The organism is Curtobacterium sp. NPDC089991 (assembly GCF_044748425.1).
GTDB lineage: Bacteria > Actinomycetota > Actinomycetes > Actinomycetales > Microbacteriaceae > Curtobacterium.
Genome location: NZ_JBIVGB010000001.1, coordinates 567631 through 678139 on the forward strand (window position 1 = coordinate 567631; position 110509 = coordinate 678139).

At 67.9% G+C, this 110509-nt stretch carries 117 protein-coding genes and 2 pseudogenes (1 of these 119 cut by a window edge); 77 read left to right on the forward strand and 42 right to left on the reverse strand.

What is annotated here, in order from left to right:
- The 16 genes from ACIPV1_RS02700 to ACIPV1_RS02775 all read left to right on the forward strand — a co-directional run.
- Positions 1-866, forward strand: the 3' portion of a protein-coding gene (locus tag ACIPV1_RS02700; protein WP_402725746.1) for an ATP-dependent Clp protease ATP-binding subunit. It extends 1744 nt beyond the left edge of the window; only the last 866 of its 2610 coding nucleotides appear in the window; the start codon falls outside the window, past its left edge; it ends in the stop codon at positions 864-866.
- Positions 867-1514: 648 nt separating this feature from the next.
- On the forward strand, positions 1515-1748 hold the full coding sequence (locus ACIPV1_RS02705; RefSeq protein ID WP_402725747.1) for a hypothetical protein: 234 nt from the start codon (positions 1515-1517) through the stop codon (positions 1746-1748).
- A gap of 160 nt (positions 1749-1908) precedes the next feature.
- The gene (locus tag ACIPV1_RS02710; RefSeq protein ID WP_402725748.1) at positions 1909-2451 is read left to right on the forward strand and encodes an adenine phosphoribosyltransferase; all 543 of its coding nucleotides are present in this window, start codon (positions 1909-1911) and stop codon (positions 2449-2451) included.
- Positions 2452-2506: 55 nt separating this feature from the next.
- Complete coding sequence (gene thrS, locus ACIPV1_RS02715; RefSeq protein ID WP_395873271.1) at positions 2507-4543, forward strand: threonine--tRNA ligase; 2037 nt, start codon at positions 2507-2509, stop codon at positions 4541-4543.
- Positions 4543-5112, forward strand: coding sequence for an HIT domain-containing protein (locus tag ACIPV1_RS02720; protein ID WP_123292808.1), 570 nt, complete (start codon positions 4543-4545; stop codon positions 5110-5112). Before thrS ends, ACIPV1_RS02720 begins: the two co-directional genes overlap by 1 nt.
- A gap of 13 nt (positions 5113-5125) precedes the next feature.
- A complete protein-coding gene (pdxS, locus tag ACIPV1_RS02725; protein WP_123292809.1) occupies positions 5126-6046 on the forward strand; it encodes a pyridoxal 5'-phosphate synthase lyase subunit PdxS in 921 nt (306 codons plus the stop codon).
- A complete protein-coding gene (gene pdxT, locus ACIPV1_RS02730; protein WP_402725749.1) occupies positions 6036-6647 on the forward strand; it encodes a pyridoxal 5'-phosphate synthase glutaminase subunit PdxT in 612 nt (203 codons plus the stop codon). The genes pdxS and pdxT overlap by 11 nt, the downstream gene beginning before the upstream one ends.
- A gap of 141 nt (positions 6648-6788) precedes the next feature.
- Positions 6789-7556, forward strand: a complete 768-nt coding sequence (locus ACIPV1_RS02735; protein WP_111084044.1) for a YebC/PmpR family DNA-binding transcriptional regulator — start codon at positions 6789-6791, stop codon at positions 7554-7556.
- A 2-nt stretch (positions 7557-7558) separates the two neighbouring features.
- Positions 7559-8203, forward strand: coding sequence for a crossover junction endodeoxyribonuclease RuvC (gene ruvC / locus ACIPV1_RS02740; RefSeq protein ID WP_111084043.1), 645 nt, complete (start codon positions 7559-7561; stop codon positions 8201-8203).
- Positions 8200-8820 (forward strand): Holliday junction branch migration protein RuvA, encoded by a 621-nt coding sequence (ruvA, locus tag ACIPV1_RS02745; RefSeq protein ID WP_402725750.1) that lies wholly within the window; start codon positions 8200-8202, stop codon positions 8818-8820. Before ruvC ends, ruvA begins: the two co-directional genes overlap by 4 nt.
- Positions 8817-9860 (forward strand): Holliday junction branch migration DNA helicase RuvB, encoded by a 1044-nt coding sequence (gene ruvB, locus ACIPV1_RS02750; RefSeq protein ID WP_111084041.1) that lies wholly within the window; start codon positions 8817-8819, stop codon positions 9858-9860. Before ruvA ends, ruvB begins: the two co-directional genes overlap by 4 nt.
- A gap of 91 nt (positions 9861-9951) precedes the next feature.
- Entirely contained in the window at positions 9952-10350 is a 399-nt protein-coding gene (gene yajC / locus ACIPV1_RS02755; protein WP_111084040.1) for a preprotein translocase subunit YajC, read from the forward strand.
- 92 nt (positions 10351-10442) lie between these two features.
- Complete coding sequence (secD, locus tag ACIPV1_RS02760; RefSeq protein ID WP_123292812.1) at positions 10443-12194, forward strand: protein translocase subunit SecD; 1752 nt, start codon at positions 10443-10445, stop codon at positions 12192-12194.
- Positions 12194-13201 (forward strand): protein translocase subunit SecF, encoded by a 1008-nt coding sequence (gene secF / locus ACIPV1_RS02765; RefSeq protein WP_402725751.1) that lies wholly within the window; start codon positions 12194-12196, stop codon positions 13199-13201. Before secD ends, secF begins: the two co-directional genes overlap by 1 nt.
- On the forward strand, positions 13201-13548 hold the full coding sequence (locus ACIPV1_RS02770; RefSeq protein ID WP_402725752.1) for a rhodanese-like domain-containing protein: 348 nt from the start codon (positions 13201-13203) through the stop codon (positions 13546-13548). Before secF ends, ACIPV1_RS02770 begins: the two co-directional genes overlap by 1 nt.
- 69 nt (positions 13549-13617) lie before the next feature.
- A complete protein-coding gene (locus ACIPV1_RS02775; protein ID WP_228505676.1) occupies positions 13618-15942 on the forward strand; it encodes a bifunctional (p)ppGpp synthetase/guanosine-3',5'-bis(diphosphate) 3'-pyrophosphohydrolase in 2325 nt (774 codons plus the stop codon).
- A gap of 369 nt (positions 15943-16311) precedes the next feature.
- On the opposite strand, the gene ACIPV1_RS02780 is transcribed toward ACIPV1_RS02775, so the two are convergent.
- The 3 genes from ACIPV1_RS02780 to deoC all read right to left on the reverse strand — a co-directional run bounded on the left by ACIPV1_RS02780 (position 16312) and on the right by deoC (position 18857).
- Complete coding sequence (locus ACIPV1_RS02780) at positions 16312-16902, reverse strand: type IV toxin-antitoxin system AbiEi family antitoxin (RefSeq protein WP_402725753.1); 591 nt, start codon at positions 16900-16902, stop codon at positions 16312-16314.
- Between the two features lie 132 nt (positions 16903-17034).
- Positions 17035-17988, reverse strand: a complete 954-nt coding sequence (locus tag ACIPV1_RS02785; RefSeq protein WP_402725754.1) for an ROK family protein — start codon at positions 17986-17988, stop codon at positions 17035-17037.
- A gap of 137 nt (positions 17989-18125) precedes the next feature.
- Complete coding sequence (deoC, locus tag ACIPV1_RS02790; RefSeq protein WP_131880096.1) at positions 18126-18857, reverse strand: deoxyribose-phosphate aldolase; 732 nt, start codon at positions 18855-18857, stop codon at positions 18126-18128.
- Positions 18858-18900: 43 nt separating this feature from the next.
- Here deoC and ACIPV1_RS02795 point away from each other — a divergent pair, with 43 nt between their 5' ends.
- The 4 genes from ACIPV1_RS02795 to ACIPV1_RS02810 all read left to right on the forward strand — a co-directional run bounded on the left by ACIPV1_RS02795 (position 18901) and on the right by ACIPV1_RS02810 (position 23099).
- On the forward strand, positions 18901-20433 hold the full coding sequence (locus tag ACIPV1_RS02795; protein WP_123294425.1) for an SDR family oxidoreductase: 1533 nt from the start codon (positions 18901-18903) through the stop codon (positions 20431-20433).
- Positions 20430-21014 carry a GDSL-type esterase/lipase family protein gene (locus tag ACIPV1_RS02800; RefSeq protein ID WP_132100356.1) on the forward strand — a complete coding sequence of 195 codons (585 nt, stop codon included), beginning with the start codon at positions 20430-20432 and terminating at the stop codon, positions 21012-21014. Before ACIPV1_RS02795 ends, ACIPV1_RS02800 begins: the two co-directional genes overlap by 4 nt.
- Positions 21014-21448 (forward strand): DUF6804 family protein, encoded by a 435-nt coding sequence (locus ACIPV1_RS02805; RefSeq protein WP_194647769.1) that lies wholly within the window; start codon positions 21014-21016, stop codon positions 21446-21448. The genes ACIPV1_RS02800 and ACIPV1_RS02805 overlap by 1 nt, the downstream gene beginning before the upstream one ends.
- Positions 21449-21545: 97 nt before the next feature.
- Positions 21546-23099: a stealth conserved region 3 domain-containing protein gene (locus tag ACIPV1_RS02810; RefSeq protein WP_131880098.1), complete on the forward strand. Its 1554-nt coding sequence runs from the start codon at positions 21546-21548 to the stop codon at positions 23097-23099.
- A 675-nt stretch (positions 23100-23774) separates the two neighbouring features.
- Here ACIPV1_RS02810 and ACIPV1_RS02815 read toward each other — a convergent pair.
- From ACIPV1_RS02815 to ACIPV1_RS02835, 5 genes are all read right to left on the reverse strand, one after another.
- Positions 23775-24734, reverse strand: a complete 960-nt coding sequence (locus ACIPV1_RS02815; RefSeq protein WP_123938020.1) for a phosphodiesterase — start codon at positions 24732-24734, stop codon at positions 23775-23777.
- 163 nt (positions 24735-24897) lie between these two features.
- The gene (locus tag ACIPV1_RS02820) at positions 24898-26586 is read right to left on the reverse strand and encodes a ubiquinol-cytochrome c reductase cytochrome b subunit (RefSeq protein ID WP_131880102.1); all 1689 of its coding nucleotides are present in this window, start codon (positions 26584-26586) and stop codon (positions 24898-24900) included.
- The gene (locus ACIPV1_RS02825; RefSeq protein WP_111084029.1) at positions 26586-27650 is read right to left on the reverse strand and encodes a ubiquinol-cytochrome c reductase iron-sulfur subunit; all 1065 of its coding nucleotides are present in this window, start codon (positions 27648-27650) and stop codon (positions 26586-26588) included. Before ACIPV1_RS02825 ends, ACIPV1_RS02820 begins: the two co-directional genes overlap by 1 nt.
- Before the next feature lie 33 nt (positions 27651-27683).
- Positions 27684-28493 (reverse strand): cytochrome c, encoded by an 810-nt coding sequence (locus ACIPV1_RS02830; RefSeq protein ID WP_123294420.1) that lies wholly within the window; start codon positions 28491-28493, stop codon positions 27684-27686.
- 21 nt (positions 28494-28514) lie between these two features.
- Complete coding sequence (locus ACIPV1_RS02835; RefSeq protein ID WP_111084027.1) at positions 28515-29153, reverse strand: heme-copper oxidase subunit III; 639 nt, start codon at positions 29151-29153, stop codon at positions 28515-28517.
- A 70-nt stretch (positions 29154-29223) separates the two neighbouring features.
- Between ACIPV1_RS02835 and trpD the strand changes: the two genes are divergently transcribed.
- Positions 29224-30288: an anthranilate phosphoribosyltransferase gene (gene trpD, locus ACIPV1_RS02840; RefSeq protein WP_402725755.1), complete on the forward strand. Its 1065-nt coding sequence runs from the start codon at positions 29224-29226 to the stop codon at positions 30286-30288.
- Positions 30289-30384: 96 nt separating this feature from the next.
- Here trpD and glpK read toward each other — a convergent pair whose 3' ends face one another.
- Both glpK and ACIPV1_RS02850 read right to left on the reverse strand, forming a co-directional pair.
- Positions 30385-31896 (reverse strand): glycerol kinase GlpK, encoded by a 1512-nt coding sequence (gene glpK / locus ACIPV1_RS02845; protein ID WP_111084025.1) that lies wholly within the window; start codon positions 31894-31896, stop codon positions 30385-30387.
- Between the two features lie 74 nt (positions 31897-31970).
- On the reverse strand, positions 31971-32696 hold the full coding sequence (locus ACIPV1_RS02850; RefSeq protein WP_111084024.1) for an MIP/aquaporin family protein: 726 nt from the start codon (positions 32694-32696) through the stop codon (positions 31971-31973).
- 318 nt (positions 32697-33014) lie between these two features.
- Between ACIPV1_RS02850 and dhaK the strand changes: the two genes are divergently transcribed.
- From dhaK to dhaM, 3 genes are all read left to right on the forward strand, one after another.
- Entirely contained in the window at positions 33015-34016 is a 1002-nt protein-coding gene (gene dhaK / locus ACIPV1_RS02855) for a dihydroxyacetone kinase subunit DhaK (RefSeq protein ID WP_123938018.1), read from the forward strand.
- Positions 34017-34090: 74 nt separating this feature from the next.
- Positions 34091-34732, forward strand: coding sequence for a dihydroxyacetone kinase subunit DhaL (dhaL, locus tag ACIPV1_RS02860; protein ID WP_123938017.1), 642 nt, complete (start codon positions 34091-34093; stop codon positions 34730-34732).
- Complete coding sequence (gene dhaM / locus ACIPV1_RS02865) at positions 34729-35451, forward strand: dihydroxyacetone kinase phosphoryl donor subunit DhaM (RefSeq protein ID WP_123938016.1); 723 nt, start codon at positions 34729-34731, stop codon at positions 35449-35451. The genes dhaL and dhaM overlap by 4 nt, the downstream gene beginning before the upstream one ends.
- A gap of 24 nt (positions 35452-35475) precedes the next feature.
- Here dhaM and ACIPV1_RS02870 read toward each other — a convergent pair whose 3' ends face one another.
- Positions 35476-36084, reverse strand: a complete 609-nt coding sequence (locus tag ACIPV1_RS02870; RefSeq protein WP_123938015.1) for a TetR/AcrR family transcriptional regulator C-terminal domain-containing protein — start codon at positions 36082-36084, stop codon at positions 35476-35478.
- Positions 36085-36139: 55 nt separating this feature from the next.
- Between ACIPV1_RS02870 and ACIPV1_RS02875 the strand changes: the two genes are divergently transcribed.
- Positions 36140-37360 (forward strand): beta-ketoacyl synthase, encoded by a 1221-nt coding sequence (locus ACIPV1_RS02875; RefSeq protein WP_123938014.1) that lies wholly within the window; start codon positions 36140-36142, stop codon positions 37358-37360.
- A gap of 31 nt (positions 37361-37391) precedes the next feature.
- Positions 37392-39293 carry an ABC transporter ATP-binding protein gene (locus ACIPV1_RS02880; RefSeq protein ID WP_123938013.1) on the forward strand — a complete coding sequence of 634 codons (1902 nt, stop codon included), beginning with the start codon at positions 37392-37394 and terminating at the stop codon, positions 39291-39293.
- On the opposite strand, the gene ACIPV1_RS02885 is transcribed toward ACIPV1_RS02880, so the two are convergent.
- Positions 39290-39748 carry a MerR family transcriptional regulator gene (locus ACIPV1_RS02885; RefSeq protein ID WP_166673173.1) on the reverse strand — a complete coding sequence of 153 codons (459 nt, stop codon included), beginning with the start codon at positions 39746-39748 and terminating at the stop codon, positions 39290-39292. The genes ACIPV1_RS02880 and ACIPV1_RS02885 overlap by 4 nt on opposite strands.
- A gap of 89 nt (positions 39749-39837) precedes the next feature.
- On the opposite strand from ACIPV1_RS02885, the gene ACIPV1_RS02890 reads away from it, so the two are divergent.
- On the forward strand, positions 39838-40821 hold the full coding sequence (locus tag ACIPV1_RS02890; RefSeq protein ID WP_123938011.1) for an aldo/keto reductase: 984 nt from the start codon (positions 39838-39840) through the stop codon (positions 40819-40821).
- Between the two features lie 65 nt (positions 40822-40886).
- Here ACIPV1_RS02890 and ACIPV1_RS02895 read toward each other — a convergent pair whose 3' ends face one another.
- From ACIPV1_RS02895 to ACIPV1_RS02905, 3 genes are all read right to left on the reverse strand, one after another.
- Entirely contained in the window at positions 40887-41930 is a 1044-nt protein-coding gene (locus tag ACIPV1_RS02895) for a DMT family transporter (RefSeq protein ID WP_123938010.1), read from the reverse strand.
- Positions 41911-42282 carry a metalloregulator ArsR/SmtB family transcription factor gene (locus tag ACIPV1_RS02900; protein ID WP_123938009.1) on the reverse strand — a complete coding sequence of 124 codons (372 nt, stop codon included), beginning with the start codon at positions 42280-42282 and terminating at the stop codon, positions 41911-41913. The genes ACIPV1_RS02895 and ACIPV1_RS02900 overlap by 20 nt, the downstream gene beginning before the upstream one ends.
- Positions 42283-42345: 63 nt before the next feature.
- The gene (locus tag ACIPV1_RS02905) at positions 42346-43182 is read right to left on the reverse strand and encodes a helix-turn-helix domain-containing protein (protein WP_123938008.1); all 837 of its coding nucleotides are present in this window, start codon (positions 43180-43182) and stop codon (positions 42346-42348) included.
- A gap of 102 nt (positions 43183-43284) precedes the next feature.
- Here ACIPV1_RS02905 and ACIPV1_RS02910 point away from each other — a divergent pair, with 102 nt between their 5' ends.
- Entirely contained in the window at positions 43285-43965 is a 681-nt protein-coding gene (locus ACIPV1_RS02910) for an SDR family NAD(P)-dependent oxidoreductase (RefSeq protein WP_123938007.1), read from the forward strand.
- Positions 43966-43981: 16 nt separating this feature from the next.
- Here ACIPV1_RS02910 and ACIPV1_RS02915 read toward each other — a convergent pair whose 3' ends face one another.
- Positions 43982-44431 carry a GNAT family N-acetyltransferase gene (locus ACIPV1_RS02915; protein WP_123938006.1) on the reverse strand — a complete coding sequence of 150 codons (450 nt, stop codon included), beginning with the start codon at positions 44429-44431 and terminating at the stop codon, positions 43982-43984.
- A 91-nt stretch (positions 44432-44522) separates the two neighbouring features.
- On the opposite strand from ACIPV1_RS02915, the gene ACIPV1_RS02920 reads away from it, so the two are divergent.
- Complete coding sequence (locus tag ACIPV1_RS02920; protein WP_123938005.1) at positions 44523-45554, forward strand: alcohol dehydrogenase catalytic domain-containing protein; 1032 nt, start codon at positions 44523-44525, stop codon at positions 45552-45554.
- Positions 45555-45603: 49 nt separating this feature from the next.
- On the opposite strand, the gene ACIPV1_RS02925 is transcribed toward ACIPV1_RS02920, so the two are convergent.
- Together ACIPV1_RS02925 and ACIPV1_RS02930 are read right to left on the reverse strand one after the other, a co-directional pair.
- On the reverse strand, positions 45604-46197 hold the full coding sequence (locus ACIPV1_RS02925) for a dihydrofolate reductase family protein (RefSeq protein ID WP_123938004.1): 594 nt from the start codon (positions 46195-46197) through the stop codon (positions 45604-45606).
- 238 nt (positions 46198-46435) lie between these two features.
- A pseudogene (locus tag ACIPV1_RS02930) lies at positions 46436-46825 on the reverse strand (DUF1016 N-terminal domain-containing protein); the annotation flags it as partial.
- A gap of 107 nt (positions 46826-46932) precedes the next feature.
- On the opposite strand from ACIPV1_RS02930, the gene ACIPV1_RS02935 reads away from it, so the two are divergent.
- Positions 46933-47277 (forward strand): Lsr2 family protein, encoded by a 345-nt coding sequence (locus ACIPV1_RS02935; protein ID WP_123938003.1) that lies wholly within the window; start codon positions 46933-46935, stop codon positions 47275-47277.
- A 192-nt stretch (positions 47278-47469) separates the two neighbouring features.
- Here ACIPV1_RS02935 and ACIPV1_RS02940 read toward each other — a convergent pair whose 3' ends face one another.
- The 6 genes from ACIPV1_RS02940 to ACIPV1_RS02965 form a co-directional block, all read right to left on the reverse strand.
- Positions 47470-48387: an S-4TM family putative pore-forming effector gene (locus ACIPV1_RS02940; RefSeq protein ID WP_228508134.1), complete on the reverse strand. Its 918-nt coding sequence runs from the start codon at positions 48385-48387 to the stop codon at positions 47470-47472.
- Complete coding sequence (locus ACIPV1_RS02945; RefSeq protein WP_123937999.1) at positions 48380-49204, reverse strand: SMODS domain-containing nucleotidyltransferase; 825 nt, start codon at positions 49202-49204, stop codon at positions 48380-48382. The genes ACIPV1_RS02940 and ACIPV1_RS02945 overlap by 8 nt, the downstream gene beginning before the upstream one ends.
- A 291-nt stretch (positions 49205-49495) precedes the next feature.
- A complete protein-coding gene (locus ACIPV1_RS02950; RefSeq protein ID WP_123937997.1) occupies positions 49496-50092 on the reverse strand; it encodes a recombinase family protein in 597 nt (198 codons plus the stop codon).
- Between the two features lie 179 nt (positions 50093-50271).
- Positions 50272-51468, reverse strand: a complete 1197-nt coding sequence (locus ACIPV1_RS02955) for a permease (protein ID WP_200849224.1) — start codon at positions 51466-51468, stop codon at positions 50272-50274.
- A gap of 52 nt (positions 51469-51520) precedes the next feature.
- The gene (locus ACIPV1_RS02960) at positions 51521-52120 is read right to left on the reverse strand and encodes a DUF305 domain-containing protein (protein WP_123293723.1); all 600 of its coding nucleotides are present in this window, start codon (positions 52118-52120) and stop codon (positions 51521-51523) included.
- Between the two features lie 108 nt (positions 52121-52228).
- Positions 52229-52672, reverse strand: coding sequence for a hypothetical protein (locus ACIPV1_RS02965; RefSeq protein WP_123340876.1), 444 nt, complete (start codon positions 52670-52672; stop codon positions 52229-52231).
- Between the two features lie 351 nt (positions 52673-53023).
- Here ACIPV1_RS02965 and ACIPV1_RS02970 point away from each other — a divergent pair, with 351 nt between their 5' ends.
- The 11 genes from ACIPV1_RS02970 to ACIPV1_RS03020 all read left to right on the forward strand — a co-directional run bounded on the left by ACIPV1_RS02970 (position 53024) and on the right by ACIPV1_RS03020 (position 61706).
- Positions 53024-53530, forward strand: coding sequence for a universal stress protein (locus ACIPV1_RS02970; RefSeq protein WP_123293725.1), 507 nt, complete (start codon positions 53024-53026; stop codon positions 53528-53530).
- Entirely contained in the window at positions 53527-54273 is a 747-nt protein-coding gene (locus ACIPV1_RS02975) for a 2,3-diphosphoglycerate-dependent phosphoglycerate mutase (protein ID WP_123293726.1), read from the forward strand. The genes ACIPV1_RS02970 and ACIPV1_RS02975 overlap by 4 nt, the downstream gene beginning before the upstream one ends.
- On the forward strand, positions 54270-54773 hold the full coding sequence (locus ACIPV1_RS02980; protein ID WP_235035968.1) for a CrcB family protein: 504 nt from the start codon (positions 54270-54272) through the stop codon (positions 54771-54773). The genes ACIPV1_RS02975 and ACIPV1_RS02980 overlap by 4 nt, the downstream gene beginning before the upstream one ends.
- Positions 54770-55147, forward strand: coding sequence for a CrcB family protein (locus tag ACIPV1_RS02985; protein WP_123937995.1), 378 nt, complete (start codon positions 54770-54772; stop codon positions 55145-55147). Before ACIPV1_RS02980 ends, ACIPV1_RS02985 begins: the two co-directional genes overlap by 4 nt.
- 32 nt (positions 55148-55179) lie before the next feature.
- Positions 55180-55791, forward strand: a complete 612-nt coding sequence (locus ACIPV1_RS02990; protein WP_402725756.1) for an inorganic diphosphatase — start codon at positions 55180-55182, stop codon at positions 55789-55791.
- Positions 55792-55927: 136 nt separating this feature from the next.
- Positions 55928-57271: a phosphopyruvate hydratase gene (eno, locus tag ACIPV1_RS02995; RefSeq protein ID WP_123340877.1), complete on the forward strand. Its 1344-nt coding sequence runs from the start codon at positions 55928-55930 to the stop codon at positions 57269-57271.
- Positions 57272-57277: 6 nt separating this feature from the next.
- Positions 57278-57556 carry a hypothetical protein gene (locus tag ACIPV1_RS03000; protein WP_131845087.1) on the forward strand — a complete coding sequence of 93 codons (279 nt, stop codon included), beginning with the start codon at positions 57278-57280 and terminating at the stop codon, positions 57554-57556.
- 166 nt (positions 57557-57722) lie between these two features.
- The gene (locus ACIPV1_RS03005; RefSeq protein WP_235035967.1) at positions 57723-58472 is read left to right on the forward strand and encodes an ABC transporter permease; all 750 of its coding nucleotides are present in this window, start codon (positions 57723-57725) and stop codon (positions 58470-58472) included.
- 635 nt (positions 58473-59107) lie between these two features.
- Positions 59108-60865, forward strand: a complete 1758-nt coding sequence (gene ctaD / locus ACIPV1_RS03010) for a cytochrome c oxidase subunit I (RefSeq protein ID WP_123293731.1) — start codon at positions 59108-59110, stop codon at positions 60863-60865.
- A 71-nt stretch (positions 60866-60936) separates the two neighbouring features.
- Positions 60937-61185 (forward strand): hypothetical protein, encoded by a 249-nt coding sequence (locus tag ACIPV1_RS03015; RefSeq protein ID WP_123293732.1) that lies wholly within the window; start codon positions 60937-60939, stop codon positions 61183-61185.
- Between the two features lie 38 nt (positions 61186-61223).
- On the forward strand, positions 61224-61706 hold the full coding sequence (locus ACIPV1_RS03020; RefSeq protein WP_123937991.1) for a hypothetical protein: 483 nt from the start codon (positions 61224-61226) through the stop codon (positions 61704-61706).
- 47 nt (positions 61707-61753) lie between these two features.
- Here ACIPV1_RS03020 and ACIPV1_RS03025 read toward each other — a convergent pair whose 3' ends face one another.
- Positions 61754-62674: a LysR family transcriptional regulator gene (locus ACIPV1_RS03025; protein WP_235035966.1), complete on the reverse strand. Its 921-nt coding sequence runs from the start codon at positions 62672-62674 to the stop codon at positions 61754-61756.
- Between the two features lie 152 nt (positions 62675-62826).
- Between ACIPV1_RS03025 and ACIPV1_RS03030 the strand changes: the two genes are divergently transcribed.
- The 5 genes from ACIPV1_RS03030 to ACIPV1_RS03050 are packed head-to-tail and all read left to right on the forward strand — an operon-like array spanning position 62827 to position 67979.
- The gene (locus tag ACIPV1_RS03030) at positions 62827-63891 is read left to right on the forward strand and encodes a TDT family transporter (protein ID WP_243649815.1); all 1065 of its coding nucleotides are present in this window, start codon (positions 62827-62829) and stop codon (positions 63889-63891) included.
- Between the two features lie 32 nt (positions 63892-63923).
- Positions 63924-64520, forward strand: a complete 597-nt coding sequence (locus ACIPV1_RS03035) for a uracil-DNA glycosylase family protein (protein ID WP_159573342.1) — start codon at positions 63924-63926, stop codon at positions 64518-64520.
- A complete protein-coding gene (locus tag ACIPV1_RS03040) occupies positions 64517-65608 on the forward strand; it encodes a thiamine pyrophosphate-dependent enzyme (RefSeq protein WP_221182551.1) in 1092 nt (363 codons plus the stop codon). The genes ACIPV1_RS03035 and ACIPV1_RS03040 overlap by 4 nt, the downstream gene beginning before the upstream one ends.
- Complete coding sequence (locus tag ACIPV1_RS03045) at positions 65605-66621, forward strand: alpha-ketoacid dehydrogenase subunit beta (protein WP_123293737.1); 1017 nt, start codon at positions 65605-65607, stop codon at positions 66619-66621. Before ACIPV1_RS03040 ends, ACIPV1_RS03045 begins: the two co-directional genes overlap by 4 nt.
- The gene (locus tag ACIPV1_RS03050; RefSeq protein ID WP_123293738.1) at positions 66618-67979 is read left to right on the forward strand and encodes a dihydrolipoamide acetyltransferase family protein; all 1362 of its coding nucleotides are present in this window, start codon (positions 66618-66620) and stop codon (positions 67977-67979) included. The genes ACIPV1_RS03045 and ACIPV1_RS03050 overlap by 4 nt, the downstream gene beginning before the upstream one ends.
- Positions 67980-68013: 34 nt before the next feature.
- Here ACIPV1_RS03050 and ACIPV1_RS03055 read toward each other — a convergent pair whose 3' ends face one another.
- From ACIPV1_RS03055 to ACIPV1_RS03075, 5 genes are all read right to left on the reverse strand, one after another.
- On the reverse strand, positions 68014-68709 hold the full coding sequence (locus ACIPV1_RS03055) for a potassium channel family protein (protein WP_123293739.1): 696 nt from the start codon (positions 68707-68709) through the stop codon (positions 68014-68016).
- 510 nt (positions 68710-69219) lie between these two features.
- Positions 69220-69387: a hypothetical protein gene (locus ACIPV1_RS03060; RefSeq protein ID WP_165901042.1), complete on the reverse strand. Its 168-nt coding sequence runs from the start codon at positions 69385-69387 to the stop codon at positions 69220-69222.
- Positions 69388-69871: 484 nt separating this feature from the next.
- A complete protein-coding gene (locus ACIPV1_RS03065) occupies positions 69872-70375 on the reverse strand; it encodes a DUF4396 domain-containing protein (RefSeq protein WP_185094187.1) in 504 nt (167 codons plus the stop codon).
- Positions 70376-70382: 7 nt separating this feature from the next.
- Positions 70383-72584: a cation-translocating P-type ATPase gene (locus ACIPV1_RS03070; RefSeq protein WP_123937985.1), complete on the reverse strand. Its 2202-nt coding sequence runs from the start codon at positions 72582-72584 to the stop codon at positions 70383-70385.
- Positions 72581-72838: a heavy-metal-associated domain-containing protein gene (locus ACIPV1_RS03075; RefSeq protein WP_243648838.1), complete on the reverse strand. Its 258-nt coding sequence runs from the start codon at positions 72836-72838 to the stop codon at positions 72581-72583. Before ACIPV1_RS03075 ends, ACIPV1_RS03070 begins: the two co-directional genes overlap by 4 nt.
- A 92-nt stretch (positions 72839-72930) precedes the next feature.
- On the opposite strand from ACIPV1_RS03075, the gene ACIPV1_RS03080 reads away from it, so the two are divergent.
- The 10 genes from ACIPV1_RS03080 (at position 72931) to ACIPV1_RS03125 (ending at position 79458) form a co-directional block, all read left to right on the forward strand.
- Complete coding sequence (locus tag ACIPV1_RS03080) at positions 72931-73608, forward strand: hypothetical protein (RefSeq protein ID WP_123937983.1); 678 nt, start codon at positions 72931-72933, stop codon at positions 73606-73608.
- Positions 73609-73646: 38 nt separating this feature from the next.
- Positions 73647-73961: a metal-sensitive transcriptional regulator gene (locus tag ACIPV1_RS03085; protein WP_079238218.1), complete on the forward strand. Its 315-nt coding sequence runs from the start codon at positions 73647-73649 to the stop codon at positions 73959-73961.
- Positions 73962-74056: 95 nt separating this feature from the next.
- A complete protein-coding gene (locus ACIPV1_RS03090; protein WP_096897504.1) occupies positions 74057-74500 on the forward strand; it encodes a hypothetical protein in 444 nt (147 codons plus the stop codon).
- A 103-nt stretch (positions 74501-74603) separates the two neighbouring features.
- On the forward strand, positions 74604-75209 hold the full coding sequence (locus ACIPV1_RS03095) for a DUF305 domain-containing protein (RefSeq protein WP_079238220.1): 606 nt from the start codon (positions 74604-74606) through the stop codon (positions 75207-75209).
- 107 nt (positions 75210-75316) lie between these two features.
- A complete protein-coding gene (locus ACIPV1_RS03100) occupies positions 75317-76285 on the forward strand; it encodes a peptidoglycan DD-metalloendopeptidase family protein (RefSeq protein WP_402725757.1) in 969 nt (322 codons plus the stop codon).
- Between the two features lie 198 nt (positions 76286-76483).
- Positions 76484-77098 (forward strand): cadmium resistance transporter, encoded by a 615-nt coding sequence (locus tag ACIPV1_RS03105; protein ID WP_079238222.1) that lies wholly within the window; start codon positions 76484-76486, stop codon positions 77096-77098.
- A 20-nt stretch (positions 77099-77118) separates the two neighbouring features.
- Positions 77119-77610, forward strand: coding sequence for a signal peptidase II (locus ACIPV1_RS03110; RefSeq protein ID WP_158521905.1), 492 nt, complete (start codon positions 77119-77121; stop codon positions 77608-77610).
- Positions 77607-78344: a cytochrome c biogenesis CcdA family protein gene (locus tag ACIPV1_RS03115; RefSeq protein ID WP_099051938.1), complete on the forward strand. Its 738-nt coding sequence runs from the start codon at positions 77607-77609 to the stop codon at positions 78342-78344. The genes ACIPV1_RS03110 and ACIPV1_RS03115 overlap by 4 nt, the downstream gene beginning before the upstream one ends.
- A gap of 131 nt (positions 78345-78475) precedes the next feature.
- Positions 78476-78823, forward strand: coding sequence for a helix-turn-helix transcriptional regulator (locus tag ACIPV1_RS03120; RefSeq protein ID WP_079238223.1), 348 nt, complete (start codon positions 78476-78478; stop codon positions 78821-78823).
- Positions 78820-79458, forward strand: a complete 639-nt coding sequence (locus tag ACIPV1_RS03125; protein WP_079238224.1) for a cation diffusion facilitator family transporter — start codon at positions 78820-78822, stop codon at positions 79456-79458. Before ACIPV1_RS03120 ends, ACIPV1_RS03125 begins: the two co-directional genes overlap by 4 nt.
- 534 nt (positions 79459-79992) lie before the next feature.
- Here the strand turns inward: ACIPV1_RS03125 and ACIPV1_RS03130 are convergent.
- Entirely contained in the window at positions 79993-82008 is a 2016-nt protein-coding gene (locus ACIPV1_RS03130) for a cation-translocating P-type ATPase (protein ID WP_123937977.1), read from the reverse strand.
- Positions 82005-82391: a helix-turn-helix transcriptional regulator gene (locus tag ACIPV1_RS03135; RefSeq protein ID WP_123937975.1), complete on the reverse strand. Its 387-nt coding sequence runs from the start codon at positions 82389-82391 to the stop codon at positions 82005-82007. The genes ACIPV1_RS03130 and ACIPV1_RS03135 overlap by 4 nt, the downstream gene beginning before the upstream one ends.
- Positions 82392-82719: 328 nt before the next feature.
- On the opposite strand from ACIPV1_RS03135, the pseudogene ACIPV1_RS03140 reads away from it, so the two are divergent.
- Positions 82720-84693: pseudogene (locus ACIPV1_RS03140) on the forward strand (acyltransferase family protein); the annotation flags it as partial.
- Between the two features lie 85 nt (positions 84694-84778).
- Here ACIPV1_RS03140 and ACIPV1_RS03145 read toward each other — a convergent pair.
- The 3 genes from ACIPV1_RS03145 to ACIPV1_RS03155 form a co-directional block, all read right to left on the reverse strand.
- Complete coding sequence (locus tag ACIPV1_RS03145) at positions 84779-86734, reverse strand: cytochrome c oxidase assembly protein (RefSeq protein WP_243648837.1); 1956 nt, start codon at positions 86732-86734, stop codon at positions 84779-84781.
- 174 nt (positions 86735-86908) lie between these two features.
- The gene (locus tag ACIPV1_RS03150; RefSeq protein ID WP_123937969.1) at positions 86909-87829 is read right to left on the reverse strand and encodes a cation diffusion facilitator family transporter; all 921 of its coding nucleotides are present in this window, start codon (positions 87827-87829) and stop codon (positions 86909-86911) included.
- Entirely contained in the window at positions 87826-88188 is a 363-nt protein-coding gene (locus ACIPV1_RS03155; protein ID WP_123937967.1) for a metalloregulator ArsR/SmtB family transcription factor, read from the reverse strand. The genes ACIPV1_RS03150 and ACIPV1_RS03155 overlap by 4 nt, the downstream gene beginning before the upstream one ends.
- A gap of 47 nt (positions 88189-88235) precedes the next feature.
- Between ACIPV1_RS03155 and ACIPV1_RS03160 the strand changes: the two genes are divergently transcribed.
- From ACIPV1_RS03160 to ACIPV1_RS03200, 9 genes are all read left to right on the forward strand, one after another.
- Positions 88236-89201, forward strand: a complete 966-nt coding sequence (locus ACIPV1_RS03160; RefSeq protein ID WP_123937965.1) for a cytochrome c oxidase assembly protein — start codon at positions 88236-88238, stop codon at positions 89199-89201.
- 112 nt (positions 89202-89313) lie between these two features.
- Complete coding sequence (locus ACIPV1_RS03165) at positions 89314-89721, forward strand: hypothetical protein (RefSeq protein WP_123937963.1); 408 nt, start codon at positions 89314-89316, stop codon at positions 89719-89721.
- Positions 89722-90267: 546 nt separating this feature from the next.
- Entirely contained in the window at positions 90268-90666 is a 399-nt protein-coding gene (locus tag ACIPV1_RS03170) for a M23 family metallopeptidase (protein WP_243648852.1), read from the forward strand.
- A gap of 13 nt (positions 90667-90679) precedes the next feature.
- Positions 90680-91273 carry a copper resistance CopC family protein gene (locus ACIPV1_RS03175; protein WP_165901039.1) on the forward strand — a complete coding sequence of 198 codons (594 nt, stop codon included), beginning with the start codon at positions 90680-90682 and terminating at the stop codon, positions 91271-91273.
- Entirely contained in the window at positions 91270-92496 is a 1227-nt protein-coding gene (locus ACIPV1_RS03180; RefSeq protein WP_243648836.1) for a M23 family metallopeptidase, read from the forward strand. Before ACIPV1_RS03175 ends, ACIPV1_RS03180 begins: the two co-directional genes overlap by 4 nt.
- A gap of 225 nt (positions 92497-92721) precedes the next feature.
- Positions 92722-93396 (forward strand): thioredoxin domain-containing protein, encoded by a 675-nt coding sequence (locus tag ACIPV1_RS03185; RefSeq protein ID WP_123937954.1) that lies wholly within the window; start codon positions 92722-92724, stop codon positions 93394-93396.
- Positions 93393-94007, forward strand: a complete 615-nt coding sequence (locus tag ACIPV1_RS03190; RefSeq protein ID WP_123937952.1) for a TlpA disulfide reductase family protein — start codon at positions 93393-93395, stop codon at positions 94005-94007. The genes ACIPV1_RS03185 and ACIPV1_RS03190 overlap by 4 nt, the downstream gene beginning before the upstream one ends.
- Positions 94004-94603 carry a signal peptidase II gene (locus ACIPV1_RS03195; protein ID WP_123937950.1) on the forward strand — a complete coding sequence of 200 codons (600 nt, stop codon included), beginning with the start codon at positions 94004-94006 and terminating at the stop codon, positions 94601-94603. Before ACIPV1_RS03190 ends, ACIPV1_RS03195 begins: the two co-directional genes overlap by 4 nt.
- On the forward strand, positions 94600-95334 hold the full coding sequence (locus ACIPV1_RS03200; protein ID WP_123937948.1) for a cytochrome c biogenesis CcdA family protein: 735 nt from the start codon (positions 94600-94602) through the stop codon (positions 95332-95334). The genes ACIPV1_RS03195 and ACIPV1_RS03200 overlap by 4 nt, the downstream gene beginning before the upstream one ends.
- 157 nt (positions 95335-95491) lie before the next feature.
- Here the strand turns inward: ACIPV1_RS03200 and ACIPV1_RS03205 are convergent, their stop codons facing one another.
- The gene (locus ACIPV1_RS03205; RefSeq protein WP_123938119.1) at positions 95492-96448 is read right to left on the reverse strand and encodes a bile acid:sodium symporter; all 957 of its coding nucleotides are present in this window, start codon (positions 96446-96448) and stop codon (positions 95492-95494) included.
- Between the two features lie 109 nt (positions 96449-96557).
- On the opposite strand from ACIPV1_RS03205, the gene ACIPV1_RS03210 reads away from it, so the two are divergent.
- Positions 96558-96986 carry a MerR family transcriptional regulator gene (locus tag ACIPV1_RS03210; RefSeq protein ID WP_123937946.1) on the forward strand — a complete coding sequence of 143 codons (429 nt, stop codon included), beginning with the start codon at positions 96558-96560 and terminating at the stop codon, positions 96984-96986.
- Positions 96987-97001: 15 nt separating this feature from the next.
- On the opposite strand, the gene ACIPV1_RS03215 is transcribed toward ACIPV1_RS03210, so the two are convergent.
- Positions 97002-97355 carry a metalloregulator ArsR/SmtB family transcription factor gene (locus ACIPV1_RS03215; RefSeq protein WP_123680830.1) on the reverse strand — a complete coding sequence of 118 codons (354 nt, stop codon included), beginning with the start codon at positions 97353-97355 and terminating at the stop codon, positions 97002-97004.
- 116 nt (positions 97356-97471) lie between these two features.
- On the opposite strand from ACIPV1_RS03215, the gene ACIPV1_RS03220 reads away from it, so the two are divergent.
- The 6 genes from ACIPV1_RS03220 (at position 97472) to ACIPV1_RS03245 (ending at position 103063) form a co-directional block, all read left to right on the forward strand.
- Positions 97472-98875, forward strand: coding sequence for an FAD-dependent oxidoreductase (locus ACIPV1_RS03220; RefSeq protein WP_123937944.1), 1404 nt, complete (start codon positions 97472-97474; stop codon positions 98873-98875).
- Complete coding sequence (locus ACIPV1_RS03225) at positions 98875-100278, forward strand: arsenic transporter (RefSeq protein ID WP_185094186.1); 1404 nt, start codon at positions 98875-98877, stop codon at positions 100276-100278. The genes ACIPV1_RS03220 and ACIPV1_RS03225 overlap by 1 nt, the downstream gene beginning before the upstream one ends.
- A 20-nt stretch (positions 100279-100298) precedes the next feature.
- Positions 100299-100715, forward strand: a complete 417-nt coding sequence (locus ACIPV1_RS03230) for an arsenate reductase ArsC (RefSeq protein ID WP_123937942.1) — start codon at positions 100299-100301, stop codon at positions 100713-100715.
- Between the two features lie 20 nt (positions 100716-100735).
- Entirely contained in the window at positions 100736-102133 is a 1398-nt protein-coding gene (locus ACIPV1_RS03235; RefSeq protein ID WP_402725758.1) for an FAD-dependent oxidoreductase, read from the forward strand.
- 15 nt (positions 102134-102148) lie between these two features.
- Positions 102149-102544, forward strand: coding sequence for a low molecular weight phosphatase family protein (locus ACIPV1_RS03240; RefSeq protein WP_123937938.1), 396 nt, complete (start codon positions 102149-102151; stop codon positions 102542-102544).
- Between the two features lie 63 nt (positions 102545-102607).
- Positions 102608-103063 carry a hypothetical protein gene (locus ACIPV1_RS03245; RefSeq protein WP_123937936.1) on the forward strand — a complete coding sequence of 152 codons (456 nt, stop codon included), beginning with the start codon at positions 102608-102610 and terminating at the stop codon, positions 103061-103063.
- Positions 103064-103189: 126 nt separating this feature from the next.
- Here the strand turns inward: ACIPV1_RS03245 and ACIPV1_RS03250 are convergent, their stop codons facing one another.
- The 3 genes from ACIPV1_RS03250 to ACIPV1_RS03260 all read right to left on the reverse strand — a co-directional run bounded on the left by ACIPV1_RS03250 (position 103190) and on the right by ACIPV1_RS03260 (position 105389).
- On the reverse strand, positions 103190-103933 hold the full coding sequence (locus ACIPV1_RS03250; protein WP_123937933.1) for a hypothetical protein: 744 nt from the start codon (positions 103931-103933) through the stop codon (positions 103190-103192).
- A 115-nt stretch (positions 103934-104048) separates the two neighbouring features.
- Complete coding sequence (locus tag ACIPV1_RS03255) at positions 104049-104636, reverse strand: hypothetical protein (protein ID WP_123937930.1); 588 nt, start codon at positions 104634-104636, stop codon at positions 104049-104051.
- Positions 104637-104690: 54 nt separating this feature from the next.
- Complete coding sequence (locus tag ACIPV1_RS03260) at positions 104691-105389, reverse strand: hypothetical protein (RefSeq protein ID WP_148086811.1); 699 nt, start codon at positions 105387-105389, stop codon at positions 104691-104693.
- Between the two features lie 66 nt (positions 105390-105455).
- Between ACIPV1_RS03260 and ACIPV1_RS03265 the strand changes: the two genes are divergently transcribed.
- Positions 105456-105860: a hypothetical protein gene (locus tag ACIPV1_RS03265; protein ID WP_123937924.1), complete on the forward strand. Its 405-nt coding sequence runs from the start codon at positions 105456-105458 to the stop codon at positions 105858-105860.
- Here the strand turns inward: ACIPV1_RS03265 and ACIPV1_RS03270 are convergent.
- Complete coding sequence (locus tag ACIPV1_RS03270; protein ID WP_216099621.1) at positions 105857-106135, reverse strand: helix-turn-helix domain-containing protein; 279 nt, start codon at positions 106133-106135, stop codon at positions 105857-105859. The genes ACIPV1_RS03265 and ACIPV1_RS03270 overlap by 4 nt on opposite strands.
- Positions 106136-106417: 282 nt before the next feature.
- Between ACIPV1_RS03270 and ACIPV1_RS03275 the strand changes: the two genes are divergently transcribed.
- From ACIPV1_RS03275 to ACIPV1_RS03285, 3 genes are read left to right on the forward strand one after another with little or no spacing between them, the layout of a single operon-like run.
- Positions 106418-107569, forward strand: coding sequence for a site-specific integrase (locus ACIPV1_RS03275; RefSeq protein ID WP_260154742.1), 1152 nt, complete (start codon positions 106418-106420; stop codon positions 107567-107569).
- Positions 107562-107909 carry a helix-turn-helix transcriptional regulator gene (locus ACIPV1_RS03280; protein WP_123937922.1) on the forward strand — a complete coding sequence of 116 codons (348 nt, stop codon included), beginning with the start codon at positions 107562-107564 and terminating at the stop codon, positions 107907-107909. Before ACIPV1_RS03275 ends, ACIPV1_RS03280 begins: the two co-directional genes overlap by 8 nt.
- Entirely contained in the window at positions 107902-109362 is a 1461-nt protein-coding gene (locus ACIPV1_RS03285; protein WP_402725759.1) for a Fis family transcriptional regulator, read from the forward strand. Before ACIPV1_RS03280 ends, ACIPV1_RS03285 begins: the two co-directional genes overlap by 8 nt.
- 8 nt (positions 109363-109370) lie before the next feature.
- On the opposite strand, the gene ACIPV1_RS03290 is transcribed toward ACIPV1_RS03285, so the two are convergent.
- Positions 109371-110474 (reverse strand): hypothetical protein, encoded by a 1104-nt coding sequence (locus ACIPV1_RS03290; protein ID WP_123937916.1) that lies wholly within the window; start codon positions 110472-110474, stop codon positions 109371-109373.
- Positions 110475-110509: the final 35 nt, after the last annotated feature.

Sequence of the window (110509 nt, forward strand, 5' to 3'; positions counted from 1 at the left end):
GCCGGACCGGCATGGGCGACCAGCGTCGACCCGTCGGGAGCTTCCTGTTCCTCGGTCCGACCGGCGTCGGCAAGACCGAACTGGCGAAGGCCCTGGCGTCGTCGCTGTTCGGTGACGAGTCCGCCATGCTCCGCTTCGACATGAGCGAGTTCGGCGAGCGGCACACCGTCTCGCGGCTGGTCGGGGCGCCTCCCGGGTACGTCGGCTACGACGAGGCCGGGCAGCTCACCGAACGCGTGCGTCGGAACCCGTACTCGGTGATCCTGCTCGACGAGGTCGAGAAGGCGCACCCCGACGTGTTCAACCTGCTGCTGCAGGTGCTGGACGACGGTCGACTGACCGACGGTCAGGGTCGCACGGTGGACTTCCGGAACACCGTCGTGATCATGACGTCGAACATCGGCTCGGAGTTCCTGGCCTCGCGGTCGGGTGCCCTCGGCTTCGCGCCCGTGGGTTCCACTGACGGGTACGGCGAGGACGACCTCCGCGCCCGGGTGATGGGCAAGCTCCGCGAGGCCATGCGGCCGGAGTTCATCAACCGCATCGACGAGATCGTGCTCTTCCGCAAGCTCGACCGGTCGCAGATCACGTCGATCGTGTCACTGCTGCTGCAGGACACGGCGCTCCGGCTCGTCGCGCAGGACATGGTGCTCTCCGTCTCCGACGCAGCGATCGACTGGCTCGCCGAGCACGGGTACGAGCCCGAGTACGGCGCCCGTCCGCTCCGCCGGCTCATCCAGCGCGAGGTCGACGACCGCATCGCGACGCTCGTGGTCGACGGTGGTGTGACCGCCGGGGACACCGTGCGGATCGACGTCGTCGACGACGTGCTGACGGCAGCGGTGGCGGAACCCGCGACGCTGTAGCAGCCGTTCGCCCACGAAGGCCCGGTACCGATTCGGTACCGGGCCTTCGTGGCGTCCGGGTGCGGTGCGGGGTGTTCGGGAATGCAATTCCGGAGAAATCGGAGAAAGGGGTTGCGCTGCGAATTGCGGGGCCGATAGTGTTCACTCGTCGCGAACCGCTGCAGTGCAGCCGGGGAACGACTCCGACAGCTCGAGACCGAAAGGGGGCCGACCATGATGATCACCGCAACCACTCCGTTCCGTGGAATCCGTGGACGCGTCGGCACCCCGTTCCGCGTCCGCTGACCCGGAGCGTTCCGCCTTCTGCCGACATTCGTGTCGTTCGATCCTCGTCTCGTGACGAGTCCGTCGCCTGACACCTCGCGCTGAGCCGTTCTGGCTCGCGTCGAACCGGCTCCGTCGATCGCCGATCGGTCCCGACCCGTGTGCTCCGCGCACGCAATCGGACTGCGTCGATCGTCGCCGGAGAATGTCGGCGGTCGGTGCGACGCTCTCGGTACCGGAAGTCATTCAGTACCGCGTCGTCGGACATTCCTCCGGTGACCGCGGAATGCATTCTCACGCATTCATTCCGTCCTGCCCGTGTGCCGGGCAGTCCACTCCTGCCCGTGTGCCGGGCAACTCCGTCATGCCCTGAAAGGGATCACCGTGTCATCGAAGACCGCCACCCGTCCTCCCGATACCCGCGCAGCGCGCCACCGGGTCTCCCTCACCGACCGCATCGCGCTGCGCATCGGCATGTCGCTCATCATCTGGAGCCGGCGGACCCGCCGGGTCCGTCCGGTGATCGACCACGCAACACGGCTGCAACTCGACCGCGAGCGGCAGCAGCGCGAGAACGACCTGTTCCTGCAGGCCGCACTCATGCGCGCCTGGCGCTGAGCCGGCCGCCCGGCCGCCCGCCGCCCGAACCGTGCGAGGTTCCGTACTCGGTGACCGCCCCTCCGGGAGCCACCGAGTACGGAACCTCGCACCACCCCGGACACCCCTCGCACCGTGCGGGGCGTCCGGACGCACCCCGGGCCTCCCGTACCGTTGGCGGGTGACCGAAACCGCAGCTGCACTCGTCGAACGCCTGACCGCCGTCGTCCCGGACTTCCCGAAGCCGGGGGTGCTGTTCCGTGACGTGACGCCGGTGTTCTCGGACGCCGTCGCGTTCGGCCGCGTGTGCGAGGCACTCGCCGCGCCGTTCGCCGTCGGTGCCGGGTTCGACGCCGTCGCCGGCATCGAGGCACGGGGCTTCGCCCTCGCCGGCGGGATCGCCGCGCAGCACCAGGTGGGTGTGCTCACCGTGCGCAAGGCCGGCAAGCTGCCGGGCGAGGTCCTCAGCGAGCAGTACGCACTCGAGTACGGCGAGGCCGAGCTCGAGCTGCGTCCGGGCCAGCTCCCCGGGGGCACCAGGGTCCTCGTCGTCGACGACGTCCTCGCCACCGGTGGGACCGGCGCCGCCACCATCACGCTGCTCGAACGCGCGGGCTACCAGGCGGTCGGGTTCGCCGCGCTGCTCGAGCTCGACGGGCTGAACGGACGCGAGCGACTCGAGCCGCGCCTGCCCGTCACGACGCTCGGCGCCGTGCCCGCCTGAGCCCCACGCGCGCACTAGTCTTGACGCACCATTTCGATCGAGGAGTCCCATCATCGTGACCGAGTCAGTCGCCGCAGCGCCGGAGAGCGCCGAGCCCGCAGCCGTGCCCCAGGCACCCGAGCCCCGCACCGCGACGACGACCACGACGGGCACCGAGCTCTTCGACGGTGAGCGCGGCGTCGTCGCGATCCGCGTCGACGGTGTCCTCAAGGACCTCGCTGCCGACGTCGCCGCCGGCGAGACCGCCGAGGCCGTCACCCTGCAGGAGCAGGACGGGCTCGACATCCTCCGCCACTCGGCCGCGCACGTGCTCGCGCAGGCCGTCCAGCAGATCAACCCCGAGGCCAAGCTCGGCATCGGGCCGCCCGTCACCGACGGCTTCTACTACGACTTCGACGTCGCCGAGCCCTTCACCCCCGAGGACCTCAAGGCCATCGAGAAGGGCATGGACCGCATCGTCAAGCAGGCCCAGCGCTTCCGCCGCGTGGTCGTCACCGACGAGCAGGCACGCGAGCTGATGGCGGGGGAGCCGTACAAGCAGGAGCTCATCGGGCTCAAGGGTGCGGCGACCGACGGCGACTCCGGCGAGAGCGTCGAGGTCGGCGCCGGCGAGCTCACCGTGTACGAGAACGTCGACCCGAAGTCGGGCGAGGTCGTCTGGCAGGACCTCTGCCGGGGCCCGCACGTGCCGCACACCCGCTGGATCGGCAACGCCGCGAAGCTCATGCGCGTCGCGGCCGCCTACTGGCGCGGCTCCGAGAAGAACCCGCAGCTGCAGCGCATCTACGGCACCGCCTGGCCCGACAAGGACCAGCTCAAGGCGTACCTGGTGCGCCTCGAAGAAGCCGCCAAGCGCGACCACCGCAAGCTCGGTGCCGAACTCGACTTGTTCTCGTTCCCCGACGAGATCGGTTCCGGCCTGGCGATCTTCCACCCGAAGGGCGGCATCATCCGCCGCGAGATGGAGGACTACTCGCGCCGTCGGCACGAGGAGAACGGTTACTCGTTCGTCTACACGCCGCACATCACCAAGGGCGACCTGTTCGAGACCTCCGGGCACCTCGGCTGGTACAAGGACGGCATGTTCCCGGCCATGCACATGGACGAGGCGAAGGACGAGGACGGCAACGTCACGCGTCAGGGAGCCGACTACTACCTCAAGCCGATGAACTGCCCGATGCACATCCTGGCGTACCGGTCGCAGCCGCGTTCCTACCGCGACCTGCCGCTCCGGATGTTCGAGTTCGGCACGGTCTACCGCAACGAGAAGTCCGGCGTCATCCACGGCCTCACCCGGGTCCGTGGCATGACGCAGGACGACGCGCACATCTTCACCACGCAGGAGAAGATGAAGGAGGAGCTGACCACGACGCTCGAGTTCGTGCTCTCGCTGCTGCGCGACTACGGCCTCGACGACTTCTACCTCGAGCTCTCCACGAAGGACCCGGAGAAGTACGTCGGCGACGACGAGGTCTGGGACGTCGCGACGAACACCCTGCGCGAGGTCGCCGAGGAGTCCGGTCTCGAGCTCGTGCCCGACCCCGCCGGGGCCGCCTTCTACGGCCCGAAGATCTCGGTACAGGCCCGCGACGCCATCGGCCGCACCTGGCAGATGTCGACCGTGCAGCTCGACTTCAACCTGCCCGAGCGCTTCGGCATCGACTACACCGCGGCCGACGGCTCCCGCCAGCGCCCGGTGATGATCCACCGCGCGCTGTTCGGCTCGATCGAGCGGTTCTTCGGCGTGCTGACCGAGCACTACGCCGGCGCGTTCCCGGCCTGGCTGTCGCCGGTGCAGGTCGTCGGCATCCCCGTCGCGGCTGAGTACGGCGACTACCTCGACGAGGTCATCGCGAAGCTCCGGTCGCACGGCGTCCGCGCCGAGGTCGACCACTCGGACGACCGCATGCAGAAGAAGATCCGCACGCACACCAAGGCGAAGGTGCCGTTCCAGCTCATCGCGGGCGGCGACGACCGCGACGCCGGTGCGGTCTCGTTCCGCTTCCGTGACGGGCGCCAGGACAACGCCGTACCCGTGGACGAAGCGGTCGACCGCATCCTGACGGCGATCCGCGAGCGCGCGCAGGTCTGATGACGGACGAGCAGGACCCGCTGGTCATCCGGGACGCCGCCACCGGTGCGGCCGTCCCGGATGCCTTCCAGCGCCTGTGGAACCCGCACCGGATGGCGTACATCGACGCCGGGCGCGAGGGCACGGGCCGCGGGCACGCGGACGACTGCCCGTTCTGCGAGGCACCGCGGAAGTCCGACGAGGACGCCCTCATCGTCGCCCGGGGCGAGCACGCCTACGTGCTGCTCAACCTGTTCCCGTACAACAACGGACACCTGCTGGTCTGCCCGTACCGCCACGTGCCGCTGTACGACGAGGCCACGCCGGACGAGCTGCGCGAGATGGGCGAGCTGACCCAGACCGCGATGCGGGTCCTGCGCACCGTTTCGCACTGCGACGGCTTCAACATCGGCATGAACCAGGGCGAGGTCGCGGGGGCCGGCATCGCCGCACACCTGCACCAGCACATCGTGCCGCGGTGGCAGTCCGACGCGAACTTCTTCCCGATCATCGCGCGGACGAAGTCGATGTCCCAGATGCTCGGGGACACCCGCCGACTGGTCGCCGAGGGCTGGCCGGCAGCGGACTAGACTGATCGGCATCATGAGCGACAGCACCAGCACCTCCGGCACCCCTGGCACCTCGATCACCGGCTCCGACCGCGTCAAGCGCGGCCTCGCCGAGATGCTCAAGGGCGGCGTCATCATGGACGTCGTCGACGCCGAGCAGGCCCGCATCGCGGAAGAAGCCGGCGCGACCGCGGTCATGGCCCTCGAGCGCGTCCCCGCCGACATCCGCGCACAGGGCGGCGTCGCCCGCATGTCCGACCCGTCGATGATCGAGGAGATCATCGCCGCCGTGTCGATCCCCGTCATGGCGAAGGCCCGCATCGGCCACTTCGTCGAGGCGCAGATCCTGCAGGAGCTCGGCGTCGACTACATCGACGAGTCCGAGGTGCTCTCGCCCGCCGACTACGTCAACCACATCGACAAGTGGAACTTCACCACGCCGTTCGTCTGCGGTGCCACTGAACTGGGCGAGGCGCTCCGTCGCATCACCGAGGGCGCTGCGATGATCCGTTCCAAGGGCGAGGCCGGCACGGGTGACGTGTCCGAGGCCACGAAGCACATCCGCACGATCAACAAGGAGATCGCGGCGCTGCGCCACCTCAAGGAAGACGAGCTCTACGTCGCCGCCAAGGAGCTGCAGGCGCCGTTCGAGATCGTGCGCGAGGTCGCCCGCACCGGCAAGCTCCCCGTCGTGCTCTTCACCGCCGGTGGCGTCGCCACCCCGGCCGACGCCGCGATGATGATGCAGCTCGGCGCGGACGGCGTGTTCGTCGGCTCCGGCATCTTCAAGTCCGGCGACCCGGCGAAGCGTGCCGCCGCGATCGTCAAGGCCGTCACCTTCCACGACGACCCCAAGGTCATCGCCGAGGTCTCGCGTGGTCTGGGCGAGGCGATGGTCGGCATCAACGTCGCCGACGTCCCCGCACCGCACCGCCTCGCCGAGCGTGGCTGGTAGCACGACGAGCAGTGCTCGGCCCCGCATCGGGGTCCTGGCACTGCAGGGTGACTTCCGCGAGCACATCGCCTCGTTGACGGAGCTCGGCGCCGACGTGGTGCCGCTCCGTCGCCCCGAGGAGGTCGCGGCGCTCGACGGCGTCGTGATCCCCGGCGGCGAGTCGAGCGTGATGGACAAGCTGTCCCGGGCGTTCGGCGTCGCCGAGCCCCTCGCTGCTGCCATCCGCGACGGCCTGCCGACGTACGGCACGTGTGCCGGCATGATCATGCTGTCGTCGCGGATTACCGACGGCATCCGCGGCCAGCAGACCCTCGACGTGCTCGACACCACGGTTCGTCGGAACGCGTTCGGCAGCCAGAACGACTCGTTCGAGGTCGACGTCCCGATGCCCGAGCTCGGCGACGCCCCCGTGCACGCGGTCTTCATCCGTGCCCCGGTGGTCGAGCAGCACGGCCCCGGCGTCCAGGTCCTCGGCGCACTGGCGGACGGGCAGGTCGTCGCGGTGCAGCAGGGCAACGTCCTCGCCAGTGCGTTCCACCCCGAGGTCGCCGGCGAGGACCGATTCCACCGCCGCTTCCTCGCCATGGTGCGCAGCGCCTGACGCGGCCCCCGGGCTCTGGGCACGACCGCCCGCGGGCCCTGGGCCCGGCCACCTGCGTGCCCGCACCGGCGGGGCGGGGCGGCGCCGGGCCTCCCGGCTGGGTAAACTGAGCCCGACTTTCCGCAAGACGCAAGGAGAACCGTGTCCGGGCATTCCAAGTGGGCGACGACCAAGCACAAGAAGGCCGTCATCGACGGCCGCCGTGCCAAGTCGTTCGCCAAGCTCATCAAGAACATCGAGGTCGCCGCGAAGATGGGCGGCGCCGATCTGTCGGGCAACCCGACGCTGGTCGACGCGATCCAGAAGGCCAAGAAGACCTCGGTCCCGAACGACAACATCGACCGCGCCGTCAAGCGCGGTGCCGGCCTGACCGGTGAGTCGATCGAGTACACGACGATCATGTACGAGGGCTACGCCCCGAACGGCGTCGCGATGCTGATCGAGTGCCTCACCGACAACAAGAACCGCGCAGCGGCCGAGGTCCGGACGGCGATGTCCCGCAACGGTGGCACGATGGCCGACCCGGGCAGCGTCGCCTACAACTTCTCGCGCAAGGGCGTCATCTCGGTCACGAAGACCGACGGCCTCGACGAGGACACCGTCATGACCGCCGTGCTCGACGCCGGTGTCGAGGACGTCATCGACCAGGGCGGCGGCTTCGAGATCATCACCGAGGCGAGCGACCTCGTCGCGGCCCGCACCGCGCTGCAGGACGCCGGTATCGACTACGACTCGGCCGACGCCGAGTTCGTCCCCGGCCTCAAGGTGCCGGTCGACGCCGAGACCGCCCGCAAGGTCTTCCGCCTGATCGACGCACTCGAGGACAGCGACGACGTGCAGAACGTCTACGCCAACTTCGACGTGCCGGCGGACGTCCAGGCCGAGCTCGACGAGGACGAGGGCGAGTAGCCGTGCTCCGTGTGCTCGGGGTGGACCCCGGGCTCACCCGGTGCGGCGTCGGCGTCGTCGAGGTCGCACCGAACCGGCGCGCACGGCTCGTCCACGTGACGGTCGTGCGCACCCCGGCGGACATGCCGCTCGAACAGCGGCTGCTCCGCATCGCCGACGGCATCGCCGCCGAGATCGACGAGCACCACCCGGACGCGGTCGCCGTCGAGCGGGTGTTCGCCCAGGCGAACGTCCGCACCGTGATGGGCACCGCCCAGGCGGCCGGGCTCGCGCTGCACGCCGCGGCGGCTCGCGGGCTGCCCGTCGGCCTGCACACGCCGTCCGAGGTCAAGGCGGCCGTGACCGGCTACGGCAACGCCGACAAGCGCCAGGTGCAGACGATGATCGCGCGCGTGCTCGGTCTGGCCGAGGCCCCGAAGCCGGCCGACGCCGCCGATGCGCTCGCGCTGGCCGTGTGCCATGCCTGGAGGCTCGGATCACCGGACGTCGCCGGCGAACGTGCCACGAACCTCACCCCGGCACAACGCGCGTGGCGCGACGCACAGGGCGGCACCGTCGACTCCCCGCTCGCCCGTGCGGCCGCTGCTGCGGCCCGACCGCGTGGCTCGTCGGCCGCGTCGGTGGGCGGCCGTAGGCTCGGGGCATGATCGCGAGTCTCCGGGGTACCTGCATCGACATCGCCGGTTCCGGCGTGGTGATCGAGGCCGGGGGAGTCGGGTACGCCGTCACCGTGACCCCGGCCCACGCACTGACGATGCGCCACGGGTCCGAGGTGTTCGTCCGCACCGCGATGATCGTGCGCGAAGACGAGCACCTGCTCTTCGGCTTCGAGTCGATCGACGCACTCCAGGTGTTCGACCTGCTGCGCAGCGTTACGGGCGTCGGGCCCAAGTCCGCGATGGGCGTCCTGGCCCACATGGACCCGTCGCAGGTCGCGAACGCCGTCGCGAAGGACGACGACGGCGCCTTCCGCAAGGTCTCCGGCATCGGCCCGAAGACCGCGAAGCTCATCATCCTCGCGCTCACCGGCAAGCTCGCCGCGTTCGAGCAGGCCGCCGTCGTCACCGCCGGCCGCGGCACTGCTGCCCACCCGGCCGCGACCGACGTCGTCTCCGCACTGATCGGCCTCGGCTGGCGCGAGGACGCAGCACAGACCGCCGTCGACGAGACCGTCGCGAACGAGCCAGGGGCCGCGGCCATGGGCACGCAGGCGCTGCTCCGCGCCGCGCTCGGTGCGCTCCGGCCCGCCGGTGCCGGTCGATGAGCGGCATCACGTCAGCCGGAGCCGAGTCGCAGGAAGAACTCGCGTTCGAAGGTGCACTCCGGCCGCGGTCGCTCGACGAGTTCGTCGGCCAGCGCAAGGTGCGCGGGCAGCTCGACCTGCTGCTCAAGGCGGCGGGCATGCAGGACCGCACCCCGGACCACATCCTGATGGCGGGTCCTCCCGGCCTCGGCAAGACCACGCTCGCGATGATCGTCGCGCACGAGACCGGGCGTCCGTTGCGGATGTCGAGCGGTCCGGCGATCCAGCACGCGGGCGACCTGGCTGCCGTCCTGTCGTCGCTCGTGCCGGGCGAGGTCCTGTTCATCGACGAGATCCACCGGATGGCGCGCTCGGCGGAAGAGATGCTCTACCTGGCGATGGAGGACTTCCGGATCGACGTCATGGTGGGCAAGGGCGCCGGCGCGACGAGCATCCCGCTCGACCTCGCCCCGTTCACCCTGGTCGGCGCGACCACCCGCGCCGGCCTGCTGCCGAACCCGCTCCGCGACCGCTTCGGCTTCACGGCGCACCTCGAGTTCTACGAGAAGGACGAACTCGAACAGGTCCTGATCCGCGCCGCGCACCTGCTCGAGCTCGACATCGACCGATCGGCGCTGCGGGAGATCGCCGGGCGTTCCCGGGGCACCCCGCGCATCGCGAACCGGCTGCTCCGCCGGGTCCGCGACTACGCCCTCGTGCACCGCACCACCGACGGCATGGCGGCCGTCCAGGGTGCACTCGACCTGTACGACGTCGACGAGCTCGGCCTCGACCGCCTCGACCGCGCCGTGGTCGAGATCATGCTGACCCGCTTCGACGGCGGACCGGTGGGGCTGAACACCCTCGCGGTCTCGGTCGGAGAAGAGTCCGAGACCATCGAGTCGGTCGTCGAACCGTTCCTCGTCCGGGTCGGTCTGGTCACGCGCACCCCGCGCGGCCGCATCGCGACCCCGGTCGCGTGGCGGCACCTCGGCCTCACCCCAGGGCAGGGCGTCGGGCCGCTCCCGGGCCTGTTCGACGACACCGACACCACCGACTAGCGGCCGATCGGTCGGGTGACATGCCACGCACAGTGGCGTGCCCTAGACTGCTACGGCCCGAAACCGAGCAACCAGAGAAGGCAACTGCATCATGGGTCAAGAAGTCATCCTCATCGTCATCGTCGTGGCGTTCGCGGCCTTCATGTTCTACAACAGCCGCAAGCGCAAGAAGCAGCAGGGCGAGCTCGCCACCAAGATGGTGCCGGGTGCTCGCGTGATGCTGTCCTTCGGCCTGTACGGCACGCTCCTCTCCGTCGACGACGAGAAGGTCACCGCCGACGTCGAGATCGCCCCCGGCACCGTCGTCACCGTGCACCGCCAGACCCTGTCGCGCGTCGTCGACGACAGTGCCTCCGACATCGAGACCACCGCGACGCCGGAGGACGAGGCCAAGCCCGTCGCCGAACTCAACGGGGAGCCGGTCTACGGCGAGCGGGTCGACAACGACCGCCTCGACGAGACCGACTCGAAGCGCAAGTCCGACGACTGACGCCCTCGGCCGCCGGGTCGTCTGACCCGGCGGCTTCCCTCTGCCGTCGTGCCTGAGCGCCGATGGTCCTGAACAGAAAGACGAGACGACCGGTGGCACGATCGACACCCGTCAAGAAGGCGCTGCGCTCGCTCACCTGGTTGGTGATCCTGATGGCGATCCTCGCCGGCCTGAACACCGCCGCGACGATCCTCGCCGGCAGCTCGAAGGACGACACGGACAAGTGGTACCAGGGCGCGAGCTGGGTACCGGAGCTCGCACTCGACCTGCAGGGCGGCACGCAGCTGACCCTCGCGGCGCAGAACACCGAGGGCGACTCGGTGACCTCGCAGCAGCTGCAGCAGGCGGTGGAGATCATCCGCCAGCGCATCAACGCCACCGGTGTCTCCGAGACCGAGATCAACACGCAGGGTGCGAACAACATCGTCGTGTCGATCCCCGGTCGGCCCGACAAGGCCACGATCGACCGCATCGAGGCAGCGGCGAAGCTGACGTTCCGCCCCGTGCTCTTCACCGAGGCCGCGACGAACTCCGCCGTCGGTGACGACGGGAAGTCCACCGCCTCGCCGACGCCGTACTCGCCGCCCGCATCGCTCGCAGCGACGCCGAGCGCGAAGCCGACGAACGCCAGCGACGTCAACTGGATCACCCCGGCGCTGCAGGACCTGTACACCAACTACAACTGCGCGGCTCCGGACGACGTCACCTCGGCGCCGGACGACGAGCCCCTCGTCACGTGTGACGCCGACGGTGCGTCGAAGTACATCCTCGGCCCGGTCGAGGTCTCCGGTGCGAACATCAGCAACGCCACCTCGGGTCTGGCCACCGACTCGCAGGGCACGTCGACGGGCCAGTGGGCCGTCAACCTGACCTTCGACGGCCAGGGCACGAAGGACTTCCGCACCGTCACGAACCGCCTCGTCTCGCTGCAGGCACCGCAGAACCAGTTCGCGATCGTGCTGGACGGCTCGGTCATCACGGCCCCGTCCACGAACTCCGCCATCACCAACGGCAAGGCGCAGATCACCGGCTCGTTCACGGCCGAGTCGTCGAAGACGCTCGCCGACCAGCTCAAGTACGGTGCACTGCCGATCAACTTCCAGGTGCAGTCGAACGAGAACATCTCGGCGACGCTCGGCACGGCGCAGCTCATCGGTGGTCTCGTCGCGGGCCTGATCGGCCTCGGCCTGGTGATCATCTACTCCGTCATCCAGTACCGGGCGCTCGCGTTCGTCACGGTGCTCTCGCTCGGAGTGGCAGCCGTCCTGACCTACCTGGTCATCGCGATCATGTCGTGGCGCGTCGACTACCGCCTGTCCTTGGCGGGTGTGGCGGGTCTGATCGTCGCGATCGGCATCACGGCGGACTCGTTCATCGTCTACTTCGAACGCATCCGTGACGAACTCCGCGACGGTCGCGCACTCGAGAGTGCGGTCGAGTCCGGCTGGAAGCGCGCACTCCGCACGATCCTGGCGTCCGACGCGGTGAACTTCCTCGCCGCCGTCACCCTGTACGTGCTCGCGGTCGCCGACGTGAAGGGCTTCGCGTTCACGCTGCTCCTCACGACGCTGATCGACATCGTGGTGGTCGCGCTCTTCACCCACCCGATGATGCAGCTCATCTCCCGCACCCGGTTCTTCGGCGAGGGGCACAAGTTCAGCGGGCTCGACCCAGCGGCGCTCGGTGCGGTCTACAAGGGGCGTGCGCAGTTCCGCGCCCCCGTGGTGGACGGCAAGCGCCAGCGCAGCGCCGGTGAGGCGCAGCGCCGACAGACGATCGCGGAGCGGAAGGCCCAGCAGGCCTCCGGCGACAACGGCTCGACGCCGGACGGGAAGGACGACTGATGGCCAGCTTCAGCCAGTTCGGCAGCGACCTCTACACGGGCAAGCGGTCGTACGACATCATCGGACGACGCAAGACCTGGTACCTCATCGCGCTCATCATGATCGTGATCTCGCTCGCCACCCCGTGGCTGCGCGGCGGGTACCAGCTCGGCATCGAGTTCACCGGTGGTTCCGAGTTCACCCTGTCGGACGTCAAGAACACCGACCAGAGCATCGCGACGGACACCGTCGAGCGTGTCGTCTCGGACGAGATCCCGCGCGTCTCCCAGCTCGGGACGCACGGCATCCGCGTGCAGACCGGCCAGCTCACCGACCGTCAGACGACCGAGGTGCAGGACGCCCTGGCCGAGGCGTACGACGTGCCGGAGAGCCAGGTCGCCGCGACGTTCATCGGTGCCACCTGGGGCGCCGACGTGCTCGCCCAGGCGATCCGCGGTCTGGTGATCTTCCTCGCCCTGGCCGCCGTCTTCATGACGCTGTACTTCCGCACCTGGAAGATGTCGCTCTCCGCGATGGCCGCGCTGGTCCACGACCTGTTGATCACGGCCGGTGTCTACGGCATCGTCGGGCTCGAGGTCACGCCCGCGGCGGTGATCGGCTTCCTGACGATCCTCGGGTACTCGCTCTACGACACCGTCGTGGTCTTCGACAAGGTGCGTGAGAACACCTCTCAGGAGTCGATCCGCACGTTCAAGCAGTCGGTGAACCTCGCGGTGAACCAGACGCTCGTCCGCTCGATCAACACCTCCGTCGTGGCGCTGCTGCCGGTCGCGGCGATCCTGTTCATCGGGTCGTACGTGCTCGGTGCGGGCACGCTCCGCGACATCTCGCTCGCACTGTTCATCGGCATCATCGTCGGCACCTACTCGACGATCTTCATCGCGTCGCCGATGTACGCCCAGCTGCGCGAGAACGAGCCGAAGATCAAGCAGGCCGACGCCAAGAAGATCCAGGCGGCCGAGAAGCGCCAGCGCGAGGTCGACGCCGACGCGAAGGCGACCGCCTGATGCCGATCGAGATCACCGAGGTCGACGTCGCCGAGGCGCGTCGCCGGCTCGAGTCGGGGTCGCGGTTGTTCGACGTCCGTGAGCAGGGGGAGTGGGACCAGGTCCACGCTCCCGAGGCCACGCTCGTCCCGATGTCCGAGCTGGTGAACCGCTGGCAGGAGATCGACGGCGGCGACGAACCGGCGATCATCGTCTGCCACTCGGGTGCTCGTTCGGCCCGGGTGGTGGCGGCACTCGAACAGTCCGGTGTCTCCGCGGTCAACCTGACCGGCGGCATGGTCGCCTGGGAGCAGTCCGGCGCACCGGTGGTCCGCGACGCCCAGGGCGAACCGGGTCACGAGCACTGACCGGACACGCGTAGTGTTGGCGGATCGAGCTCGGATCGAGCTCTCGGACCGAGTCCTGGGAGGCGCATCATGACGGACACCCGCGAAGAGCCGTCCGCGCCGAGCCGCCCCGGCTCCGCCCAGCGGCCGACCAGCCCCCTCGGACCGAACACGACGGGCAACCTCGGTTCCCTCCGGTCGCTGCTGCCGCGCCTGTTCTCCCGCGCCCAGCCGGCCGGTGCCGTGGACACCCTGATCCGCACGGTGCGCTCGCACCATCCCAAGGCCGACGTCACGCTCATCGAGCGCGCGTACTCCGTCGCCGAGCGCGCGCACGACGGTCAGAAGCGCAAGTCCGGCGAGCCGTACATCACACACCCCGTCGCGGTCGCCCAGATCCTGGCCGACCTGGGCATCGGGCCGATCACGATCGCCGCCGCGCTGCTCCACGACACGGTCGAGGACACCGACTACCAGCTCGACCAGCTGCAGGTCGACTTCGGCGACGAGATCGCCATGCTCGTCGACGGCGTCACGAAACTCGACAAGGTCAAGTACGGCGACAGCGCCCAGGCCGAGACGGTCCGCAAGATGGTCATCGCGATGTCGAAGGACATCCGCGTGCTGGTCATCAAGCTCGCCGACCGGCTGCACAACGCCCGCACCTGGGGCTTCGTCGAGTCCACCTCCGCCACCCGCAAGGCGAAGGAGACGCTCGAGATCTACGCGCCCCTCGCGCACCGGCTCGGCATCCAGATGATCAAGCTCGAGCTCGAGGACCTGTCCTTCGCGGTCCTGCACCCGAAGCTCTACGTCGAGATCGACAGCCTGGTCAAGGAACGGCAGCCGAAGCGCGAGCAGTTCGTCCAGAACGTCATCGGCACGCTCAAGAAGGACCTGAAGGCCGCGAAGGTCCGCGGCGAGGTCATGGGGCGGCCGAAGCAGTACTACTCGATCTACCAGAAGATGATCGTGCGGGGTCGCGAGTTCGACGAGATCTACGACCTCGTCGGCATCCGGGTGCTCGTGCCCACGGTGCGCGACTGCTACGCCATGCTCGGTTCGGTGCACGCGCGGTGGACGCCGCTGCCCGGCCGGTTCAAGGACTACATCGCGACGCCGAAGTTCAACCTGTACCAGTCGCTGCACACCAGCGTGCTCGGGCCGCAAGGGCGCCCGGTCGAGATCCAGATCCGCACGCACGAGATGCACCAGCGCGCCGAGTTCGGTGTCGCCGCGCACTGGAAGTACAAGCAGCGTGCCGCCGGCCGAGACGTCGGGACCTCGTCGACCACCGACGACCAGGACATGGCGTGGCTCGCGCACATCACCGACTGGCAGGCCGAGACGAGCGACCCGGGGGAGTTCCTCGACTCGCTCCGCTACGAGATCGGCGCGAAGGAGACCTACGTCTTCACGCCGCAGGGCAAGGTCATCGGCTTGCCCGCCGGCGCCACCCCGGTGGACTTCGCGTACGCCGTGCACACCGAGGTCGGGCACCGCACCATGGGCGCCAAGGTCAACGGTCGCCTCGTCCCGCTCGAGAGCTCGCTGTCGAGTGGCGACGTCGTCGAGATCTTCACGTCGAAGAACCCCGACTCCGGTCCGTCGCAGGACTGGCTGAAGTTCGTCAAGAGCCCCCGGGCGCGGAACAAGATCAAGCAGTGGTTCACCAAGGAGCGCCGCGAAGAGGCGATCGAGCAGGGCCGCGACGCCATCGCCCGCGCCGTGCGCAAGCAGAACCTGCCGCTCCAGCGGATCATGAGCCAGGACACCATCGCCGAGGTCGCCTCGTCGATGCGGTACGACGACGTCTCGGCCCTGTACGCCGCGGTCGGCGAGGGGCACGTCTCGACGCAGTCCGTCATCGAGAAGGTCCTGGGCAGCGTCCAGAGCGACACCGAGACCGACGAGCCGGAGCTCACGTTCCCGCGCCAGGTCACGAGCCGACAGCTGCGCACGAGCGACAGCGGCGTGCTGGTGCGCGGTGCGCCGGACATCCTGGTGAAGCTCGCGAAGTGCTGCACGCCGGTGCCGGGCGACCAGATCGTCGGGTTCATCACCCGCGGCCAGGGCGTCTCGGTGCACCAGTCGTCGTGCACGAACGTCAAGTCCCTGATGAACGAGCCCGACCGGATGATCGAGGTCGAGTGGGCCCCGTCGTCGAAGTCGGTGTTCCTCGTGCAGATCCAGATCGAGGCGCTCGATCGGTCGGGGCTGCTCAGCGACGTCACCCGGGTGCTCACCGACCACCACGTCAACATCCTGTCGGCGACGGTCTCGACCTCGTCCGACCGGTTGGCGCTCAGTCGGTTCGTGTTCGAGATGGGTGACACCATCCACCTCGACCGGGTGCTGAACGCGGTCCGACGCATCGACGCCGTCTACGACGTCTACCGCGTCAGCGCGGGCTGAGCACGGCCACCGCCGCGGCAGTGCCCCGCGCGGCACGACCATCCGTCGGTCGCGACACGTCGCGCGGGCCCCGTCGACCGGTCACAAACCGTCGGCTGCGGCCCCGCCGACCGACAGTTCGCGACCACTCGGCGGACGCGAGCGGGGTGTTGTGACCGCTCGCACGCTCCGGACGGGAGGCCCGTGGCGCCCCCGCCCCGCGCCTCCCGCCCGACGTCCGGCCGACGCCCGACCATCCGCCGGTCGTGACTCGTCGCGCGGGCCCCGTCGACCGGTCACAAACCGTCGGCTGCGGCCCCGCCGACCGACAGTTCGCGACCACTCGGCGGACGCGAGCGGGGTGTTGTGACCGCTCGCACCCGCGACGCACTACCGGACAACGCCCCCAGCGCCTCCAGCGCCCCCAGCGGCGTCCTGCAGCCCCCGCAACCGCCGCTCGGCCTGCCGCACCATCGGGATCGTCCCGAGGGCGGTCAGCCGCACCTGCAGTTCGGCCGCGGTGACCGCCCCGATCGCCAGCAGCCCGTGCACGGCCGTCGCCTCGGCCTCCCCGAACGCGCCGGCCGAGAGGCCCGGCATCCGGAGCAGGTCGACCGCGGTCCGCGCCGGCATCGTGACCCGCAGCCCTCCGAGGACGGCGCTGTCGTCAGCCTGGAACCGGACCTCCCGCAGGCGCACGTCCGGCCCGACGTGCACGCGGACCTGCGGCGGGATGCAGGCCTCGAGCGGTGCCGGCAGTCTGGACGCCGCACCCCAGATCCACGCGGCCGTCAGGGTGCAGGCGATCAGCCGCCCATCCCGCAGGACCCAGGCGGCAGCGGCGGCACGCAACGACGGCGTCTGGGGCTCGGCAGGGGAGGCCCAGCACGGTCCGACTGGGACGAGTTCGCCGGCGAGGACCGCCGCACGCAGCTCGGGCTCCGGCCAGTCGTCACTGGTCAGCAGTCGCGGGCGGGGCACCCGCACATCCTGCCCGACCTGCGCACGCGACCGACATGCCTGTGGACAAGCCGCGGACCGGCCTGGAGGCCCGTGGCGGGCCCGCACCGAGCCTCCAGGTCGGCGTCGGCGCGGTCCGCTCAGCGCAGGACGTCAGCGCAGGACGTCGGCGCGGTGCACGAGTGCCGCCGCGCCGATGAGCGGGCCGTCCTGCGACAGCGCCGTCGGCACGATGCGCACCTTCGTCACGAACCCGAACTCGACGCGCTCCGCCACCGCTTCGCGTGCGTACTCGAACAGGTCCGGCGTGACGTGGGAGAACCCGCCGCCGACCGCCACGACCTCGAGGTCGACGAGGCTCGTCGCCGCTGCGATCGCCTGCCCGAGCGCCCGGCCGCTGCGCTTGACCGCGGCGACCGCGATCTCGTCGCCGGCCGCGTACGCCGCGGACAGCTCTTCGCCGGTGGACCCGTCGAACCCCTGGCGCTGCGCCCAGGCGACGGTCTTCGGGCCGCTGGCGATCGCCTCGAGGCAGCCGGTGCCGCCGCAGGCGCACGGATCGTCGTAGCCGCCGCACTCCACGTGCCCGATGTGCCCCGCGTTGCCCGTCGGGCCGCTGACGGTGCGGCCGTGCAGGATGAGACCTCCGCCGACGCCCGTCGACACGATCATGCCCATGACGTGGTCGTACCCCTGGGCCGCACCGACCCAGTGCTCGGCCAGCGTGATCGCCAGGCCGTCCATGCGCAGCGTGACCGGCACGCCCTCGGGCACGAGCGCGGCGATGCGGTCGCGCAGCGGGTGGCCGCGCCACACCGGCATGTTGAGCGGGGAGACGAGGCCGTGCTCCTCGTCGACGGGGCCGGCCGAGCCGACTCCGACGCCGACCAGGGTCGCGCCGGTCGGGACCGTGGCCAGCGCGCTCGTCACGACCTCGTCGACGGCGGCCTGCAGCTCGTCGGACGTGCGCTGCGGCCCGGTGGGGCTGCGGAAGCGCGTGCCCGGCAGGACGACCCCCTGGTCGGTGACGAGGGCGGCCTCGACCTTGGTGCCGCCGAGGTCGACGGCGAGTGCGAGGGCGGGGGACTGGGGTGCGGTGCTGGACATGCGCGCTCCGATGCGGCGGTCTGGAGGCCCGGGGCGGCTCCCGGACGCGGCGTCGCGTCCGGTGGGCCCCGGCCTGGCAGGTGGTGGGTCGGTCGGGTCAGGTCGTCGTGCGGTGGATCAGGTCGTGTCGCGGTGGGTCAGTAGGAGCTGGTGTCGTCACCCTGCGACGACGCGGCACCGGTCTCGACGCGGTGCGCGACCTCGTCGAGGATGCGCGCCGACGCACTCGTGCCGATGCGGTTGGCCCCGGCGTCCACCATCTCGAGCAGGGTGTCGAGCCCGCGGACACCGCCCGAGGCCTTGACGCCCGTGTCGGCTCCGACCGTGCGGCGCATCAGCGCGATGTGCTCGGTCGTCGCCCCGCCGCCGGCGAACCCGGTGGAGGTCTTCACGAACGCGGCACCGGCGGACTGCGCGGCACGCGAGGCTGCGACGATCTCGTCGTCGGTCAGGAACGCGGTCTCGAGGATGACCTTGACGACGGTGGACCCGGCAGCGTCGACGACGGCGCGGACGTCCTGCTCGACGCGCTCCCAGTCGCCGGACTTCGCGGCGCCGATGTTCTGCACCATGTCGAGCTCGAAGGCACCGTCGGCGAGGGCCTGCAGCGACTCGGCGACCTTGGCCGCGGTGGACGTGGTGCCGTGCGGGAAGCCGATGACCGTCCCGACGCCGACGCCGGTGCCCCGGAGACGCTCGACGGCGTAGGCGACGTCGCTGGGCCGGACGCACACGCTGAAGACCCGGTACGCGGCGGCTTCGTCGAGCTGGGCGTCGACGTCCGAGCGGGTGAGCTCGGGCTTCAGGATCGCGTGGTCGATGAGGCCGCGGACGGCATCGGCGGTGACGGGGAAGGCTGCGTTGTCCACCCGGCAAGCCTACCCGTCAGGCGTGCCGCGTAGCGTTCCGGGCATGCAGGTCCTCGTCACCGGCGCCACCGGGTACATCGGCGGTCGTCTCGTCCCCCGTCTCCTCGAAGCCGGACACTCCGTGCGCGTGTTCGTGCGCAACCCTCGGAAGCTCCAGGACGTCCCGTGGAGCAGCGACGTCGACGTCGCCGAAGGAGACCTGCAGGACGCCGACGCGGTCCGCGCCGCGGTCGACGGCGTCGAGGCCGTGTACTACCTCGCCCACGCGATGGGTGCCGACGGCGACTTCGAGTCCGCGGAACGGCAGGCGGCCGAGACGATGGCGCACGAGGCGAAGCGTGCCGGCGTCAGCCGATTCGTCTACCTGGGCGGCCTGCACCCCGACGGCGACCTGTCGAAGCACCTGCGCAGCCGGAAAGAGGTGGGGGAGATCCTGCTCCACTCCGGCGTGCCGACGATCGCCTACCAGGCCGGCGTCGTCATCGGTTCCGGCAGCACCTCGTTCGAGATGATCCGGCACGTGACCGACGTCCTGCCGTGGATGCCCGCACCGCGGTGGGTGCGCAACCGCATCCAGCCGATCGCCGTGCGCGACGTCCTGTACTACCTGGTCGCGGCGCTCGACGTCCCCGCCGACGTCAACCGCACCTTCGACATCGGCGGGCCGGACGTCCTGCGCTACGGGCAGATGCTCAACGGCTACGCGGTCGAGGCGAAGCTGCGGCAGCGCCCGATCACGGTCCTGCCGGTGCTCACCCCGCGCCTCGCCGCACACTGGTTCAACGCCGTCACCCCGATCCCGCGAAAGCTCGCGACGCCGATCATCGAATCGCTGCAGTTCGAGTGCGTCCAGCGCGAGCACGACATCGACGACGTCGTCCCGCAGCCCGAGGGCGGGCTCACCTCGTACCGCCGCGCGGTCCGACTCGCACTGAACAAGATGCGCTCCGGCGAGGTGCAGACGAGCTGGCGGAGCGCCACCCTGTCGAGCGCCTCGGCCGACCCGATGCCGACCGACCCGGACTGGGCCGGCCACACCGTCTACGTCGACGACCGGAAGCGGCACTCGACCGCCTCGGCGGAGGACGTCTGGCGCGTCGTCGAGTCGATCGGCGGCGAGAACGGCTGGTACTCGTTCCCGCTGGCCTGGGTCGCCCGCGGCTGGATGGACAAGGTCGCCGGCGGCGTCGGGCTCAGCCGTGGTCGTCGTGACCAGGACCGACTCGAGCAGGGCGACGCCCTCGACTGGTGGCGCGTGGAACGCCTCGAGCGCGGTCACTACCTGCGGCTCCGCGCCGAGTTCAAGTCACCCGGGCGCGCCTGGCTCGAGATGACCGTGACCCCGAACCCCGAGGGCGGCAGCGACTACCACCAGCGGGCGATCTACTTCCCGCAGGGCCTGCCCGGACGGCTGTACTGGTACGGGATCCTGCCCTTCCACGGGATCATCTTCCCGGGCATGGTCGAGCGCATCACCGCGGCCGCCGAGCGCGAGTCGGACAACACCGAGTCGACGCAGCGCAACCGGACCCAGCACAATGGGAGTCCGGAACCGGCGAACGAGGAGGCAGCATGACCGAGGAACGCAGTCCCGTCCTGTTCCTGGGGGACAGCATCACGGCCCAGGGGTCGTGGGACAGCTGGCTCCCCGACGAGCAGACCCTGAACCAGGGCATCAGCGGCGACACGACGGACGGCGTGCTCGCACGGCTCGACGCGGTCGTCGCCGAACAGCCCGAGGTGATCGTGCTGCTGATCGGCACGAACGACTTCGGCAACCACCGGGCGAGCGCCGAACACGTCGTCCGCAACGTCGAGACGATCCTCGTCACCCTGCGGCGCGAGCTGCCCGGTGTCCGGCTGCTGCTCGTCTCCGTCCTGCCCCGTCAGGCCGAGTACACGGCGAAGATCGAGGAGGCGAACCGGCACCTGCGGCAGTTCGTCGCGACCTGCCACGCGCAGTACCTCGACGCCTGGCCCGCGCTGGCGGACGGCGAACACCTCGACGACCGCTTCACCGACGACGGCCTGCACCTCACCGACGAGGGCTACCGGGCCTACCTCGGCGAGCTGGTCCCCGCGCTCGAGCGTGTGCGGGGTCTCCCACCGATGTCCCGGTCCTTCACGGCCATCGACCTCGACGAGGCCCCCGCCTGATGGCTGCCCGCAAGGGACGACCCCCGGTGGGGTCGTCGCAGAACGGCGTGCCCGCCGCACCGGTCCGACCGGCCGCGGGGACGACGAACACCCGTGCCACCCCGGGGTTCACCCGACCGGCACTCGCACCGTCGCTCATCGCCGCGATCGTCCTGCTCGCGTGCGTGGCGATCATCGACTCGTCCGGCTTCGTCTTCGCCCGCTGGGGCATCACGGTGCTGTCCCTCATCGTGCTCGTCTTCGCGGTGCGCGGGAAGACGTGGTGGGCCGCCGTGCTGATGGCCGCCGTCGCCGTCTGCTGGAATCCCCTGGTCACGGTGCCGATCCCCGGCCAGGTGTGGGCCGCGTTGCAGATCCTGGCTGCCGCCCTGTTCATCGTGGTGGGCATCGCCGTCAAGGTGCCGCGCGAGGCGGACGCACCCCGGGCCTCCTGACCGGCTCCGCTGACCGCCTGCGGAACCGACCGGGCGGGCGGACGGTAGGATCGCAGGGTCGGGTACAGGACCCGGCAGCACGACCCGAAGGGCATGGATGAACGACGAGACCGAGCCGGTGACCGAGAGTCCTCTGCTGACCCCTCGACCGTCCTCCGGCGGTCTCGACCGGCCCGACGTCGTCGTCCGCAAGGGGCGCCTGACGCTGCTCAACGGCCACCTGACGCCGCAGCAGTCGATGATCGAGGACCTGTTGTTCCTCGACGACGCGCTGACCGAGGCCGACGTCGACCACCTGCTCATCCGCGGCAACGACGAGCGTCCGGTGATCGCGATCGACGAGCGCGATCGCCAGCGTGCGGAGAGCGCCGTCATGGCCGCCGCCGTCAACGAGCCGTTCTACGCGAAGCCGCCGGGCGAACCGGCCGTGCTCGTGCAGGACGACGGTCTCGGGCCGGTCGACGAGCCGGTGCTGCGCGTGTTCCGCCCGCGCCTGGAGCCCCTCGGTCGTCTGCGCTACGGCGCCGAGACGAGCGTGCAGCTCGAGTTCTGGCGACTCACCGACACCGAGGTGCTCGCGCCCGTCGAGAACGCCCTGATGCGCCGCAGCCTGCCGGTCGACGAGTTCGTGCTCGTCGACATCGAGCGCTACGGCCGTACCTGGCGCACCGTCGAGCACATGTTCGACGACCACGTCTCCGACATCCGGTTCCCGATCGACATCGTCTTCTCGTGGGTCGACGGCAACGCCATCGAGTACCAGCGCGCCCGCCAGGCAGCGCAGGCGACGGCCGTCCTGGGCGAGGGCGACGACGCCCCCGCACGGTTCCGCCAGATCGACGAGCTGAAGTACGCACTCCGCTCGGTGCACACGTTCGCACCGTGGATCCGCCAGATCTACATCGCCACCGATTCACCCGCTCCGCACTGGCTCGCTGACCACCCCAAGGTCCGCATCGTGCGCAGCGAGGAGTTCTTCGCCGACCCGTCCGTGCTGCCGACTCACAACTCGCAGGCCGTCGAGTCGCAGCTGCACCACATCCCGGGCATCAGCGAGCACTTCATCTACTCGAACGACGACATGTTCTTCGGCCGCACCGTCGACCCCTCGGTGTTCTTCAGCCCGGGGTCGGTGTCGAAGTTCATCCTCGCCACCACCCGCATCGGCCTCGGCGTGAACAACGCCGCGCGCAGCGGGTTCGAGAACTCCGCGCGGGTCAACCGTCGCCTGTTGCAGCAGCGGTTCGGTGCGGTCACCACCCGGCACCTCGAGCACGCGCCCACCCCGCTCCGGTCGTCGATCATGACGGAGATGGAGCACGAGTTCGCCGACGAGTTCCGTGCCACAGCGGCGTCGCGCTTCCGTGCTGCCGAGAACATCTCGGTGACCAACTCGCTCTACCACTACTACTCGTTGCTCACGGGTCGGGCGATCACGCAGGAGAACGCCGACGTCCGCTACATCGACACCACGATGCAGTCCGGGCTGCGGTCGCTCGACGAGTTGCTCAAGAAGCGGAACGCGGACTTCTTCTGCCTGAACGACGGCAGTTTCCCGGAGGTCAGCGACGAGGAGCGGACGCAGCGCGTGACCGACTTCCTCGAGCGCTACTTCCCCTTCCCCGCGCCGTGGGAGCGCGACAGCGTCTAGAACGCGCCAGCGTTCTGCTGTCGCGCTCCGGGCGAGCCTGCGAGCCCGGCGCCGAAGCCCAGCCACGCGCTCCGGGCGAGCCTGCGAGCCCGGCGCCGAAACCCAGCCACGGCTCCGGGCTCGGCGCCGACCGCCGTCCGCCGACCGGTCACGGCCTGTCGGCGCCCGCCCCGTCAGACGGCGCAAGCTGACCACTCGACACACGTCTCGCGGTGGGTCATGACCACCGGCCGGACGGGAGGCCCGTGGCGGCCCCGCCACGGGCCTCCCGACCGCCCCGCCCCGTCGCCGACCGCCGACCGGTCGCGGCCTGTCGGCGCCCGCGCCGTCAGACGACGCAAGCTGACCACTCGACACACATCTCGCGGTGGGTCGTGACCATCGGCCGGTCAGGAGGGCCGGGACGGACTCGCCACGCGCCTCCCCACCGCCCCGCCCCGTCGCCGACCGCCGACCGGTCGCGGCCTGTCGGCGCCCGCCCCGTCAGACGACGCGAGCTGACCGCTCGACACACGTCTCGCGGTGGGTCGTGACCACCGGCCGGACGGGAGGCCCGTGGCGGCCCCGCCACGCGCCTCCCGTCCGCCGTGGGCGCATGCCCACCGCACATGGTGAGCACAAATGGTCGGGTCCGCACTGCGGACCCGACCATTGCTGCTCACGAAGTGCGGCGACCTACCGGTGGACGGGGGAGACCGGCACCGAGTCGAGCGTAAAGACCGGGATGCTCGAGGTCACCGGAGCCGGCTCGACCGCGGGCGGGATCGTGACCCCGTGCGCTGCGAGGCGGGCCTCGGTCTCGACGGCCGACACGGGTTCGCCGACCGTGGAGTAGTGCCCGATCGGGACGACCGAGTGCACGACGTTGTGGCCGTAGACGTGCACCAGGTTGAACGACTGCGCGCCGTCCCGCCCACGCGTGCCGCCCTGGAACTCGGTGAGGTCCTGCGTGTAGCAGGTGGCACTGGCGACCGACACGGGGATGCCCGCGAAGACCGCGCTGGTCGAGTAGTGCAGGTGGCCGGCGATGATGGACAGGACGTCACTGCCCTCCAGCACCTCGGCCAGGGCCTGCTGGTCGCGGAGCTCGACGAGGACGGTCAGGTCCTGCACGCTCGGCACGGGCGGGTGGTGCATCGCCAGGATGGTGCCGTGCGGCGCAGCCTCGGACAGGACCTCGGCCAGCCAGTCGAGCTGCTCGGGGGAGACCTCGCCGTGGTGGTGGCCCGGGACACTCGTGTCGAGAGTGATCACCCGGAGACCGTTGACGTCGTAGACGAAGTCGACCGGACGGTCGGTGGGGTGCAACCCGAAGAGCTCCTGACGGAACGCGCCGCGCTCGTCGTGGTTGCCCATCGCCCAGATGACCTGGGCACCGATCCGGCGGGCAGCCGGCTCGACGATCTCGCGGACGCGGGCGTAGGCACCCGGTTCGCCCTTGTCGGCCACGTCGCCGGTGACGACGATCGCTTCCGGCCGGGTGCCTGATGCTTCGATGTCCGCGACGATCTCGGTGAGCCGTGCGGCGGAGTCGACCCCGCCGTACAGATCACCGTCGCCGGAGACGAGGTGGGTGTCGCTGAGGTGGAGGAGGAAGTGGTTCGGCCTGGGGTGTTCGGCCGTCCGGCTGTCCATCGGGGTCTCATTCCGTTGGCGGATGCGTGGTGCAACACGTTGCCACACCGTCCTGGATGAGTCCAGCACGTGTCGGTGAACCAGCCGTGAACTGGGGGCGGCGTTTCGCCCATCGCACGAAGAAACCCCCGCCACGTGGTGGCGGGGGTTCCTGTCGTCGTGCTTAGTGCTTTTCCTCGACCTGCGGGGCCTGGTGGCTGCCCTCGAGGTCCGGGCCGTGGTGGGCGGCGTGCGCTGCCTCGAGCTCGGCCTTCGAGACCGGCTCGATGCGGTCTTCGAAGAAGAAGCGGGAGACGCTCGCACGGGCCTTCTGGACCACGGTGATCTGCCCCTTGGCGTTCGGGCGGATCATGAGCGGCTTGTACTCGTTGAACTGCAGCAGCTTCCAGCGCTCGTACTCGTCGAGCTGCTCGTGCACCTCGATGTACTCACCGTGGGGGAGTCGGACGATGCGACCGGACTCGTAGCCGTGCAGGACGATCTCGCGGTCCTTCTTCTGGAGTGCGAGGCACACGCGCTTCGTGATCCAGAAGGCGACGAACGGGCCGAGGACCGTCGTTGCCTGGATCACGTGGATCACGTGTTCGATCGACACCAGGAAGTGGGTCGCGATGATGTCCGACGACGCCGCAGCCCAGAGGCTGGCGTAGAGCGTGATGCCGGCGGCACCGATCGCCGTGCGGGTCGGGGCGTTGCGCGGACGGTCCAGGATGTGGTGCTCGCGCTTGTCGCCGGTGATCCACGACTCGAGGAACGGGTACAGCAGGATCGCGAGGATGAGCAGCACCAGGACCGCGATGGGCGCCAGGATGTTGAACGACACCGTGTAGCCGAACCACACGACCTCCCAGTGCGGCGGCACCAGACGCAGTGCGCCGTCGGCGAAGCCGATGTACCAGTCGGGCTGGGTACCGGCGGAGACCGGCGAGGGGTCGTACGGGCCGTAGTTCCAGATCGGGTTGATCGTGAACATCGACGCGATGAGGGCGATGATGCCCGCGACGATGAAGAAGAACCCGCCGGCCTTGGCGGCGAACGCCGGGAGGATCGGGACACCGACGACGTTGTCGTTGGTCTTGCCCGGGCCGGCGAACTGGGTGTGCTTGTTGATCACGACGAGCACGAGGTGGACACCGAGCACCGCGACGAGGATCGCCGGCAGCAGCAGGATGTGCAGCGTGTACAGGCGGCCGACGATGTCGGTGCCCGGGAACTCGCCACCGAAGAGCAGGTAGGCGATCCAGACGCCGATCACCGGGACACCCTCGATCATGCCGACGATGATCCGCAGACCGTTTCCGGAGAGCAGGTCGTCGGGGAGCGAGTAGCCGGTGAAGCCCTCACCCATGGCGAGGACCCAGAGCAGGAAGCCGAAGACCCAGTTGAGCTCACGCGGCTTGCGGAAGGCACCGGTGAAGAACACGCGGGCCATGTGCAGCATGATCGACGCCACGAACAGCAGGGCCGCCCAGTGGTGGACCTGGCGGACGAAGAGCCCACCGCGGATGTCGAACGAGATGTCCAGCGTGGACTGGAGTGCCGTCGACATCTCGACGCCCTTGAGCGGAACGTACGAGCCGTTGTAGACGACCTCGGCCATGGAGGCCTGGAAGAAGAACGTCAGGAACGTGCCGGAGAGCAGGACGACGACGAAGCTGTACAGCGCCACCTCGCCGAGCATGAAGCTCCAGTGGTCCGGGAAGATCTTCCGGCCGACTTCCTTGACGAGCCCCGAGATGCTGGTGCGCTCGTCGATGTAGTTGGCGACCCCGCCGATGATGCGGGATCCGCGCTCCGGAGCCGGCTTGTTGGCCGTGCTGCTCGGTGCCGTGGTGGTGGGGGTGCTGGTCATCAGCGTTCACGCTCCCAGAAGGACGGTCCGACCGGCTCGTGGAAGTCGCTCTGGGCAACCAGGTAGCCGTCGTCGTCGATCGCGATCGGAAGTTGGGGGAGGGGGCGTGCGGCCGGACCGAAGATGACCTCGCAGTTGTTCGAGACATCGAAGGTGGACTGGTGGCACGGGCACAGCAGGTGGTGCGTCTGCTGCTCGTAGAGCGCGACCGGGCATCCGACGTGGGTGCAGATCTTGGAGTACGCGACGATGCCGTCGTAGCCCCAGTTCTCGTGGCCCTTGGACGGGTTGAGGTCCTTCGGGTCGAGACGCATGAGGAGGACGGAGGCCTTGGCCTTCTCCTCGAGCATGTGCTCGGAGTCGAGCATGCCGTCCGGGATGACGTGGAACACCGAACCGATGGTCACGTCCGAGGCCTTGATCGGCAGACCCGTCGGGTCCTTCGTCAGGCGCAGGCCCTGCTTCCAGAAGGTGTGGCGCAGGAGCTCGTTCGGGTCTTCGGCCGGGGCGAGGTCGCGGACCAGGACGATGCCCGGCAGCGGGAACGCAGCCAGCGCACCGATCATCGAGTTGCGGATCAGCTTGCGACGGCTGAAGCCGGACTCCTTGTCGGCCAGCTGGAAGGCCTCGACGGCCTTGGCGCGCGTCGCGTCCGTGCCGCGGGTGCCGTGGCGGAGCTCGGTGATCTCGCGGTCGACGACGAGCGACTTCGACCAGTAGACCGCGCCGAGGCCCAGCGCGATGAGTGCGAGGGCGATCGAGAGGCCGAGGAAGAGGTTCGCGGTGCGGACCGTCCCGAAGTCGTTCGAGTCGATCGGGAACGCGACGTAGGCCGCGATCGAGAGGACGCTGCCGACGATCGAGAGGTAGAAGAAGGTCGCGACCTGACGCTCGGCCAGGCGCTGCTTCTTCGGGTCGACGTCGGTGCGGCGCGCGCGGTGCGGCGGCTCACCCGGGTTCTCGAACGGGTCGGTGGGCAGCACCGCGATCCCGGGGGAGGTGGTCGTGCCGTGCTTCTCGACAGCCGAGGACGAGTTCAGCGTCTCGTCGTCGTGCTCTGCCATGGTGTTCCCTTCAGTGTCGTTCGACACGGACGATCAGTTGGACTTCGCGGTCAGCCAGACGGTCATCGCGACGACCGCGCCGAGTCCGAAGATCCAGATGAACAGACCCTCGGCCACCGGGCCCAGGGAGCCGAGTGCGAACCCGCCGGGCGACTTGTTGTCCTGCACGTACTTGAGGTACGTGATGATGTCGGCCTTCTGCTCCGGCGTGAGGTTCAGGTCGTTGAAGACCGGCATGTTCTGCGGGCCGGTCTGCATCGCCTCGTAGATGTGCTTGCCGGAGACCGTCGACAGGTTCGGGGCGTACTTGCCCTCGGTCAGGGCACCGCCGGCGCCGGCCACGTTGTGGCACATGGCGCAGTTGATGCGGAAGAGCTCGGCACCCTCGGCCGCGTCGCCGTCCTCACCGTTGGTGAGCTCGGTGGACGGGACGGCCGGGCCGGGGCCCAGCGAGGCGACGTACTCGGCGAGGGCGTCGACCTGCTCGTCCGTGAACTGCGCGGGCTTCTCTTCGGCCTGCGGACCCTGGGCGGCCATCGGCATGCGGCCGGTGCCGACCTGGAAGTCGACGGAGGCGGCGCCGACACCGATGAGGGACGGACCCTCGCTCGTGCCCTGGGCGGAGAGGCCGTGGCAGGTCGCGCAGTTCGAGGCGAAGAGCTTCTGGCCCTCGTTCACCTTCGACTGGCTGGTCGCCGCGACGGTGCTCGTGCTGTCGTCGGCGTTGGCCGTGGAGCTGAAGAGCGCGTACGCACCGCCGGTGGTCATGAGGCCCACGACGATGAGCGAGACGGTCGCCATCGGTGAACGGCGGCCCTTCTTGGTCTTGGTTCTGTTGAACATGTGCTCGGGGGTGTCCAGTTCCTACTTGAGAAGGTAGATGACGGCGAAGAGGAAGATCCACACGACGTCGACGAAGTGCCAGTAGTACGACACGACGATGGCGGTGGTCGCTTCCTTGTGACCGAAGTTCTTCGCGGCGAAGCCGCGGCCGAGCGTCAGCAGGAAGGCGATGAGGCCACCCGTGACGTGGAGGCCGTGGAACCCGGTCGTCATGTAGAAGGCCGAGCCGTAGGCGCTGGAGGAGAGCGTGACGCCCTCGTGCCAGAGGTTGGCGTACTCGAAGATCTGGCCGCAGACGAAGATCGCGCCCATCGCGTAGGTGACGAAGAACCACTCCGTCATGCCCCAGTGGCGCGGGTTCCAGCTCGTGCGGTGCACCTGGAAGCGCTCTGCAGCGAACACGGCGAACTGGCACGCGAAGCTGGACAGCACCAGGATGATCGTGTTCACCGAGGCGAAGGGCACCTCGAGCTTGGAGGTTTCGGCCGCCCACAGCTCGGGGGACGTGCTGCGCAGCGTGAAGTAGATCGCGAACAGGCCGGCGAAGAACATGACCTCGCTGCCCAGCCACACGATCGTCCCCACGGCAACGGCGTTCGGCCTGTTCAGGGCCGGACCGCTGGCGGATCTGGAGAGAGGGGTGCTAGTCACGTCCTCCATTATGGCCGAAACCCCAGACAGTGTTTTCGCAGGAGACTGGCGGGTCTCTCGAATTCACTACGATCGAGCCATGCCTGACGCACTCTCTTGGCCTGCAGTGATCAGCGCGCTCATGGCGCGCGAGGACCTGACGATCAGGCAATCCACATGGGCCATGGAGGAGATCGTGCACGGGCGCGCCACCCAGGCACAGATCGCCGCGTTCGCCGTGACGCTCCGTGCGAAGGGCGAGACCGTCGACGAGGTGGTCGGGTTCCGCGATGCGATCCTCGACGCCGCCGTTCCGCTGGACGTCGACCCGATGGCGTTGGACATCGTCGGCACGGGTGGGGACGTGGTCGGCACCGTGAACGTCTCGACCATGGCGGCGATCGTCATCGCCGCCGCCGGGGTGCCCGTCGTGAAGCACGGCAACAAGGCGAGCTCGTCGAAGTCCGGTTCGAGCGACGTGCTCGCCGCGCTCGGCCTCGATCTCACGATGGACGCCGCGCGTGTCGCGGACACCTTCCGGCGTGTCGGACTGACCTTCGCGTTCGCCAACGCGTTCCACCCGGGCTTCGCGCACGCCGGGCCGGTCCGCCGCGAGATCGGCGTGCCCACGGTGTTCAACTTCCTCGGGCCGCTCGTCAACCCCGCACGGTGCGAAGCGAACGCGGTCGGCGTCGCGCAGCTCGAACTCGTGCCGATCATCACGGGCGTGTTCCAGACCCGCGGCGCGACCGCCCTGGTCTTCCGCGGCGACGACGGCCTCGACGAGCTCACCACCACCGGCCACAGCCACATCTGGGAGGTCACCGGCGGGCGCATCATCGAGCACGACCTCGACCCGCGTGACCTCGGCATCGCACGTGCACGCACCGAGGACCTGCTCGGCGGCGACCCCCAGCACAACGCCGGCGTCGTGCACCGCGTGCTGTCGGGGGAGACCGGCCCGGTGCGCGACATCGTGCTGCTCAACGCCGCAGCGGGACTGGTCTCCTTCCGTCTGGCGCAGGACCCGGCCGAGTCCGACCGCCCGATCCTGCAGCGCTTCCGCGAGCAGCTCGCGGTGGCCGCCGAGGCGATCGACTCCGGCGCCGGCACCCGCAAGCTGGCGGACTGGATCGCGGTCCCGACCGCGACCGACGCGGAGTAGACGCAACCGACGGGAGGCCCGGTGCCGGTTCCAGGAACCGGCACCGGGCCTCCCGTCGGTGCGTTCAGTGCACGCGGTCAGCGTGCGCCTGCGTCGCTACTGGACGTCCTCGTCGACCCAGTCGAAGGTCTTCGTGACGGCCTTCTTCCAGAGACGGAGCGTGCGCTCGCGCTCCGCGGCGTCGAGCTGCGGCTCCCAGCGCTTGTCCTCCTGCCAGTTGGCACGGAGCTCGTCGAGGTTGGCCCAGAAGCCCACCGCGAGACCGGCCGCGTAGGCCGCGCCGAGTGCCGTCGTCTCGGCGACGACCGGACGCACCACCGGCACGTTGAGGATGTCGGCCTGGAACTGCATGAGCTCGTTGTTGGCGGTCATGCCGCCGTCGACCTTGAGCTCGGTCAGGTCCACGCCCGAGTCGGCGTTCACCGCGTCGAGGACCTCGCGGGTCTGCAGCGCCGTCGCCTCGAGGGCCGCACGTGCGATGTGCCCCTTGTTGACGTAGCGGGTCAGGCCGACGATGGCACCGCGAGCGTCCGGACGCCAGTACGGCGCGAACAGCCCGGAGAACGCCGGCACGAAGTACACGCCGCCGTTGTCCTCGACGGTCTTGGCCAGTGCCTCGACCTCCGGGGCACTGCCGATGAGACCGAGGTTGTCGCGGAGCCACTGGATGAGCGAGCCCGTGACGGCGATCGAGCCCTCGAGTGCGTAGTGCGTCTCCTGGTCGCCGAGCTTGTAGCCGACGGTGGTGAGCAGGCCGTTCTCGGAGCGGACGATCTCGGTACCGGTGTTGAAGATGAGGAAGTTGCCGGTGCCGTAGGTGTTCTTCGACTCACCCTGGTCGAACGCCGCCTGGCCGAAGGTCGCGGCCTGCTGGTCGCCGAGGATGCCCGCGATCGGGACCTCGCGGAGCAGGTTGGACGACTCGACGTGGCCGTAGACCTCGGAGGAGCTGACGATCTCGGGGAGCATCGACTTCGGCACACCGAAGTCGGCGAGGATGTCGTCGCGCCACTGGAGCGTCTCGAGGTCCATGAACAGCGTGCGGGACGCGTTCGTGACGTCGGTCTTGTGGACGCCGCCGTCGACGCCACCGGTCAGGTTCCAGAGGACCCAGGTGTCGGTGGTGCCGAAGAGCAGGTCCCCGGCCTCGGCCTTCTCACGCGCACCCTCGACGTTCTCGAGGATCCACATGATCTTGGTACCGGCGAAGTAGGTCGCGAGCGGGAGGCCGACGATGGCCTTGTAGCGGTCGGTGTCACCGTCGGCGAGCTTGTCGACGATCGACTGCGTGCGGGTGTCCTGCCAGACGATCGCGTTGTAGATCGGCTTGCCGGTGGTCTTGTCCCAGACGACGGCGGTCTCGCGCTGGTTGGTGATGCCCACGGCGGCGACGTCGTGACGCGTGATGTCGGCACGCGACAGCGCCTGACCGATCACCTCGCGGGTGTTGTCCCAGATCTCGGCGGGGTCGTGCTCGACCCACCCGGCGCGCGGGAAGATCTGCTCGTGTTCCTTCTGCCCGGTCGAGATGATCGAGCCGGAGTGATCGAAGACGATCGCTCGGGTGGAGGTCGTGCCCTGGTCGATGGCGACGATGTAGTCGGCCATTGGTGCTCCTTACGGGTGTTCGGTGCGGTGAGCGGCCCGCGATCGCGTGCCGCTCACCCCGGGGTTGGGTTGGTTCAGCTGACGACGGGCAGCAGGGCGTAGGACAGCCCGGCGGCGATGGCGCCACCGATCAGCGGTCCGACGACGGGCACCCAGGCGTACGACCAGTCGCTCGAGCCCTTGCCCTTGATGGGCAGGAAGGCGTGCGCGAGGCGCGGGCCGAGGTCACGGGCCGGGTTGATGGCGTAGCCGGTCGGGCCACCGAGGCTGACACCGATCGCGATCACGAGGAAGGCGACGGGGATCGCGCCGAGCTGCGCCGGGGTCTGGCCGTTGGTGAAGGCGATGACGACGAACACCAGCACGAAGGTGCCGATGATCTCGGTCACGAGGTTCCAGCCGTACGACCGGATCGCCGGGCCGGTGGAGAAGACGCCGAGCTTGGCGGCGGGGTCGGGCTCCTCGTCGAAGTGCTGCTTGTAGGCGAGCCAGACGATGACGGCCCCGATGACCGCACCGATAAGCTGCGCGAGCCAGAACAGGAGCATCGCGCCGACGGTGATGTTGCCGAGGATGGCCTGGGCGAGGCTGACGGCCGGGTTGAGCTGGCCACCCGACTTGTACGACACGGTGACACCGGCGAAGACCGCGAAGCCCCAACCGATCGTGACCATGAGGAAGCCGGCCCCGAAGCCCTTCGACTTCGAGAGGGAGACGGCGGCGACGACACCGCCACCCAGGATGATGAGCATCGCTGTACCGACGAGCTCGGACAGGAACTTGACGCCGATGTCGTCCATCGGTGACCTCCAGTGCGTGAGGTGGGGGTCCGGTGGTGCTGCGCCGCACTCCCCGTTGAGTGATTGAGGCCGAGCATAGTGACGCGGAGAACGACGGGGCGACGAATTCCTGAGGGAAGTCCGGGATCGTGCACGAACGTGCAAGCGGCGTGCGCTGCAAGGGATCGCGAGCCGGTGACGCGTCCCCGTCGCACTGCACGAACGTGCAGACCGGACGAACGAGCGCCCGGTCGTCGGATGTAGATTGGGCGTACTCCGGTCGACGACGGCGGTGTGCAGTTCGCCTCGGCTCGGCCCCGTACCCGTGGAGGCACGCGCATGAAAAAGCTCATCAACGACCCGCAGGCCGTGGTCGACGAGACCGTCCGGGGATTCGCCCGGGCACACGCCGGACACGTCGTCCTGGTCGAGGACCCGATCCACCTGCACCGCGCCGACGCCCCCGTCGCCGGCAAGGTCGGCATCGTCAGCGGAGGCGGCAGCGGACACGAGCCGCTGCACGCGGGCTTCGTCGGGTACGGCATGCTCGACGCCGCCGTTCCCGGCCCGGTGTTCACGAGCCCGACGCCCGACCCGATCGTCGCGGCCACCAAGGCCGTCGACGGCGGCGCGGGTGTCCTGCACATCGTGAAGAACTACACCGGCGACGTCCTGAACTTCGAGACCGCCGCCGAGCTCGCCGAGATGGACGACATCCGCGTCGAGTCCGTCGTCGTCAATGACGACGTCGCGGTGCAGGACTCGCTCTACACCGCCGGTCGCCGCGGCGTGGCCGGCACCGTCGTCGTGGAGAAGTGCGCCGGCGCCGCGGCCGAGCGCGGTGACGACCTGGACGCCGTCGCCGCGGTCGCCCGCCACGTCAACGACGTCACGCGGTCGATGGGCCTGGCCCTGGCGTCCGGCACCGTGCCGCACGCGGGAGAGCCGTCCTTCACGCTCGCCGACGACGAGGTCGAACTCGGCATCGGCATCCACGGCGAGCCCGGGCGCGAGCGCATCCCGATGGCACCGGCCGACCAGCTCGTCGACCGTGTGCTCGAACCGATCCTCACCGACCTCGACGCTCCGGCCGGCTCGAAGCTGCTCCTGCTCGTCAACGGCATGGGCGGCACCCCGCTGTCCGAGCTGTACATCGCCTACCGCCGCGCCACCGAGGTGCTGACGGATCGCGGGTACGACGTCACGCGTAGTTTGGTGGGCGACTACGTCACGTCCCTCGAGATGCAGGGGTTCTCGCTCACCGTCACGGTGCTCGACGAGGAACTCACGGCACTCTGGGACGCACCGGTGGAGACCCCGGCACTGCGCTGGGGCCGCTGAGCGGCCGAGTACGGCCGCTCGACCACCGACCACGACACCGAGCCCACCGGGCCGGACACACGAAGGGAACCGCATTGGCGCTCGACACCGCATGGGCCATCGACTGGGTCCGTCGCACCGCTGCGACGATCGACGAACACCGGGCCGAGCTCGTCACGCTCGACCGCGAGATCGGTGACGGGGACCACGGCGAGAACCTCGATCGCGGCTTCCGCGCCGTTCTCGAGGCCGTCGATGGCGGGTCGTTCGACACGCCCGGTGCCGTGCTCAAGACGGTCGCGACGAAGCTCATCTCGACCGTCGGCGGCGCCGCCGGCCCGCTGTTCGGCACCGCGTACCTGAAGGCAGCCCAGGCTGGTGGCGACGCGACCGAGTTCGACGCCGACACGCTCGTCGCCGTGCTCGCCGCAGCCCGCGACGGCGTGGTCTCGCGCGGCAAGGCCGCCGTCGGCGACAAGACGATGGTGGACGCCTGGACCCCCGCGGTCGACGCCGCCACCGCTGCCGCCGCAGCCGGTGACGACCCGGCAGCGGTGCTCGCCGCCGCGGCCGACGCCGCCGCCTCGGGCGCCGAGGCCACCGAACCGCTCGTCGCCCACAAGGGGCGTGCGAGCTACCTCGGCGAACGCGCCGTCGGGCACCGCGATCCGGGTGCACAGTCGACGGCGTACATCCTGCGCGCCGCGGTGGACGCGACGACGGGCTCCGCCGCGTGACCGTCGGCATCCTGATCGTCTCGCACAGCGCCGCGATCGCCTCCGGCACCGTCGAACTCGCCCGACAGATGGCGGCCGACGTACCGCTCGTCGCGGCCGGCGGGACCGACGACGGCGGCATCGGCACGTCGTTCGAGGCGATCACCGCCGGCATCGAGGAGCTCGCCGACGCCGACGCCGTCGTCGTCCTGTGCGACCTCGGTTCGGCCTACCTGACCACCGACACGGCGCTCGACTTCCTCGACGACGACGTCCGCGCACGCGTGCACGTCTCGCCGGCGCCCCTGGTCGAGGGCGCGGTCGCCGCGGCCGTCGCGGCCCAGACGGGTGGTGACGCCGAGGCAGTGCTCGCTGCCGCGGCGTCCGCCGCAGGGTCCGCGGACGACGCGAGCAGCGCCTCCCGTCCGTCCGGTGACCAGCCGGGAGGCACGGGGCCGGGTGACGGGGCCGCCAGCGTCGACGACGTGGCCGTGTCCGAGAGCGTCGAACTGGTGAACGAGACCGGCCTGCACGCCCGCCCCGCGGCGGAGTTCGTGAAGACGGCAGCCAAGTACGACGCAGCGGTGCGCGTGAACGGCGTGGACGCGAAGAGCCTGCTGGCGATCATGGCGTTGGCACTGCCGAAGGGCGCCACCGTGTCGATCGAGGCGAGCGGCGCCGATGCGCAGGTCGCGGTCGACGCGCTGGTGGAGCTGGTGCGGAGCGGCTTCGGCGAGTAGCCCTCGCCGGTCGTCGTCCCGCGCTCAGCGGATGGACACCGTGCCGGCCAGTTCGAGGTCCGACGGCCCGCCGGTGACACCCGCGTCGGCCAGGAGCGTCGCGCCGAACACCGCGCTCCAGAACGTCCGGGCATCACGGCCGACACCACTCGGACTCGTCCAGCCGTGCTCGGCGACGACGCGCTCGAGGTAGCGCTCCGACTGCCGGAACAGGACCGCGAGCAGGAGTCGCACGCGCTCCCGCTGTGCGTCGTCGTCACCGGCGGCGGCCAGCGCGCGCACGACGAGCAGTGTCGACGGCATGGCGAGCGCGGTGCGTGCGAGCACCTGACGGAACGCGTCGGCGGACCCGGCTCGCCGGCCGGCGGCCTGCAGGCGCGTGGTGTCGCGGAGGAAGAGCGCGAAGGCGGCGTCGAGGACGAGGCGGTCCTTCGAGCCGTAATGGTGTGTGATCTGGTTCGGGTAGACCCCGGCCGCACGGGCGATCTCGCTGACGGTGACGGCGTGGCGTGCGGTGCTCGCTCCGCCCGCGTCGCCGGCTGCCCCTGCGCTGAGGAGTCCGGCGGTCGCGGCGAGGATCCTCGCCCGGGTCGCTGCGCCGCGGGTCGTCCCGGTGCCGTCGGTGGTTGCCATCTCTGAATTGTACGTGGTACAACTCCACTTGTTCAACGTACAAGAAGGAGCACTCGTGGACATCTCCATCACCGGCTACGGCGCGGTCTCCCCGTTCGGCCACGGCGTCGCGCCGCTGTGGGACGCCCTGGTCGCCGGACGCTCCGGCGTGCACGAGCTGCACCGCGACGGGCAGCTCTGGGAACGGGTGCCGATCATGGTCGGCGCCGACGCAGCACTCGACGCCGAGTCCGCACTCGGTCGCGTCCGTGCGAACCGACTCGACCGCAGCCAGCAGCTCGCGCTCGTCGCCGCCGGCGAGGCCTGGGCCGACGCCGGCGCGCCCGCGGTGGACGGCGACCGCCTGGCCGTCGTCGTCGGGACCGGCATCGGGGGAGTGGAGACGTTGCTCGACGCGCACGACGTGCTCGGGACCTCGGGCGCGCGTCGGGTGTCGCCCCGGACCGTCCCGATGCTCATGGCCAACGGGGCCGCGGCGCAGATCAGCATCGAGTACGGCGCCCGCGCCGGTGCGTACACGACCGTCTCGGCGTGCGCGTCCGGTGCCGAGGCGATCGCGACGGCCGCGCGGCTCATCGTCACCGGGGAGGCCGACGTCGTCATCGCGGGCGGCACCGAAGCGGCGGTCACCCCGGTCACCATGGCCTCGTTCGCGCAGTCCCAGGCCCTCGCGAAGCCCGACGGTGACGACCCCACCACGTTGTCGCGACCGTTCGACGCCGACCGCCGCGGGTTCGTGCTCGGCGAGGGTGCCGGGTTCGTCGTCCTGGAACGGGCCTCGCACGCCGCCGCCCGCGCACAGCGGTCGCACGGGACGCTTGCCGGGTGGGGGATCACGTCGGACGCGTTCCACATCACCGCCCCGCTCGGGGACGGCAGCGAGCAGGAGCGCGCGATGACGGCGGCGATCCGGATGGCCGGGCTCACCGGTGCGGACATCGACCACGTCAACGCGCACGCGACCGGGACCCCGGTCGGGGACGTCGGTGAGGCAGCGGCGATCGGTCGTGCTGTCGGGACCGGTGCGCTCGTCACCGCGCCGAAGAGCGCCATCGGGCACATGTTCGGTGCGGCGGGAGCAGTCGAGGCGATCCTGACGGTCCGGGCACTCGAGACCGGGGTCGTGCCGCCGACGCTGAACCTGCAGCACCAGGACCCGGCGATCGACCTGGACGTGGTGGCGGGGACGGCTCGGACTGCGACCATGCGTGCGGCGCTGAACAACTCGTTCGGGTTCGGTGGGCAGAACGCCTCGTTGGTGTTCACCGCGGTCTGAGGGACACGGGGACCGACGTATCCTGACTGCCATGAGCATGGAAGGCGTGGCCTGGAGCTCGCTGTACAAGATCTCGACCGCCAAGGACGGCAAGCACGGCATCTCGCGCGAGTCGGTGCGGCGGATCATGACGTTCGCAGTGCCCTACCGGGCCAAGCTGGTGGTCTTCATCGTCCTCTCCGTCGTGGGCGCGGTCCTCGCGGTCGCGACACCGGTGCTCGCCGGCCGGGTGGTCGACGTCATCGTCGCCCGGGGCGCGCTCAGCACGATCACCTGGCTCGCGGTCGTCATCGCCCTGGTCGCCGTGGGCGACGCAGGCGTGTCGCTCGCCACGCGCTGGTTCTCCGCACGCATCGGCGAAGGCGTGATCCTGGACCTCCGGACCGCCGTCTTCAACCACGTGCAGAAGATGCCGATCGCCTTCTTCACCCGCACACGCACGGGTGCCCTCGTCAGCCGCCTCAACAACGACGTGATCGGCGCGCAGCAGGCCTTCAGCGGCACGCTGTCCGGCGTGGTCACGAACCTCGTGGCGCTGATCCTCACCCTGACCGTCATGCTCAGCACGTCCTGGCTCGTGACGGTCCTGGCGATCGTCATGCTCCCGATCTTCCTCGTGCCTGCGCGGCGCATGGGCAGCCGCCTCGCCGCGCTGCGTCGCGAGGCCGCCGACCACAACGCCGCCATGAGCACGCAGATGACCGAGCGCTTCTCCGCGCCCGGTGCCACCCTCGTGAAGCTGTTCGGCCGGCCCGACGAGGAAGCGGAGGAGTTCCGGGTGCGCGCCGCCCGGGTCCGCGACATCGGGGTGCGGAGTGCCCTGCTGCAGTTCGTCTTCGTGACCGCCCTCACCCTGGTCTCCGCGCTCGCCCTCGCGCTCGTCTACGGGGTCGGCGGCGCCCTCGCACTCGGTGGCCAGCTGAACACGGGCGACGTGGTGACGCTGGCCCTCCTGCTCACCCGCCTGTACGCGCCGCTGACCAGCCTCGCGAACGCCCGGGTGGAGATCATGAGCGCGGTGGTCAGCTTCGAGCGCGTCTTCGAGGTCCTCGACCTCGAACCGCTCATCCAGGAGAAGCCCGACGCCGGCACCGTCCCCGACGGCCCGGTGGCGGTCGAGTTCGACGACGTCCGCTTCGCGTACCCCTCGGCGGACAAGGTGTCCCTCGCCTCGCTCGAGGAGGTCTCCACGCTGGACACCCGCGGCGGTGACGAGGTGTTGCACGGTGTCTCGTTCCGGATCGAGCCGGGGCAGACCGTCGCCCTCGTCGGCACCTCCGGGGCCGGCAAGTCCACGATCGCGCAGCTGCTCTCCCGCCTGTACGACGTCGACAGCGGCGCCGTACGACTCGCCGGGTCGGACGTCCGCGACGTCACGTTCGCCTCCATGCGACACACCATGGGGATGGTGACGCAGGACGGCCACCTGTTCCACGAGACCATCCGCTCCAACCTGCGCCTCGCACGGCCCGAGGCGACCGAGGACGAAGTGTGGGACGCCGTCCGGCGCGCGCGGCTCGAACCGCTCATCCGCTCCCTACCGGACCAGCTGGACACGATGGTCGGCGAGCGCGGCTACCGGCTGTCCGGCGGCGAGCGCCAGCGGATGACCATCGCCAGGCTCCTGCTCGCCCAGCCGCGCGTCGTCATCCTCGACGAGGCCACCGCCGCGCTGGACTCGACGTCCGAGGCGGCCGTGCAGGCTGCCCTCAGCGAGGCACTCGAAGGGCGGACGGCGATGGTGATCGCCCACCGGTTGTCGACCATCCGCAGCGCGGACCTGATCCTCGTGGTCGAGGACGGTTCGATCGTCGAGCGTGGGACCCACGAGGAACTGCTGGCCGTGGGCGGACGGTACGAGGAGTTGCACCGGACCCAGTTCGCCGTGCAGAAGGACGTCGCGGCGGACGAGGAAGCGCTGCGGGGGAGCTAGCCTTCCGCCTGTGCCGGATGGCTCCGACCGCTCATCGAAGGACCCGTCGATTCCGCGGTCTCGGGCCGCCTTGCAGCGATGGTCCGGCGGTACGCGTCGATCTTCCGTTCCAGCGCGGCCAGGTGCCGCTGGACTTCGGCCTGCCGGGCGAGGACGGTCGCATGGTGTCGTTCGAGGAGCGCAAGACGCTCGGCATCGTCGGCGCCGGCCCGGTACGCGGCCGCGTACTCGCGCATCTCCTGCACGCTCATCCCCGTACCGCGGAGCATCACCGTCCCGGCGAGCCAGCTCAGCGCAGCCGTGTCGTAGCGGCGCCACCCGTCCTGCCCACGATCAGGAGCCGGCGCGATGCCTTCCTTCTCGTAGTAGCGGACGGTGTCGACGGTGATGCCGAGCAGGCCTGCGGCGGCGCTGATCGTGACGGGCTCGTCGACGCGGACTTCGGGAAGGAGCACGGGATCGAGTATCGCGCTTGACATGGTGTGCGCACCAGGGTGGAAGGTCAGGTTGTCCGGAACGATCCGGCGGCGAACGGAGCACACGCATGCAGCAGATTCCTCTCGGCTCTCAGGGCCTCGTCACGTCCGCGATGGGGCTCGGGTGCATGGGGATGAGCGCGTTCTACGGCGGCGCGACGGAGTCCGGCTCGGTCGAGACCATCCGCCGGGCGCTCGACCTCGGGATCACGCTGTTCGACACGGCTGAGGCGTACGGGCCGTTCGAGAACGAGCGGCTGGTCGGACGGGCCCTCGGCGCTGACCGTGACCGGGTGGTCGTCGCGTCGAAGTTCGCGACGGACTTCACGGACGACGGCACACCGATCGGCCTCGACGGCTCCCCGGAGCATGCCCGTCGCGCGATCGACCGCTCCCTCAGGCACCTCGGCACCGACCACGTCGACCTCTGGTACCTGCACCGTGCCGACCCGAACGTCCCGATCGAGGACATCATCGGGGCGATGAGCGACGCGGTCACCGCCGGGAAGGCCCGGTACATCGGCGTCTCGGAGACCTCCGCCGCAACACTGCGCCGAGCGCACGCGACCTTCCCGATCACCGCGATCCAATCCGAGTACAGCCTGTTCGAGCGCGACGCCGCGCACAACGGCGTCCTCGACACCGCCTCAGGACTCGGGATCGGCTTCGTGCCGTTCTCTCCGCTCGGCCGCGGATTCCTCTCCGGTGCCGTCACCCGCAAGGACGACCTCCCCGAGGGCGATGCCCGCCGGAGCCTCCCACGGTTCTCCGACGAAGCCATCGATGCGAACCTCCGCGTCGTCGACGCACTCAAGGTCATCGCCGACGAGAAGGGCGTCACCACCGCCCAGCTCGCTCTCGCATGGCTGATCCAGGCAGGAACCGTCCCGATCCCGGGCACCACGAAGGCATCTCGGGTCGAGGAGAACGTCGCCGCCGCCGACGTCGTCCTCTCCACGAGTGAGCTCGGACGGATCGAAGCGGCCGCACCGCACGGCGTTGCCGTCGGTACCCGGAACACCGAGGTGGGGATGGCGCGAGATCGCGGCTGACTGACGCCCTCGGCGCCGGCCGGGGGCGTCGTGGTGCCTGACGGCCGGTCGTCGACCGAGACACCTCAGTGGGAGTGGCGGTGGTGGCTGTCGGGGTAGTGCTCGTGGGTGTGGGTGATCGGTTCGTGAGTGTGCGTGTGTCGGTGCCACGTGCCGACCGCGACGGGTTCGGCGTGCTCGTGCTGGTGGTGCTCGTCGTGGTGGTGCCAGTGGTCGTGGCTCACGGCTTCGTGGGTGTGCTCGTGCTCGTGTCGCTCGGTGAGGTGGAGCCAGATCCCGACGGCCATGAGGACGCCGGCGATGACCAAGGGCACGGTCACGGGTTCGCCGAGCACGATCGCGAGGACGGCGCCGAAGAAGGGGGCCACCGAGTAGTACGCGCCGGCGCGGGCGGTGCCGACGTGGCGGAGTGCGACGATGAACAGCACCAGGCTCACGCCGTACGCGAAGAAGCCGACCACCATCGCGGCGACGACGTTCCCGATGGCCGGCAGCTGCGCGCCGAGCAGGGAGGCCAGGAGCAGGTTCACGGGCCCGGCGACACCGCCCTTGGCGGCGGCGAGCCAGGACGCGTCGTGGATGGCGACCTTCCTCGTGAGGTTGTTGTCGATGCCCCATGACAAGCATGCGCCGAGGATCGCCAACGACGGCCAGGCGCTGCCGAACTCGATCCCGGCCGGGACGGTCAACACGACGGCGCCGGCCACGATGGCGAGCATGCCGAGGGCGATGCGGCGGTCGAAGTTCTCGCGGAACACGAACCAGGCCAGCAGTGCCGTCGCGACGCCTTCGGCGTTCAGCAGCAGCGATGCCCCTGAGGCGGGCATGTTCACGAGGCCGATCAGCAGGAGGACCGGTCCGAGGACGCCGCCGAAGAGGATCGCTCCGGCGAGGGGCAGTCGCTCGCCTCGAGCGAGGTGCACGCGCGGGGAACGTCGAACGAGTCGGATGAGGCCGAGCCCGAGACCCGACCCGGTGTAAAGGAGCCCGGCGAGCATGAACGGGCTGACCGTGTCGAGGAGCAGCTTCGCCGCGGGTGTCCCTGCACCGAAGAGCACCGCGGAGAGCAGCGCCGCCTGGACGCCGCGGCTACGCAGGGCGGTCGGCACGAGAGGCTCCGTCGTGGTGGTGGGCGGGGGTCCCCTCGAGCTGGTGCTCGGCCTGGAAGATCGCGTCCGACACGAGCTGGCGAGCGTGCTCGTTCGTGAGGCGGTAGAAGACCCGAGTGCCCTCGTGCCGGGTCGCGACCACGCGGGCGAGGCGCAGCTTGGCGAGGTGCTGCGAGACCGCTGCCGGCGACTTGCCGACCTGCGCGGCGAGGTCGTTCACGGGCAGCTCGCCGTCGGAGAGCGCCAGGACGATCCGCACCCGCGTGGCGTCGGCGAGCATGCTGAAGACCTCGACCGCCAGCTCGACGTACTCACTGTCGACGTGCCGGCCACACCTAGTATCTGCATCCATGCGCAGATTCTTGCACGCGCACCCGGCCGACGCTCCACCGGCAGGGTGCTGGTGCTGGATGCTTTACTGCGCCGTCGTGAACTGCTGGAGGCCGGTGACGCGCAGCAGGTCGAGCTTCGCGGCGTCCTCGGTGCCGGGAACCGCGGTGTAGACGACGATCCGCAGGTCGCCGCCCGGGACCGTCAGCACGTCGCAGTCGATCTCGATCGGGCCGACGGGCGTGTGCACCTGCTTGCGGCTCGCCCGGTGCTCGGCGATGCGACCGGTGTCCCAGCGGCGTTCGAACTCGGGTGACTCCCGGCGCAGCCGCGCGACGAGTTCGGCCAGGTCGCGGTCGGCGGGGTAGCGGCCGGATGCCTGCCGGAGGTCCGCTGCGAGGTCGCTCGAGAACTCCTCCTGGTGCTCGTCGTCCCACTCGACACCGTCGTGCGCGTGCATGAAGTGCCGCCACACCAGGTTGCGCTCGATGCCGACGGCCCGCGAGGGGTCACCGTTCAGCGCAGCCCACAGGTCGTTCCACAGCACGATGTCGTGCGTCGCCGTGAACACCGCGATCGGGACGTCGCCGAGCCGGTCGACGAGCCGCTGCACCCCGGGGGTGATGTGCCGCGGGACGACCTGGAGCGACGGGGGAGCGACGCCCGCGACCCGGCACAGGTGGTCGCGCTCGGCCGCGGTGAGCCGGAGCGCCGTGGCGAGGGCGCCGAGCAGCTGCGGTGAGGGGTTCAGCGCACGGCCCTGCTCGAGGCGGACGACGTAGTCGACGCTCACCCCGGCGAGCGCTGCGAGCTCCTCGCGTCGGAGACCCGGGGTCCGTCGGCCGGGCCCGGCCGGCAGGCCGACCTCTTCGGGACGGACGCGGTCGCGCCAGGAACGCAACACACTCGCGAACTCGCTCATGTCCACCATCTTCGCCCCGCGCCTCCCGTCCGTCCTGGTACTGGTGGTCCCACCGTCGCACGGTGCCTGGGGGAGTCAGCCGCTCGGGCGGAGAGTGGGGGCATGACAACGACACTCATCACCGGAGCCAACCGCAGCCTGGGGCTCGAGACCGTCCGCCGCCTGGTCGACGCGGGCCACACCGTGTACGCCGGCATGCGCGATCCGTCCACCGGCGACGGAGCACGCGCCCTCGGTGCCCAGGTGGTCCAGCTCGACGTGACCGACCAGGACAGCATCGACGCCGCGATCGCGACAATCCCCGTCCTCGACGTGCTCGTGAACAACGCCGGCATCCTCGGGACGTCGTTCGGCGTCGACGACCTGGACGCCGCGGCCATGTCCGCCGTGCTCGACACCAACGTCACCGGCATCGTCCGGGTCACGCAGGCAGCGCTCCCGCTCCTGCGGGCATCCGACCACCCCGTGATCGTGAACGTCGCCTCGGGCGTCGGGTTCGCGCGGTGGTTGACGACCCCGGGCCACGACGAGTACGCGGTGCCGGCGGTTCCCTACGCCGCGTCGAAGGCCGCGGTGATCGCGTTGACCGTGCAGTACGCGAAGAACCTGCCGGGGTTCCGCGTCAACGTCAGCGACCCCGGGTACACCGCCACCGAGTTCAACGGGTTCGGTGGCCACCAGACGATCACCGAGGGCACGGACGCGACCGTCGCGCTCGCCACCGTCGGGCCGGACGGGCCCACGGGAGAGTTCCACAACCGGGACGGCCGCATCGAGTACTGAGGTCACGGCGTCCGGTTCAGTCGTGCACGTCGGCGCCGAACCCCGGCCCGGGGCGCATCATCCAGCCTTCCGGGTCGGGGAGCGGACGGAACCCGAACCGCTCGTACAGTCCGTGCGCATCCGCGGTGAACAGGGCGAACCGCTTCAATCCGAGTGGCTCGATCGCCTCGGTCACGCCCTGCACGAGGGCGACGCCGACACCACGGCCACGAGCGTCCGGATCGACGAACACGTCGGCCAGCCAGCCGAACGTCACCCCGTCGGTGATCACCCGGGCGTACCCGAGCTGTGCACCCGTCGCCGTGTCGTAGACGCCGAAGTTGCGGGACCCGGCGATGATCGCGTCCTGGGTGGCACGACTGCGACCCCGCGCCCAGTACGACTGCTCGCTGAGCCAGCGGTGCACGCGGTCGACGTCGAGGTCGGCGGGGTCGGCGGAGAAGTGCAGTGCGGTCGGTTCGTCCATGGGACCAGTGAACCGGCGGTCGCCGTCGGCGGGCAACGGCCAATCCGTCGCCTGTGGACAACGCGGCACCACCGTCTGGGACGATGGCGGGATGCGCGCAGTCCAGTACGACCAGTTCGGATCCGCCCCGTCGATCGTCGACCTGCCCGATCCGGTGGCACCGGACCACGGTGTCGTCGTCCGGGTCGCGGCCACCGGGGTGTGCCGCAGTGACTGGCACGCCTGGAAGGGGCACGACGACTCCGTCGCACTGCCGCACGTCCCCGGGCACGAGTTCGCCGGTGTCGTCACGGCCGTCGGGGACGCGGTGACCCGGGTGTCGGTCGGTGACCGGGTGACCGCGCCCTTCGTCTTCGCCTGCGGGACGTGCCCGGAGTGCGTCGACGGCGCCACCCAGGTGTGCACGCGCCAGCAGCAACCCGGGTTCACGCTGCCCGGTTCCCACGCCGAGTCGGTCGTCATCCCGCACGCCGACGTCAACGTGGTCGCGCTCCCGGACGCCGTGGGCTTCGCCGAGGCCGCAGCACTCGGGTGCCGGTTCGGGACGGCGTACCACGCCCTGCACGCCCGAGGTCGGGTCGCAGCAGGGGAGTGGGTGGTCGTGTTCGGCTGCGGCGGCGTCGGCCTGTCGACGATCATCGTCGCGGTCGCGGCGGGCGCACAGGTCGTCGCGGTGGACGTCTCGTCGGCGGCGCTCGAACGTGCGGCGGCACTCGGTGCCGTCACCGTGCCGATGGACGACGGAGCCGTCGCCGCAGTCCGCGCTCGCACCGACGGCGGCGCGCACGTCTCGATCGACGCGTTCGGCAGCCGAGCGACCTCCGTCGCAGCGGTCGCCTCCCTGCGCCCTCGGGGACGTCACGTGCAGGTCGGCCTGCTGCTCGACGACGAGGCCGACCCGGTGATCCCGATGGGCCGCGTCATCGCTGATGAGCTCGAACTGCTCGGCAGCCACGGGATCTCCGTGGGGGAGTACGCGGCGATGCTCGCCGACGTCGTCACCGGGCGACTGCGTCCGGACGACTCGATCGGTCGGACGATCGGTTTCGACGATCTGCCCGGGGCGATCGTCGCCATGGACCGTCCCGCCACGTCGACCGGGATGACCGTCGCCGTCTTCTGAACTGCTCGGCGCCGTCTCCTGAACTGCTCGGCGCCGTCTCGGGAACTGCTCAGCGCTTCGGTCGGTAGACCAGTCCGAGCGCGCCGCCGGCGAAGGCCTGAGAACTGATCAGTTCGAGATCAAGCTCGTCCGTCAGGTCGGCGAACACGCCATCGCCTGACCCGAGCGCGACGGGCAGGACCGCCAGCCGGTACTCGTCGACCAGACCAGCCCGGACCAGGCTGCGACCGAACTCCGTCCCGCCCTGAGCGAGGACGTACCCGCCCGACTCCTGCTTCAGCGCTGTCACCTCGGCTTCGAGCGGTCCGGGTGCGACTCGTGCACCCGTCCAGGTCGCCGCCGCGGGGGAGTCGGGGTCGGGGACCGGCACCGAGCGTGGATCGAAGTCGCGCTGTGTGGTGAAGACGACCTTGGGGATCCGGTTCATCGGTTCGGCGATCGGCCCGGGCGCCGTCGGCCAGAAACCTGAGATGATCTCGAAGGTCTTGCGGCCGAAGGCGTGCACGCCCGCACCAGCGACGACGTCGAGCACCCAAGCCATCGAGTCCGGACTCCCGCCGCGGAACATCCAGTCCGACTCAGCTTGGGGAGCGGCCACGAAGCCGTCCAACGACATCGACATCTTCAGGACGAGTTCACGCACGGGGAGCCCCTGTCCGAAACTGAGTTGACATAATATGCATTATCGGCGCATAAACATCGTGAGTTGCATCTAGTGCAACAACTCCGGCACCGCTTGTACCGCAGCGTTTTACCTGATCAGCCAGAGAATCTGTCCGCCAGGAAGAACCTGGAAACCCGCTCGGGGCGACTGGGGCCTGCCCGCAGGCAAGGGCTTCCTGCGTTTAATGCAGGAATCCACGGCAAGACGCTCGAGTGTGGCCTGCGTACCAGTCCCGGAGCGCGTGGCCATCGAGCCGGTCAAGGAGCACGGTGACGTGCCCCCAGGGCAGTTGTGCAACAGCCTGTTGCAGAATCTGCTCATCCGGCCAGGCGGCAGCAAACGCGCGCATGTACGCGAGGTTCCGCGGGGAGAAGCCCTTCATCTCCGGAAACTCAGCACGCAGATCCGCCGCGAGCCGGCCGATGACGTTGCTGCCCCACCCCTCGTCACCCTGGCGCTGCAGGATCGTCGAACCGATCCCCCAGTACAGACGGACGAGTTCCGTGTTCACGCGGCGCTGCGCCGCAAATCGGCCTGCGCGCACTTGCTGCTTCAGCTCGGCAAGAGCAGCGGCATGCCCGGATACAGCTGGCGACGAATCAGACATCACACTCAGTCTGCCCGACCAGCCGATCGGAAGAAGAACGAACGAAGCGTTCTACGGGATCAGCTATGCCAGGGTGGAGATGATCCCCGAGCGAAAGGCGACCTCCCATGGCGCAGAAAGTCACCACGCACCTCGTCGACGACCTCACCGGCGACACCATCGAAGACGGCAAGGGCCGCACCATCACGTTCGGCTTCGACGGCGCCTACTACGAGATCGATCTCACCGACGACAACGCTGACACGCTCCGCGAAGCGTTTTCCGACTACATCGCCGCAGCCCGCAAGGTCACGGGCCGGGCCGGACGACCCAGTGCCGGCAGCGCGCCGAAGCGCGGGAACTCGGAAGAGCTCGCGAAGATCCGCGAATGGGCCAACGCGAACGGCCACGAGGTCTCCTCCCGCGGCCGCATCAGCCAGGCCGTCCGCGACGCCTACGAGGCTGCACACTGACGCCACTCCCCCACGAAAAGAGCCGGGCGCCCTCGAGGGCGGCCGGCTCTTCTCATTGGCACCGATACCGCGGTTTTATGTCAGCGGAGCCATCCGCCTCTCAGTCCCGTCACCAATTGTTTGCGCAGCGCCGCTCCGAGCGCTTTCCGAAGATTCTGCGCGGTCGGCGTCCCTGCGGGTACTCACCCAAAATCAACGATCGGTCCGCAGCTGACGAGCAGCAGCAATCATTGCATGCTCGTTTCGGCGGCGAGTAGCTCTGTACAGCCAGTTTGGCACCTGAGGTGTGGTCCGGCGCAGATCGAACAGTCTCTCCTGCCAGACAAGGAGGTCTTGCCCGTCAATACTCGGAGAAGCAACAGCCAAACGCGACTCGATCGTTGTCGCGAGGTCAGCACGGTCCCGCGCTGCTTTCCACGTGTTCATGACGTACTCAGCTACGTCGAGAAACGCTGGAAGCACGGGAAAAAGAGCACCTAGAAGGAAGTCTGACAGGGCAATTCCTGTCAGCCCTGCCCACAGAATTAGCGAGGCCACCCAAACAACAGTGACTGCCGCCCACACGGCGACGGTAGTCCGGATGAGGCGGTCGGTATAGGAGGCGTTCGCCCGTTGCGCGATCGCAATCGTTACTGCCCCTGGAGACTCCACATCAACCGGGTACCAATTCGTAAGCCTCTCACGGTCAGCAATTCCTCGCACGTCGTCACTACGGATTAACAGATCAATTTCTTCTGGTGTTGGGCGCTCGGCGCGAGTGATGGTCTGAGGCATATCGAAAAGGTAGTGATCGAGCTCCTCTTGCACGCATGCAGCCTTCACCATGCTTCGAGTTTCCAACCAGGTCAGGATGGTGCGCCCGGCGAAGAGCCAGACTCCGGTGACGGCACCCGCAGTGATCGCGAACGTCGGTGCGAGCAGTGACACGAACGGGGCTCCCACTCCCAATACAAGGAGGCCAACCCATCGCACGCCCTGCCACCGCTTCGCTCCCGTGTAAAGCCGGCGTTGAGCAATGAGCAAGCGAAGCGCGTGGAGCCCATTCTGCCGTTGCTGAATTGTAGCGCTGGAGGGTGCGGAGTAGTCAGACGGCCCCGTAAGCTCAGACATTGAACAGCAGCTTTAGCTGTGCAATTGCATTCTCGTCGTCACCGGCCGCGGCGTAGTCCTTCGCCTTCAATGCCCGCGATACGGCGGTGGATAGTTTCGACAGCGCATCTACGCGATTCGATTCCGACGAGGTGGCGGTAAAACGTGAACCAAGTCCGGTGGGGTCGTTCATTGCGGCAAGCTCCGCTGTCTTCATTTTGTTAAGAGACAGGTAAAGGTCCCACAGCGGCAAGTACGTGTCCTCACCATCGATGTGCTTGGCGGCGCGCATCTCGAGGTAGCAGGACGAGACCGGCACGTTCCGCTTATACTTCCAGATTTTTACCTGCCGGGCGAGTTTCTTTGCAGCACCGTCGAACTTCTTGTTGACTTCGTTCACCCAGGTGTTGTGCGCACTTGGGTGGGTGAGCATCCATCCTCCGGTCGGGTCTGGGATTGAGTAGCCCCCGTCTGTATAATACCCAGGGACAACCTCAACATCGCCGTCTGAGAAGCGGCACACGACTGCAGGCTGACGAACCACGACCGTCGTAGACGGGAACCGAGCCTGTAGCGACGACTTCACCTTGTTTAACGTTGTCAAAGGCGAGATCGGTTTCGTTCCCTTCAGCGAGACGAGGTAGTCGGCGTCGCTGTACAGCCAGATGCCAGTTCCGTGCCGAAGAGAGCCGATCTCAAACATGCCGAAGATGCCGAGGTCGGAGTCGAGACGAGTCTGGATCGACTCTCTGTGACTGCGTGCTCCAGCAAACTGTGTTGACGACGGCGTCCAGTAGTTAGTCGTGTTGCGGAGCCAAGTGACGGCGGTCTCGGGCATGGGTTCTCATCTCTGCGGGCACCATCGCCACGCGTATCCTAATTATTCATCACACCTCCGACATCACCGACGGCCGATCATCTGTGCCGCAAGGGCGGCTGCGATCGAGTTGCCGCGTCAGCACGTATCGACGTAGTGCTGAGGTATGCCCCAACGCCACGGCCCCAGTGCGGTTGAGAGCCGCAGTCATGGGGTCGATTCAGGGGGTTCCGCGACAGATGTGGTCTTGGCTCTAGACATGTCGCAACACCCCGTGCTCATCGGTCGCACGGACCGCGCGGTGCCCGACCGTCAGCCGGACGTCTTTCGACGTCGGCCTGCGACTGGCTCGCTCTCGCGCCGGAGTGCCCTGTACACCGTGGTCCTACTGACGCCGAGAACGTCGCCGATCTGGGCGACCGTCATGTCCTGTTGCTCGTACAGGCGCCTGGCAGTTCGTACCTGATCGGCCGACAGTCGAGGCGGCCGACCGCCGTTCCGCCCTCGAGCTCGAGCGGCCGTGAGGCCGGCGTGCGTGCGTTCTCGGATGAGATCCCGTTCGAACTCGGCCAGGGCGGCGAAGACGTGGAACACGAGCCGGCCGCCGGGTGAGGTTGTGTCGATCGTCTCTTGCAAGGATCGGAACCCGACACCTCGCTCCCCCAGTGCCTGCAGCTGGTCGATCAGATGCCGGATGGATCGTCCGAGCCGGTCGAGTCGCCACACGACGAGAGTGTCGCCTGGTCGGAGCTGATCGAGCAGCTTGGTGAGCTCCGGACGGTGCTCGAGCGATCCTGACATTGTGTCGACCCACACCCGGTAGCAGCCGGCAGCGTTCAACGCGTCGAGCTGCAGCGCCGCGTCCTGATCGGTTGTCGACACCCGCGCGTACCCGAGAAGCTCACCCATGACTCAGAACGTAGCGGAACGCGTCGGACGGCAGTGGAAACGGCACGTAGAAACCGGCACTGAGTTCCGCTACGTGTAACGCCGGCGCGGCGCGCTTTGCGTGTGGCTGGGAACGCTTTGTGGCGTGATTCCGACAATGCTGTGTGGCCTAGCTTGCCCTGTCGGCGTGGCCGGTCGGGTCAGGGCTGGCTGTGCTTGGCGTTTGCCTGGTCGTGGGTATCGGGGTGGTCACTCATCATGCGGAGCATGGGCCATGAGCCGCTGCGGGTGAAGACGACGAGCAGGAACGCCGCGACGAGCAGGAACACGATGTTGAGCCAGGTGGTGTAGTTCCAGCTGATCGAGGTCGTCACGATGGTGAGGTGCCGGTTCGTGGGGATAAGGTGCAGCGGGGTGAAGAGCAGTTCGACGGCGTAGCCGGCGAGGACCATGGCGCCGTAGAAGATCCCGGTGATGCGGAGGGCTGCTTTCCAGCCGTAGTACTTCCGGTAGATGATGATGATCGGGATGATGATCAGGTCGGCGAAGATGAAGCTGATCACACCGCCGAAGCTGATCCCACCGTTCCAGAGGACCGCTGCGAGGGGGACGTTGCCGACGGAGCAGACGAAGCTCACCATCGCCAGGATCGGTCCGATGAGCGGGTCGATCAGGAACGCGAGCGTCGGGTGTCCCTCGAGGAACAGCGCTTGCAGCCACGCCTTCGGGACCCAGGCGTCGAAGGCGCCGGCGATGAGTAGGCCGATGACGATGTCGCGGATGACGGATGCCCAGTCCATGACGAAGTACTGCGACACGCTCGTGAGCCCGGGCCTCGAGAACAGTCGCCGCCAGAAGCCCTGGTCGCCCTGCACGGACATGTCCATGGCTGCGTGGCCCTCCATCGCGCCGGCGAGGCCCTTGTCGGCCTGTTCGCGGGCGGCGTCGACGATCTTCCCGCGCATCCAGAGCCGGAACCCGAGGGCGATGAGGATGATCATCAGCGGTCCGCCGACGAACTCCGCTGCGGTGAACTGCCAGCCCATGACGAACGCGAGGATCAGGCCGAGCTCGACGACGAGGTTCGTGGAGGCGACCTCGAACGCCATGGCCGACGACAGGCTCGCGCCCTTGCGGAAGAGCGCCCGTGCGAGGGCGACGGCGGCGTAGGAGCAGGACGAGGACAGTGCGCCCAGGCCGGTTGCGACGCTGATCGCTCGGGGGGAGTCGTCGCGCATGAGCTTGGTGATCTGGTCGGTGCGGACGACGGCTTGGATGATGCCGGAGAGGGTGAAGCCGAGGATGAGGGGCCAGAGGATCTCCCACCCCATCGAGCCGGCTGCTACTAGGGCGTCACCGACTGCGTTGATCACGAACATATACACCTGCTTCTTCACGTCGCGGGCATATTCTGCCGCGACAGGGTGGTCACGAACGGGGAAGAACCGGTCACTTGGACGCGAGCATGTCCTTCATCTGCGTGATCTGCTCGGTCTGGCTCGACACGATTGACTTCGCCATCGCGACCGCGTCGGTGTTCTTGCCCTTGTCGACTTCGCTCCTGGCCATATCGACGGCGCCCTCGTGGTGCTGGACCATCTGCTGCAGGAACAGCTTCCCGGCGTCCTTCGCGGATGCCTGGTCAAGGTCGGTCATGTCGGAATCGGACATCATCCCGGACATGGAGTGCCCCGACCCAGGGTGCTCCGACTCCGTGGGCTCACCCCAGCCCTGCAGCCAGCTGGTGAGCTGAGTGATCTCCGGACCCTGCTCGGCCTTGATCTGCTTCGCCAGGGTGGCGACGTTGGGGTCAACACCGTCGCCCTTGGCGAGGAGCACGTCGCTCATCTCGACGGCCTGCTCGTGGTGCGGCAGCATCATCTGCGCGAACATCACGTCCTGGTCGTTGTGCGCCGACGCGGCCGATCTCGACGAGGCGGACGAGCCCGCGTCGGAGCTGCTGTTGTTGGTGGAGCAGCTCGCGAGGGTCAGGCCGAGGGTGAGCGAGGCGGCGATCGCGAGGATGCGCGTGGTCGTGGTGGTGTGCATGGAAGGTCCGTTCCCGTGTATGCGTCAATTGGTCCGGGCAGGCGGATGCCTCCCGGTTCTGGGCATGCGGGAGCCGCCCTGCGGCGGTGTGGTCCCGCAGGGGGAGGATCAGATGCGGATGATCTGCAGTGCCGTCAGTGACGGTGGTTTCGGTGCTGCGATGTGGCGCGGCAGCCGGTCAGCCAGCGCAAGCAGTCGCGACAGCAGCGCGAGGACGCCGCCGGTCCGTGCGCGCACTAGCGCCCATGCGAACAGGGCGATCGTCAGCGCGCACGCCATCCCCATCAGCGAGCACATCAGCGCGCACAGGCCGCTGTCACAGCCGGCGTCGGTGAGGACCGTCAGCACCGCGGCCGCGGGAGCGGCATGCTCCCCGTGGCGGTTTGCGACGGCATGGACGTGCTCGGTGGTGGCGGCGGGAGCTGCCATCGGGTGCTCGTGGCCGGCCATCGTGTGCATCAGGACCGTGAACCCGACCAGCAGCAGCAGCGCCAACGTCGCTACGGCCTGCAACAGCAGCCGGCGACGCGGGGAGGCGGTGGTGGTGAGCATCAGTCTTTCGATCAGGTCGGTGAGTGTCGGAGTGTCGAGCTGCAGCGTTGAGCACGTCACAGTGCAAGGTAGATTTAATGGCACTGTACCCCCTGGGGGTATGTGCTGTCTGTGGCGGCTGGGTGATTGATCAGCACAGGGGTATGCGTCGCGTGGCCGTACCGTTCAGAGGCCGTACCCCTTCCGCAGAAGCCGGAGGGACTTTCCTGTCGTGGTGCGTGGTGGTGGGTGCATACTGGTGGTGTCTTCGGACCCGGTAGTGGGGCTTGCCGGACCCAACCTCGACACCTGTCGACAACAGTCCCTATCTCAGCACGGCGCGCGTCAGCGTGCCCGAGATAGGGAGAAGACATGGTCGAGGCAGACTCCGCCCGCACGATCGTTGCCGGCGTACAGTCCGGGCAGGTAGAGAGCGTTGTCGGCGTTGCCACGCTGATCGCGAAGCATTTCGGTGCGTCGGTAGTGTGTGTTGCGGTGGATCCGGCGCTGCTGAACGCAGGAACTCGTCGGGACGGTTCGGAGATCATCGAACCGATCGATCCGGACACGGCGGACACCGAACCGCAGCAGCTGCCCGACCGCGACGTCGCCGTCATCCACGATCTCGCTGCAGCACGGTCGGTCCGGGTGGAGATCCTCACTCGGGTTGGAGATCCAAGCCGGGCGTTGGCGGCGGTGGCGGAGCAACGTGACGCGGTAATGATCGTCGTCGGGTCGCAGACGGGCCGACGCCGGGTTGCGGAGTTCTTGAACGGTTCCGTCGCCGCCCGCCTGACGCACCAGCAGCACCGTCCCGTCGTGGTCGTCCCACACGCACCGGTCGGGTTCGAGAGCGCCCTGCCGTGGGATGCGTCGTGACGGGCCGGCTGGTGCTGCTGCGCCACGGGGAAAGCACCGCGAACCGGGCCGGCACCTTCACCGGCCTCCGCGACGAACCGTTGACCGTCGAGGGTGTCCAGCAAGCCGTGACCGCGGGGCGGCTCCTGCAGGCAGCAGGCATCTTGCCGGACCAGGTGCTCACGTCGACGCTGCAACGCACCGTGCACACTGCGGAACTGGTCCTCGACACCCTCGGCATCGCCATCCCGACGGAGAAGGTCTGGCAGCTCAACGAACGCAACTACGGCGCACTCACCGGGATGACCAAGACCGATGCCCGCCGAACGCTCGGCGACGACGAATACACCCGAATCCGCAGGTCCCGGAACGGCGCACCACCGGCGATGTCCCTGCAAGTGTGGACGGCGCTGCGGTCAAGTTCCGCGCTGCGCGACCTGTCAGACGCTGCCCTCCGACGCACCGAGGCCCTCTCCGATGTCATCGATCGGGTCCGACCCGTGCTGCAGGACCGACTTCTACCGATGGTGCGGTCGGGTCGGAGCGTCCTCGTCGTCGCGCACGGCAACTCGCTCCGCGCCATGTGCGCGTGCATCGACGACCTCACGGAGCCGGAACTGCACGCACTGAACCTGCCCACGGGGCAGCCGCTGCAGTATGAGCTTACGCCGACGGGTGCTCTCGTCCCGCGTGGTGGGGCGTTCCTGGATCCGGTAGCAGCGCACCACGCCGCGGCGCTGGTCGCGGCAGAAGGCGGAACATGACCACCCGAACGGACACCCCGATGCCCGATGATCAGCTCCCCTCCGACCCGGATGTGGACGTCTCCGACCCCGCAACGGCCATGCGGCCCGTGCACCTGCGGTGGCGGTACGTCGGCCTCGTCGCGGTCGGTGGCACGGTCGGCACACTCCTGCGCGACGTGATCAGTGCGCTGCTCCCAGCAGACGGCGGGGTGAGCTGGTCGATCTTCTGGATCAACATCAGCGGAGCGCTGCTGCTCGGGGTGCTCCTGGAAGCGTTGGCGCATCGCGGTCCCGACGCGGGCCGCCGCCGTGTCCTGCGTCTGCTGCTCGGCACGGGAGTGCTCGGCGGCTTCACCACCTACAGCACCCTCGCTGAGTCCACCGCCGCACTGTTCCTCACCGGCCACGGTCTCGCCGGCACCGGGTACGCGCTACTGACCGTCATAGCCGGTGCGATCGCGACCGCGGTCGGACTGGTGGTCGCCGGCTGGTTCCGCCCCCGGACGGTGTCCGCATGAACGCCGGCATCCTCCTCGCGGTCGCGGTCGCGGCCGGTGGCGGCGTGGGCGCTGCCGGCCGGTTCCTCCTCGACGGGCTGATCAACACCGGCCGGGAGTTCCGGCTCCCCGTCGGCACGTTGACGATCAACATCACCGGGTCGCTGCTGCTCGGGCTCATCGTCGGCGCCGCCAGTCACCTCGGCGCAGCCCCCGTGGCGGTGCTCGGCACCGGGGTGATGGGCGGCTACACCACGTTCAGTACCGCCAACTTCGAAACGGTCCGCCTCGCCCGCAGCGGCCGGATCACCGCCGCAGCCGTCAACGGTCTCGGGATGCTCGTCCTCTCGGTCGCGGCAGCCATCGCCGGCATCCTCCTTGGCGGTCTGCTGTGACCGCCACCCCACATCCTGGAACGGGCCTTCCCATGCTGTTCGACGTCACGATCGAGGTTCCCCGCGGCAGCGGCAACAAGTACGAAGTCGACCACACCACCGGCCGGATCCGGCTCGACCGGGCCGTGTTCACCAGCATGGTGTTCCCCCAGGACTACGGCTCCATCGATGACACGATCGAGGTTCCCCGCGGCAGCGGCAACAAGTACGAAGTCGACCACACCACCGGCCGGATCCGGCTCGACCGGGCCGTGTTCACCAGCATGGTGTTCCCCCAGGACTACGGCTCCATCGATGACACGCTCGGCGATGACGGCGACCCCCTCGACGCGCTCGTGCTGCTGCCCCGACCGACGTTCCCGGGCGTCGTCATCACGGTCCGGCCGATCGGGATGCTCCGCATGGTCGACGAGAACGGCGGCGACGACAAGATCCTCGCCGTCCCCGCCGGCGACGACCGGTTCGAAGACCTGCAGGACATCAGCGACGTCCCGGAGCACACCCTCATCGAGATCGAGCACTTCTTCTCCCACTACAAGGAGATCGAACACGGCAAGCACGTCACCACCAACGGGTGGGCCAACCGTCCTGCTGCCGAAGCCGTCATCCGCACCGCACAGGAAGCCCACACCCGACACCCGTGATCCACGGGCCCCTTGACCGCCGCGGGGAGGCACTGGCGCTGAGTGATCGCCAGCAGGTCGTCCCCTCCGCCTCCCCGCGGCTTTCCCTTCCATCCGCACGACCACGACGCATGACCCGACCAGAAGGAGCGTCACCATGAACGACTACATCAGCGGCATCCACCACCACGGAGCCCACCAGGGCGAGTACGTCACCCACCGCGACCACCCCGTCACCATCGACGCCGTCCACGGCACCCGCATCCTCGACTCCCGCGGCTACCCGACCGTCCGCGTCCTGCTCGAACTCGACGACGGCCGCACCGTCACCGGCGACGCCCCCGCGGGCGCATCCACCGGCGCCCACGAAGCCGTCGAGCTCCGCGACGGCGGAACAGCGTTCGGTGGCCGCGACATCACCCAGGCGCTCCACCTGATCAACACCGACATCGCGGGCCTGCTCACCGGCCGGTCCTGGTCCGCGATCGGACAGGTCGACGCCGCCCTCGCCGAACTCGACGGCACCACCGGGTACCGCCGGCTCGGCGCGAACAGCGTCGTCGCAACCTCCATCGCCGCCTCCCGGGCCCTCGCACACGCCGCGGACCTCCCACTCTGGCAGTGGATCGCCGAGATCACCGGCTCGACGCCGCGGATGCCGGTCCCGCACTTCAACGTCCTCAACGGCGGCGCGCACGCAGCGAACAAGCTGGACTTCCAGGAGTTCATGATCGCCCCCGTCAACGCCTCAACGATGGCCGACGCTGTCCGCATCGGCGCGGACGTCTACCACGCCCTCGCGGGTCTGGTACGGGACCGGTTCGGTAGCCTCGGCCTCGGCGACGAGGGCGGCTTCGCACCATCGATCGCTGCACCCGAGGAAGCGCTCGACCTGCTGGTCACCGCGATCCGCGCCGCAGGCTACGAGCCGGGCGTCGACCAGGTGGCGATCGCCCTCGATCCGGCCGCGAACGAGTTCTCCCTCGGAGACGGCTCGTACCGGATGCTCGACGACAGCCTCGACCGGGACGGGCTGGTCGACTACTACCGGCAGCTCATCGACACGTACCCGATCCGCAGCATCGAAGACGGGTTCGCTGAGGACGACCATGAGGGGTTCCGCCGCATGCAAGCGGCGCTCGGTGACCGGATCCAGACCGTCGGCGACGACCTCTACGTCACCGACCCCCAGCGCATCCGCGACGGCGGCGAGCAACACCTGACGAACGCGGCACTGATCAAGCCGAACCAGATCGGTACGGTCTCCCAGACCCTCGGTGCGATCGCCACCGCCACCAGCATCGGGATGGCCAGCATGGTCTCCCACCGTTCCGGGGAGACCACGGACACGTTCATCGCCGACCTCGTCGTCGGAACCGGTACTGGGCAGATCAAGTCGGGCGCACCCGCCCGCGGGGAACGGGTCGCAAAGTACAACCGGCTCACCGAAATCGCCGAGCAGCACCCGGGACTGCCCTACGGCTTGATCGGGCAGCGGTGAGCGACAATGCAGCGCATCGTGAAATGGTCTCCAGTGGAGACGCATCAGTACGGGTGGGACCGAAGCGCACCAGCAGATGACTGGATGGCATCCGATGTTGACGCGCACCATGTGGAGTGGTTCGACGTAGACGTGAACCATCTTGTGCAGGTCCCGGCGCTGCAGCAGGCGCTCACGCGCGATGGTCAGATCGGTACGATCCGGGAGATGACGCACGAGATGCGTGATGGGCAACGCATCTTCATCTTTCTCGTCGACTTTGGCAGACAGGGCGGTGACCAATAGTCGGCATGCTCCCGGCGATCCGGCGGACCGAATCAACGATGCTCAGGCGGGCGGTCCTGCCCGAGGGCAAGGGGACGCGCGCCTTGGCCGGACACACCTTCTTTTCTTCCCGATCTGGGTACGCCTGCAACCTGAGCGCGTGGCGGCCGCCGGTGGAAGGAGCGAGTTGATCAATTCCGATGAAGCCGTCCGCACTCTCGTCGGCGTGGTCACTCTCGTCGGTGTTACGGCGGCGGTGTTGCTGGCAGTGCGCGCACCCTCACCGTGGGCTCCAGCATTCGCAGTTGGGCGGGGGGTGTTGCAGTTGGCTGCGATCAGCGTGCTGCTGACAGGGATCATCCGCTCGCCGGCGCTGATCACCATCGCGCTCTTGGTGATGTTCACGGTCGCGGCCATTACCTCAGCTCGACGGCTCGGCACGCTCCGCGCTCGCATTGTCCCAGTCGCGACGTGCATGGCTGCAGGAATCATGGTCGCCGGCGTACTCGTCTTCGGAACCGGGGCCATCGCGCTCACCCCGCGATACGTTCTCGCGATCGGAGGCATCGTGATCGGGAACACAATGACGATCTCGACCTTATCCGGAAGGCGATTCGTCGAACTCGTCGATGACCGATGGGACGAAGTCGAAGGGTGGCTCGCCCTTGGAGCGCAGCCACGGCAGGCCACCGTCGACCAGGTCCGCCGAGCGATCGGCGCAGCATTGGTGCCAACAGTGGACCAGACGAAAACGACCGGGCTGGTCACGCTTCCCGGAGCGTTCGTCGGCGCGGTCTTCGGTGGGGTTTCGCCCATCGAGGCCGGACGATTCCAGATCGTCGTCCTCGCCGTCATCATCGGCGCTGGCAGCATCGTGGCCACCGCACTCACCGCCTGGCTCGCTCCCGTTGCAACCCGCCCCACGCGACCACGCTGACACCCGGAAATCCCGCGCGGCACCGGCAGCCGGCACAGAGGAAACTCAGTCCGCCGCCGCCCCTTCCTCCCGACGCAGGTTCGCTCGAGTGAACCCCGGCCCGGTTCCGCCGAGCTGACACCACGACACGGACCAGTGCACCGTGCCGACCAGTGCACCGTGCCGACCAGTGCACCGTGCCGATGATGCTCGGTGGCATGGAAGTCGCCCGCTGCGCGTCGCAACCGCCGCCGCACACAACACGCCGTTGTGTGGTCACAACCGAATCTCCGTTGCCGACCGCCCGAGCGGCGAGGAAGATCGGCAGGAACGCTTCCACGAACAGGAGAGCCATGCTGATGCGCCCCAATCAACGTTCGGGTGGACCGCTCAACGGAACGGCTCGCAGCCGGTGTTACGTCGCGACGGATGCATTCGACATGCACGACCAGGCAGTCGCCGACGTCGTCACCGAAGCTGAGCAGGTGGTGCAGTCACATGCCACGACCCGGGTGCGTCACCGCCAGCCTGCTAGCGCTGCTGGGCTCATGCCAGCCCCAGTGCGTGCCTGATCGCTGCCGTCCTATTCGTGTGACCCCAGCGAGCCGGCAGAATTCGCCCAACCAGTCTCTGCACTGCATGTCGAAAGGCAGCTCATGACCGCCACAACCCCGCGCACCACCGACACCGGGGTGCCCGTGTTCGATGCGCCCCGGACCGGCGCAAAAGGAAACATCATTGTCCGGTGGATCACCTCCACCGACCACAAAGTCATCGGCTACCTATACATGATGACCTCATTCATGTTCTTCCTCCTCGCCGGCGTCATGGCCCTCGTGATCCGCGCGCAACTGTTCGAACCGGGCCTCCAAATCGTGGCGACAAAGGAGCAGTACAACCAACTGTTCACCATGCACGGCACGATCATGCTGCTGCTGTTCGCGACACCGTTGTTCTCGGGTTTTGCGAACGCGATCATGCCGCTGCACCTCGGCGCGCCGGATGTCGCGTTTCCCCGACTGAACGCCTTTTCGTACTGGATCTACCTGTTCGGCGGCCTCATCACTGTGGGCGGTTTCCTGACTCCGCAGGGTGCAGCATCGTTCGGGTGGACCGCGTACGCGCCACTGTCGGACACGACCTTCACGCCAGGCCTCGGTGGCACCCTGTGGGTGTTCGGGCTCATCCTCGTCGGATTCGCATCAATCCTCGGGTCGGTCAACTTCATCACCACCATCATCTGCATGCGTGCCCCCGGCATGACGATGTTCCGCATGTCGATCTTCTCCTGGACCGTCCTGGTAACTGCGCTGCTGGTACTGATCGCGTTCCCGGTATTGGCCGCTGCCCTCTTCGGCCTCGGCCTCGACCGTGTCTTCGACGCGCAGATCTTCAATCCCGCCAACGGTGGAGCGCTGCTGTGGCAGCACATGTTCTGGTTCTTCGGGCACCCCGAGGTGTACATCATCGCGTTGCCGTTCTTCGGCATCATCTCCGAGATCATGCCCGTGTTCAGCCGAAAGCCGATTTTCGGCTACAAGACACTGATTTACGCCACCATCTCTATCGGAGCCTTGTCGGTGACCGTGTGGGCACACCACATGTACGTCACCGGCAGCGTCCTGCTGCCGTTCTTCTCACTGATGACGATGCTGATCGCAGTCCCGACCGGGGTGAAGATCTTCAACTGGATCGGCACCATGTGGCGCGGCTCGGTGACATTCGAAACACCGATGCTCTGGGCTGTCGGGTTTCTCATTACCTTCACCTTTGGTGGCCTTACCGGCGTGATCCTGTCGTCTCCGCCGTTGGACTTCCACCTCTCCGACAGCTACTTCGTCGTCGCCCACTTCCACTACGTCGTGTTCGGCACCGTCGTGTTTGCAATGTTCGGCGGTTTCTACTTCTGGTGGCCGAAGTGGACCGGGAAGATGCTCAACGAACGGCTCGGCAAGATCCACTTCTGGTTACTGTTCCTCGGGTTCCACACCACGTTCCTCGTGCAGCACTGGCTCGGCGTGATCGGCATGCCCCGCCGTTACGCGACCTACTTGCCGCAGGACGGGTTCACCTGGCTGAACCAGGTCTCCACGATCGGGTCGATACTGCTCGGGATCTCATTCCTGCCATTCCTGTTCAATATCTACATCACGGCTCGGAAGGCACCCAAGGTGCAGGTCAATGACCCATGGGGGTACGGTCGCTCCCTCGAGTGGGCAACCCAGTGTCCGGTACCGCGACACAACTTCACCTCGATCCCCAGGATCCGGTCGGAGTCCCCGGCGTTCGACCTGAATCACCCTGAGGCTGGCATCCCGATCGGGCGCGGCCCATTCACAGATGCTCCGGATGGCCCCGTGGTGCATGGCAATTCTGTCAAGCAGGTTGGCGACGAGAACGGGCAGACGTTCTGATGCAACGGACGAGTCGGTCTCGCAGACGATTCAGTGCCAACGACGCGGAACGTGATCGGAGCGTGTCGCGGATGTCGATGAGCATGCGGGAAGCTGCGCAGATCTCGGCCAATGCCCGCAACGGACTGTTGGACCTGTCCGATCCGACGATCCGCCGTCTGGTCGGCGATGCGCACCAGATCACCGTCCGGGCGAGCGTGTGGGGCGACGCACCAGATGGGCAACCCCGCCGGCAGAAGCGGCTGCTGCTCACCGGCGTCTCCCTCGTCGTCTTGATCGCTGCCGCAGCACTGTTCGTTCCGCTGCTGCATGCCGTTTGATCCGTCCCCGACACCCGCCGCCACATAAGGGAGCACCAATGACCCCCCACACCATCGCCAGCGTGTACCGCGACGTGGTGCATCAGTGGAGCACGCAGTACGCCGGCCGGCGATCGATCATCGCGGTCGATGGTGATTCCGTCTACGCCGTGCACGCGGTTGCGACGGCGCTCGGTGACGCGGTCACTGCAGCTGGCTACGCCGTGCAACACGAGACGATCACTTCGGTCATCACCGCGATGGGAGCACGAGCGGATGTGGCGATTCCCTTCCGCAGCGACCCGGTAGGAGCGGACGTGCTCATCGTGACCGGATGGGGACTGTTGCAAGTGCCCGCTCGAGGGCTCTGGGACTGGACGATCTGGGCCAGTACCGGCATTGTCCGCGCGCCCATCCGTGATGTCGGAGCCGCGCAGGCGTTCACGCAACGAGACGAACCGCGATCCGCAGCGAACGCCATCATCGACGTTTCCAACCCCAACACACCATTCCGTGAATGGAACGACGCGTGCGCAATATGACAACCCCGCGACGCCGTGGCCGCCAGCTCCGGTTCGCCAGCAGACGACTACACCGGGTGGGTTGCGGTGTGCAGGAACGCCGCGGTCGCGGCTGATGGCGGCGTCGACCAGATCGCGGTAAACCGCCGAAGCGGTGATGGGCCATCGACCGGGACCCGCACGAGGACCCCAGCGTCGACATCCGCACGTACCGAACGGACACTCATCACCGCCGGCGCCACGCCTGAGCGAACGTTCGCGCGAATCACCGCGGTGGTATCAAGCTGCGCCGCCGGTTCCACCATCGTCAACCCCTGGTCACGCAACCACCCTTCCACGACAGCGCGCGTGCCCGATCCCTGCTCGCGCACCAGCAGCGGTGTCGCGGCGACATCCGCCGCCGTCACAGACGCCGCTGACGCCCATGGATGCTCTGCCGCAACGACCACCGTGAGCTCATCGTCCGCAACCGGCATCGCATGAAGATCCACCGGCGTGTGTGGCCCCTCAACGAACCCGATGTCAGCGGCGCCGGTGCGGACGTACCCGATCACGTCGGTGCTGTTCCCCGCCAACATGCGCACACTGATCTCCGGCGCCGCACGACGGGAGCGCAACAACCACTCCGGCAACATCAACTCCGCGATCGTTTGCGACGCGGCAACCGTGATCGTGCCCGATGGCAGCCGCAGTGCATGCACACCTGCCTCCAATCGTGCTGCCGCATCCAACACCGGTGCGGCAAGCTCCATCACCGTCGCCCCAGCATCGGTGAGCCACGAACCCGACGAGGAACGCACCACCAGCTGCACCCCGACCATCCGCTCCGCCGCCGCAATCCGCGCTGACACCGCCTGTTGAGTGATGCCCAACTGGCTCGCAGCCATCGACAACGAGCCCGACTCCGAGACACGCTGCAGCACGTCCAACGTGTCGAGATCCAGCTTCCGGTCCGTCACACGACGTTTCACAAACCATGATTGTGCCACCCCGAAACAGTTCGTGGTTCCACCACGCCCGAGGTCGGGGTCAGACTGCCTGCATGACCACCCAGACCGCACCGGCACCCAGCACGACCAAGCGGCACGGTGCCCCAAAGCGGCGCACGGTGTTCCGAGAGCTCGATCGGCCAGGGCATATCGTGTCGAACCTGACTCCGAACTGGTTCGCATCCATCATGGGCACCGGCATCGTCGCCGTCGCCGCTGCATCACTCCCGCTGCAGTTCCCAGGGCTGCGCACCGGCGCGACGGTGGTGTGGGCAATCGCTGCGATCCTGCTCATCGCCCTCACCATCGCGACGGTCCTGCATTGGGTGCGCTACCGGGACACCGCGGCGAAGCACCACCTGCACCCGGTCATCTCGCACTTCTACGGCGCCCCGCCAATGGCGTTTCTCACCGTCGGTGCAGGCACGATCCTGCTCGGCAAGGACTGGATCGGCCTCCCCGCCGCCGTCACCATCGACTGGGTCCTCTGGACCATCGGCACCATCGGAGGACTGCTCACGGCAGTGCTCGTGCCGTACCTGGCGTTCACCCGCCACGAGAACAAGCCCGACTCCGCGTTCGGCGGTTGGTTGATGCCGATCGTCCCGCCGATGGTGTCTGCCTCCACCGGTGCGCTCCTCCTGCCCTACGCCCCCGCCGGGCAGGCGCGGGAGACGCTGCTGTGGTCCTGCTACGGCTTCTTCGGCCTCAGCCTCATCACGTCCCTGGTCGTGATCACCCTGATCTGGAACCGTCTCGCGCAGCACAAGGTCGGCGCCGCCGGCATGGTCCCGACTCTGTGGATCGTCCTCGGGCCGGTCGGGCAGTCGATCACCGCCGTGAACCTCCTCGCCTCGAACGCCCCCACCGTTGTCGATGCGAGTACCGCGCATGCCCTGCTGGTCGTGGCGCTGGTGTACGGGTTCGCGATGCTCGGCTTCGCGCTGCTGTGGACCGTCATCGCCCTCGCCATCACCATCCGCACCGCGAAGCAGCACCTCCCGTTCAGCCTGACCTGGTGGTCGTTCACGTTCCCCGTCGGCACCTGCGTCACCGGCCTGAACGGCCTGGCCCTGCACTCCGGACTCACCGTCGTCGCTGGCCTCGCCGTCCTGTACTACGCCGGCCTCGTCGCCGCGTGGATCACTGTTGCCGTCCGCACCTTCCACGGCTCCGTCATCCGCGGCACCCTCCTCGCGCCCCCGAAGCCAGCTTGATGCGGCGATCACCACGTGATGCTGCCGCCGCTGTGCGCGACACCGGTCGGACGTTCGCACCGGCGGATGTTCGGTCGCTGAACGGGTTGGCGGAGATGTGGCGGCTCGCACCGGATGGGACCAGGCGATTCGTGCCGGGCTTCGACGCTCACTCCGGTGGGGTCGAATCCCAGGTCCTGGTGCTGATGGAATCGCCCGGTCCCGCCACGATCGCGGTCGGCGCGGGTGCGATCTGCAGCGAGGACAATCCCGGCCCGACAGTGGCTGCGTTCAGGCGCGCGCGTGCGGAATCTGGGCTGCCGCGTACGGCGTACCTGCGGTGGAATATCGTGCCGTGGGAACTCGCGAGAAGACCCACGCGAGCAGATCTGGTGGAAAGCATCCCCGCGCTGTCGACGCTCCTTGCCTCGCTTCCGCAACTGGCCGCGATCGTCACCTTCGGAGCCACGGCGCTGGACGGCGTCATGCGGTACCTCACCATGACAGACGCCCCGACTGTGCTACCGGTGATCGCCGCGCCACACCCCTCACCGGCCAACGGTCGGCACCGGGCCGAACAACACCTCCGCGCCGTGAATGCGTTACGGGTCGGATGGGCAATTGCGCAAAGGAGCAGCAGACCGTTATGACCTCCCGCACAACGCCGACGCAAGAGCCCGACAACATCCCCGAAGAGCAACAAGCTGAGCTGCTGTCCTTGATGCTCCGAGTGCGGCGGTTCGAGGAACGCGCCGCCCGCGCCTACACGCAAGCCCTGATCGGTGGATACTGCCACCTGAATCTCGGCGAGGAGGCTGCGGTCGCCGGGATCACGACCGCGATGCAGCCGATGGATTACCTGTTCACCAACTACCGGGAGCACGGGTACGCGATCGGCCGCGGAATCGACCCGAACCGGGTGATGGCGGAGTTGTACGGCCGCGTCGACGGGGTTTCCAGTGGTTGGGGCGGCTCCATGCACATGTTCGACCTCACCGCGAGGCTCCTCGGCGGCTATGGGATCGTCGGCGGGCAAATCCCGCTCGCCACCGGGGCAGCCCTCGCGATCGACTACCGCGGCGGCGACGAGGTCGTGGTGTGCACGCTCGGAGACGGGACGACGAACATCGGCGCGTTCCACGAGTCGTTGAACCTCGCCGCGCTGTGGCATCTGCCGATCGTGTACGTCATCATCAACAACCAGCTCGGGATGGGCACGACCGTCGGACACGCCTCCGCGGAACCGAAACTGTACAAGCGCGCTGCCTCCTACCGGATGGCCGCCGAACGCGCCGACGGGCTGCACCCGGTCACCGTGCAGCAAGCGATGACCCGCGCACTCGCGTCAGCGCGTCGAAATGAGCCGTTCCTGCTGGAACTCACCACCGAACGCTTGAAAGGCCATTCGGTGGTGGACCCGGCGAAGTACCGCACCGACAGCGAAACGGAAGCGCTCCGCGAGCACGACCCGGTCGCCGCCTACCGGGCGGCGCTGATCGCCGCAGAGATCATCGACGACGATGCCGCCGCCGCCATGGACGCCGCCGCCATCGCTGCAGCCACCGCGGCAGCGGACTACGCCGCGAACAGCGCCCACCCGGACCCCAGCACCCTGTTCGACTACACCTACGCCACACCGGTCCCGAACGACACGCGCCGGCTCCCTGCACAGCCGCTGTTCCCACCGCCCACTGACACGAACTATCCCGCCACGACAAGTCAGGAGCAGACCCGATGACTGTGATGAGCTACCGGGACGCGCTCCGGATGACGCTCCGCGAGGAACTCCTCGCGGACGAGAACGTGCTCCTGCTCGGCGAAGAGATCGGGATATTCGAAGGGTCGTACAAAATCACTCAGGGGCTGCTCGAGGAGTTCGGGCCACGCCGTGTCCGCGACACCCCAATCGCGGAAGAAGGGTTCACCGGTGCCGCGATCGGTGCCGCGATGCTCGGACTGCGACCGGTGGTGGAGATCATGACCATCAACTTCTCCCTCCTCGCACTCGATCAGATCGTCAACCACGCCGCGAAGATCTACGGCATGTTCGGCGGGCAGAGCCGCGTACCGCTAGTGATCCGCACACCAGGTGGCGGCGGTCAACAGCTCGGTGCAACGCACTCGCAGAACGTGGAGCTGTACTACGCGTTCGTACCCGGTATGAAAGTCGTCGCACCGTCCACCCCAGCGGACGCACGTACGCTCCTGCGTGCGTCGATCCGGGACGACGACCCGGTGCTGTTCCTCGAGAACCTCGCCCTCTACAACATCAAGGACGACGTACCCGATGACGTCGACGACGTCGAAATTGGTCGCGCCGCTGTCAGCCGCGTCGGGTCTGACGTCACGCTCATCGGCTACTCACGCACCGCGCACCTGGCGCGGCAAGCAGCAACACGGCTCGCCGAGGACGGCATCGACGCCGAAGTCATCGACCTGCGAAGCCTCCGCCCACTCGATCGCGAGACCGTGATCCGTTCCGTGCGGAAGACCCACGCCGCGGTCGTCCTTGAAGACGACTGGCTCACTTACGGCATCGGCGCGGAGCTTGCCGCGTCGATCTCCGACGGCGCCTTCGACGACCTCGACGCACCAGTCCGCCGCGTCGCGATGGCCGAAGTTCCCCTGCCATACGCCAAGCCCCTCGAAACGGTGGCCCTTCCCGCGCTCGAGGACGCGATTACCGCCGTCCACGAAACCCTCCACGCGGTCGGCTGGCGCGCCTCCGACCGGAACGGAACGTCCCGATGATCCAGATCACCATGCCGCGGCTGTCGGACACGATGGAAGAAGGCGCCATCTCCGCCTGGCACAAGCACCCCGGCGACATCGTCGAAGTCGGCGACATCCTCGTCGAGATCGAAACCGACAAAGCCACCATGGAATACGAAGCCTACGACGCTGGCACCTTGACGGAGATCCTCGTTCCCGAAGGAGAGAACGTTGCGATAGGGACTCCCATCGCGACGCTCGACGACGGTTCCGGCCCCGCGCTCAGCCCGGCGGATGGCCAACGCGCGGACTCGCCCGCCGATGAGCACACATCGCCGACCACTCCAACGTTCGTCCCCGCTCCCGCGTTCGACACATCATCCGAGCACGACCACCCCGCACGCACATCGGAAGATCCCCCCGTGGAGCCGCAACAGCGTGAACGCTCCGAAGGCATACCCGCGCCGGCAGAGCACATCGCGTTCGCGTCCCCACTGGCACGCAAACTCGCTCGCGAACACCACGTCGACATCGCCACCGTTCACGGATCGGGCCCCGGCGGCCGCCTTGTCAGGGCTGATGTCGAAGCCATCATCGACGCGGACCAGAGTGCTGCAGCTTTAGAGCACGATGTCCCGTCGACGGCAACGCTCCCCGTGCCTGGCAGCGCCTCCACACACCATCAGCAAGACACCGACGCGGACGTGACGACGCCGATGACCGGGACGCGGAAGGTGATCGCTCGCCGACTCACCGAGAGCGCCCGCACCATCCCGCACTTCACCGTCACCGCCGTCGCCGACGCTGACGCCCTCATTGATCTGCGCACCATGGTGAACGCATCACGGATCAGACAAGACACCGCGAAAGTCAGCCTCAACGACTTCATCGTCAAGGCCGCAGCCCTCGCCCTGGCCGCGCACCCGGCCATCAACGTCTCCTACCAAGACGACCCGGATCCTGCGATCACGCAGCACACTGCAGTGAACATCGGGATCGCGATGGCCGCGCCGGCCGGCCTCGTTGTCCCGGTCATGACACATGCCGACACCAGAAGCGTCAGCAGCATCAGCGCCGCCAGCCGATCCTTCAGCGCCCGTGCGGCGGATCGGAAACTGCAACCCGCCGACATGACCGGCGGCACGTTCACCGTCAGTAACCTCGGCATGTTCGGCGCGGAGTCCTTCACCGCCATCATCAACCCGCCCGAAAGCGCAATCCTCGCCGTTGGAGCAGCGACGGCGGACGCTGCCGTACACGACGGCAACCTCGTCGTCCGCCACAGGATCCGCCTCACGCTCTCCGCAGACCATCGCGTCATCGACGGCGCCCTCGCCGCTCAATACCTACAGACGCTCACCAGCCTCCTTGAAGACCCGATCTCACTCTTACTATGACGCCACGGAACGATCTGGACACCGTGGCAGGGAATCATTCACCCGACGGCGGTCGACGTTGCTGCAGCTCCTCCGGCAGCGACCGGATCTCGGCAGACAGTTCACGTAGTTCACGCCGGGTCGCGATCTGTGCTTCGTCGTCACGTCGACCGACCTGATCAATGATCCAGCTCGCGATTGTCGCGGTAACTACACCCAGCAGCGCGATGCCACTGATCATCACTCCCGCGGCGATCAACCGACCTGTCTCGGTCACCGGGGTCAGATCACCGTACCCAACGGTCGTGATCGTGACCAACGCCCACCACAGCGCATCCCCGAATGACACAATCGTCGCGCCGTCGGCATGCCGTTCCACATCGAGGATCGCTAACGCGGACACGAACACCAGCAAAGCTGTCGTCACAATCACGTACACGATCACTCGCCCGCGAACGGCAGCCCCGGTGCTCCGCTGCAGGACTCGGAACAGCTGCGCGAGCCGCAACAGCCGTAAAGGCCTCAGGAACGGCAACGCAAGAGCGGCCAGGTCCACCAGATGGTGCACGAACCACCGACCACGATGACGCGCCAACAGGAGCGTCACGAGGTAGTCCACCACGAACATCGCCCACGTGACGTTGATCACAACATCCGACACGAACGCGCTGCGGCCGTGATGATCGGCGAGCACCTCCACCGCATACGCAGCAAGAAACGCTCCCGCCGCGATCGCAAGCGGCCACCGCATTACCCGTTCCCACCGCTGCTGTGTCCACCTCACATGTGCACGATATTGCCCCTCGCCTCAGCCAGCACCTACCGAAGACCTCCCCGCGACCACGTCGACCCCCGCTCCGAGCGGGCCGCCCGAAACCGGACTCCTGGGACGCCAGATCCTGCGCCTAACCCTCACCTCGCGGGAACCACCGATTCCCGTCCGACCCGACGACATCGGGCGCGGCCGTCGCTCACTTGCCGGACTGCTCGAGATGCTCCCCGAACTCCGCGCCGTGGTCGCCAGCGGCGGTATGGCCATCGACAGCGTCATGCGACACCTCACCCTCCACGCTTGCGCCCGCGTCATCCCCGTCCTGGCAACGCCACACCCGTCACCGGCAAACGGACGCCATCGTTGAGAGCACCACCCGCAGCGGCTCCCTGCAAAGCCCGGATCTAGCTATGTGCCGATAACGAAGGTTTGTGGTACGAAACGGACACAGAGCTCTCCCCGACGATGGAGGGGGGTCTTTTTTGAGCGCTACTTCTTCGAAGCAGCCTTCGCCCGCTGCATGCGAGCGACGCGGCGGGCAGCCTTGTCACTCAGCACCGGCCACGCCTGTCGGATCGCGATCGCGATGAAGTTCATCGCGAGGGCGAATCCGACTGCGTAGCCAGCGGCAGCGGGGATCTCAATCGACAGGGGCATGGAACCTCCACCGTTCGATCTGCCAGCCCGTGGGCTGGCTCTCGGGAGCACGCCCAGTGCGTGCTCCGAGGTCTGTGGGCCTCGCGGTGCGAGGGACGGTTCATCGATGACCGAACCACGTGGGTGCCGCGATGAGCTCGCCGCGTGCACAGGTGCGGCTCGACACACTGGGCTCACCTCGCGTCGCGATCAGCCGCGAGAAGAAGGGCGGGGGCCTCACCATCCCCCGCCCTTTCATCGAGGGGCGGGGAGAGGCCTGCATCTCGCCGCAAGCGATCGCCGCCGCTGGGCCTTCGCGGGTAGAGCGTTTCGGGCACAAAAAAACCGACCCGAAGGCCGGCTGTTGGCGCGCACTATGAACGCAGGACGATTCTGACACATCTGGCGGGCATGCAGCAAGTACGTCGCACCCGCCAGATGTGCCGCCCCCTGGAGCTTGAGGGGGCCTCTGCACTCCGGCGGCCGCGAGGGCCAGTCACTTGGATCAGTGGTGGCCGTGAACGACGGCGTGCCCGAGGCCGCGGCTGATCATCCACCGGTTCACCGGGGTGGTCACGATGAACGCGATCACCAGGGAGAACGCGAGGGAGCCCCAGAACAGCCAGTCGTTCAGCTGCGCGTCCATGGCGCCGGGAACCGCGACGATGACGGTGTTGTCGATGATCTCCATCACGGCGATTGACACGGTGTCTGCGGCAAGGGCGACCTTGAACGCGGCGGAGAAGCTCAGCCCGGACCGGACGACGCCGCGCATGGTGAGGGCGTAGCCGAAGATGAACGCCAGCACGATCGACAGGATGATCGTGCCGGTGTTGTGCAGGCCGGTCGCGGTGCCGATGACCATGCCGAGGACTTCACCGATCGCGCAGCCGGTGAGGCAGTGCAGGGTCGCTTGTGCGGCCATCGTCCACGTCGTCGTCGCGTGACCGCCGCCATGGTTCTGGTGGTTGTCGTGGTCGGTCATGCTGTGGTGTTCGTGGGTGTCCATGTCGCTCCTATCGGGTGTGGAAGGTGCGGAGGCGGAGGCTGTTGCTGACGACGAAGACCGAGGACAGCGCCATTGCGGCGCCGGCGATCATCGGGTTCAGCAGGCCGGCCATCGCGAGCGGGATCGCGGCGACGTTGTAGGCGAAGGCCCAGAACAGGTTCACCTTGATCGTGCCGAGGGTGCGGCGGGCGAGCGCGATCGCGTCCGCCGCGGCGCTCAGGTCCGCTCGGATGAGGGTGATGTCGGCGGCTTCCATGGCCGCGTCGGTGCCGCTACCCATCGCGATCCCGAGATCCGCGGCGGCGAGAGCGGCGGCGTCGTTGACGCCGTCGCCGATCATCGCCACGGACCGGCCCTGCTGCTGCAGCCGGATGACGGTCCGGTACTTGTCTTCGGGGCGTACCTCGGCTTCGACGTCGTCGATGCCGACCTCGGCGGCGACCGTCCGGGCGACGTCTTTAGCGTCGCCGGTGAGCATGATCGTGCGCAGCCCCATGTCGTGGAGGCGTCGGATCGCGTCCGGGCTGGTCGGCGCGATGGTGTCCGCGACGCTGATGACGCCGCGGGCTGCGCCGTCCCATGCGACAACGACCGCGGTCGCGCCGCCCCGCTCTGCGGTCCGGACCGCGTCCGTGACCGCTTCGGGGATGGTGATGGCCCACTGGTCGGTCAACCACGCGGGTCGGCCGACGAGCACGAGGGTGCCGTCGACGACGGCTTGGACGCCGAGCCCGGCGGTGGACTGGAACGATTCCGCGGTGGGGTGGTCGGTGGCGGCTGCGGTGATGGCGCGGGCGATCGGGTGTTCGGATCCTGCTTCCGCGGCGGCGGCGAGGGCGAGCACCCGGGTGTCGGTTTCCCCACCGACGGCGGTCACCTGGTGGACGCTCATCTTGCCGGTGGTGACGGTGCCGGTCTTGTCGAGCACGACGGTGTCGATCCGGCGGGTGGCCTCGAGGACCTGGGGTCCGCGGATGAGGATCCCGAGCTGGGAGCCACGTCCGGTGCCGACGAGCAGCGCGGTGGGAGTTGCCAGCCCCAGGGCGCAGGGGCAGGCGATCACCAGGGTCGCGACGGCGGCGGTGAACGCGGCTTGCACGTCGCCGGTGAGCAGCAGCCACCCGATGAGGGTCAGCACCGCCAGGCCCATGACGATTGGGACGAACACGGCGGAGACCCGGTCGGCGAGGCGCTGCACCTCGGCCTTGCCGGTCTGCGCGGACACGACGAGCCGGCCGATGCGGGCAAGCTCCGTGTCGTGGCCGACGCGGGTGGCTTCGACGATGAGTCGGCCGCCGACGTTCACGGTCGCACCGGTGACGGTGTCGCCGGGGCCGGCCTCGACGGGGACCGCTTCACCGGTCATCACGCTGGTGTCGATCGCGCTCGTGCCATCGGTGATGGTTCCGTCGGTGGCGATGCGTTCACCGGGACGGACCACGAACCGGTCCCCGACCTGTAGTGCTGCGGTCGGCACCTCGGTTTCGACACCGTCTCGGAGCACCCGCGCAGTCGGTGCACCCAAGGCGAGGAGCGCCTGCAGGGCGGCGCCGGAGCGGTCCTTCGCGCGGGCCTCGAAGTACCGGCCGGCGAGGAGGAACACCGTCACCGCGGCGGCGACTTCGAAGTACGGCTCCGGAGCCGCGCCCGGGTGCGGGAACCAGGAGAACGCCATCTGCATCCCGATGTGCCCGGCGCCGCCGAACACCAGCGCCCAGACGGACCACACGGTCGCGGCGGCGACGCCGACGCTGACGAGGGTGTCCATCGTCGCGGCCCCATGCCGGGCGTTGATCGCGGCAGCACGATGGAACGGCCACGCACCCCACACAGCGACCGGCAGCGCCAGCACCAGAACGGCCCACTGCCATCCCGGGAACTGCAGGACCGGGACCATCGACAGCGCCACCACCGGGACGGCGAGCACCGTGGACACGATCAGGCGCCGACGCAGCGGCGCGAGCTCGTCGGTGTCCGCGCCGGCCGGTTCGGGCAGGTGCGCGCCGTACCCGGCCGCTTCAATGGTCCGGATCGCGTCGTCGACAGCGAGGTCCGCGGGGAGCGTGACGGAGGCGCTTTCGGTGGCGTAGTTCACGCTCGCGGTCACGCCGGGCAGCTTGTTCAGCTTCCGCTCGATCCGGTTCGCGCACGACGCGCAGGTCATCCCCTCGATGGTCAGCTCAACCGGCGGGGTGCTGGTCGTGGTCATGATGCGACCAACGTGTAGCCGGCCTCCTCCACAGCGGCGGAGACTTCCTCCTGCGGCAGGTTGCGGGTGCTGGTCACCCGAGCGGTGGAGACACCGCCGACGTTGAGGTCGATCGTCACGTCCGTGACGTCCGGCACGGCGGCGAGTTCCTCGTTGACACTCATCACGCAGTGCCCGCACGTCATGCCCGTGATGGCGTACGTGTTCGTCAGCTGCTCGCTCATCGTGGTGATCCCTTCGTCGTTCACGTTCATCAGGTACCCTAGGGGGGTACCGTAGCGAGTGTAACGCCGGTCGGGCGGATGTGTTCCCAATCCGCCGAACCGGCATCCGGAAAGAGGACGTGATGGCGAGCAGAACTGATCGGCGCGAAGAGGCGCGGCGGAAAGCCGCTGACCGCAGAGCGGAACAGCAGCGCAGTCGCACCCGCCGGTGGTGGCTGCTGGGCGCCGCCGTGGTCGTCGTCCTCGCCGCGGTCACCACGATCACGGTCGCCGCGCTGAACCGTGGCAACGACACGGCGCCAACAGCGTCCGGAGCGACGGCGGCACCGCCGTGGCCGGCCCCCGCGGATGCGGCGGCGCGGGCGAAGGCTGCCGGGCTCGAGGTGGCGGGGATGGAAGGTGCGGCGCTGCACACCCATCAGCATCTGTCCGTGTCCGTGGACGGGGAGCCGGTGGCGGTGCCGGCGAACATCGGCGTCGACGTGCAGCGGGGCGGCATGTCTGCACTCCACACCCACGACACCTCCGGCATCGTGCACGTCGAGTCCGCGAAGGTGCAGCCGTTCACCCTCGGACAGCTCTTTACCGAGTGGGACGTGACCTTGCGAGACGGGCAGGTCGGCGGGTACGTCGACGGGAAGAACGACCGGCACGTCGCCGTGTTCGTCAACGGCACCCGCACCACCACGCCGCTGCCGGATCTGGAACTGCAGGACCAGCAGGACATCGCCATCGTCATCACCCGTGGGTCCGGTACGCCGATCGCGCCGACCCCGTTCGATTGGTCGACGGCGGCATGAGCGCCGCTACCGTAATCGGTGAACCCCGAGGAGCGTCCATGACCGACACCACCGCGCCCGCAGCAGAGCACCACCACGGGTACATCACCGCGAAGGAGGACTACCTCAAACGGTTGCGCCGCATCGAGGGGCAAGCCCGCGGCCTGCAGCGGATGGTCGATGAGGAGCAGTACTGCATCGACATCCTCACCCAGGTGTCCGCGATGACGAAGGCGCTGCAATCCGTCGCGCTCGGCCTGCTGGATGACCACCTCGCGCACTGCGTCACCGACGCCGTCGCCGAAGGCGGCGACGAGGCGGCGGTGAAGCTGAAGGAAGCCTCCGACGCGATCGCCCGCCTCGTGCGCGCCTAACCAGCTCTCCGCCCGCCAGACGGGGCGGTTGTCCTCTCAGCGCTCGTCCTGCACCATAGAACCCGCACCCCGACCAGTCATCAGTACGGATCCGCATGCTCACCACCGCGAACACCACGCGCCGCCGCCTGCTGCTGCAGGCCACGGCGGTGCTGGCGTTGCTGCTGCTGGTCGGGTTCACGGTCCTGATGCACAGCATGCTCGGCCACGCGACCACCGGCGAGCACGCCATGACCGCCATGACGGCCGAGCACACCCACAGCGACGCAGCCGAGCACGCTGCCGCGCCGGCTGGCGCGGTGGTGAGCGTGCTCAGTGATGCTGGCTGCGATGGCGGCCTGTGCGCGCTGATGTGCTCCCTGATGGGGATGGCCTGCGCGCTGACGATCGCCCTGTTCGCGTGGGCGCTTCTGCGCACCCGGAACGGCGGGGTCCTCTACGTCCTCGCACGCCTCCTCGCCCTCGGGGACCGTGTCGCACGCCGCGTCGCGGCACCCAAGCCGCCATCACTGACGGCGCTGCAGATCATCCGTATCTGATCCATCCCCGGCGGGAGCGCTCCCTTCGGAAGCTCTCGCATGCCCAGAACACGGGCAGGTATTCGCCTGCCCGGAACACCTGACGCATCACGGGAACGGATCCATGAACACCACCATCACGCGCACCCTCGCGGCCACCGCCGCCCTCACCATCGGCCTCACCCTCGCCGGATGCTCCACCAACAACGCCGGCTCCTCGGACAACTCCTCCTCGTCGTCCTCGTCGTCCTCGTCGACGCACAATGACCAGGACGTGACGTTCACGCAGGGGATGCTGCCGCACCACAAGCAGGCCATCGAGATGAGCGACATGCTCCTCGCCAAGGGCTCCGACGTGGACCCCGACGTCGTCACGCTCGCGAAGCAAATCAAGGCCGAGCAGGCACCGGAGATCAAGACGATGACCGGCTGGTTGAAGGCCTGGGGCGAGCCCACGGAGATGTCGAGCATGTCCGGGATGGATCACTCCTCCATGTCGGGCGGGATGATGTCCGACGCCGATATGAACGCCCTCGACAGTGCCTCCCCGGCGGACGCCGGGAAGCTGTTCCTGCAGCAGATGGTCGAGCACCACACCAGCGCTGTCGACATGGCGAAGACCGAAGTCGATAAGGGCAAGAACACCGACGCGGTCGCGATGGCGAAGTCGATCGTGTCGAGCCAGACCGAGCAGATCAGCCAGATGAAGGACATGCTCGCGTCGATGTGACCCCGGCCGTGGGTCGCGGCGGTGTCCCCCCTCCCTGCCGCGATCCGCGACCGGCTTTCCCCCTCTCCCGCTCGAGCACCCCGCCGAGCGGCCCTGTTTCTTCTGACGTGCTCATCCCCGTCCGCCGTCTTTCTTGGAGCCTGCCTGTGCCCCAGCAGCACCCCCACACCCCCACTGCAACGCCGCTGACGCGCCGCGAAGCCCTCGCCGCAGAACGCGCCACACCCCCCGCTCCGCGGACGCCCCGCATCCGCCGGACCCCCGCTGTCGTGAGTCGGCCGCCGCTGCCCGCCGTGACGGTGGCCGCGCCGGCTCCGACGCGGACGTTCCGATCCCGGGCGCTGGCGGCGATTCCGCTGACCGGTGCTGCTGCGGCGATGGCGCTGTTCACCGCCGCGGCGCTTCCCGCGCAGGCATCTACCGGCCCCGCCGTCACCGTGCCCGGCGGCACCCCGTCCGCTACCGGGCAGAGCTTCACCGCGACCGGGCTGACCGTGACCGTTGACCGGGACGGCTACACCGTCACCAAGCCCGCCGTGAAGCCCGTGATCACCAAGACGACCACCAGCACCACGAACAGCGCCACAGCAGCGGCAGGTAGCACGGCTGCAGTCGCGCCCACCGGGACGATCGTGAACACCGGCGCCGGCGATATCCGCTGGCCCGTCGCCGGCAGCATCCGGGTCAGCTCCCCGTTCGGCCCCCGCCTCGCCCCGTGCGCGGCGTGCTCGTCGATCCACCAGGGCGCCGACATCACCCCCGGCGCCGGCACCCCCATCGGCGCCGTCGCCGCCGGCACCGTCCGAATCTCGGGCACCCACCCGGAGTACGGCCAGTACGTCATCATCGACCATCAGATCGACGGTCAGACCATCTCCACCCTCTACGCGCACATGATCTTCGGCTCGTCACCGCTGCATGCCGGGCAGAGCGTCGCCGTCGGGCAGCTCGTCGGCCTCGTCGGCAACACCGGCGCCAGCACCGGCGCCCACCTGCACCTGCAGGTCATGCTCGGCAGCAGCACCCCAATCGACCCCATTGCCTGGCTTACAACGAATGCCGGGCGCACCTTGTGAGCGGCGCCCACTCAGCCCGCTCCGCGGCAACCATCCGATCGCGCGCCGACGATCGCCTCCGGGCCGGCGGCAGCGTTGTGGAGAGCCGGCCGGCTGCACGTCGCCGATCATCGGTCGATACCGATATGATCGGCGTATGACGATCACTTGCCGGATGATGGTTCCCGTGTCTCGGCCGCCGCTTGTTGAGTCGAACCGATGATCGGCACGATTGCGGCGGCGGTGGGTCTCTTTGCTGCCACCAACATCGATGACGTCGTGGTCCTGACGGTTCTGTTCCTTGCATCGACGCGTGGAACGTTGCCGGGGTGGAAGGTCGTCGTCGGTCAGTACGCCGGCTTCATCGCCCTCGTCGCGATCAGTGTCCTCACTGCTGCGGGGCTCACCATCGTTCCGGACAAGTGGGTGGGACTGCTGGGGCTCATCCCCCTGGGTATTGGTCTGGTGGGGTTGGTCCGTGCTCTGCGACGACGCGGTGATGACGACGACGATGACGACGACTCGGCAGTGCGCGCCGGCGGGGTCCTCGGAGTCGCCGGGATCACCATCGCCAACGGCGCCGACAACATCTCCCTCTACACGCCGGTGTTCCGGACGACCCCGATCCCGGACACCGTGGTCACGATTGCGGTGTTCCTCGTGCTCGTCGCGGTGTGGTGCCTCGTGGCTCGCTTCGTGGGGACGAACAAGACCGTCACGGAAGCCCTCGAGAAGATCGAGCACTGGCTCGTGCCCGCCGTGTTCACGGGCCTGGGCCTCTACATCCTGATCGAGTCCGGCGTGATCGTGCGCCTCATCGACGTGCTCTCGTGAGAGCAAGCATCCGAGTGGTCGTGGTGCTGCTGATCGCCGCGGCCGCGCTCACCATCGACCAGCTCACCAAAGCGTGGGCACTGTCCGGCCTCGGCCCGTCGCGCACAATTGAGCTGGCTCCGGGTGCGACCCTCCAGCTCGTGTTCAACCCAGGCGTCGCTTTCAGCCTCGGCAGCGAGATGGGGCCGCCGCTCGCACTCGGCATCATCGCCCTGACGTTGTGCCTGGCAACGTGGGCAGTCGTGCGCGCCGTGCGCGGCGCCGACATGCTCGCCACTGGGCTGATGAGCGTCGCCGTCGGCGGCGCCGCAGGCAACCTCTGGGACCGCATCACCCGCGCCGAGTCCGGGCCACTCACCGGCGAAGTCGTCGACTTCATCAACATCGACTGGTTCGCCATCTTCAACGTCGCCGACATCTTCGCCACCCTGGGGATCGCCGGATTCGCGATCCGCTTCCTGATGCCGGGCAGGCACAAGGACGAGCCCGCGCCCACGGAGCGATCAGCGTGAACGGGAACCCCTTCGCGGAAGCGATCCTCAGCGGACAGCTCCTGATCGCCGTGCCGGTCGCACTCCTGGCCGGGCTGGTGTCCTTCCTCTCACCATGCGTCCTCCCACTCGTCCCCGGGTACCTCGGCTTCATCGGCGGTGTCGCAGAGCAACGCCGCCGCAGCACGCTCACCCTGGGCGTGCTCCTGTTCATCCTCGGCTTCACCGTCATCTTCGTCGCCTACGCCGCCGCATTCGGCGCCGCCGGCTTCTGGCTGATCCGCTGGCGCGACCTGCTCACGCAGATCCTCGGCGGCTTCGTCATCATCATGGGACTCGTGTTCATCGGCCGCTTCGGGATCCTGCAGCGCACCCTCAAACCACGATGGAAACCGGCCACCGGCATCGCCGGCGCACCCCTGCTCGGGATCGTGTTCGGGCTCGGCTGGACCCCCTGCCTTGGCCCGACCCTCACCGCGATCAACCTGCTGAGCCTGCAAGCCGCGAGCACCTGGAACGGCGTCCTGCTCGGCATCGCCTACTGCCTCGGACTCGGCATCCCCTTCCTCCTCCTCGCCCTTGGAACCACCTGGGCCACCACCGCGATCAGCCGCGTTAAACGGCACCTACGGACCGTGAACCTGATCGGTGGTGGCACGCTGATCCTCATCGGTGTCCTCATGGTCACCGGACTGTGGTCATCGCTGATGTACACGGTCGGCGCACACATCGGCCAGTACGTCACGCTCCTCTAACACCCAGGTGCAGCCCGCTGCAACGCATGGTCGACGGCGGCATCCCCATGGTCACGATCGAGCAAGCACCGCCCCAGAACCAATGGCCGACCTTGAACGCACGAACCGCGCTACGCCGATATCATCGGCATATGCCGATCGTAGAAGCGCGGGGCGATCTTGCCGCGGTATCGCTGTTCCACTCTCTCGCAGACCCGACCCGGCTGCGCATCCTGCGCCGACTCCGCCACGGGGAAGCTCGCGTGAGCGACCTCGTCGCGGAGCTCGGTCTTGCCCAATCGACCCTCTCCGAGCACGTCGCGTGCCTTCGCGACTGCGCACTCGTGGAGGGGCGGGCGCAGGGCCGGCAAGTGTTCTACAGCCTCGCCCGTCCGGAGTTGATGGACCTCCTCGAGTCCGCGGAGACACTGCTGCAGGCCACCGGCTACCAAGTCGATCTCTGCGGCACCTATGGCTCGGACGCGAGGGCTGGCGAATGAGCACGCTCACCGAAACCGAAACGGAGCAGCTCACCCGACGAGGGCTCCGCCTCGCGCAGTTCACCGTCGCATACAACGTCCTCGAAGGAATCGTCGCCATCACGGCTGGGATCGCCGCGGGACTCGTTTCCGTCATCGGGTTCGGTATCGACTCCGGAATCGAATCGATCGTCGCCGTGCTGGTGGGCATCCGCCTCGCCGCCAGGCTCCGCCACGGCGAAGCGGACGAGGGTAAGGAGCGACGCACGTTGAAGTTCGTCGCCGTGACGTTCTTCCTCCTCGCCGCCTACGTCGTGATCGATGGCATCCGCAGCCTGATCACCCACGAAACACCGGAGACCTCCCCGGTCAGCATCGTGCTGCTGGTCCTCTCGATCATCGTCATGCCGGTCCTCGCCGCACTCAAGACCCGAGTCGGCAAGAAGCTCGACGACCCGCTCATCCTCGCCGACGCGGCAGAAACTCGAATCTGTGTCCTCCTCAGCGTCGCGACCCTCATCGGACTCCTCCTCTACACCCTCACCGGCGCAGCCTGGCTCGACCCCGTCGCAGGATTCGTCATCGCCCTCTTCGCCATCCACGAAGGACGCGAAGCGTGGGAAGGCGAACTCGTGGAAGACGACGATGACGACTGAAACGACCGCTTCATAGCGACACCGAACACCGCTCAAAAGCTGACACAAAGCGAAGCTGCTCACACTCTGTGCCTCGCGGGGCGAAGAGCGGACCAACGGGATGCAGAACACCACCGCAACGCGCACAGCTGCAGATGAGCAAACTGGGGCTGCCTCGCGTTGCGATCAGAGCCGCGAGAAGAAGGGCGGGGGCCTCACCAACCCCCGCCCTTTCAGCTGCTGGACGCAACAGCTAACCCGGCGTCACCTCGGACGGACGGGCTCGTCTTCAACCCAAGCATTGCCTTCAGTCTCGGACGGGACATGGTTCACCGCTCGCGGCCGGCATGATCGCCCTCACGCCGTGCCTGGCGACGCGGGCTGATGTTGCCGATGGGGCTGCTATCCACTGAAGTAGGTCAGCGTTCTACCTAGTGGGTGCTGCGGAGCAGGAGCCGCGGCAAGTATTTGTCTGTCAGGGGCAGCCTGTTGCATGCTCACTCCCGCTCCGACGGCAGCACGGTTACGGTGACCCGGTCCGGGATCTGGAGCGGATCACGCGCGTGGTCGTCGTGCAGCGCGAACTCCGTTGGCGATGACGACCACCTCGGCGAGCTCGTGAACAAGGACGACACCAGCCAGGCCGAGCGCTCCGGCCAGGGCGAGCGGGAACAGGACGACGATGATCGCGAGGGAGAGTCCGATGTTGCTGGTCATGATGCGACGTCCCCGGCGTGCGTGCAGGAGCGCTGCCGGGATGGCGCGCAGGTCGGTGCCGGTGAATGCGACGTCGGCGGATTCGACGGCTGCAGCGGCACCGGTGGCGCCCATCGCGATGCCGACGTCTGCGGACGCGAGGGCGGGCGCGTCGTTCACGCCGTCGCCGATCATCGCCACGGTACCGTTGCGTCGGAGTTCGTTGACCGCGGATGCTTTGTCCTGTGGGAGCTGTTCGGCGCGGACGTCGTGGATCCCAGCGCGGGCGGCGAGCGTGGTGGCGGTGCGTTGATTGTCGCCGGTCAGCATGAGGGTGCGGATGCCCGCTTCGTGCAGTGCTGTGATGGTTTCGGCGGCTTCGTCGCGCAGCTCGTCGCGGACGCCGACGACGCCGGTGATGACGCCGTCGATTTCGACCACCACGACGGTTTCACCGTTGCGCTCGAGCCGGTCGATGTCTGCCTGGAGTGTTCCGGCTTGCAGCCAGCGCGTGCTGCCGACTCGGACTCGTCGCCCGTGGACCTCTCCGGTGAGACCGCGGCCGGGTTCTTCCGTGACGTCGAATGCTGCCGGCGGCTGGTCCACGGCGTTGGAGATCGCTGCTGCGAGCGGGTGGGTGCTGTGTCGTTCGAGTGCAGCTGCTGCCGTGAGGATGTCCTGGCGGTCGTGACCGGGGGCGGTGACGACGTCGACGACTTCGGGGGCGTTGCGGGTCAGCGTGCCCGTCTTGTCGAACGCGACCGCGGTGACGGCGCCGAGCTGCTCGAATGCCGCTCCGGACTTGATGATGACGCCGAACTTGCTCGCCGACCCGATCGCGGAGATCACTGTGACGGGCACGGCGATTGCGAGTGCGCACGGGGATGCTGCGACAAGGACAACGAGTGCGCGCTCGGTCCACGTCGCCGGGTCACCGACGATGAACCCGAACACGACGACGAGCGCCGCGACGATGAGTACGACCGGGACAAGGGGGCGGGCGATGCGGTCCGCAAGACGGGCGCGTTCACCCTTCCGGGATTGTGCATCTTCGACGAGTCGCACGATGGTTGTCAGGGAGTTGTCGTGGCCATCCGCTGATGCCTCGATCTGCAAGGCGCCCTGCCCGTTGACCGATCCGGCCGGGACCGAGTCGCCGGGACCCACTTCGACAGGGATGGACTCGCCGGTCACTGCGGACGTGTCGAGGCTGCTCCGACCAGCGGTGACGATGCCGTCTGTGGCGACCCGTTCCCCGGGGCGCACCACCAGCAGGTCCAACGCTCGGATCTCCTGCGCCGGGATCTCAACCTCTCCTGAGAGTCGAGAGACGCGGGCGGTGTTGGGGATCAGGTCCAGCAGGGCGCGGAGGCCTTGCCGTGCGCGGTCCATCGCCCGGTCCTCGAGAGCTTCAGCAATTGAGAACAGGAACGCCAGCGCGGCTGCTTCTGCGACCTTGCCGAGCAGAACCGCGCCGATCGCGGCGATCGTCATCAGCAGACCCACGCCCAGTCGGCCCCGGAGTACCCGACGGATCGCGCCGGGGACGAACGTCCACGCTCCGGCGAGCAGCGCGGCGCCGTGCACGATGGTGCCCGCGACGGTGAAACCGCTCCAGTCGAGCCCATAGCCGATCAGCAGGAACACGCCGGCGAGGGCCGGGAACAGTAGCGCCCGATCGCGCCAGACGGGGACGAGTCCGTCGTCGTCGTGCTCCGATGCCGCGGCGTCGTGATTGCAGCAGTCATCGTCGGCGTGGCCGTGTGAGTCGGTGCCGGTCACTTGCAGGCTCAGCTCGCTTTCTGGCCGACGCACCTGCACGGCAAGCGGCTGGCGTTCCTGCCCCTCCTCCGGCCCGCAGCATTCGCGGCTCATCGGATCGCCTTCATATCCTGCAGGACACTGGACGTCGTCGTGTCGCAGCACAACGGCACGTCGCATGCGGGGTCGGCACAGTCGACGCCGTCATCGACAGCGAGGACCACCTCGACGAGCGCTTCCAACGCCTTCGTAATGTGCGGGTCCGCGATTTCGTAGCGGGTGCGGCGGCCCTCCGGGGTCGCGACGACGATGCCGCATCCGCGCAGGCACGCGAGGTGGTTCGACACGTTGGTCCGCGTGAGCGTCAGCTCGTCAGCCAGCCGGGCCGGGTACCCCGGCTCGTCCAGCAAGCTCAACAGGATCCGAGAACGGGTCTCATCCGCCATCGCCCGGCCGAGCCGGTTCATCACGTCAAGCCGCGAAGCAAGTGTCAGCATGCGATGACCATACAGCGCATGATGACCAATCGCCAGTTGACCAGGTCCCGCCGCTTAGCGCGGGCCCCGGGTTTCAACCGCGTGCATCTGGGCGCCACGTCGATCCAAGTTTCAATCACACTGGTTAAGCCTGCGCTTGCACCATCGGCCTCCGCGACGGTGCAGCTTGACGGTGTGCACGACGCGAGAGGCGGTGTTCTGCGCGCCGCTCGGAATCGCAGCGATGGTCCTCGCCACATCAGCTAAACGTTCAGTAGCTGGGGCGCCGAACCGGGCCGACAAGCGCTCGTCGTTTCGAGTTCACCCGGGGTAGCTAGCGTCGCGGACGATGCTGCCTCGGGAGTATGGCTCGTTCCGAGCCGACGTGCACGCGATCCGGGCTGTCGCCGTGGCGCTTGTGGTGCTGTATCACGTGGATTTCGGCTGGTTCCGTGGCGGCTTTGTGGGAGTGGATGCCTTTTTCGTCGTCTCCGGGTACCTCATCACCACCCAGCTCGCTCGAGAGCTCCAGTCTCAGGGGCGGATAGACCTCCCGAGGTTCTGGGCTCGCCGTGTTCGCCGATTGGCGCCTTCGGCGCTGGCCGTCCTCGTCACCGTTGGAATCGCCGCAGCGGTGTTGTATCCGAAGGAAGACTGGCCGAAGGTTGGGGGGCAGTTCGCCGCGAGTGTGGCCTACGTCGAGAATTGGGCGCTTGCCGCGTCGAGGACTGACTACCTTGCGGCTGGCACACCGTCCACTCCGTTTGAGCATTTCTGGTCACTCAGCGTCGAGGAGCAGTTCTACATCGGCTGGCCGGTCCTGCTCCTGGTGGTGTGGAAGTACGTTCCACGAAAATCGGCGTTGCGCTGGGTCGTGGGGGCAGTGACCGGAGCCTCAGTCGTCAGTTCCATCTGGTTGACGGTCTCAGACCCCGCAGCTGCGTACTTCTGGCCGCATACGCGCGCATGGGAGTTCGGCGTCGGTGCATTACTGGCGTTGCTTGGGCCAAACCCCGGGCGACGGTTCTCGGTTCCTGCGCGGCTGCGGTTTGGAACTGCTCTGTTCGGTTGGATGGGCCTGATTGGTGCCGGCGTCGCACTCTCGGCAAGGGTGCCGTACCCAGGCATTGCTGCAGCGATCCCCGTCACGGCGACCACTCTGATCATCGCCGCAGGCGCCGAGGGCGGGGTGATCGGGGTGATGCTGCGTTGGAGTCCGGTGCGCTGGCTTGGCGCCATCTCGTACCCGTTGTACTTGTGGCACTGGCCGGTCGCGCTGTTGCTCCCGCGACTTGTTGAACTACCACCGCCGGTTCGAATCGTCGCCACTGTCGTGTTCGCGCTGATCCTCGCCCAGTTGACACACGTCTTGATCGAGAAGCGCGTTCGTTCCGGCTTGCTCTCACGGTACCGTCCAGCCACTGTTCTCGCCGGCGCGGCAGGTCTGATGGTGGTGTTGCTGATCGTCCCGACCGCGGGCTGGGCGGCACTGCAGAGTCAGGAGCGTCGGGACCGGGATGTCGTGTCCATGTTGCGCGGGGACGGCTGCTTCGGTGCTGCTGCTGCGTGGAACCGTTCCTGCCGGCTCAGCGGTGATCCGCGACAACCATTCACCCCGGCGACCTTGACCGCGGCGTACGACATCGACCCGACCTGGGACAAGTGCCAGGCGCAGACGACCGCAGCGCGCAGCTGCGTGGTCGGGGTGCGAGGGGGCACTCGGGTGGCGTTGATTGGGGATTCCCACGCGCACCAGTGGTCGTCGGTGTTGATACAAGTTGCTCGCGCACGAGGCTGGGAGCTGCACCTCTATGTCAAGGGCGGGTGCGACTTCTCACGCGTGCGATGGTCGGACGTGTCGGACACGAATCAACGTCGATGCGCCATCTGGAACGACGACGTCGACCGCTCGTTGGAAGCCGAAGCCCCCTACACGCTGGTCTTCACGGCCGCTCGTGCGGACCTCCGCGGACGACCGGTGGGAGCTGACCATGATCGGGCGGCGCAGCGCGGCTACCGCGCGTCATGGGATCCGGTGATTACCCGAGGGGCCACTGTCCTTGCGATTCGGGACACCCCCGCAGCTGGGACCGGTGTGCAACGTTGCCTCGACGTGAATCCGGGTGCTGTCTCCCGCTGTCGATTGAGCACAGGACGAGCGTTCGCGGCGAAGGACTACCTCGCTGTTGCGGCGCAGCGCATCCGCGGTGCACAGGTGCTGGATCTGACGTCGTCGTTCTGTCGTGCTGGGTGGTGTCCTGCGGTGGTTGGGAACGTGCTTGTGTATCGGGACTCGCAGCACATCACCCGCACCTACGCGAACACTCTCACTCGTCCCCTGCAGCGCACCATCACGGCAGCACTGGCTCGAGCCTCACCAGCGACGAAGCGAACGGTAACGGCTGAGATCACTCGCGCGAGCGATCTCGCCCGTTCATCGCGGCGAGCTGTTCGTTGTAGGCGCGAAGCTCAGCGTCGCCGTCGCGTTGCGCCTGACGGTCCAGGCGTTTGGCGTCGCGTTTGTCTGACTTGACCCAGTTCCGCACGACGAGCAGTGCGACGAACACCATCGGCAGTTCGGACGCGCCCCAGGCGATGCCGCCGCCGGTGTGCTGGTCAGCGAGGAGTGCGGCTTCGTTGGTTTGCCCGAGTGCGCGGAACCAGTCGAGTGCGTAGACCTCGGTTGAGGTCATCACTGCGACGCCGAAGAACGCGTGGAACGCCATTGTCGCCAGGAGCGCGATGATGAGGATCGGGTAGGCGGGCCGTTGCGGGCCCGGGTCGATGCCGACGAAGACCCAGAAGAATAGGTAGCCGCTCAGCACGAAGTGGACGACCATGACGATGTGCCACTCGTGTGACTGCATCGAGGCTTGGAACGCCGGGGTGAAGTAGAACACCACAAGGGACCCGGCGAAGATGATCCCAGCGACGGCGGGCTTGCCGAGGAACTGCATCCAGCGGGAGTGTACGAAGAGCATCAGCCACTCACGGGCGCCGCGTGAGCCGTCGTTGCGGACCGGCAGCGTGCGCAGCGCAAGGAGCACCGGGCCGCCGAGCACGAGCGGCAGCGGGACGAACATCATCAGCAGCATGTGCTGGATCATGTGCGAGGAGAAGTGGATCATGCCGTAAACGGCGGGGCCGCCGTTCATCGTCCAGATAAAAATCAGGCAGCCCGTGACCCAGCTGATTGTCCGACCGACCGGCCAGCTGTCGCCGCGCTTGTGGAGCTTGCGGACGGCGAAGAGGTACCAGCCGATGCCGATGAGGGCGAGAGCGGTCCATGCCCAGTCCCAGTGCCACGCGCTCAGGAAGTTCTGCAGGGTCTGGGTGGGCGGGTAGGTGAACCCGATCAGCCCGTCACGTGTGTCTGCCCCGGTTTCCGGCGTCTGCGGGATCGGCGGTTGGCTCCGGGACACCGCGACGGAGGCGCCGATCGCGACCGCCATGAAAATGATCTCGGCGAGAGCGAACCGGACGAACAGCCGACGGTTGGCGGGGTCGCGGAGAAGCCCTGGCACGAGTTTTCTGCGCTGCGCGACGCCGGCGATGCCGAGAAGGATGAGCGCCGATGCTTTGACGGTGATCAGCCAGCCGTATGAGGTGGTGATCAGGTCGACGGGGCCGGTGAGTCGGAGTGCCGCGTTGACGATTCCGGAGAAGGCAACAGCGGCGAAGGACCAGCCGGCGAGGGTCGAGTAGCGAGCGACAACACGGCCGGTGCTGCCCTGGGTCATCGTGCGCAGCAGCAGTACCGCGGTGAGCCCGCCAACCCAGACACATACGCCGATTAGGTGGATCGCGAGGGAGTTCACGGCGTTGGCGTGCTCGAGGGATCCAGCTGCGTGACCCGACAGCGACAGCGGCAGGAGGGCGAAGATGGCGAAGACCGTCGCGACGGCGATGCTGGTCACACGTGTTGCGGAGGCGGCGATGATCGTGGCGACCAGGACCGCGGTTGCGGAGACGAGGTACACCTGACCGGCTTCCAGGCGGAAGAGGAACTCCGGAAAAGTTCGGGCGAACACGGAGCTCGTGATCGGCGCGCCGATGGTGTTGGCGCCGGTGAACACGATTCCGGCCACGGCGGCGAGGAACCACAGCGCGCCGCTCCACGCCGCCCAGCGTGCGGCCCGGTACTGCATCCAGGAGAGCCGGCCCCGTTCCTTCCGCTGACCGGGCAGCGCGAACGCTGCGACGATGAGCAGCCCGATCGTCACTGCAGCCATGGCGTCGTGGACCACTCGCGCGACAGGTAGGCCGTAGTCGACAAGCCGGCCGGCGTCGACGAGCTGTGTTGCTTCCCCGAGCGCCCCGGTCAGGGTGAGCCCGAGCAGCGCGCATGCCAGTGCGAGTGGCACTGAGATGGTGAGTGTCGAGCGAACTGCCACGGTGTCGGGCGCTACCTCAATGGGTGCGGTGCGCGTGTCTGCCGAGCGGTGGTTCGTGTCAGTCAATGGGTCATCACAAGTCGTTGTCGGGCCGCTGTTTCCTTGGTGCGCAGCAGGCTCAGGGGCGGAGGTAGATGCGCGGGATCAGACGTGGGGGGTGTGTTCGTGTTGGCTGTGTCCAGCCGGTTCCAGCTGGAACGTGGAGTGCTCAACACTGACATCGAAGTGTTCCGCGACGCACCGCTGCAGGTCGTCGAGCAAGGCCGGCACGCTGCCGTCGGTGAAGCATGCGGAGTCGATGCTGACATGCGCGGTGAGCACCGGAAGGCCGGTCGCGATTTGGGACGCGTGGAGATCGTGCACGTCAATCACGTGTTTCCGCTCGAGCAGGTGTGCGCGGACGTCGTCGAGGTTCAGGCCCGTGGGGGTGGCCTCCAGCAGCACATTCAGGGTCTCTCGGAGCAGCTTGAACGCCCGCGGCAGAATGAGTATGCCGATGAGGAGACCTGCAATGGCATCAGCCCCGCCCCAACCGGTGATGGCGATGACGATCGCTGCGATGATGACGGCGACTGATCCGAGAGCGTCGTTGAGGACTTCGAGGAACGCAGCGCGCAGGTTGAAGTTCGCGTTCCGGCCGGAGGCGAGCACCAGGATCGACGCGATGTTGCCGGCGAGGCCGATGATGCCGAAGACGAGCAGCCCGCCGGAAGCGATCTCCGGGGGTGCGAAGAGCCGCTGCACCCCTTCGATGAGGACGAACAGTCCGACCGCGAGCAGGACTGCCGCCTGTCCCGTGGCGGAGAGCACCTCGGCGCGGGCGAAGCCCCAGGTGCGCTTCGCGGTCGCGGGTCGTCGTGCGAGGTTCGCTGCGACGAGTGCGGTGGCTAGCCCGCCGGCGTCGGTGAGCATATGCGCTGCGTCGACGAGGAGCGCGAGGCTGTTCGTCGCGATCGCGCCGATGATCTCGGCCACAAGAATCGTTGCGGTGATGCCGAACGCGATCGCGAGCCGGCGGCGGTTCACCGCGTGCGCGTCGATGCCATGATCGTGTGAGGTGCTCATGCGTCGTGCTCCGTGTTGTGGTGGTGACGGACCACGTCGCCGACGGTGTGCTCGGCCTGGAAGATCGCATCGTGCACGAGCTTGTTCGCGTGGTCGTTCGCGAGGCGGTAGTAGACCCGGTTGCCGTCTTGCCGAGTGGTGACCATGCGGGCCATGCGCAGCTTCGCGAGGTGCTGAGACACGGCAGCCTGCGACCGGTCGACGACGGCAGCGAGATGCCCCACCGGCATCTCTTCCTCACGCAGTGCGAGGACGAGGCGGATACGTGTCGGGTCGGCGAGCATCGCGAAGATCTCTGCGGCTAGTTCGACGTGCGCGTCATCGAACTCCGCCTGCCCAACATTCGTGTATTCGCTCATGCGAATATAGTTGCATGTTGATGGTGGTGTGTCTACCGTCGGGTGGCATGGAACCGTTGGCGTGGATACCGACCGCACCGCCGACTGTCGCTGCGTTGCTCGCACCGACGTTGCAGCCCGTGCCCGTGATCCCTGTCATCGCGGTGCTGCTCGCTGCTGGGTACGTGACCGGATGGCTACGCTTACGACTGCAACGCCGAACGTGGCCGGTGTGGCGTGGCGTGCTGTTCCTGACCGGATGCGGACTGCTTGCCGTCACGATGGGTGCCGGCATCGAGGGGTACGGCTTCGTACTGTTCTCCGCGTTCATGTTCCAGCAGCTCACACTGATGATGACGGTTCCGCTACTGCTTGTCCTCGGCGCACCGGGCACGTTGCTCCTCCGAGCAACACCGCATCGAGGTCCCGGTCGGCTGGTGTTGCAGACGGCGGTGTTCGGGCTGCGGTCACGGCTCGGCCGGTTCTTGCTGCATCCCGGGTTCATGATCCCGCTCTTCCTCATCACCTTCTACGGCCTCTACCTCACCAGCGCCGCGGACGCCCTCCTCCAGACGTGGGCCGGACATGTCGGCCTCGAGCTCGCATTCCTCGCCGCTGGAGTGCTCTTCACCGCCCCGCTGATCCCAACCGACCCACTGCCACGCCGACAAGGGCACCTCGGCCGACTCCTGGATGCGTTCCTGGAGATGCCGCTGCACGCCTTCTTCGGAGTGATCCTGATGATGGCGACCGTGCCACTCGTACCCGCGTTCACCAACATTCCTGCCTCCTGGGGCATCACCGCAGTCGGCGACCAAGCGTTCGCGGGCGGCCTTGCGTGGTCGTATGGGGAAGCACCCTCACTCGCCCTAGTGCTGATCCTGATGACCAGCTGGTTCCGCCACGAATCCCGGAAGAGTCGAGAGCGGGACCGTGAGATCGATCGCGATGGTGACCCGGACCTCGAGGCCTACAACGCGCACCTCGCACGGCTGCAAGGACGAACAACCTCACCCCACGAGCAGCACGGATGACCCACCGGCACCGCATGCTCAGGCACCCCGGACACACCCAGCGAACTCACCTGTACCCCTTGACAGCGTCCTGCACAATGGATGCGGCCGCACCGATCGGGCCATCCTCATCATGACGACACTTCGCCACCTCCTCCCGCTCCGGCTGCTTCGTGCTGCCACCGCGGTGATCGCAGCCGTTCTGTTGTTGCTCGGTGCGATGACGTTGCAAAACCTGGCCGCGCACACGGACGACCCGGTGGCGAGCCTCACTGGCGCATCTACCGTGTCCGAACTGGAACAGGGCACCTCCGGTACCGCCCACGTGGACCAGCATGAGGGCGTCAGTGGAATCTTCTGCGCATTGTTGGGGCTGGCGGCGTTGGTGATGAGTGCCGGCCTCGTCCTGGCACTGCTCGCGCACGACCTCCGCCGGCCGTTGTTCTCCTTGTCCCGGGTCCTCGCCAGACTGCGGCCGCGGCTCATCCGGCACGACCAGACAGCGGTCTCGCTGACGGTCCTGTCGATCGCACGCGTCTGATTCTCCTTCCGGACGACCCCGCAACGCGGGGACGTCAAAAGCGTCCTGCCCGCTTAACGGAAGCCTTCCTGCAGACCTGTGACGAACCAGACCGCCCTCGTACCCGATTCCCCAACTCCCCTCACGCGACGCGCAGCCCTCGACGCTGAACGCCACGCCCAGCGAGCACGCACCCCTCGGCAGCTCCAACACCGGCCACTTCCCCGTCCGCGACCCATCGCCGGCGCGCCCTCCCCCGCTCGCCCGAGGAGGGCTGTCTCCTCGCAGCTGGTGTTGACCAGTGCGGCAGCAGCCGTCGTGCTCTTCGCAACTGCCGCACTGCCCGGGCCGGCAACGGCGTCCGTGGCCGCGCCGGCGACAGCCCTCACCCCCGGTGTGAGCGGGCAGAGCCTCCAGGTAGCAGCCGCCGCATTGGACCCAACTGCCCAACGCGACTCCTTCACCGTCAGCACCCCAACAGTGGTCGGCAGCGCACCGGCTACCGCGGCCGGTGAGGTGGGCGCCGTCACCGGCGGGGGCGATGTTCGCTGGCCGTTCCCCGGTCCGGTGCCGCAGAGCTCCGGCTTCGGATATCGCATCGCGCCATGCGCCACCTGCTCGACAGCGCATCAGGGCCTCGACCTCACCCCCGGAGCTGGAACTCCCATCGGTGCGGTCGCCGCGGGCGTGGTCCGCGTCTCCGGCATGCACTCTGAGTTCGGGCAGTACGTGATCATCGACCACCAGGTCGGCGGGCAGCTCGTATCTACCCTGTACGCCCACATGATCATCGGTTCATCCCCGCTCCGGACGGGGCAACGCGTCGCCGCTGGCGCTCGAGTCGGGCTTGTCGGATCTTCTGGCCGGAGTACCGGCGCGCACCTGCACCTCGAGGTGCATCAGGGCGGCGCCACTCCCATCGACCCGGCAGCGTGGCTGCGCAGCAACGCCGGCCGCAACTTCTAACAGGAAGGCACCCGTGCGACTTCGCACCCTCATCGCAATCTTCATCCCGGCAACCGTGCTCGCCACAGCACTGACCATTGCTGCCCCGGCAAGTGCGCACGACGCACTTTCATCAGCAACGCCCGCCGCAGACACCACCATCAGCGGCGACCTCGACACGGTCACCCTGACGTTCTCCGAGCAGCCCTTGGCGGGGCTGGAATCCGGACTAGTGATCAGCGTCACCGGACCCAACGGCGCCGAAGTCACCACGGGCACATTGGAAGTCGACGGCAGCACCCTCACCAAATCCGTCAATGTCACCGCCCCCGGCACGTACAACCTTGCCTGGCGGAGCGTCTCGGTTGATGGGCACCCGATCTCCGGTGGCTACCAGTTCACCTCCACCGGCAGCACCGCATCTGCCACACCGACGGCACGGGCCACTACGCCATCGGCAACACCGACAAGCGCCTCTCCGACCGCACGAGCAACGGCCGCAGCGCAGGGCGGAGGGAGGGACACCAGTCCGGCGATCTGGGCCCTTGGCGGTCTGACCGGGCTGTTCGTCCTCGCGGTCGTCGGGATCCTGCTCATCACCCGCCGCCGTCCAAAGGCTCCCGAATGATGCGGCGCACCACGGTCGCCGCGGCGACCATCATCGCGATCGTCATCGCTGCGCTGCCTGCAGTACCCGCGGCGGCGGCAACGGCACCGGCACCGAGCTGGGCGGACGTGCTCCGCGCTCGAGGCGATGAGGCGGCCGCCTCCCGGCAGGCCGAGCAGATCGCAGCGCTCGTCACGGAACTCGAGGACACGACCGTGACGGCCAAGGCGGCCGCTGATGCTCGCGGACGGGAGCTGCAAGTCGCTCAGGATGCCGCAGACGCTGCGGCGGGCCGCTTCGACACGCTCACCGCGCAGGCCGATGATGCACGAGCGGACGCCGCCGGCGCGGAGGAGCAGATCGCGTCCTGGTCGGCGTATCTCTCCCGGTCGGCAGGACGCGATCTCACGGTGAGTATCACGGCGGACACTGACGATCTCCTCTCTCGTCTGGGCACGGCGTCCAAAGTCACCGACACCATGAACACCACGCTCCGAGACGCCGCGACCAAGGCTGGGACCGCGACGGCGTTGAGTAAGCAAGCGAAGGCAGCGAAACGGAAGCGGGACCAGCTCCGGAACACCGCTGCCGGCGCCTTCACCGCAGCGTCAACGGCCGCTGCAGAAGCCGCCGCTGCGGAGGCCACCCAGCGCAGCCGCCAGCGGGAACTCAACGACCAGCTCGCGGTGCTGCGCAACCGGACGCTGAGCACGGAGGCGGCATACACGGAGGCGGAGCGGCGCCGCGCTGCAGCTGCACGAGCCGCCGCGGCGGCTGCTGCAGCACAAGCCGCGCAGAACCGTCCACAGACCCCGTCGAACCCCGGCGCGGTTTCCGCATCCGGTTGGACGATGCCAATCACGTCGTACCGCTCGTACCAGGCGTACGGCAACCGGCTGCACCCCGTACTGGGCTACTACCGCCTCCACGCAGGCGACGACTTCGGAGCCGCATGCGGCACCGGCCTCTACGCCGCATCCGCCGGCACCGTCACCTACGCCGGCCCGTACGGCGGCTACGGGAACCTCATCACGGTTGACCACGGCGGCGGCGTCACCACCAACTACGCGCACATGTTCCCTGCCGGGGTGCAAGTTGCTGTCGGGCAGCGTGTCAGCGCCGGACAGAAAATCGCGGAAGTCGGCAATGCCGGACTCTCCACTGGCTGTCACCTGCACTTCGAGGTGCGTCAGGGCGGTACCGCGATCCCACCAACCCCGTTCCTCAATGGCAAGGGGGCGTGATGGGGCCCATTCGGGCGACGTGGTCCGCCGTGCAAGTCGTTGTCCTGACGATCACCGTTGCAGTGTGCGGCGTGATGCTGCTCCGCGACGGCCCAGGGCCCGGCGGCATCTACGTCATTGGCGCGGTCTGCTTCGGGCTCGCCCTCATCGGACACGCCACCGTTCTCCTGCTCGCACGTTCCGCTCGACGCGGCGCCCCCGCTCCCAACCCAGCAAAGGGACCTCATGACTCGTAGCACCCGCATCGGTGTCGTTTCCGGCCTCATCGCCGGCGCACTCGTCCTGATCGTCATCGCCGTCTTCGTCATCCGCGCCTACGTTCCCTCCGCGCCGACCGCAGCAACAGCGGCGTCCTCGAGCCCAACCGGTGCCGTCACGCCAACACGGGTCCTCGGGCCCCCTGGCAAGGGCTCCGTCACCGTTGTCGAATTCCTCGACTTCGAATGCGAAGCATGCGCGGCGTTCTACCCCTACGTCGAGGACCTCCGCAAGAAGTACGAAGGTGACGTCACCTTCGGGTTCCGGTACTTCCCCCTCCCCGGCCATGGCAACTCCCGCACCGCTGCCGCCGCCGTCGAGGCTGCCGCCCAGCAGAACAAGGTTGAGGGCATGTACCAGCGCATGTACGAGACGCAAAAGGAGTGGGGCGAGCGAGGCACCGACTCTCAGGCCGAACGATTCCGCGGCTACGCCAAAGACCTCGGCCTGAACATGAGCCGCTACGACCGCGACGTCACCAGCAAGACTGTGCTCGAGCGCATTCAACGAGACGTCAATCTCGGAACGACACTGGGCGTGAACAGCACACCCACGTTCTTCATCAACGGCGAAGTGGTTCCCCTGCAGACCTACGCTGACCTGCAGACCGCAGTGGACGCCGCTGTGCAGGAAAGTCGATGACCCGCCGGCCATCTTGGCGACGAGCCGCGCCCGCAACGGCGGCGATCATGGCGGTGATGCTGCTGGCGGGATGCGCTGGCGGGCAGAACGGCACGCTGAGCTCGCAGTACCGCGGCGGCGAAACGAAGAACTACGTCTCCGGCGACGGCACCGTGACGCAGGTGCCAACGTCCAACCGGAGCGCTCCGGTACAGTTTGACGAGACCGCGATGGACGGCACGCAGCTGAACAGCGAGGAGCTCCGCGGGCAGGTCGTCGTTCTCAACTTCTGGTACGCCTCCTGCCCGCCCTGCCGCGCTGAGGCGAAGCACCTCAACAAGGTCGCGGAGCGCTTCGCAAGCCGAGACGTACAGTTCATCGGCGTCAACGTCCGCGACGCGCAGGGCACAGCGGAAGCCTTCGAACGCCGCTTCAACGTGACGTACCCGTCGATCCTCGACAACGACACCGGTCGCATGCAACTCGCGCTCTCCGGCGACGTGGCGCCAAACGCTGTCCCCACCACGATCGTTCTCGACGTGCGAGGCAGGGTCGCCGTGCGGATCCTCGGAGCTATCGGCGGGCCGGGAACCCTCGCCACACTCATCGAAGACGAACTCACCCGAGCGTGAGGAACAACCCCCCGCCAGGTCACCAGACCGACGCCGACCGCAGCCCAGGTTCTCAGCGCGGGCGCTCCCTCGCGACGGTCATCGGGGTCGCAGTCCTCGTCGCGGCCGTGGATCAGCAGACCAAGCTGTGGGCGCTCTGGCACCTCGACCCGCACCGGACCCTCCCCGTCCTCGGTGACCTCGTCGGCTTGCAACTTGCGTTCAACCGTGGAGCGGCGTTCTCTCTCGCAGAAGGACGAACCTGGATACTCTCCGTCCTCGCAGCACTCGTGATAGCCAGCCTGCTGGTGTGGGCGGCGACCGGCCTCCGACTCATCATCGCTGTCGGTGTCGGCTGTCTGATCGGTGGCGCAGCCAGCAACCTCAGCGACCGGCTCACCCGCGGGCAGAACATCGGCGAAGGTGCCGTCGTCGACATGATCAACTACGCCGACATCGCGATCGGCAACGTTGCGGACATCGCCATCCTCGTCGGCGTCGTCATCCTCGCGGTCACCTTCTCTCGGTCCCCGAACCCCCGATCCCAAAACGGCAAAGACGGCCCTCCCGGCGCCTCCGACTACCCCACCGAGCCCCGAAACCAGGAGCCTCGATGACGTTGCAGGAGACAGTCTTCAGTGGGCAGATGCTGGCTGCCGTTCCGATTGCCATGCTCGCCGGGCTCATTTCGTTCGCGTCCCCATGCGTTCTTCCGCTGGTGCCGGGGTACCTGGGCTTCGTCAGTGGCTCCGCGTCCACGGTCACAACGCGACGCACTCTCGGCGGAGCCGCACTCTTCGTCGTCGGGTTCGGACTGGTGTTCGTCGCCTACGGTGCAGCATTCGGCACCGCTGGCGCGTGGCTGTTCCGATGGCAGGACGTCATCATCCGCATCCTGGGGCTCATCGTCATCATTATGGGAGCCGCGTTCATCGGGCTCTTCCGTCCACTCCAACGGACCGTCCGAACATCATGGAGACCGCGACCCGGTCTCCTCGGAGCACCACTCCTAGGCGCAACGTTCGGATTGGGCTGGACGCCCTGCTTTGGTCCCACCCTCGCGACCATCACCGCTCTCAGCCTCGACTCCGGTACAGGACTCCGCGGCGCAGCCCTCGGCTTGGCCTACTGCCTCGGCCTCGGCCTCGGCATTCCCTTCATCATCGTCGCTGCCGGCTTCGGATGGGCCAGCCGAACCGTGACGTTCCTACGGACCCACATCCGGGCGATCAATCTCCTCGGCGGATGCATCCTCATCGCCACCGGGATCGCCATGCTGACCGGGGTCTGGACCCTCATCATGTCCATCCTGCAAGGCATGATCGCGAACACAACAGTTGTCCTGTAACCCCCGGAACTCCCCACCCAGCTCGTGGATCTCGCAGTGACCCGCCGACCACACGTCGCTCGTCGCTCGTCGCCTCTATGGTGCCCCGCGCACACCGTCGCCGAAGCCGCCTCGTCCGCGCTGACGAAATGGTGGTCGACCGCTGCAGGACCCAGCATCAAGTGGTCATTGGCCCGACTCTGGCTGGAACGAGCCAAGGTACCAGCCGTACGTAGATGATCATGCCGACGAGCTCGACGAGGGTCTGCGTCACCACGACGACCGGTGCGAGGCCGAGGTCGGGTGGGAGTGCGAGTGCGAGCGGGAGGACGACCAGGGAGTTCCGCGTGGCACCGCTGAACACCAGCGCGCGCCGGCTGGGGACGTCGAGCCTGGCGATTCTGCCGGCGATCGTCCCGAGTGCGGCCATCACCGCCAGGAACGTCCCGTAGATGGGTACCAGCACGATGAGCCGGGTGACGTTCTCGGCGACGGCGCCCGCCTGTGAAGCGACGACAACGAACAGGGTCGCCATCATGAGGGGCACCATCAGGCCCTGCATCAGCCCCTCAACACGTTGGCCGAAACGCGTCCGCTTCGCGAGTGCCTGCGTCGCCGCGGCTGCGGCCAGCGGCAAGACGATCAGGACGAGGAACGCTTCGACGAACGGTCCGATGTCGACTGCGGCGACCCCGGTGGGGCCGATGAACAGCAGCAGGTAGACGGGGAGCAACAGGATCTGCATCAACATCAGCAGGGGTGCCGCCGCGAGCAGCCGCGCGGACGCACCGCCGGCGAGGCCGGAGAACACGATGACGTAGTCGATGCATGGTGTCAGCAGCACCAGCAGCACGCCGAAGAGCAGTGGCGGGTCGCCGGCAACGAACCGGGACAGCGCGAACACCACGACCGGCACGACGACGAAGTTCAGCACGAGCACCGTGCCGAGGAAGCGAACGTCTCGGACCGCTCGTCCGATCGCGGCGAACGGCACCCCGAGGAACGTCGCGTAGAGCAGAAGTCCGAGGACGGGGTTGATACCGACCTCGAGGCGCTCCGCTCCAGGCAGCACCAGTCCGGCTCCGGCGCCGATGGCGATCGCGGCCAGGTAGAGCAGGATCTGGTGAGCCTCCATCGCGGAGACGAGCCGCTTCACCGGAACGCTCCGGCCGCATCAGGGGTGTGCACGAACGTTGACCCTAAACGTTCCAGTGCGCTGGAAGGTCAAGCCGTACGCTGCTGACGTGCGCATCTCGGAAGCCAGCCGCAGAACCGGTGTCGCAGCGACCACGCTGCGGTACTACGAGTCCCTTGGCCTGATCGGCAGCCGCCGGCTCGAGAACGGGTACCGCGACTACGACGACGCCGCGATCGACCGGGTCGGGTTCATCCAGGCGAGCAAGGAGCTCGGCCTCTCCCTCGTCGACGTCGCCGCGCACCTCGTCACGGTTGATACCCGATCCTGCACGGACGTCCGCGACACCATGCGTCCCGTCCTCGCCCGACGTCTTCAGGAGATCGACGACAAGATCGCCCGACTGCAGCAGCTCCGCGGGCGGTTGGCGCAAGCGGATCAGGACTTCGCGGGATGCCCGGACCGTGACGAGCACTGCAGCACGCAGTGCGTCATCGCCGACGGCATCGGCGCAACTGCCCGGCGTCCCGGAAGGTAACCGCGCGGCCGAGGGTTAGCGCGTCGGTGCGGTGATGAGGCCGGCGAGGGTATCGAGCGCGCCGGGCACGAGGGAGAAGTACGCCCACGTGCCACGCTTCTCGCGGTGGAGGATTCCGGCGTCGACGAGCACCTTGAGGTGGTGGGAGACGGTCGGCTGCGAGAGGCCGAGCGGTTCCTGCAGGTCGCACACGCATGCTTCGGCGCCGTCGTGCGCGGCGACCATCGAGATGAGCCGGAGCCGGGCCGGGTCGGCGATCGCTTTGAGTGACTTCGCGAGGACCTCGGCGGATGCCTGGTCCATGGCCTCGGTGGTGACGGGCGAGCAGCACGCGGTGACGTCCTGGATGGGAAGCAGCTCGATCGTCATGGATTCATCCTCCCACGGACTTTGACACGCGTCTATATTTGCGCTGGTCGATATCGACGTGCTTCGATGTACTCGCCGGGTTCCGGTTCCCGCTCGATCCGTGAAGGACCAGCCTGATGACTCACCTCCTCGCCGTCGGCGGCAGCGACGCCGGCATCGCCGCCGCGCTCCGCGCCCGTGAACTTGACCCGTCGACGGCTGTGACGGTGGTGCTCGCGGACGAGTTCCCGAACTTCTCCATCTGCGGCATCCCGTACTGGGTGTCCGGCGACGTCGCCACGGAAGCGTCCCTCGCGCACCGCACCCGTGCTGATCTCGAGGCCGCCGGCATGACCGTCCGCTCCTCCACCTGGGCCTCGAGTGTCGACGTCGACGGGCGCCGCCTCACCGTCACCGGCCCCACCGGGGACGAGGAGATCGCGTACGACGAGCTGCTGATCGGCACGGGCGCGGAACCGGTCCGTCCGGCCGGCGTGCCGTTCGGGGAACCGGGCATCCACCTGCTGCACTCCATGACTGACGCCGAGCAGGTCGTTGCTGCCCTCGAGCTGCTGCCGGCGGGGAGCCGGGTCGCGGTGGTCGGTGCTGGCTACATCGGCCTGGAGATGACCGAAGGGCTCGTCGCCCGTGGGTTCGACACGACGTTGATCCAGCGTGGTCCGGAAGTGCTCTCTACCCTCGACCCGGAACTCGGGTCCCTCGTCACCGCCGAGGTCCGACGCCACGGCGCGACCGTGCTGACCGGTTCCACCGTCACCGGGATCACCCCGGCAGGCGGTGGGCAGTGGCGCGTCGCCACCGGCTCCGCGTCTGGTGACACGGAGGGCACGTTCGCGCTGGTGGTCGTCTGCGTCGGCGTCCGCCCGGTCACGGATCTCGCCGTCGCCGCCGGAGCGCAGCTCGGCCAGGCCGGCGCGATCGTGGTCGACGCGTCCATGCGGACCGGTGTGCCGCATGTGTGGGCTGCTGGCGACTGCGTCGTGACGCACCACCGCCTCCTCGGCACCACCTGGTTGCCCCTCGGGACGACCGCGCACAAGCAGGGCCGCGTCGCCGGGGAGAACATGCTCGGCGGCTCGAAGACGTTCGCCGGGTCGGTGGGGACGCAGGTGGTGAAGGTGTTCGACCTCGTCGCCGCCCGCACCGGCCTCCGCCAGCACGAGACCGGCCCACTGGAGGTGTCTCCGCTGACGCGGGTGACGGTCGCGGATGACCACAAGCGGTACTACCCGGGCGCCGTCCCGCTGACGATCAGCGTCACCGGCGACCAGGCCACCGGGCGGCTCCTCGGTGCGCAGATCGTCGGGCAGCGGACCGCGGAGATCAGCAAGCGCATCGACACGTTCGCCACCGCCCTCCACGCGGAGCTCACCGTGGACGACGTCATCGATCTTGACCTCAGTTACACGCCGCCGCTCGGGTCCCCGTGGGACGCTGTGCAGGTCGCCGCGCAGGGCTGGGAACGCGCCGCCGCAGCGGCGAACCAGGCTGCAGTGAATCAGGCTGGGGTGAGCGCCTGATGGTGCTGGCTGTGGTCGCTGCGGCGATCTTCGTCGCGACGCTCGTGGTGGTGATCTGGCAGCCCAAGGGGTTCCCGATCGGCTACACCGCGCTCATCGGCGCCGTCATCGCCCTCGCCACCACCGTCGTCGGCCTCTCCGACATTCCGACCGTGGTCGGGATCGTGTGGAACGCGACGCTGACGTTCGTCGCGGTGGTGCTGATCTCGTTGATCCTCGACGAGGCCGGGTTCTTCGAGTGGGCGGCCCTTCACGTCGCCCGTTGGGGCCGCGGCAACGGACGGCTGCTCTTCGTGCTGATCGTGGGCCTCGGCGCGGTCATCGCGGCGGTGTTCGCCAACGACGGGGCCGCGCTGATCCTCACCCCGATCGTCGTCGGGATGCTCCGCGCACTGAACATGCCGCAGAAGGCGGCGCTCGGGTTCATCCTCGCGACCGGGTTCATCGCGGACACCGGCAGCTTGCCGTTGGTGGTGTCGAACCTGGTCAACATCGTCTCCGCGGACTACTTCCACCTCGGCTTCGCCGAGTACGCCGCCGTCATGATTCCCGTCGGCATCGTCTCCGTCCTGGCCTCCCTCGAGATGCTGCTGCTCTACTTCGGCAGGAGCATCCCGAAGCGGTACGACGTCCTCGCCCTCACCAGCCCCGCCGCAGCGATCACGGACCGGGCGACGTTCCGTGCCGGCTGGGTCGTCCTGGCGCTGCTGCTCGTCGGCTACTTCGCCGCCGACCCGCTCGGCGTCCCGCTCGCCGCTGTCGCCGGCGTCGGAGCCGTCGTCATCGTTGCCGTGGCTTCACGGCAGCCCGCGTTCCTCTTCGCTCGTGCCGAGGCCGCACCGGTCCTCGTCGCAACCGGCGGTACTGCCACCGTCAGCGCAGGCAGCACCGGGCCGGGTGCGCCGTCGGGGCGGGTGATCCCGGTGTGGAAGACGATCCGGGAGGCGCCGTGGCAGATCGTGCTGTTCTCCATCGGCATGTACCTCGTCGTCTACGGCCTCCAGAACCAGGGCCTCACTGACCACCTCGCGACGCTGTTCGACGTGCTCGGTGACCACGGGGTCCTCGTCACCGCGCTCGGCGTCGGGTTCACCATCGCGATCCTCGCGTCCCTGATGAACAACATGCCCACCGTCCTCATCGCCGCCCTTGCCATCGGCGGCGCCGGCGCGACCGGGCTGACACACGAGGTGATGGTCTACGCCAACGTCATCGGCTCCGACCTCGGCCCGAAGATCACCCCCATCGGATCCCTCGCGACGCTGTTGTGGTTGCACGTGCTGGAAAAGAAGGGCATCCACATCGGGTGGGGGCAGTACTTCCGCACCGGCATCATCCTCACCATCCCCGTCCTCGCCATCACCCTCGCCGCCCTCGCCGGCTGGCTCACCCTCATCCACTGAACCCGAAAAGACACACACCCATGAGCAACAAGCCCACGATCCTGTTCGTCTGCGTCCACAACGCCGGACGCTCCCAGATGGCCGCCGGCTACGCCCAGGCCCTCGGCGGCGACCGCGTCGAGGTCATCTCCGCCGGCAGTGCGCCGAAGGACCAGATCAACCCGATCGCGATCCAGGCGATGGCCGAAGACGGCATCGACATCGCCGGCAACCAGCCGAAGATCCTCACCACCGACGCCGTCCGCGACTCCGACGCCGTCATCACCATGGGATGCGGCGACGCCTGCCCGATCTTCCCCGGGAAGCGGTACGAGGACTGGGAACTCACCGACCCCGCCGGCCGCGGCATCGAGGACGTCCGCCCCATCCGCGACGACATCAAGCACCGCGTCCAGACGCTCCTCGCCGAGCTGCTGCCCGCCGAAGCAACCGCGTAACGACCAGGAAGCCGCAGACCATGACGCTCACCCTCACCGTCCCACCCCGGACCGACGCGGACCGCCTCACCGGACTCCCCGTCGCGATCATTGGTGCCGGCCCCGTCGGCCTCGCTGCCGCCGCGCACCTCCTTGAGCGCGGCCTCGATGTCGTCGTCTACGAAGCTGGGCCGACCGTGGGGACGAGCGTTCGCGCTTGGGGGGACACGCGGCTGTTCTCCCCGTGGCAGTACGTCATCGACACTGCCGCCCAGCGCCTCCTGGAAGCCACCGGCTGGGAAGCACCTCGAGCGGCGTCGTTGCCCACTGGCCACGACCTCGTCGACACGTACCTGGCACCCCTGGCAGCGACCCCGCAGCTCGCACCGGTGATCCAGTACGGCACCCGCGTGGAAGCGGTATCCCGGCAGGGCATGGACCGCACCCGCTCCACCGGCCGCGCCGACACCCCATTCCTGCTCCGCCTCCACACCGCCGACGGTGCACACGACGTCACTGCCCGTGCGGTCGTCGACACCTCCGGCACCTACACGTCCCCGAACCCCCTCACTGCTGCTGGGCTCGCACCCGCCGCTGACCTCGGCGACCGGGTCGTCCACGCGCTCCCTGACGTCCTCGGCGCCGACCGTGACCGGTTCGCCGGTCGTCGGGTCCTCGTCGTCGGTGCCGGCCACTCCGCCGCGAACACGCTCATCAAGCTCGCCAGCCTCGCCAAGACCGCGCCGGGAACCGAAGTGCTGTGGGCGATCCGCAACCCGGGCACGGCCCGGCTCGGCGCGGACGCAGCCGATGGGCTCGCCGCCCGCGGGCAGCTCGGTTCCACCGTCCACGAGCTCGTCGAATCCGGTCAGGTGCAGCAGATCGCCCAGTACGAGATCGACGACGTCCAACCCGACGGCGACCAAGTCACCATCACCGGACGCCGCGCCGGCGAGCCCTTCGCGGTGACGGTCGACGTCATCGTGAACGCGACCGGGTTCCGACCCGACCTCAACATGCTCCGCGAAATCCGCCTCGGACTCGACGACATCGTCGAAGCACCCCGCGCCCTCGCACCACTGATCGACCCGAACCTGCACTCCTGTGGCTCTGTTCCCCCGCATGGTGTCGCCGAGCTTGCGCACCCGGAGCCGAACTTCTTCATCGCCGGCATGAAGTCCTACGGCCGAGCACCCACCTTCCTGCTCCTCACCGGCTACGAGCAAGTCCGCTCCATCGCCGCCGAACTCGCAGGCGACCACACCGCAGCGCGCCTGGTCGAACTCGTCCTCCCCGAAACAGGCGTCTGCTCCACCGACGTCGGTGGCAGCTCCTGCTGCACCGCCCCCGCCGCCACCGCGACTCCTGCCGCTGACGACGCTGCCTGCTGCACTCCGCCTGAGTCGGCTACTGACCGCACCTCGTGCTGCACCAAGTGACCGGGAGTGGCAGCCATGACCACGAAGCCCACCGTCCTGTTCATCTGTAAACACAACGCCGGCCGCTCACAGCTCGGCGCAGCGCTCCTCGAACTCGCAGCACCCGACCGCTACACGGCCACCTCCGCCGGCATCAGCCCAGCCGACGAGGTGAACCCCTCGATCGCTGCGACCGTGGGCGAACTCGGCCTCGACATCACGGGACGCGTGCCCCGGCAAGTGACGCCCGACCTGCTCGAACAGGCGGACATCGTCGTGCTCATGAAGCCCGGCCTCGAGCTCCCCGCAGAACCACGCGGCACGGTCCTGGAGTGGTCGTTCCCCGACCCCACCTCCTGGTCACCGGAAGACGTGCGACCAATGCGGGACGCCGTCGCAGAACGCATCGAACGAGAACTCCTGCAGCCGTAGTGACCAGGCCGCCCGGATAGGGAGCGAAGTCAGAAGCGCGACTCAGAGAGAAGCTGCCTACTGTTGTACATCGCCAATGGCCCACGCATCGTGCTGTGGCAGGAGGGGGAAATCATGCCAGAGGATCCAGAACGGCAGGCGTTCGAGGACGCGCGGGCGCAGGTGCGCTCGATGGCAGAGCAGCAGAACCGTCAGCCCAAGGTTTTCATAGAGGTCAAAGATCGGGATCTGATCACGCTGATGGATCGGTTCGCGGGATCGCTTGAGTTCCACTCGATGTTGGTCGCCGGGCAGCTGATGGCCGAGGTGAGCCGTCGCCAGCTGTGGGACGCGGTCCTGGAGCGACGGACCGCGATGCTGTCTCGTATGCACCCCGCAGAGGATGTTTCTGCGCTGCGGGACAAGGCTCGGGCGTCGCTCGATCACTTCCAGAACGAGCACTTCCCCGTTGATCCTGACGTTTTCGGGGAGGACGGGTTAGATGCGGAGCGGGGCTGGAACGGGTACATCCAGTTCTGACGTCGACATTCGTGAGGTCCGGCCTCCCCCTCCAGCGCGCTGTCTCGGGGCTTGGCCAGGTGCTCCTGCCGCCCCATCAGGTCGGGGATATCGCGAGTGAGGCTGAGCAGGTCTTCGGTGCAGGATCTATCTCAAGCGCCGGGTCTCGAGTAGTTCCAGCAACGGCTGCACCCGGCGGCCCTCGGTAAGCCATTCGATGGGCGTCGCCGGTTCACCGTGGATGCGCGTGTACGGGTGTGGTGTCGTCATGAAGCCGAGGATCGACGTCGGGTGCATGTCGTTGTCGAACGCTCCGGCCAACGTCGATAGGTGATCCAGCACCGGGTGGTTAGGGTCGTCGGTGAATTGCCATGCCGGGAAGCGCAGCTCGTCGTCGCACACGAACGCGAACAGGTTGCCGGACACGAGGTGGGTGAGGACCCGTGCCGTTCCGGTATCCAGCCAGTCGGCCGCTTCCTCAAGGGTGAGGGAGGCACTCATTCCGCGCTGCCAAGAACGGCGTTCGGCTGCGTCGAGCTCGCCGCGCGCGACGGCGGACTTTGCAGCTTCGTACCGCTGCCGAGTACCGAACGCCGACTCGATGAGTGCGTCTTCCTCGTCAGGTGTGAGATCTCGGCCGGTTCGAGGACGCGGCGGGTTGTGGCGTGGCCCGAAATCTCGACCGCCGGCGTGAACACCGATTAGTCGTGGGAAGGCGCGGTCTTGCCGCGGCGGGTCAAGATCGCGGTCCCGGGTGACCAACACAGCGTCGTCGGCATCCGCGAAGTCCATGGTGGCGTTGCTGCGGACGCTGTCCGGCAGGTCGTCACCCGTCAGGGCGGCGAGAGCAACACGTGCGCGTGCCCGCGCGATCTGTACCCGTGACGTCATCAGGCACTCCCCTCTTGTTTGACTTCTAGGTCCCCCACAGTTGCCGCCTGGAGGGGTGGTGGGTTGAGGTCGATTGCGAGACACGAAGGGCGGAACTGTGTGCATCCGAGGCGTCCTACCGCCAATTCGCGGCTTCGAGATGGTCGAGCACGACCTGGACGTCGCCGCCGATCGTCAACCACTCGACGGGCGTGAAGGACTCATTGGTCCCCTCGATCTCGAGGTCCGCGTTGTACATGTAGCCGAGGATCGTGGCTGGATGTTTCTGATCACCCCACGCCGGCGTGAGTCGTGCAAGGCCGGGAAGGACTGGTATCGCTGGGTCATCGGTGAATTGCCACGCCGGGTACCGCAACTCCCCGTCGCACACGAAGGCTGTCACTTGCCCCGTAGCGAGGAGCGCGTGCAGCTCAGCGTCGTTGATGCGCAACCAGTCCGCGGCTTCCTCGGCGGTCAACGCAGAGACGAGCCCCTCAAGTTCCGTGCGACGTTCCACGTTCTCCAGCTCGCCGCGGGCGACTTCGGCCTTCGAGTCCTCGTACTCTTCCCGGGTCCAGCCGCCGAACCGGATGAGGAACTCCTGCTCCTCGAGTGTCCCTTGTCGGCCACGCGGAACTGTGGGTGGCTCAGCGACTCGGCCATAGTCGCGGCCGTGCGCGATGACACCGGCGAGGGAGTTGAAGCTCGATAGGGGGACGTTCACAGTGGTCGCTTCCGCTGCTTCAGCCGGAGTGTGGATGCCGCTCCCCAGCCAACCTCACCGGTCACCCCGTCCTCCGAGTACGAGATCTTGGAGGCGCGAAGCAGACCCCTCGAGCACAAGCAGCAAGGTCCGCACCACGGGCCAAGGCGATCCGCCCGCGATCAGATGTTCTCTTGGACTGCACCGCGCGCCGCCCCGCTGCAAGTGCGGGTCTTCGGAGCACATCAGGCGAGCAACTAGTGCTGGCGGCGCGTCAGGCGGTACGCACTGCAGCACCGTCGGTAGAACATCGGAGATGAGCTCCAAAGTCTTGGCACCGGCGTCGATGAACTGCCACGAGGGGAACAGCAAGGCTCCAGCCCGCTCGAATCCCCAGAGCTGTCGAGAAGCCACGTCAGCCCGAAGCTCATGGAGAGTACTCCCCCGTCGTCGGGCCACGTCATCGGCCCGCAACACTGCCGCATGTTCGATCGATATGGCTCGGACCAGCACGGTCATGAGATTTCGGTCGCTCAGCTCCGCTTCCCATTGGAACTCGTCACCGACCGCGCCGATCCACTGAAGGATGAGAGCTCGCTTCGCCGTTCCCAGCGGACTCGGCCGGTTGAGCGCCGTTAGCGATTCGGCGATCTGCTCAACCGTTGCGTAGAACTCGAGTCCAAGCGATTCGATGGCCGCCTCCAGCGCGGCGAGCGACATCTGACGCGAGGCGGCAGACCTCACCGGCGAAGGGGCCGCCTCTGATGCTTCCAACGCCACTTCCTCACCTGCCAGCCGCTCGCAACACGTCTCATGCCGCGTGCTGATTATAATCAGCACATGGGAAAAGGCGAGCGAGGCGCGGGTTCTGGTTCACCCCGCCTCACGATCGAAGCCACAACCGGTGCCAGAGTGGAAGTCTCTTGGCTGGACGCGGTCGTGGTCCCCGAGGCCGCGCGTATCGACTACCGAACAGTCGGCCGCCGCGGCGACTTCGTCGTCACCGTCGGAGCTACCGAGCTCGTCGCCGTCTGTGACCTCGACTCCGGCGAGTACGTCATCAGCGGACAGCTTGGAGGCGACGAATCGGCTGCGGCGCTGATGCGCGACCTACTGAGGCGCCGCCTTCAACACCTCCATGAAGCTCCCATCGAGTCACGGCAGCGCTTCGAGGGACGCCTCCGTTCCCTCGCCGACATGTCAGGCGGAACCTGGTTTGCTTTCGAAACGGTGTTCGACCTCTAACGTTCGGGTCGTCGCCACAGCTCGGTGTCGAGGGCAAGCTCAAGCCGAGCGAGCGTGGCGAGATCCGGCCAGGAACGACCGGCCAGAACACCGAGCAACGTTGTGTGGTGCACTCCAGCAGCCGTCGCGACCGCGCGCGTGCTCTGAGTTCCCATTGCCTCCCTCAGCCGCACCACGAAGGTACGAGCCGCTTCCGCGATCGCATCGTCGGCGGGAATCTCCGGCCAGGGCGCCGGCGCGAGCTCGAACGGTCGCTGTCGGGGAGTTCTGCTCACGCGTCCCAGCGTAGAGCGCGAAGCCGCCTCAACCGACGGCCGGCAGTCGATCCATACCAGTCAAGGGCCGGATGCCGGCCCAACGCCTGCGGCGCGAGGCGCCGGTCGATCGCGAAGGCGAGGGCCGGCGACACTCCGTGCGTTGCCCCCATGTGGGAGGCTTCGGGACCGGTCACTTGGCTCGGCCCGCTCGATAGGGCGCGCTGCGAGCGAATGAGGCGAACCGGACGAGAGTCGGGTCTTGTGCTCTTGGCACCGGGCAGCGTATGTTTCCTGCATTTAGTGCAGGATTCCACGAAGAGAGTTCACATGGCAGGCGCGATACCAGGCGCGGTCCCGAGGCATCTAAAGGATCGCTCCGTTCAGCTGTTCCGGGCCGACGAGCGCGTGTTCGAAGCAATGGTCGACGGGTGGACAAGCCAGATGCTCGCGCGCGGTCTGCAGACCTCGTCGATCGAGCCAAAGCTCAGCCTCATCCGGAGGTTTCAGAACTACACCGGCACCTACCCGTGGTCGTGGGGACCGGCCGACCTCGACGAGTTCCTCGCGGAGCACCGCCTCGGTGAGCACGCGTACGCCTTGTCGACGTTGCGGGCGTACAGCAATGCGATCGCAGCGTTCTGCGGGTACGTCGCGAACATCGCGTACGGCTGGGGGGACTACTGCGAGGCAATGTTCGGCGAGATCCCGGCGCAGATCGTCTTCGAGTGGAACTCCCCACGCCACACCGCTGACGATGCTCGGGATCCACGGCGACGCGCCTTCACTGTCTCGGAGCTGCAAGCCCTGTTCGACCACATCGACGATCAAGTGGACTTCGCTTACCGGAAGCGTCTGAAGCAGTGGCCGGCCCTGATGCGGAATTCGACGGCGTTCAAGGTCGGTTATGCGTTCGGGCTCCGACGTCGCGAGCTCGCGATGCTCGAAATCAGTGATTTTGGGCCCAACCCGCATGTTCCGGATTACGGCCTGTTCGGTGCGTTGACAGTGCGCTGGGGCAAGGGCACGAAGGGGTCCGGGCCGCGCCGACGCACTGTGTTGACGGTCCCCGAATTTGAGTGGGTAGTCCCACTCCTGTCGACCTGGCTCTCCCCCGGCCGCCGCGACCGGTTCAAGACCGCAGACCGGTCCAGCGCCCTCTGGCCAACCGAACGCGGCCGCGTCGCCGTCAGCACAGTCGGTGACGCCTTCGTAGCCCTCCGTCGCGCCGTCGGCTACGACGAAGGCCTGAACCTGCACTGCCTCCGGCACTCCTACGTCACGCACCTGTTAGAGGCTGGCTACGACGCAACGTTCGTCCAAACGCAGGTCGGTCACCGCCATGCCTCAACGACCAGTCTCTACACATCGGTCGGATCGGACTTCAAGCAGAAGATCCTGCAACAGATGATCTCCACCCGGATCGTCCAGCGAGAGGAACACCACGATGAGTGAGCAGCGACGAATCGGCTACCGCTGGAACCTCCGCACCCTAATGGCGCAGCACAACCTCTGGAAGAGCACCGAACTCGTTCCGTTGTTGCGAACCCGCGGCATCGACCTCTCGGAGAGCCAGGTCTACCGTCTCGTCACGGGCACCCCAGAACGGATCCCCGCTCGAACGTTCGCTGCGCTCTGCGACATCCTCGACTGCACCCCGAATGACCTCTTCGAGCCGTTTGTCGAGATGCGAGCAGCCGGCCGTGTAAACGCCCCCGAGCCGGGCGAGGAACCCCCCGCCATGAACGGTAACCCCGTGGCTCATCGGATCCGCCTCGCCGACGACCATGGCTAGGCCGAAGGCGCCCGAGGACGCAGATGCCTACGAGGCCTGCGGCCGCTGCGGCGAACACCGGCCCGTCGCCGCGCGTTGGCCGGACGGGCTCATCTGCCAGAACTGCTACCGGAAGGCGATCCGAACGTCGGGCACCTGCGCTGTCTGTGGGCACGTCGGCATCCTGCCCGGGACAGCCGACGACGGCCCTACCTGCCGCACATGCTCGGGCGTCCGGATCAACGTCGACTGCGTGCTTTGCGGCGCCGAGGACGAGCTCTATTCTCAGGGTCGGTGCTGGTCATGCGCGCTCTCCAACTACGTCGACACTGCCCTTTCCGCGCCGGACGGCGGCGTCCCCGCACAGCTCGAACCCTTGGCTGACGCCCTCAAGCGAATGCAGCGCGCAAACTCCGGGTTGACCTGGATTCGGCAGGACCACGTACAAGCCACGCTTCGGATGATCGCTACGGACGGGACCATCACACACGAGGCGATCGACGAGCTACCAAAATCGAGAACGCGGGACTTCGTCCGCGGTCTCCTGATCGAGCACGGCGTGCTCCCTCGACGCGATCACTACCTCGCAGCCTTCTCCGAGTGGCTGACACAGATCCCAAACCGCGTCGCCGACGACGAGCATCGTCGCCTGGTTGACCGATGGATCCGATGGAGCTTCCTACGGAAGTTTCGCGCCATGGACGAAGTGCCTCGAAATGCATTCCTGCTCGCCAAGCAGTCGATCACGGTGGGCGTCGACTTCCTCAACTGGCTCACCGAGCACCACGTCACGTTCGTCGACACAACGCAGGGCGACGTCGACCGTTGGCTCACCAGCGGACCCTCAACGAGGCAGTTCATCGATCGGCTCATCCCTTGGGCACAGAGCGCTCGGCTGATCAACCGGGACCTGATCGTTCCCCGACACCGCCGTGGAACCGCCCCGCGGATGAGCGCCTCCGACCAGGCCAGCGTCACCGAACGGCTCGTCCACACCGACGAACTCTCACCGCGAGACCGGGCGATCGGAATCCTGGTCCTCGTGTTTGGCCAGCAGCTCCGCAAGAGCCTCGAACTACGATGGAGCGACATCACGGTCAACGAGGACACTGTCTGTGTTCGGCTCGGCTCCATCGACCTCGAACTGCCCCCGCCGCTGGATGCACCCTGGCGGGAGCTCCTCGCAGAACCCGTGAACCTCCGCACCGCGTCACACCCGAGCAGCGACTGGGTCTTTACCGGTCAATCACCAGGACGACCGATTGATCCCGGTCACATTGCCACCCACCTACGCGACGTCTTCAGCGCTCGAGCCGCCCGCCTCGGAGCCCTGCACGAACTCAGCAAACTCGGCCCCGTCCCGATCGTCGCGGAGGCGCTGGGCTACTCCTCCGAGACGATCGAAGCGCACCGCGTCGACTCCGGTTCCACCTACGCGCAATACGTCGGCGCGGTTAGGCGACAGCGCTTGTGAACGATCTGTCAATCAGGACGATTCGATCGTTCCACCTGCAACCAGGGAACAAGCTTTGCGAAGGAAGGAGGAAGATCGTCGCCCGACAAGAGCGCCGGCCAGTCAACAGTCGCAGCAAAAGAGTGAACAGGCACACCGGGTCGGGTTGCCATCGGGTGCAGGTGAATGCCATCGACATCATGCGGGACGGCGGATCCTCCGCGTGAGGTCAGCCATTGCGCTTCCGAAGCAGCGTCGTGCTCGACGAGCATCTTGCGAAACGCCTCAAGTTCGTCCCGTCGGAACGCAAAGTAGTCACGGAGAGCGTCCGCAAGTTTCATGTCTCCGTCATGCAGGACAGCCGTCGCTCGGGAGATGAACTCCAGCACTTCCCAAAGGAAGTGTTGGACGTCCCGCCAACCGGAGCTCACCTCAACGGCAAGCGCAATTGGCACATCCTCGACCGCTGCCCCCGCAATCACCTCCGTAGAGCGATACTCGACAAAATCTTTGCAGTTTTCAACGGGTGCTAGCGGCGTGACCCAGTCAACCCAGCACTCTCCTGCGCTCGCGGGCGGCGGAAACAAGTGATCGAAAAGCATCACAAACTCAGCGTCAGGCACCACGGCTAATCGCAGCGGTGCCTGGTGTTTGTCGTCATTGTGCACCTTGGCGAACTCACTGAGCGTGCCACTACCCGTTACGAATGGCTGAAGCTCTTCTAGATTCTTCAGCTGATCGGGGGTTAGAGCCTTCATATATGGCTGTCCGGCGAGCGAATTCCAGTCCTCCTCGGTTGCCGCGATAGGAAAGTAGGTCGATCGCTCTTGTCTGGCCGTTAGAGGCGGGGATGCTTGCCTCGTCACTGCGTCGAACATGGCAATGTCGAGAACGGATCGTCCTCGGGCGAGGATATCCCGAAAGTCTTCGATAACGTCAAACGGCAGTAGTTCACCTAAGACCCCATACCGATAGACGACTCTATGCACACCGTCGCTTCGAGGAATTGCCCTTACAACCAGGTGCTCGTTTTTTCGGTCCGACTGCGAGCCGAGAAAGTCGAAGGATTCCTGAATGAGCCTTGTGAAGCGAGCTCCCCAGACAGGAAGCGTCGGCGTCGGCGGTGAGGACATCTCACTGAGGGTAGTCAAGTGGTGGCCGCGGCGCG

Bases quoted from the DNA above. Each gene is read 5' to 3' on its own strand.
- ACIPV1_RS02990 (WP_402725756.1), top strand. From the start codon at position 55,180: ATGCTGTTCGACGTCACGATCGAGGTTCCCCGCGGCAGCGGCAACAAG.
- ACIPV1_RS03045 (WP_123293737.1), top strand. From the start codon at position 65,605: ATGACTGTGATGAGCTACCGGGACGCGCTCCGGATGACGCTCCGCGAG.
- ACIPV1_RS02830 (WP_123294420.1), bottom strand. From the start codon at position 28,493: ATGTTCAACAGAACCAAGACCAAGAAGGGCCGCCGTTCACCGATGGCG.
- ACIPV1_RS02980 (WP_235035968.1), top strand. From the start codon at position 54,270: ATGACCACCCGAACGGACACCCCGATGCCCGATGATCAGCTCCCCTCC.
- ACIPV1_RS02795 (WP_123294425.1), top strand. From the start codon at position 18,901: ATGCAGGTCCTCGTCACCGGCGCCACCGGGTACATCGGCGGTCGTCTC.
- ACIPV1_RS03205 (WP_123938119.1), bottom strand. From the start codon at position 96,448: ATGGAGGCTCACCAGATCCTGCTCTACCTGGCCGCGATCGCCATCGGC.
- ACIPV1_RS03085 (WP_079238218.1), top strand. From the start codon at position 73,647: ATGACCGACACCACCGCGCCCGCAGCAGAGCACCACCACGGGTACATC.
- ACIPV1_RS02825 (WP_111084029.1), bottom strand. From the start codon at position 27,650: ATGGCAGAGCACGACGACGAGACGCTGAACTCGTCCTCGGCTGTCGAG.
- secF (WP_402725751.1), top strand. From the start codon at position 12,194: ATGGCCAGCTTCAGCCAGTTCGGCAGCGACCTCTACACGGGCAAGCGG.
- ACIPV1_RS02900 (WP_123938009.1), bottom strand. From the start codon at position 42,282: ATGGATGCAGATACTAGGTGTGGCCGGCACGTCGACAGTGAGTACGTC.
- ACIPV1_RS03285 (WP_402725759.1), top strand. From the start codon at position 107,902: ATGGCTAGGCCGAAGGCGCCCGAGGACGCAGATGCCTACGAGGCCTGC.
- ACIPV1_RS02800 (WP_132100356.1), top strand. From the start codon at position 20,430: ATGACCGAGGAACGCAGTCCCGTCCTGTTCCTGGGGGACAGCATCACG.
- ACIPV1_RS03240 (WP_123937938.1), top strand. From the start codon at position 102,149: ATGACCACGAAGCCCACCGTCCTGTTCATCTGTAAACACAACGCCGGC.
- ACIPV1_RS03130 (WP_123937977.1), bottom strand. From the start codon at position 82,008: ATGAGCCGCGAATGCTGCGGGCCGGAGGAGGGGCAGGAACGCCAGCCG.
- dhaK (WP_123938018.1), top strand. From the start codon at position 33,015: ATGAAAAAGCTCATCAACGACCCGCAGGCCGTGGTCGACGAGACCGTC.
- ACIPV1_RS03165 (WP_123937963.1), top strand. From the start codon at position 89,314: ATGACGACACTTCGCCACCTCCTCCCGCTCCGGCTGCTTCGTGCTGCC.
- ACIPV1_RS03265 (WP_123937924.1), top strand. From the start codon at position 105,456: ATGGGAAAAGGCGAGCGAGGCGCGGGTTCTGGTTCACCCCGCCTCACG.
- ACIPV1_RS03290 (WP_123937916.1), bottom strand. From the start codon at position 110,474: ATGTCCTCACCGCCGACGCCGACGCTTCCTGTCTGGGGAGCTCGCTTC.
- ACIPV1_RS02970 (WP_123293725.1), top strand. From the start codon at position 53,024: ATGGTCGAGGCAGACTCCGCCCGCACGATCGTTGCCGGCGTACAGTCC.
- ACIPV1_RS02905 (WP_123938008.1), bottom strand. From the start codon at position 43,182: ATGAGCGAGTTCGCGAGTGTGTTGCGTTCCTGGCGCGACCGCGTCCGT.
- ACIPV1_RS03235 (WP_402725758.1), top strand. From the start codon at position 100,736: ATGACGCTCACCCTCACCGTCCCACCCCGGACCGACGCGGACCGCCTC.
- ACIPV1_RS03230 (WP_123937942.1), top strand. From the start codon at position 100,299: ATGAGCAACAAGCCCACGATCCTGTTCGTCTGCGTCCACAACGCCGGA.
- ACIPV1_RS02785 (WP_402725754.1), bottom strand. From the start codon at position 17,988: ATGTCCAGCACCGCACCCCAGTCCCCCGCCCTCGCACTCGCCGTCGAC.
- ACIPV1_RS03180 (WP_243648836.1), top strand. From the start codon at position 91,270: ATGATGCGGCGCACCACGGTCGCCGCGGCGACCATCATCGCGATCGTC.
- ACIPV1_RS03020 (WP_123937991.1), top strand. From the start codon at position 61,224: ATGACCCCCCACACCATCGCCAGCGTGTACCGCGACGTGGTGCATCAG.
- ACIPV1_RS02835 (WP_111084027.1), bottom strand. From the start codon at position 29,153: ATGGAGGACGTGACTAGCACCCCTCTCTCCAGATCCGCCAGCGGTCCG.
- ACIPV1_RS02985 (WP_123937995.1), top strand. From the start codon at position 54,770: ATGAACGCCGGCATCCTCCTCGCGGTCGCGGTCGCGGCCGGTGGCGGC.
- ACIPV1_RS03155 (WP_123937967.1), bottom strand. From the start codon at position 88,188: ATGAGCGAATACACGAATGTTGGGCAGGCGGAGTTCGATGACGCGCAC.
- ACIPV1_RS03150 (WP_123937969.1), bottom strand. From the start codon at position 87,829: ATGAGCACCTCACACGATCATGGCATCGACGCGCACGCGGTGAACCGC.
- ACIPV1_RS02770 (WP_402725752.1), top strand. From the start codon at position 13,201: ATGCCGATCGAGATCACCGAGGTCGACGTCGCCGAGGCGCGTCGCCGG.
- ACIPV1_RS02850 (WP_111084024.1), bottom strand. From the start codon at position 32,696: ATGGACGACATCGGCGTCAAGTTCCTGTCCGAGCTCGTCGGTACAGCG.
- ACIPV1_RS03185 (WP_123937954.1), top strand. From the start codon at position 92,722: ATGACTCGTAGCACCCGCATCGGTGTCGTTTCCGGCCTCATCGCCGGC.
- ACIPV1_RS02935 (WP_123938003.1), top strand. From the start codon at position 46,933: ATGGCGCAGAAAGTCACCACGCACCTCGTCGACGACCTCACCGGCGAC.
- ACIPV1_RS02915 (WP_123938006.1), bottom strand. From the start codon at position 44,431: ATGGACGAACCGACCGCACTGCACTTCTCCGCCGACCCCGCCGACCTC.
- ACIPV1_RS02870 (WP_123938015.1), bottom strand. From the start codon at position 36,084: ATGGCAACCACCGACGGCACCGGGACGACCCGCGGCGCAGCGACCCGG.
- ACIPV1_RS02940 (WP_228508134.1), bottom strand. From the start codon at position 48,387: ATGTCTGAGCTTACGGGGCCGTCTGACTACTCCGCACCCTCCAGCGCT.
- ruvA (WP_402725750.1), top strand. From the start codon at position 8,200: ATGATCGCGAGTCTCCGGGGTACCTGCATCGACATCGCCGGTTCCGGC.
- ruvB (WP_111084041.1), top strand. From the start codon at position 8,817: ATGAGCGGCATCACGTCAGCCGGAGCCGAGTCGCAGGAAGAACTCGCG.
- ACIPV1_RS02890 (WP_123938011.1), top strand. From the start codon at position 39,838: ATGCAGCAGATTCCTCTCGGCTCTCAGGGCCTCGTCACGTCCGCGATG.
- ACIPV1_RS03075 (WP_243648838.1), bottom strand. From the start codon at position 72,838: ATGAACGTGAACGACGAAGGGATCACCACGATGAGCGAGCAGCTGACG.
- ACIPV1_RS02720 (WP_123292808.1), top strand. From the start codon at position 4,543: ATGACGGACGAGCAGGACCCGCTGGTCATCCGGGACGCCGCCACCGGT.
- ACIPV1_RS03160 (WP_123937965.1), top strand. From the start codon at position 88,236: ATGGAACCGTTGGCGTGGATACCGACCGCACCGCCGACTGTCGCTGCG.
- ACIPV1_RS02815 (WP_123938020.1), bottom strand. From the start codon at position 24,734: ATGGACAGCCGGACGGCCGAACACCCCAGGCCGAACCACTTCCTCCTC.
- pdxS (WP_123292809.1), top strand. From the start codon at position 5,126: ATGAGCGACAGCACCAGCACCTCCGGCACCCCTGGCACCTCGATCACC.
- ACIPV1_RS03120 (WP_079238223.1), top strand. From the start codon at position 78,476: ATGCCGATCGTAGAAGCGCGGGGCGATCTTGCCGCGGTATCGCTGTTC.
- ACIPV1_RS03200 (WP_123937948.1), top strand. From the start codon at position 94,600: ATGACGTTGCAGGAGACAGTCTTCAGTGGGCAGATGCTGGCTGCCGTT.
- ACIPV1_RS03015 (WP_123293732.1), top strand. From the start codon at position 60,937: ATGTCGATGAGCATGCGGGAAGCTGCGCAGATCTCGGCCAATGCCCGC.
- ACIPV1_RS03135 (WP_123937975.1), bottom strand. From the start codon at position 82,391: ATGCTGACACTTGCTTCGCGGCTTGACGTGATGAACCGGCTCGGCCGG.
- ACIPV1_RS02805 (WP_194647769.1), top strand. From the start codon at position 21,014: ATGGCTGCCCGCAAGGGACGACCCCCGGTGGGGTCGTCGCAGAACGGC.
- ACIPV1_RS02960 (WP_123293723.1), bottom strand. From the start codon at position 52,120: ATGCACACCACCACGACCACGCGCATCCTCGCGATCGCCGCCTCGCTC.
- ACIPV1_RS03040 (WP_221182551.1), top strand. From the start codon at position 64,517: ATGACCTCCCGCACAACGCCGACGCAAGAGCCCGACAACATCCCCGAA.
- ACIPV1_RS03105 (WP_079238222.1), top strand. From the start codon at position 76,484: ATGATCGGCACGATTGCGGCGGCGGTGGGTCTCTTTGCTGCCACCAAC.
- trpD (WP_402725755.1), top strand. From the start codon at position 29,224: ATGCCTGACGCACTCTCTTGGCCTGCAGTGATCAGCGCGCTCATGGCG.
- ACIPV1_RS03090 (WP_096897504.1), top strand. From the start codon at position 74,057: ATGCTCACCACCGCGAACACCACGCGCCGCCGCCTGCTGCTGCAGGCC.
- ACIPV1_RS02950 (WP_123937997.1), bottom strand. From the start codon at position 50,092: ATGGGTGAGCTTCTCGGGTACGCGCGGGTGTCGACAACCGATCAGGAC.
- ACIPV1_RS03190 (WP_123937952.1), top strand. From the start codon at position 93,393: ATGACCCGCCGGCCATCTTGGCGACGAGCCGCGCCCGCAACGGCGGCG.
- ACIPV1_RS03280 (WP_123937922.1), top strand. From the start codon at position 107,562: ATGAGTGAGCAGCGACGAATCGGCTACCGCTGGAACCTCCGCACCCTA.
- ACIPV1_RS02810 (WP_131880098.1), top strand. From the start codon at position 21,546: ATGAACGACGAGACCGAGCCGGTGACCGAGAGTCCTCTGCTGACCCCT.
- ACIPV1_RS02880 (WP_123938013.1), top strand. From the start codon at position 37,392: ATGAGCATGGAAGGCGTGGCCTGGAGCTCGCTGTACAAGATCTCGACC.
- ACIPV1_RS03125 (WP_079238224.1), top strand. From the start codon at position 78,820: ATGAGCACGCTCACCGAAACCGAAACGGAGCAGCTCACCCGACGAGGG.
- ACIPV1_RS02920 (WP_123938005.1), top strand. From the start codon at position 44,523: ATGCGCGCAGTCCAGTACGACCAGTTCGGATCCGCCCCGTCGATCGTC.
- ACIPV1_RS03215 (WP_123680830.1), bottom strand. From the start codon at position 97,355: ATGACGATCGAGCTGCTTCCCATCCAGGACGTCACCGCGTGCTGCTCG.
- ACIPV1_RS03000 (WP_131845087.1), top strand. From the start codon at position 57,278: ATGCAGCGCATCGTGAAATGGTCTCCAGTGGAGACGCATCAGTACGGG.
- ACIPV1_RS03050 (WP_123293738.1), top strand. From the start codon at position 66,618: ATGATCCAGATCACCATGCCGCGGCTGTCGGACACGATGGAAGAAGGC.
- ACIPV1_RS03065 (WP_185094187.1), bottom strand. From the start codon at position 70,375: ATGGACACCCACGAACACCACAGCATGACCGACCACGACAACCACCAG.
- ACIPV1_RS02965 (WP_123340876.1), bottom strand. From the start codon at position 52,672: ATGCTCACCACCACCGCCTCCCCGCGTCGCCGGCTGCTGTTGCAGGCC.
- ACIPV1_RS03225 (WP_185094186.1), top strand. From the start codon at position 98,875: ATGGTGCTGGCTGTGGTCGCTGCGGCGATCTTCGTCGCGACGCTCGTG.
- ACIPV1_RS03070 (WP_123937985.1), bottom strand. From the start codon at position 72,584: ATGACCACGACCAGCACCCCGCCGGTTGAGCTGACCATCGAGGGGATG.
- ACIPV1_RS02945 (WP_123937999.1), bottom strand. From the start codon at position 49,204: ATGCCCGAGACCGCCGTCACTTGGCTCCGCAACACGACTAACTACTGG.
- ACIPV1_RS03060 (WP_165901042.1), bottom strand. From the start codon at position 69,387: ATGCCCCTGTCGATTGAGATCCCCGCTGCCGCTGGCTACGCAGTCGGA.
- ACIPV1_RS03080 (WP_123937983.1), top strand. From the start codon at position 72,931: ATGGCGAGCAGAACTGATCGGCGCGAAGAGGCGCGGCGGAAAGCCGCT.
- ACIPV1_RS03250 (WP_123937933.1), bottom strand. From the start codon at position 103,933: ATGACGTCACGGGTACAGATCGCGCGGGCACGCGCACGTGTTGCTCTC.
- ACIPV1_RS03055 (WP_123293739.1), bottom strand. From the start codon at position 68,709: ATGCGGTGGCCGCTTGCGATCGCGGCGGGAGCGTTTCTTGCTGCGTAT.
- ACIPV1_RS02910 (WP_123938007.1), top strand. From the start codon at position 43,285: ATGACAACGACACTCATCACCGGAGCCAACCGCAGCCTGGGGCTCGAG.
- ACIPV1_RS03095 (WP_079238220.1), top strand. From the start codon at position 74,604: ATGAACACCACCATCACGCGCACCCTCGCGGCCACCGCCGCCCTCACC.
- ACIPV1_RS02775 (WP_228505676.1), top strand. From the start codon at position 13,618: ATGACGGACACCCGCGAAGAGCCGTCCGCGCCGAGCCGCCCCGGCTCC.
- ACIPV1_RS02820 (WP_131880102.1), bottom strand. From the start codon at position 26,586: ATGACCAGCACCCCCACCACCACGGCACCGAGCAGCACGGCCAACAAG.
- eno (WP_123340877.1), top strand. From the start codon at position 55,928: ATGAACGACTACATCAGCGGCATCCACCACCACGGAGCCCACCAGGGC.
- ctaD (WP_123293731.1), top strand. From the start codon at position 59,108: ATGACCGCCACAACCCCGCGCACCACCGACACCGGGGTGCCCGTGTTC.
- glpK (WP_111084025.1), bottom strand. From the start codon at position 31,896: ATGGCCGACTACATCGTCGCCATCGACCAGGGCACGACCTCCACCCGA.
- ACIPV1_RS03220 (WP_123937944.1), top strand. From the start codon at position 97,472: ATGACTCACCTCCTCGCCGTCGGCGGCAGCGACGCCGGCATCGCCGCC.
- yajC (WP_111084040.1), top strand. From the start codon at position 9,952: ATGGGTCAAGAAGTCATCCTCATCGTCATCGTCGTGGCGTTCGCGGCC.